Annotated in this window: 98 protein-coding genes (2 of these 98 cut by a window edge); 54 read left to right on the top strand and 44 right to left on the bottom strand. The window is 64.4% G+C overall.

What is annotated here, in order from left to right; translation table 11 throughout:
- The 4 genes from H6718_19305 to H6718_19290 form a co-directional block, all read right to left on the bottom strand.
- Positions 1-321 carry the 5' portion of a hypothetical protein gene (locus tag H6718_19305; GenBank protein ID MCB9587558.1) on the bottom strand. The gene continues 225 nt to the left of window position 1, outside the view, so only the first 321 of its 546 coding nucleotides appear in the window; the start codon lies at positions 319-321; its stop codon lies off the left edge, out of view.
- Positions 322-396: 75 nt separating this feature from the next.
- Complete coding sequence (locus H6718_19300) at positions 397-1,221, bottom strand: sterol desaturase family protein (protein ID MCB9587557.1); 825 nt, start codon at positions 1,219-1,221, stop codon at positions 397-399.
- A gap of 170 nt (positions 1,222-1,391) precedes the next feature.
- Positions 1,392-2,366: a fatty acid desaturase gene (locus H6718_19295; GenBank protein MCB9587556.1), complete on the bottom strand. Its 975-nt coding sequence runs from the start codon at positions 2,364-2,366 to the stop codon at positions 1,392-1,394.
- 275 nt (positions 2,367-2,641) lie between these two features.
- The gene (locus H6718_19290) at positions 2,642-3,028 is read right to left on the bottom strand and encodes a hypothetical protein (protein MCB9587555.1); all 387 of its coding nucleotides are present in this window, start codon (positions 3,026-3,028) and stop codon (positions 2,642-2,644) included.
- A gap of 191 nt (positions 3,029-3,219) precedes the next feature.
- Between H6718_19290 and H6718_19285 the strand changes: the two genes are divergently transcribed.
- Positions 3,220-4,182 (top strand): hypothetical protein, encoded by a 963-nt coding sequence (locus H6718_19285; GenBank protein MCB9587554.1) that lies wholly within the window; start codon positions 3,220-3,222, stop codon positions 4,180-4,182.
- 12 nt (positions 4,183-4,194) lie between these two features.
- Here H6718_19285 and H6718_19280 read toward each other — a convergent pair whose 3' ends face one another.
- Both H6718_19280 and H6718_19275 read right to left on the bottom strand, forming a co-directional pair.
- A complete protein-coding gene (locus H6718_19280; protein ID MCB9587553.1) occupies positions 4,195-4,764 on the bottom strand; it encodes a Uma2 family endonuclease in 570 nt (189 codons plus the stop codon).
- Between the two features lie 268 nt (positions 4,765-5,032).
- A complete protein-coding gene (locus H6718_19275; protein MCB9587552.1) occupies positions 5,033-7,561 on the bottom strand; it encodes a serine/threonine protein kinase in 2,529 nt (842 codons plus the stop codon).
- 458 nt (positions 7,562-8,019) lie between these two features.
- On the opposite strand from H6718_19275, the gene H6718_19270 reads away from it, so the two are divergent.
- Positions 8,020-9,111 (top strand): hydroxyneurosporene methyltransferase, encoded by a 1,092-nt coding sequence (locus H6718_19270; protein MCB9587551.1) that lies wholly within the window; start codon positions 8,020-8,022, stop codon positions 9,109-9,111.
- 72 nt (positions 9,112-9,183) lie between these two features.
- On the opposite strand, the gene H6718_19265 is transcribed toward H6718_19270, so the two are convergent.
- Complete coding sequence (locus H6718_19265) at positions 9,184-10,131, bottom strand: hypothetical protein (protein ID MCB9587550.1); 948 nt, start codon at positions 10,129-10,131, stop codon at positions 9,184-9,186.
- Between the two features lie 171 nt (positions 10,132-10,302).
- Here H6718_19265 and H6718_19260 point away from each other — a divergent pair, with 171 nt between their 5' ends.
- Both H6718_19260 and H6718_19255 read left to right on the top strand, forming a co-directional pair.
- Positions 10,303-11,682, top strand: a complete 1,380-nt coding sequence (locus tag H6718_19260) for a sigma 54-dependent Fis family transcriptional regulator (protein ID MCB9587549.1) — start codon at positions 10,303-10,305, stop codon at positions 11,680-11,682.
- A gap of 38 nt (positions 11,683-11,720) precedes the next feature.
- Complete coding sequence (locus tag H6718_19255) at positions 11,721-12,182, top strand: TfoX/Sxy family protein (protein ID MCB9587548.1); 462 nt, start codon at positions 11,721-11,723, stop codon at positions 12,180-12,182.
- On the opposite strand, the gene H6718_19250 is transcribed toward H6718_19255, so the two are convergent.
- Entirely contained in the window at positions 12,179-13,273 is a 1,095-nt protein-coding gene (locus tag H6718_19250; GenBank protein ID MCB9587547.1) for a hypothetical protein, read from the bottom strand. The two genes, H6718_19255 and H6718_19250, sit on opposite strands and share 4 nt — an antisense overlap.
- A 151-nt stretch (positions 13,274-13,424) precedes the next feature.
- On the opposite strand from H6718_19250, the gene H6718_19245 reads away from it, so the two are divergent.
- The 5 genes from H6718_19245 (at position 13,425) to H6718_19225 (ending at position 16,826) form a co-directional block, all read left to right on the top strand.
- Positions 13,425-13,874: a hypothetical protein gene (locus H6718_19245; GenBank protein MCB9587546.1), complete on the top strand. Its 450-nt coding sequence runs from the start codon at positions 13,425-13,427 to the stop codon at positions 13,872-13,874.
- Between the two features lie 613 nt (positions 13,875-14,487).
- Positions 14,488-14,781 carry a ribosome-binding factor A gene (locus tag H6718_19240; protein MCB9587545.1) on the top strand — a complete coding sequence of 98 codons (294 nt, stop codon included), beginning with the start codon at positions 14,488-14,490 and terminating at the stop codon, positions 14,779-14,781.
- Entirely contained in the window at positions 14,778-15,887 is a 1,110-nt protein-coding gene (locus H6718_19235) for an RtcB family protein (GenBank protein MCB9587544.1), read from the top strand. The genes H6718_19240 and H6718_19235 overlap by 4 nt, the downstream gene beginning before the upstream one ends.
- 235 nt (positions 15,888-16,122) lie before the next feature.
- Positions 16,123-16,278, top strand: a complete 156-nt coding sequence (locus H6718_19230) for a hypothetical protein (GenBank protein MCB9587543.1) — start codon at positions 16,123-16,125, stop codon at positions 16,276-16,278.
- The gene (locus H6718_19225; protein MCB9587542.1) at positions 16,275-16,826 is read left to right on the top strand and encodes a nucleotidyl transferase AbiEii/AbiGii toxin family protein; all 552 of its coding nucleotides are present in this window, start codon (positions 16,275-16,277) and stop codon (positions 16,824-16,826) included. Before H6718_19230 ends, H6718_19225 begins: the two co-directional genes overlap by 4 nt.
- A 15-nt stretch (positions 16,827-16,841) precedes the next feature.
- On the opposite strand, the gene H6718_19220 is transcribed toward H6718_19225, so the two are convergent.
- Entirely contained in the window at positions 16,842-17,501 is a 660-nt protein-coding gene (locus tag H6718_19220; protein MCB9587541.1) for a hypothetical protein, read from the bottom strand.
- An 83-nt stretch (positions 17,502-17,584) separates the two neighbouring features.
- Positions 17,585-19,333 (bottom strand): permease, encoded by a 1,749-nt coding sequence (locus H6718_19215; protein MCB9587540.1) that lies wholly within the window; start codon positions 19,331-19,333, stop codon positions 17,585-17,587.
- Between the two features lie 179 nt (positions 19,334-19,512).
- On the opposite strand from H6718_19215, the gene H6718_19210 reads away from it, so the two are divergent.
- From H6718_19210 to H6718_19200, 3 genes are all read left to right on the top strand, one after another.
- The gene (locus H6718_19210) at positions 19,513-20,433 is read left to right on the top strand and encodes a class D beta-lactamase (GenBank protein MCB9587539.1); all 921 of its coding nucleotides are present in this window, start codon (positions 19,513-19,515) and stop codon (positions 20,431-20,433) included.
- A gap of 164 nt (positions 20,434-20,597) precedes the next feature.
- Positions 20,598-21,323 (top strand): hypothetical protein, encoded by a 726-nt coding sequence (locus H6718_19205; protein MCB9587538.1) that lies wholly within the window; start codon positions 20,598-20,600, stop codon positions 21,321-21,323.
- A gap of 70 nt (positions 21,324-21,393) precedes the next feature.
- On the top strand, positions 21,394-23,247 hold the full coding sequence (locus tag H6718_19200; protein ID MCB9587537.1) for a B12-binding domain-containing radical SAM protein: 1,854 nt from the start codon (positions 21,394-21,396) through the stop codon (positions 23,245-23,247).
- On the opposite strand, the gene H6718_19195 is transcribed toward H6718_19200, so the two are convergent.
- Positions 23,133-23,906, bottom strand: a complete 774-nt coding sequence (locus tag H6718_19195; GenBank protein MCB9587536.1) for a hypothetical protein — start codon at positions 23,904-23,906, stop codon at positions 23,133-23,135. The genes H6718_19200 and H6718_19195 overlap by 115 nt on opposite strands.
- 64 nt (positions 23,907-23,970) lie before the next feature.
- Positions 23,971-24,819: a hypothetical protein gene (locus tag H6718_19190; GenBank protein ID MCB9587535.1), complete on the bottom strand. Its 849-nt coding sequence runs from the start codon at positions 24,817-24,819 to the stop codon at positions 23,971-23,973.
- A 209-nt stretch (positions 24,820-25,028) separates the two neighbouring features.
- Between H6718_19190 and H6718_19185 the strand changes: the two genes are divergently transcribed.
- On the top strand, positions 25,029-25,874 hold the full coding sequence (locus H6718_19185) for a LysR family transcriptional regulator (GenBank protein MCB9587534.1): 846 nt from the start codon (positions 25,029-25,031) through the stop codon (positions 25,872-25,874).
- A gap of 19 nt (positions 25,875-25,893) precedes the next feature.
- On the opposite strand, the gene H6718_19180 is transcribed toward H6718_19185, so the two are convergent.
- Complete coding sequence (locus tag H6718_19180; protein MCB9587533.1) at positions 25,894-26,463, bottom strand: hypothetical protein; 570 nt, start codon at positions 26,461-26,463, stop codon at positions 25,894-25,896.
- Between the two features lie 146 nt (positions 26,464-26,609).
- Between H6718_19180 and H6718_19175 the strand changes: the two genes are divergently transcribed.
- Positions 26,610-27,929, top strand: coding sequence for a hypothetical protein (locus H6718_19175; protein ID MCB9587532.1), 1,320 nt, complete (start codon positions 26,610-26,612; stop codon positions 27,927-27,929).
- A 25-nt stretch (positions 27,930-27,954) separates the two neighbouring features.
- On the opposite strand, the gene H6718_19170 is transcribed toward H6718_19175, so the two are convergent.
- Together H6718_19170 and H6718_19165 are read right to left on the bottom strand one after the other, a co-directional pair.
- Entirely contained in the window at positions 27,955-29,166 is a 1,212-nt protein-coding gene (locus H6718_19170) for a hypothetical protein (protein ID MCB9587531.1), read from the bottom strand.
- Positions 29,166-30,479, bottom strand: a complete 1,314-nt coding sequence (locus H6718_19165) for a beta-lactamase family protein (GenBank protein ID MCB9587530.1) — start codon at positions 30,477-30,479, stop codon at positions 29,166-29,168. The genes H6718_19170 and H6718_19165 overlap by 1 nt, the downstream gene beginning before the upstream one ends.
- 93 nt (positions 30,480-30,572) lie before the next feature.
- Here H6718_19165 and H6718_19160 point away from each other — a divergent pair, with 93 nt between their 5' ends.
- The 4 genes from H6718_19160 to H6718_19145 all read left to right on the top strand — a co-directional run bounded on the left by H6718_19160 (position 30,573) and on the right by H6718_19145 (position 34,111).
- The gene (locus tag H6718_19160; GenBank protein ID MCB9587529.1) at positions 30,573-31,667 is read left to right on the top strand and encodes a hypothetical protein; all 1,095 of its coding nucleotides are present in this window, start codon (positions 30,573-30,575) and stop codon (positions 31,665-31,667) included.
- Positions 31,664-32,017 carry a YkgJ family cysteine cluster protein gene (locus H6718_19155; GenBank protein MCB9587528.1) on the top strand — a complete coding sequence of 118 codons (354 nt, stop codon included), beginning with the start codon at positions 31,664-31,666 and terminating at the stop codon, positions 32,015-32,017. Before H6718_19160 ends, H6718_19155 begins: the two co-directional genes overlap by 4 nt.
- A 97-nt stretch (positions 32,018-32,114) precedes the next feature.
- Positions 32,115-33,260, top strand: coding sequence for an SUMF1/EgtB/PvdO family nonheme iron enzyme (locus H6718_19150; protein MCB9587527.1), 1,146 nt, complete (start codon positions 32,115-32,117; stop codon positions 33,258-33,260).
- A gap of 134 nt (positions 33,261-33,394) precedes the next feature.
- Entirely contained in the window at positions 33,395-34,111 is a 717-nt protein-coding gene (locus tag H6718_19145; protein MCB9587526.1) for a hypothetical protein, read from the top strand.
- 25 nt (positions 34,112-34,136) lie between these two features.
- Here the strand turns inward: H6718_19145 and H6718_19140 are convergent, their stop codons facing one another.
- Positions 34,137-35,858, bottom strand: a complete 1,722-nt coding sequence (locus tag H6718_19140; GenBank protein ID MCB9587525.1) for a hypothetical protein — start codon at positions 35,856-35,858, stop codon at positions 34,137-34,139.
- Positions 35,859-36,016: 158 nt separating this feature from the next.
- Between H6718_19140 and H6718_19135 the strand changes: the two genes are divergently transcribed.
- From H6718_19135 to H6718_19125, 3 genes are all read left to right on the top strand, one after another.
- Positions 36,017-36,760 (top strand): extensin family protein, encoded by a 744-nt coding sequence (locus tag H6718_19135; protein MCB9587524.1) that lies wholly within the window; start codon positions 36,017-36,019, stop codon positions 36,758-36,760.
- A 446-nt stretch (positions 36,761-37,206) separates the two neighbouring features.
- A complete protein-coding gene (locus H6718_19130) occupies positions 37,207-37,896 on the top strand; it encodes a hypothetical protein (GenBank protein MCB9587523.1) in 690 nt (229 codons plus the stop codon).
- Between the two features lie 399 nt (positions 37,897-38,295).
- On the top strand, positions 38,296-39,390 hold the full coding sequence (locus H6718_19125; protein ID MCB9587522.1) for a c-type cytochrome: 1,095 nt from the start codon (positions 38,296-38,298) through the stop codon (positions 39,388-39,390).
- Here the strand turns inward: H6718_19125 and H6718_19120 are convergent, their stop codons facing one another.
- From H6718_19120 to H6718_19105, 4 genes are all read right to left on the bottom strand, one after another.
- Positions 39,391-42,534 (bottom strand): efflux RND transporter permease subunit, encoded by a 3,144-nt coding sequence (locus H6718_19120; protein MCB9587521.1) that lies wholly within the window; start codon positions 42,532-42,534, stop codon positions 39,391-39,393. It abuts the gene before it with no gap.
- A gap of 15 nt (positions 42,535-42,549) precedes the next feature.
- Entirely contained in the window at positions 42,550-43,779 is a 1,230-nt protein-coding gene (locus H6718_19115) for an efflux RND transporter periplasmic adaptor subunit (GenBank protein MCB9587520.1), read from the bottom strand.
- Positions 43,780-43,876: 97 nt separating this feature from the next.
- Positions 43,877-44,893 (bottom strand): M48 family metalloprotease, encoded by a 1,017-nt coding sequence (locus tag H6718_19110; protein MCB9587519.1) that lies wholly within the window; start codon positions 44,891-44,893, stop codon positions 43,877-43,879.
- Positions 44,890-45,240, bottom strand: coding sequence for a BlaI/MecI/CopY family transcriptional regulator (locus tag H6718_19105; GenBank protein ID MCB9587518.1), 351 nt, complete (start codon positions 45,238-45,240; stop codon positions 44,890-44,892). Before H6718_19105 ends, H6718_19110 begins: the two co-directional genes overlap by 4 nt.
- A 224-nt stretch (positions 45,241-45,464) precedes the next feature.
- Between H6718_19105 and H6718_19100 the strand changes: the two genes are divergently transcribed.
- Positions 45,465-45,890, top strand: a complete 426-nt coding sequence (locus tag H6718_19100; protein ID MCB9587517.1) for a ribonuclease HI — start codon at positions 45,465-45,467, stop codon at positions 45,888-45,890.
- 35 nt (positions 45,891-45,925) lie between these two features.
- On the opposite strand, the gene H6718_19095 is transcribed toward H6718_19100, so the two are convergent.
- Positions 45,926-46,789, bottom strand: coding sequence for an endonuclease/exonuclease/phosphatase family protein (locus tag H6718_19095; protein ID MCB9587516.1), 864 nt, complete (start codon positions 46,787-46,789; stop codon positions 45,926-45,928).
- Between the two features lie 54 nt (positions 46,790-46,843).
- Between H6718_19095 and H6718_19090 the strand changes: the two genes are divergently transcribed.
- The 7 genes from H6718_19090 to H6718_19060 all read left to right on the top strand — a co-directional run bounded on the left by H6718_19090 (position 46,844) and on the right by H6718_19060 (position 52,002).
- Positions 46,844-47,542, top strand: coding sequence for a crotonase/enoyl-CoA hydratase family protein (locus H6718_19090; GenBank protein MCB9587515.1), 699 nt, complete (start codon positions 46,844-46,846; stop codon positions 47,540-47,542).
- Position 47,543: 1 nt separating this feature from the next.
- A complete protein-coding gene (locus H6718_19085; protein ID MCB9587514.1) occupies positions 47,544-48,275 on the top strand; it encodes a nitroreductase in 732 nt (243 codons plus the stop codon).
- Positions 48,276-48,300: 25 nt separating this feature from the next.
- Positions 48,301-48,879 (top strand): hypothetical protein, encoded by a 579-nt coding sequence (locus H6718_19080; protein MCB9587513.1) that lies wholly within the window; start codon positions 48,301-48,303, stop codon positions 48,877-48,879.
- Between the two features lie 2 nt (positions 48,880-48,881).
- Complete coding sequence (locus tag H6718_19075) at positions 48,882-49,463, top strand: hypothetical protein (GenBank protein ID MCB9587512.1); 582 nt, start codon at positions 48,882-48,884, stop codon at positions 49,461-49,463.
- On the top strand, positions 49,442-50,035 hold the full coding sequence (locus H6718_19070; protein ID MCB9587511.1) for a DUF615 domain-containing protein: 594 nt from the start codon (positions 49,442-49,444) through the stop codon (positions 50,033-50,035). The genes H6718_19075 and H6718_19070 overlap by 22 nt, the downstream gene beginning before the upstream one ends.
- 171 nt (positions 50,036-50,206) lie before the next feature.
- Positions 50,207-50,668 carry a hypothetical protein gene (locus H6718_19065; GenBank protein ID MCB9587510.1) on the top strand — a complete coding sequence of 154 codons (462 nt, stop codon included), beginning with the start codon at positions 50,207-50,209 and terminating at the stop codon, positions 50,666-50,668.
- A complete protein-coding gene (locus tag H6718_19060) occupies positions 50,665-52,002 on the top strand; it encodes a hypothetical protein (GenBank protein ID MCB9587509.1) in 1,338 nt (445 codons plus the stop codon). The genes H6718_19065 and H6718_19060 overlap by 4 nt, the downstream gene beginning before the upstream one ends.
- A gap of 48 nt (positions 52,003-52,050) precedes the next feature.
- Here H6718_19060 and H6718_19055 read toward each other — a convergent pair whose 3' ends face one another.
- The gene (locus tag H6718_19055) at positions 52,051-53,562 is read right to left on the bottom strand and encodes an aldehyde dehydrogenase family protein (protein ID MCB9587508.1); all 1,512 of its coding nucleotides are present in this window, start codon (positions 53,560-53,562) and stop codon (positions 52,051-52,053) included.
- A gap of 160 nt (positions 53,563-53,722) precedes the next feature.
- Here H6718_19055 and H6718_19050 point away from each other — a divergent pair, with 160 nt between their 5' ends.
- From H6718_19050 to H6718_19035, 4 genes are all read left to right on the top strand, one after another.
- Positions 53,723-55,669: a cyclic nucleotide-binding domain-containing protein gene (locus H6718_19050; GenBank protein MCB9587507.1), complete on the top strand. Its 1,947-nt coding sequence runs from the start codon at positions 53,723-53,725 to the stop codon at positions 55,667-55,669.
- Positions 55,666-56,505, top strand: coding sequence for a hypothetical protein (locus H6718_19045; protein MCB9587506.1), 840 nt, complete (start codon positions 55,666-55,668; stop codon positions 56,503-56,505). The genes H6718_19050 and H6718_19045 overlap by 4 nt, the downstream gene beginning before the upstream one ends.
- Positions 56,506-56,605: 100 nt before the next feature.
- Positions 56,606-57,442 (top strand): N-formylglutamate deformylase, encoded by an 837-nt coding sequence (hutG, locus tag H6718_19040; GenBank protein ID MCB9587505.1) that lies wholly within the window; start codon positions 56,606-56,608, stop codon positions 57,440-57,442.
- Positions 57,439-58,812 carry a formimidoylglutamate deiminase gene (locus tag H6718_19035; GenBank protein ID MCB9587504.1) on the top strand — a complete coding sequence of 458 codons (1,374 nt, stop codon included), beginning with the start codon at positions 57,439-57,441 and terminating at the stop codon, positions 58,810-58,812. The genes hutG and H6718_19035 overlap by 4 nt, the downstream gene beginning before the upstream one ends.
- Positions 58,813-58,815: 3 nt before the next feature.
- Here the strand turns inward: H6718_19035 and H6718_19030 are convergent, their stop codons facing one another.
- A complete protein-coding gene (locus tag H6718_19030) occupies positions 58,816-60,372 on the bottom strand; it encodes an aryl-sulfate sulfotransferase (protein ID MCB9587503.1) in 1,557 nt (518 codons plus the stop codon).
- A gap of 415 nt (positions 60,373-60,787) precedes the next feature.
- Between H6718_19030 and H6718_19025 the strand changes: the two genes are divergently transcribed.
- On the top strand, positions 60,788-62,404 hold the full coding sequence (locus H6718_19025; GenBank protein MCB9587502.1) for an ATP-binding cassette domain-containing protein: 1,617 nt from the start codon (positions 60,788-60,790) through the stop codon (positions 62,402-62,404).
- A 234-nt stretch (positions 62,405-62,638) separates the two neighbouring features.
- Positions 62,639-63,148, top strand: a complete 510-nt coding sequence (locus tag H6718_19020; GenBank protein ID MCB9587501.1) for a hypothetical protein — start codon at positions 62,639-62,641, stop codon at positions 63,146-63,148.
- Positions 63,149-63,313: 165 nt separating this feature from the next.
- Here the strand turns inward: H6718_19020 and H6718_19015 are convergent, their stop codons facing one another.
- The 6 genes from H6718_19015 to H6718_18990 form a co-directional block, all read right to left on the bottom strand.
- Positions 63,314-64,075, bottom strand: coding sequence for a hypothetical protein (locus H6718_19015; protein ID MCB9587500.1), 762 nt, complete (start codon positions 64,073-64,075; stop codon positions 63,314-63,316).
- Between the two features lie 19 nt (positions 64,076-64,094).
- Positions 64,095-65,048, bottom strand: a complete 954-nt coding sequence (locus tag H6718_19010; protein MCB9587499.1) for a serine/threonine-protein phosphatase — start codon at positions 65,046-65,048, stop codon at positions 64,095-64,097.
- 96 nt (positions 65,049-65,144) lie between these two features.
- Positions 65,145-65,924, bottom strand: coding sequence for a M23 family metallopeptidase (locus H6718_19005; GenBank protein MCB9587498.1), 780 nt, complete (start codon positions 65,922-65,924; stop codon positions 65,145-65,147).
- A gap of 124 nt (positions 65,925-66,048) precedes the next feature.
- Entirely contained in the window at positions 66,049-67,218 is a 1,170-nt protein-coding gene (locus H6718_19000) for a DUF4105 domain-containing protein (protein ID MCB9587497.1), read from the bottom strand.
- A gap of 72 nt (positions 67,219-67,290) precedes the next feature.
- The gene (locus tag H6718_18995; protein MCB9587496.1) at positions 67,291-68,811 is read right to left on the bottom strand and encodes a hypothetical protein; all 1,521 of its coding nucleotides are present in this window, start codon (positions 68,809-68,811) and stop codon (positions 67,291-67,293) included.
- A gap of 262 nt (positions 68,812-69,073) precedes the next feature.
- Positions 69,074-69,940 (bottom strand): sulfite exporter TauE/SafE family protein, encoded by an 867-nt coding sequence (locus H6718_18990; GenBank protein ID MCB9587495.1) that lies wholly within the window; start codon positions 69,938-69,940, stop codon positions 69,074-69,076.
- A gap of 350 nt (positions 69,941-70,290) precedes the next feature.
- On the opposite strand from H6718_18990, the gene H6718_18985 reads away from it, so the two are divergent.
- The 3 genes from H6718_18985 (at position 70,291) to H6718_18975 (ending at position 72,351) form a co-directional block, all read left to right on the top strand.
- Positions 70,291-71,322, top strand: a complete 1,032-nt coding sequence (locus H6718_18985) for an MBL fold metallo-hydrolase (protein ID MCB9587494.1) — start codon at positions 70,291-70,293, stop codon at positions 71,320-71,322.
- Positions 71,323-71,491: 169 nt separating this feature from the next.
- The gene (locus tag H6718_18980; protein MCB9587493.1) at positions 71,492-71,902 is read left to right on the top strand and encodes a YeeE/YedE family protein; all 411 of its coding nucleotides are present in this window, start codon (positions 71,492-71,494) and stop codon (positions 71,900-71,902) included.
- On the top strand, positions 71,899-72,351 hold the full coding sequence (locus H6718_18975) for a YeeE/YedE family protein (GenBank protein MCB9587492.1): 453 nt from the start codon (positions 71,899-71,901) through the stop codon (positions 72,349-72,351). Before H6718_18980 ends, H6718_18975 begins: the two co-directional genes overlap by 4 nt.
- Before the next feature lie 78 nt (positions 72,352-72,429).
- On the opposite strand, the gene H6718_18970 is transcribed toward H6718_18975, so the two are convergent.
- Complete coding sequence (locus H6718_18970; GenBank protein ID MCB9587491.1) at positions 72,430-73,716, bottom strand: sigma 54-interacting transcriptional regulator; 1,287 nt, start codon at positions 73,714-73,716, stop codon at positions 72,430-72,432.
- Between the two features lie 52 nt (positions 73,717-73,768).
- Here H6718_18970 and H6718_18965 point away from each other — a divergent pair, with 52 nt between their 5' ends.
- Positions 73,769-74,434: an NUDIX domain-containing protein gene (locus H6718_18965; GenBank protein ID MCB9587490.1), complete on the top strand. Its 666-nt coding sequence runs from the start codon at positions 73,769-73,771 to the stop codon at positions 74,432-74,434.
- A gap of 9 nt (positions 74,435-74,443) precedes the next feature.
- Here the strand turns inward: H6718_18965 and H6718_18960 are convergent, their stop codons facing one another.
- Both H6718_18960 and H6718_18955 read right to left on the bottom strand, forming a co-directional pair.
- Positions 74,444-74,632 (bottom strand): hypothetical protein, encoded by a 189-nt coding sequence (locus H6718_18960; protein ID MCB9587489.1) that lies wholly within the window; start codon positions 74,630-74,632, stop codon positions 74,444-74,446.
- Positions 74,633-74,905: 273 nt separating this feature from the next.
- Positions 74,906-76,111 (bottom strand): alpha/beta fold hydrolase, encoded by a 1,206-nt coding sequence (locus H6718_18955; protein MCB9587488.1) that lies wholly within the window; start codon positions 76,109-76,111, stop codon positions 74,906-74,908.
- A gap of 174 nt (positions 76,112-76,285) precedes the next feature.
- On the opposite strand from H6718_18955, the gene H6718_18950 reads away from it, so the two are divergent.
- The 5 genes from H6718_18950 (at position 76,286) to H6718_18930 (ending at position 84,334) form a co-directional block, all read left to right on the top strand.
- The gene (locus H6718_18950; protein MCB9587487.1) at positions 76,286-76,891 is read left to right on the top strand and encodes a TetR/AcrR family transcriptional regulator; all 606 of its coding nucleotides are present in this window, start codon (positions 76,286-76,288) and stop codon (positions 76,889-76,891) included.
- Positions 76,884-78,155 (top strand): efflux RND transporter periplasmic adaptor subunit, encoded by a 1,272-nt coding sequence (locus H6718_18945; GenBank protein ID MCB9587486.1) that lies wholly within the window; start codon positions 76,884-76,886, stop codon positions 78,153-78,155. The genes H6718_18950 and H6718_18945 overlap by 8 nt, the downstream gene beginning before the upstream one ends.
- Positions 78,152-81,442, top strand: coding sequence for an efflux RND transporter permease subunit (locus tag H6718_18940; protein MCB9587485.1), 3,291 nt, complete (start codon positions 78,152-78,154; stop codon positions 81,440-81,442). Before H6718_18945 ends, H6718_18940 begins: the two co-directional genes overlap by 4 nt.
- A gap of 86 nt (positions 81,443-81,528) precedes the next feature.
- Positions 81,529-83,115, top strand: a complete 1,587-nt coding sequence (locus H6718_18935; protein ID MCB9587484.1) for a peptide chain release factor 3 — start codon at positions 81,529-81,531, stop codon at positions 83,113-83,115.
- A gap of 94 nt (positions 83,116-83,209) precedes the next feature.
- Entirely contained in the window at positions 83,210-84,334 is a 1,125-nt protein-coding gene (locus tag H6718_18930; GenBank protein ID MCB9587483.1) for a TauD/TfdA family dioxygenase, read from the top strand.
- 4 nt (positions 84,335-84,338) lie between these two features.
- Here the strand turns inward: H6718_18930 and H6718_18925 are convergent, their stop codons facing one another.
- From H6718_18925 to H6718_18910, 4 genes are all read right to left on the bottom strand, one after another.
- The gene (locus H6718_18925) at positions 84,339-85,499 is read right to left on the bottom strand and encodes an NADH:flavin oxidoreductase (GenBank protein ID MCB9587482.1); all 1,161 of its coding nucleotides are present in this window, start codon (positions 85,497-85,499) and stop codon (positions 84,339-84,341) included.
- A gap of 34 nt (positions 85,500-85,533) precedes the next feature.
- Entirely contained in the window at positions 85,534-86,088 is a 555-nt protein-coding gene (locus tag H6718_18920; GenBank protein ID MCB9587481.1) for a nuclear transport factor 2 family protein, read from the bottom strand.
- A gap of 76 nt (positions 86,089-86,164) precedes the next feature.
- A complete protein-coding gene (locus H6718_18915) occupies positions 86,165-87,805 on the bottom strand; it encodes an NAD(P)/FAD-dependent oxidoreductase (GenBank protein ID MCB9587480.1) in 1,641 nt (546 codons plus the stop codon).
- A 1-nt stretch (position 87,806) separates the two neighbouring features.
- Positions 87,807-88,667, bottom strand: coding sequence for a CoA ester lyase (locus H6718_18910; GenBank protein ID MCB9587479.1), 861 nt, complete (start codon positions 88,665-88,667; stop codon positions 87,807-87,809).
- 191 nt (positions 88,668-88,858) lie between these two features.
- Here H6718_18910 and H6718_18905 point away from each other — a divergent pair, with 191 nt between their 5' ends.
- Together H6718_18905 and H6718_18900 are read left to right on the top strand one after the other, a co-directional pair.
- A complete protein-coding gene (locus H6718_18905) occupies positions 88,859-90,247 on the top strand; it encodes a serpin family protein (protein MCB9587478.1) in 1,389 nt (462 codons plus the stop codon).
- On the top strand, positions 90,244-91,530 hold the full coding sequence (locus tag H6718_18900; GenBank protein MCB9587477.1) for a serpin family protein: 1,287 nt from the start codon (positions 90,244-90,246) through the stop codon (positions 91,528-91,530). Before H6718_18905 ends, H6718_18900 begins: the two co-directional genes overlap by 4 nt.
- A 2-nt stretch (positions 91,531-91,532) precedes the next feature.
- On the opposite strand, the gene H6718_18895 is transcribed toward H6718_18900, so the two are convergent.
- Both H6718_18895 and H6718_18890 read right to left on the bottom strand, forming a co-directional pair.
- Positions 91,533-93,635, bottom strand: a complete 2,103-nt coding sequence (locus H6718_18895; protein MCB9587476.1) for a hypothetical protein — start codon at positions 93,633-93,635, stop codon at positions 91,533-91,535.
- A 65-nt stretch (positions 93,636-93,700) separates the two neighbouring features.
- On the bottom strand, positions 93,701-96,343 hold the full coding sequence (locus H6718_18890) for a hypothetical protein (GenBank protein ID MCB9587475.1): 2,643 nt from the start codon (positions 96,341-96,343) through the stop codon (positions 93,701-93,703).
- 121 nt (positions 96,344-96,464) lie between these two features.
- Here H6718_18890 and H6718_18885 point away from each other — a divergent pair, with 121 nt between their 5' ends.
- Positions 96,465-96,887, top strand: a complete 423-nt coding sequence (locus H6718_18885; protein ID MCB9587474.1) for a hypothetical protein — start codon at positions 96,465-96,467, stop codon at positions 96,885-96,887.
- Positions 96,884-97,651 (top strand): hypothetical protein, encoded by a 768-nt coding sequence (locus H6718_18880; protein MCB9587473.1) that lies wholly within the window; start codon positions 96,884-96,886, stop codon positions 97,649-97,651. Before H6718_18885 ends, H6718_18880 begins: the two co-directional genes overlap by 4 nt.
- Positions 97,652-97,802: 151 nt before the next feature.
- Here H6718_18880 and H6718_18875 read toward each other — a convergent pair whose 3' ends face one another.
- From H6718_18875 to H6718_18865, 3 genes are read right to left on the bottom strand one after another with little or no spacing between them, the layout of a single operon-like run.
- On the bottom strand, positions 97,803-99,494 hold the full coding sequence (locus H6718_18875) for a glycoside hydrolase family 1 protein (GenBank protein MCB9587472.1): 1,692 nt from the start codon (positions 99,492-99,494) through the stop codon (positions 97,803-97,805).
- 37 nt (positions 99,495-99,531) lie between these two features.
- Positions 99,532-100,503, bottom strand: a complete 972-nt coding sequence (locus tag H6718_18870) for an NADPH:quinone oxidoreductase family protein (GenBank protein ID MCB9587471.1) — start codon at positions 100,501-100,503, stop codon at positions 99,532-99,534.
- An 18-nt stretch (positions 100,504-100,521) separates the two neighbouring features.
- Positions 100,522-102,486 (bottom strand): ATP-binding cassette domain-containing protein, encoded by a 1,965-nt coding sequence (locus H6718_18865; GenBank protein ID MCB9587470.1) that lies wholly within the window; start codon positions 102,484-102,486, stop codon positions 100,522-100,524.
- Positions 102,487-102,760: 274 nt separating this feature from the next.
- On the opposite strand from H6718_18865, the gene H6718_18860 reads away from it, so the two are divergent.
- The 5 genes from H6718_18860 (at position 102,761) to H6718_18840 (ending at position 108,400) form a co-directional block, all read left to right on the top strand.
- Positions 102,761-103,942, top strand: a complete 1,182-nt coding sequence (locus H6718_18860; GenBank protein ID MCB9587469.1) for a hypothetical protein — start codon at positions 102,761-102,763, stop codon at positions 103,940-103,942.
- Between the two features lie 7 nt (positions 103,943-103,949).
- Positions 103,950-105,164 carry an alanine racemase gene (locus tag H6718_18855; GenBank protein ID MCB9587468.1) on the top strand — a complete coding sequence of 405 codons (1,215 nt, stop codon included), beginning with the start codon at positions 103,950-103,952 and terminating at the stop codon, positions 105,162-105,164.
- Positions 105,165-105,201: 37 nt separating this feature from the next.
- Positions 105,202-106,638, top strand: a complete 1,437-nt coding sequence (locus tag H6718_18850) for a hypothetical protein (protein MCB9587467.1) — start codon at positions 105,202-105,204, stop codon at positions 106,636-106,638.
- Positions 106,639-106,680: 42 nt separating this feature from the next.
- Positions 106,681-107,067: a hypothetical protein gene (locus H6718_18845; protein MCB9587466.1), complete on the top strand. Its 387-nt coding sequence runs from the start codon at positions 106,681-106,683 to the stop codon at positions 107,065-107,067.
- A gap of 703 nt (positions 107,068-107,770) precedes the next feature.
- The gene (locus H6718_18840; GenBank protein ID MCB9587465.1) at positions 107,771-108,400 is read left to right on the top strand and encodes a TetR family transcriptional regulator; all 630 of its coding nucleotides are present in this window, start codon (positions 107,771-107,773) and stop codon (positions 108,398-108,400) included.
- 3 nt (positions 108,401-108,403) lie between these two features.
- Here H6718_18840 and H6718_18835 read toward each other — a convergent pair whose 3' ends face one another.
- A complete protein-coding gene (locus tag H6718_18835) occupies positions 108,404-110,494 on the bottom strand; it encodes a S9 family peptidase (GenBank protein ID MCB9587464.1) in 2,091 nt (696 codons plus the stop codon).
- 131 nt (positions 110,495-110,625) lie between these two features.
- On the opposite strand from H6718_18835, the gene H6718_18830 reads away from it, so the two are divergent.
- Positions 110,626-112,893: an HDOD domain-containing protein gene (locus tag H6718_18830; protein MCB9587463.1), complete on the top strand. Its 2,268-nt coding sequence runs from the start codon at positions 110,626-110,628 to the stop codon at positions 112,891-112,893.
- A gap of 1 nt (position 112,894) precedes the next feature.
- On the opposite strand, the gene H6718_18825 is transcribed toward H6718_18830, so the two are convergent.
- Together H6718_18825 and H6718_18820 are read right to left on the bottom strand one after the other, a co-directional pair.
- Positions 112,895-114,091, bottom strand: a complete 1,197-nt coding sequence (locus tag H6718_18825) for a DUF2236 domain-containing protein (GenBank protein MCB9587462.1) — start codon at positions 114,089-114,091, stop codon at positions 112,895-112,897.
- 61 nt (positions 114,092-114,152) lie between these two features.
- Positions 114,153-115,343, bottom strand: partial view of an ATP-dependent RNA helicase gene (locus tag H6718_18820; protein ID MCB9587461.1) — the 3' portion only. The gene runs 1,212 nt beyond the window's last position; only the last 1,191 of its 2,403 coding nucleotides appear in the window; its start codon lies beyond the right edge, outside the window — the gene reads right to left on this strand; its stop codon occupies positions 114,153-114,155.

Here is a 115,343-nt window from a genome sequence, read left to right as displayed (position 1 = left end):
CACGGGGATCCCCCAGGACTTCTCGACGCCGCCGATGGCAATGCTCTCGGTTTCGCGCAGCACCTCGTCGGTGATGTTCTCCTGAATCACGACTTGCCCCAGCTGAATCGCGAAGCCCTGACAGCGAAGGCTGATCCCCGCGTTGCTTACGGCCGTCTTACACGACTCCAGTTGTTCGTAGATCCGCGAAGCTTCTTCCGGGAGTTCTTCACTCGACGGAGCCTTGGGCGCCTCGGGAGTCGCCGGTTCGCTGTTGCCGCCCCCGCCAGCGCCGCCACAGGCGACGACCAACAAACACGGCACAAGAGCCAGCCAGCGCATGCACTCAGCATACACGGGCACTCGCGGCGCGCCGGAGTGGATTGGCGGCGCCAAGTGCTTTTCCCTAGCGCTGGGTCACTCGGCGGAGCTGATCTCCGCCGAACGATGGCCCCCTGAGCGCCCCACCCCGGCTCGCGCCGGTTCGCGGCGTTCTGCCGCATCGCTCTCTGCCTCGGCGGCTTTCGTCTCACGAAGGGCGGCTCGCATCGTCTCCTCCGACCAGGCGAACGTGCCGAACACCCAGTCCCAGAGCGGCGAGCTGATCCCCATGTTGAGCAGCGGCAGCTTGAAGTGATGCACGGCGTGGGCGCGACGCAGGAGCTTGCCGACGCGAGTCTTCGGGCTACGGAAATGGTGGGTGTAGTAGTGGATCCAATCGTATGCCAGGTAGCCGGCGCAGGTCCCACCGAAGAGCACGAAGGCGCTGTTTCTATCAAGCAACAGCCAGTACAGAGCGAACAAGATGGCGGCAATCGGCCAGCTCATCAACGGCGGAGCCACCAGTCGTCGCTTGTCGTTTGGAAACTCGTGATGCAACCCATGCATCAAGAAGAGCCGCACCTTGGCGCGCCGATCATCGCCCGGATCCCAGTGAAACGCGAAGCGATGCAGCAGGTACTCGAGCAGGCTGAATCCCAGGACGCCGCCTGCAAAGAGCCAAACACGGCCGCCGCGCCCGGGAGCTGATGAGAGGGTGAGGAAGCCCCCATAAACGACTGCCCAGCCAAACCACACTCCGGGCAGCAGCGGGTGAGAACTCGCGAGCACGTGCTCGACGAACCCGTTCTTGTAGACTCGGATCCGATTCAGCTTTCGGTTCTCTGCGCTGGGTGGCCCAATGGTTCCATCCCACCGATCAACTGTACGCTGAAACTCGTCCGTGAAATCGAAGACAGCCATGAGTCACCTGGGGTCTGAACCACTAGCCAATCAGCGGGTGAACCTGGGCAACTCAAAGCCCAGGTGCGGAAGCTGTTTCGCACCCTGAGTTACCCACCGCTCGGAGGGCCGCGAGAAGGCGAAACTTTTACTTTCTGCAGCGCCTGGCGACAGTGCAGCGGGATGCACGCTCAGATCGAACCTCCTGCAACGGCTTCCGCTCCAGGGCTGAGATCCACCACATCGGGAGCATCTTCATGACGCTCTTCCTCGGGGCAATCGAACGGAGCCCGTCCAACCTGAACTGTTCCGAGCCTCGGCACGAACAAAGCCAGCACGTGCTGTTGGAAGAAGAACCACCACATGCTTCTGTGGCAGAGCCGAGGGTCGATTTGGTCCTTGATCAAGTCGTGAGCGGCTGCGGCGTCTGCCCAATGCAAGTTGGCCTTGTTGTGGTGCACGGTGTGATAGCCGTTTCCAAAGAGCAGGAAGTTCAGCAGCTTCCCCGTGAAGTTCCGCGAGTGATTCAGCTCCGACCAGGGGTCGGTGTGGACGTGCTGGGTGTAGTTGAACAGCATCACGGTCCACAGCGCGAAGAACGCCGGGATCCCCAAGGAGAGCGCGTAGACTTTGATCCCCGCGGCAACTCCGAAGAGTGCGATAGCCAAACCGGCTAGCAACAGATGTGCGCCGTACGTGACGGTGTATTGGGTCAGGATGCGTCGGTACAGCGCCGGGTTCTTCTGCTTCGCCTGGCGAATGTAGTCCTTGATCCAGAAGCCCTGGTAGTACGCCGACACAAAGAAGTACGTGCCCGCCACGAGGGCGTTGTGCTTGTTGGTGAAGCGCCAGGTAATGGTCGCGTCACCGTGCTTGTTGAGATAGCGGTGGTGGTTCAGGTTGTGCGTCGGCGTCCAGGCGAACACTGGGTAGCCGTAGAAAATGGATATCCAGTGGGAGAACAGGCGATTGCCTAGCTTCGACTTGAGCGTCGGCCGGTGCATGTGGTTGTGCGCGATGACGGCGCAGCTCACGGCGAAGTACATGCTCGCGGGGAACAGCCACCAAGCGAGGTCGGGGCGAACGTAGTGCAACACTGCGAGCCCTGGCGTGAGCACCAAGGTCCAAAGCAGCGTGCGACGATCTGCGGGGTGCTTAACCAACATGGAAGGTCCTCCTGTTGGCTCTTCGCTAATCCTCGGAGCCCCCACTCGTCAATCAGCCGACTTGGTCCGACCGCTGCTGAAAACGCCGCGCGCGCAGGGGTTGCGCACAATGGCGAGCGCCTCGCCAGGCAGCTTCCGTAACGTAGCGGGTGCTCCCCGCAACAAGCGCTGCGAAGCGCGCTACTCACAAGCTATCGAACGCAGAATAGTGCCGAAGCGTTGCACGGGAATGTTTCCCCGCGGTATCGAGATCGAGCGAAAGAAGCGAAGCTCTGCTACTTCAAGCGCCGAACGCGCTCGCCGTTGCGGCGCAGGACGAAGGGATGAGTCTCTGGCTCGGCGGGCGGAGCGGCAGGAGGCGCTGTCTCTCCAGCGAACAACGCGCTGGCCTGCGTTTCCTTGCGGCTTTTAACTCGCTTCTCGCGAGGTGCACCCGGACGACTCTCCGGCGCAGCCACAGGAACCACCTGGCGCTTGCGGGGCGCGCGTACAGCGCGGCGAGCTTCGCGGAGCGGTGCGACTTGCAGCGCCTGCGGTGCGGCACTCGCGCGCGAGCGCGCAGCCAACAGCAACGCGAGTTGCTCCAGAGTCGCTTGACGCACAATCTCGCGGAGATCGGCGACGAACGCATCAACCAGCGAATGCATGCGGGGGTCGTTCACTGCTTGGCTCTCTCGGTTAGTTTCCGTCAGGAGTCAACATCGCGCCTGGCGCCACGCGAGTTGCGCTCACGCTTCATGGCTGGCAGCGTCTCGCACACCGCATGCTTCGACGCTTGAGCTTCACCCTTGTTTGCACGTTCGCGTGGGGCTGCACCACGTCGCGACCGCAGCCTCCAGAGGCGAAGCAACCCATGCCGATCGCCGCGGACTCTCCCGCTGAGGCTCCGCGAACGCGAACAAAACCCAAGACGTGCGTCGTCAGCGAAGGCACGTTGGACGCGAGTGTGGCGCTTCGGCTATCCGCCCGGGGCGCCAAGCTAGCAACGCTGGTTGACGCCGCCGCGAGCGTGGCGCTCGGGGGTCGCGCTCCGCGGCTCACGCTTGAGTCGAACGGCGTCGTGCTCTGGACGCCCTACGACGCGGAAGAACATCCGCTCCACCTACGGCGCGGGATTGCGATCGCTGGCGTGCTGACGCCTACCCCAAGCGCTGCCATCGAGTGGCGCAGTGATGACGCAAACTCCGGAACCATCCGCTACCAGGCCGGCGCCGCGTTGAATCACCTGGTGGCCGAGGCCGAGGCACAATGCGCTGATCTGGGCCTGAACCAGGCAAGCTACGAGGTGGATATCGCAGCCGACGGCGCACCCAAGCTGCTCGTGGGCGCGGCGCCGGTGAGCGTGAAACCCGACGGCCCGGTGAGCCTCACGTTGCCCCGGGGAGACGCGACTATCGCCTGTCTGGAGCTCGAGCGTGCTGGGAGCTACTCGCGCATTCAGGCGACCGACACGGACGCGGTACTCACCGGGTGGGTCCCCGTGAGCTTCCTGCAGGACGACCCAGCTCCGGGTGGCTTTGGATTGCGCGGGATGGGCGGCGGTGGACGAGGCTACGGCCGCGTGCCCCGCGACGTCGAGTTCACGGCATGCGAGGACGAGCTGCCGTTGTTCCTAGGGAATGTGCCAGGTCAACCTCAAGCGGTTGGTCTGCTGCGAGCTGGAACACGCTTTGCGGAGCAACAGCGCCCAGCGGCCGATCCGAGCTTCGTCCTCGTCGATCTCTGGCAGAGCTGGATCTGGCCCGAGGGCGAAGAGCAGCTCTTCTTTCTCGTGAATCGCGCGGACCTCAAGCGCTGCAAGCCGGCCCGAAAGTAGCGCCCCGTCAACCTAGGCTTCAGGGAGCCACAACGCGCCCAGCTCCAGGTTGAAGACTTCAAACGGCGGGGCTCGGACAACCGCGGAATCTCGATGACTCCCCACGAGCTTCCACGCCGAGCCTTCCAAGACGTAACACTCCAAGGTGCGCTCCCGCGGATCGACCAGCCAGACGTAGGGGATCCGTTCGCGGGCATAGATCGTGAGCTTATCCGTCCGATCATAGCGAGACGTGCTCGGGCTGAGCACTTCGCAAACCCAGTCAGGAGGAGTCACGAAGTACGCCTCTTCATCAGCCCCCAGCGGGAATCGTTCGGTGCGCCAGCCGCCGAGATCTGGGACCAAGATGTCTTCCCCAAGGTGAAGCTCGGGCTCATCGAAAATCACCCAACCCCCTGGGCCGCCACGTCCGCGCTCGAAGGCGCCGCCAAGCTCCATCCCTAGGGTCGAGGCCGCCTTTCCGTGGCGCCGCGCCGGACGCGGGCTCAGGTGAAGCTCCCCGAGCAGCACTTCAGCCACCATGTTGGGTGGCGCGTCGAGCACGTCCTGATACGTCGCGCGCTTCTTCGCGGGTGCTGTCACCCAGACAGTCTAGCACGACTCTCCGAGCTTGGGGGGAGGCGCGCCGCTCAGCGACCCTAGGCTGACTCCCGAGGGACCGCCGCCCCCGCTGCTGCTGCACGTCGCTTGCGGTGGTGTGCCAAGGCGCATCGGGCGCCCTTGTTACAGCGCGGAAACACACCTACGGCAACGGCGACCACGACATGGGCAACCGGCTTCAATGGGATCCGTGAGGGAGCGCGGAGATTCAAGGTGAACGTCTGTTTACGCCCGTGTGGGTGACCGAACGTCACCCAGCGCTCGCGTCTTCCCCACCCCCATCGACCCCGCTCTCGACGGCCTTCTCTTCCGCGTCTAGGCGCTTCTGGATCTCGCTGACGGTACCGACGAATTGCTTGATCTGCGCGCCGCAGGGAGCCGGGCAAGGCTTCTTTTTTCTGTATCCGCAGCCCTTCTTGGTGCGAGAGCTAAGCATCTGCAGCGTGGCTATGCTGCGCTCGTCACCATCCTTCTTTGCGCGCTCCAGCAGGGGCACCTTTGCCGCACACGACTCCGTGCTGCGCAGGTCGTAGGCGATCAACATCGAGGGGGAAGCCGTGGAGCGCACGTCCTTATCCTCGAGGATACGTTGAATGCGCGGGCGCAGCTGATTGCTGGTCAGGTACAGATCATAAAGAATATCTGGGCCAGCGGTCCCCATACCCTTGCTCATGAGCTCCAGGGCGGGCTCCGTCGCGCTCTTGCCAGAGGCCGCAATCTTGATCACCAGGGTACGCAGCTGACGATCCGTTGCGTCCTTGGGCACCAACTTGAAGAGCTGCTTGAGCGCGCCGATCGCGTCGTTGTAGGTGCGCGGGTCCTCTCCGAACGCGACCGCCAGGGGCCGCAACACATCTGGATCCTCGGGGTAGCGCTGGCGCAGCGGCAAAAGCCCGGCAAGACCTTTCGCCTTTGCAGCTCCAAGCTCTGCAGCGGACGCCGTCTTGGAGGTAGCCGGGGCGCTGACCGTCCCGGCGTCGCTCGCGTCAGCCACGCTCGTCAATGGCGCTGGCACCACGCTGCTCACCGCGGGCCCTGGCGCAGCCGTCGGCAGACGCAGCTCCGCGAGCATCTGCTGGGAGGCGCTGCTGCCGCTTTGGAAACCCAGCCGGAGCACGGCTCCCATGCCCGCCAGGGTGAGCATTACCAGAAGCGGACCGACCAAGAACTTGCGCACGCGGCCAGCCTTGGACCGCAAGAGCAGTCGTCGCAGGAACGCTGCGCCAGCAGCCAACGCCGCCACGGCGAAGAACACCGAGCTCCAGCCAGCCCACCCCGTCGCCACCGCGCGCCCGAGGGCGGGTTGGCCAATGGAGATCAAACCGTCATGGATGCGCACGATGATGGCAGCCAAACCGTACGCGGCGCCGCCAGCGACCAATACCGCGCGGATAGTGCCAAGGAGCTCGATCACCCGCGCGCTGTTGTTCCAAACGTTCTTGCGCACGCGGGCATAGGCCAGCACGGCAGGCGTGAAGGTCGTGCCGACGATCGCTCCAATCACCAGACCAAGCTCGACCCCGGTCGCTGAACGCTTGAAGACGAAGAGCTCGAGCGCGCTAATCACCGCCGTGACCAGGGTCGCGTTTACCAGCACCAAGCCGAGCAGTGAGAGCAGCGTGAGCTGAACACGGGCCGACTCCGCCTCCGTCGATTCCTCGGCAAGCGCCAACTCTGAAATCTGCGGGGCGCGTGCAGGCGCGAGCGCTGTCATGGCTGTATTGAGCGCTGTCTCGTCGAAACGCTCGAGGGCCATGCTGAACTCTTCGAGGTTCGCGTAGCGCTCGTTGGGATCACGAGCCATCGACTTCTGGATCATCACCTCGAGGGTCGCCGGGATGTTCGGATCGATGGCGCGGGGACGCAGCGGATCACCGTTCATCACCGCGAGCACGGTCATCTGAAAGGTCTCGCGCTCGTAAGGCGCCCGCCCCGTGAGCGAGGCATAGAGGATCGCCCCCACCCCATATATATCCGTACGGAAGTCGACTCGCTCACCCCGCGCCTGCTCCGGCGACATATAGCCGGGGGTCCCCATCACTACCCCGGTGCGGGTGAGGTTGCTGTCGTCAGTGTCTCGGAGCCGCGCCAGCCCGAAGTCCAGCACCTTGACCTGTGGATGGTTTGGGTCACCCACCAGGAACACGTTGTCAGGCTTGAGGTCGCGATGAATCACGCCGACTTCGTGGGCTGCGCTGACTCCTGCGCACACGGAGCGCACCACGTGGGCTGCCATGGACACGGACAACACGCGCTCTCGATCAAGGCGGTCCCCCAGGCTCTCGCCGGTGAGGAACTCAGTGACCAAGTACGGTCGCCCATCGGGAGTCTCCCCGATGTCGTAGATGTCAAGCACGTTCGGGTGGCTGACACTGGCCACCGCCTTGGCCTCTCGGCGAAAACGTCGAGCCACCTCGCCGTGGCTGACCATATCCGCACGGAGAACCTTGATGGCGTAGCGCTTGCCTTCGATGCGCGTATGCTGGCCTTCGTAGACGCGGCTCATGCCGCCTTCACCGAGCAACCCGACCAAGCGGTAGGTGTCGTGTAGGGTCGCGCCGAGGAGCTCGTCGAGCATCTCGACTTCCTCGCTGTCGTACGAATCGAAGTTCTGGTACGCGGCGGCAGGCTGAGCGCTCGCAGGTGCGCCCCGCTTGGACGATTGCGGCGCCGAGAGCGGTGACGACAGAGGCCCTTCCGATGCCTTCGGGTTACTGGACCCGTCCACGACGGTCGGCTTCTCGCCGGAGGTCTTGTCTGAGGGGCTCTTGGACGGCACGGTGCTTCGCTCGATTTCGTTGGCCCTTGTCCCGGATGACCCGGTGGACGTCTCACGTCAGCGCCAACGACAACCCATTCCAGCGTACTCCAGGCCCGCTAGTAGAGCGACACTAGCCTGGACGTGGCGCGGAGAAATTGCCGCCAGCTGGCCGGCCCACGGCCGGAACGTCGCTCCTCCCCCCAAAAATCCGCGCCGCTGAGGCAACAATTCCTTAGGACGACCTGGCACGTCCAAGTGGTCTAGACGACACCTGAGCTGGATGACACCTGACCCGGACGGTACTGACCCGGACGAAGGCGGAGGTGGCATCAGGTGCTACTCCTGCGGGCGCAGAGCCAGGGCGCGGAGCACAGCGAAGCTTCGTCGATGATTCGGCGTGGCGCGTTTCGAGTATGCTGGACGGTTCTGAGCGCTGCCGTTCGGCGCCGCTGTTCTTCAGAGGGAGGGAACCAACCATGAGTCCGATGCCGCCGCCGCAACTCGTGGCGCTGTCCGAGCGCGCCCGGTCTGGGCTGTCCACACTCAAGCGCAAGATGGTGCCCCCAGGGATCGCACTGCTCGATTTCATTGGCGACCTGTGGGGCTTTCATATCGCTTTCGCGCTGGCCGAGCTCTCCGTGTGCGACGCAATCCGCGACGCCGGGCCGGAGCCTGCTGCAGCTGACCAGATCGCCGAGCAGCTATCAGTGAACTCCGACATGTTGTACCGCACGCTGCGCGCCGCATCGCAGCTGGGTCTGGTCACCGAACACTCGAACAAACGTTTCAGTTTGACGTCACTCGGTCAGGCCATGTGCAAGTCGCCGGAGGCATCCTTCGTCGACTTCATCATCTTCATGGGGCGCCATGGTACGCAGAACTGGCCGCTGCTGGCTGATTGTATCCGTACGGGAAAAACGGCTGTGGAGCTACGCCATGGCAAGCAGCCATTCGACTGGCTCACCGGCAACCCCGAGGTGATGGAATCCTTCAATCGTGCGATGACCGCCGTGAGCAACGTCGCGTGCGAGGCCGTGGTCGCGGCTCATGACTTCACTCAGTACCAGCACATCACCGACGTTGGGGGCGGCCATGGCAGGCTGCTTGGGGCACTGTTGAAGTCAGCGCCAAAGGCTCGAGGCACGCTCCTCGATTTGCCGCAAGTCGTCGCAGGCGCTCCAGAGCTGCTGGAGGGTTTGGGGGTGAGGAGCCGCGTTGAAGCAGTGGGCGGTTCCTTCTTCGAAGCCGTTCCCGCAGGCGCAGATCTGTACGTCTCGAAGTCGGTGATTCACGACTGGCAAGACGAGCAAGCGACGCAGATCCTCAAGTGCATCCGCAAGGCAATGGGTACCAAGCAAGCGCGGCTGATGCTGTGCGAAACGGTGGTACCCGGCCCCGGAAAGCCTCACTTCGCCAAGCTGCTCGACCTGGAAATGGTCGTCCACGGCGGCGGCAGAGAGCGCACGGAGGATGAATACGCGGCGCTGCTGCGCGGCGCGAACTTCCGCTTGGATGCGATCGAAGCCACCGCCGGCCCAATGTCGCTGGTGCTCGGCTCTCCAGCCTGAACGCCAACGAAAAAGCCCCGCGCGAGGAGGGGGATCCTCACGCGGGGCTTAGGGGTGCTAGCGCGCCGAGACTCAGTTGGCCCAGCGACGCTCCAGCTGGGTGAACAGCGTGTCGTTGATCGCGTAGAGGTGGTCGCAGTGGGCGTGGGTGTCACCACCCGCGAAGCCCAGCACACTCAGGCTGCCAACGGAGCCCTTGGAGATCAGGTGCATCGACTCACGAGGACCTTGCGCGTCCAGCGCGGTGCGCTCGCCACCCTGGGACTCCAAGAGATAGGTCGCGGTCTCGGTGGTGCTCGAGTACCCCGGCGGGACGATGCTGGAGTGGGCGATCGCAAGCATCTTCTCACCCTTGGCGGCGCGCTCGGCGAAGCGCTCGAAGGGCGCGAGGCCGTCCGGCTTGATCTCGCGAGTGAACTTGTTGGCCATCGCAGAGTGCAGCCCGTCGGAGAGCAGGATGGCATCGATCAGATCGCTGTTGCCCTCCTCCACCAGGATTCGGTAGGCGGCGCCGTAGCCACCACTCCAGGAAGAGATGGCCAGGCGACGACGCTTCGCCCCGGGGCAGTGCTTGGCCAGGTCCTTATCAATTCCCGCGAGGAAATTCACGAAGGCGCCCTTCTGCTCGAAGTAGTGCTCGTAGGGGCCGCTGAGGGCTCCGAGGTTCACGATCACCGCGACCGCGTCGAGGTGCGAGTTCTTGAACGCCTTCGTCATCGTCTTGGGGCTGCCGTGAAAGTGGATCACGACGTCCACCGCGGAACGCTCGCTGCAGTCTTGGGGGAGCAGGTACTGCTTGCGCCCCTCACGCGCCTCGTTGGCATTCGCGAGCACACCGGGCTCGCTGGATTGATTGAGCCAGGGCAGAGCCGGCGCGGCCTCCACGGAGACGGGCGGTAGCACCGTGGGAGTAGGGGCGACGGGGGTGGTGTCCTGTTGGGGGAGTTCGCTCGGCTGAGCCTGTTCGCTGCCTCCAAGCAGCACCACACTCATCACCAGAGCCGACAGGATGTTGTTCATGCCCAGGACTAATACAAGTCGCGTACCAGCCCGGAGACAGCCCTAAATGGCTGAAATTGCGCGAGTTCAGATTTGCCTACCATGTAGGTGCTGCCCGCTGTCTGCTGCCTGAAAGGCTCGATTGCTGCCTTCAGGCATCAGGTCTGGGGGCAGCTGCCCTACACTCAGGCGGTGAGCGACTTCGATCGCCCGACCAACATCGGCGGCTTCCACCTCCCCACCGTGCGCCGGATGGCGACCGCGGTCGCCGTGCCGCGCCTCGAGTTCCACGTCGTGCGCGAAGCGGGCAACCCCAGCGACCGGCGTGTGACCCTCGAAGGCGAACGCATCCGCGTCGGCTCACACCTCTCGAACGAACTGGTGCTGGTCGATCACGCCGTCTCACGCTTTCACTGCTCCTTCGCGCGTAGCGAGTCTGCTTGGTCCATGAGCGATACCGGCTCGCTCAACGGCACCTATGTCTCCGGCCTGCGCATTCGCGAAGTGGACCTGCCGCGCACTGGGTGTGAGCTGCACCTTGGAGACTCCATCGTACGCGTCCGCGAGTCCGCCGACAGCGGCGTCGAGCAGATCCCAGAGACACCGAGCTTTGGCGACCTCTACGGTGAGTCCGCAGCCATGCGCCAGGTGTTCGGCATGCTCGAACGCGCAGCGAACAGCGACGCCACCGTGTTGCTCGAAGGCGAGAGCGGCACCGGAAAGGAACTCGCCGCCACCGAACTCTATCATCGAGGTCCACGCGCCCACGCTCCCTTCCTTGTCGTCGATTGCAGCTCGATCTCGCCGAGCGTGATCGAGAGCGAGCTCTTTGGTCACGCGAAAGGCGCGTTCACTGGGGCGGACCGACAACGCGTCGGCGCCTTCGAAGGCGCGACTGGTGGCACCATCTTCCTGGATGAGATCGGCGAGATGCCCCTCGATATGCAGCCGAAGTTGCTACGCGCCCTCGAGGCGAAGGAGATCCGTCGGGTGGGTGAGAACCAAGCCCGGCGCATCAACGTACGGGTGATCGCAGCGACCAACCGTAACCTCGAGCGTGAGGTCAACCGTGGACGTTTCCGTGAAGATCTCTACTTCAGGCTCTCTGTCGTCGCGATCCGTATCCCACCGCTACGCAAGCGAATCGAGGACCTAGACATCCTGATCCGCGCCCTCTTGCAGTCGCTGAATGCTCAGGAGGCCGAGCACCTGTTCACCGACAGCGTGCGCGCGGAGATGTCCAGGCACGACTGGCCTGGCAACGTGCGCGAGCTCCGCAACTACGTCGAGCGGGCCATCGTGATGGACGTCGCGGGACCCGCCAGCCAGCGGCGTCAGTCGACGCTGCCGCCGGACATGACCGCGCATCAGCTGGTCCAAGGGGCGCTAGCCAACATCGAAGTGCCGTTCAAGGCGGGCAAAGAGCAGCTCACCGCTGAATTCGAGAAGGCCTACCTCAAGGAGCTCATGGCCTGGGCGGAAGGCAACGTGAGCAAGGCCGCGCGCAAGGCACAGCTGGATCGCATGTATCTGCACCGTCTGCTCCAGCGCCACGACCTCAAGGACACTTGAAGCAGTTCCTCCTCTGAAGAAACGACAGACAAACCGCTATGGCCTACGACGAGAAGCTCGCGACGCGTATCCGCGCGGTATTTGAAGGTGATCCGAGGATCGCTGAACGCAAGATGTTCGGCGGTTTGTGCTTCACGCTGAACGGGCACATGTGCTGCGGTATCGTGCGCGACACGCTGATGCTGCGCGTCGGCGCAGAAGGCTACGACAAGGCAGTGAGCCTACCTCACGCTCGACCGATGGATTTCACCGGCAAGCCGATGAAAGGCATGGTGTACGTGGACCCTGCAGGCTTTCGCACCGCCCCGAGCTTGCTCAAGTGGATCAAGCTGGGCTCTGACTTCACAGGCGCGCTTCCCCCCAAGACCGCGAAGCATGACGCAAGACCAACCAAGGCAAAGCCTGCTAAGGCCAAGCCCGCCAAAGCCAAGCCTACGAAGGCCAAGCCTCAGCCAACCAAGGCAAAGCCGGCAAAGTCACCCCACGCGACCAAAGCCTAGCTCGGACAGCAGTAGTACTGACCCGTGCGCTGCACACAGCCCGCGGGCACCGATGCTTCGGGGTGACAGGTGTAAGACACGGGGGGTAGCCCAGCGCCTGCACAGGTCGAGTCCCACGGTGTTGCCCGCATGCACGCTGCCGTGGGGCAACACCAGACACCATTCGCGTACACGCAACCGTTCACGCCGGGCGGCCCGCCACTCGAGGTACAGCTGTAGCCATAGTGAGGCGACCCGCAGTTCGCTGGGCAATACACGCATTGCGTGTAGGTGTCGTAACCCAGGCAATACTGCGCATCAGACGACTTGGGCACTTGAGTTGGACAAGTCGTCGCCGGACTGCAACCTCCTGGGAGCTTGCACTGGAAGTTCTCACAGGTCGTCCCGCCAGTACACGGTCCGCAGTCACCGCCGCAGCCGTTGTCCCCGCATTGTTTCCCCGCGCAACTGGGTGTGCAGGTGCAGTGCCCGCTGCTGCAGGTGGAATTACCGGAGCAGGTACCACACACGCCACCGCAGCCATTGCTCCCGCAGTTGCGGCCGCCACTGCAGTCGGGGTTACACTGACAGCTGGACGTCGAGATCTGGCAGTTGGAGGTGCAACTCAGGCTGCCCGAGTAGTTGGAACCGAGCTGCGAGGCACAGCTCGCACTTCCGAAGTCGCTGACGTCACACTGCTCCCAGCTCTGATTCTTGACCCCATCCCCACATTCAGGCGACGCGCTTGTGCCGCCTGCGCCCGCCTGGCCCGCCGCGCCTCCTGCACCCGCCGCGGCACCGGTTCCCGACGTGCCCCCACTGGACATGCCACCGCTGCTCGCGCCGGCAGAACCCGCGCTGCCCCCGGACGCGGTACCACCTTGCGAACCCGCGCTGCCTCCGCTGCCACCGAGCAGCTGACCGCCTTGCCCCGCGGAAGCGCCGCCAACGCCGCCATCGCCGCCACCCCCAGTGCCTCCACTCTGGGTCGCGTCCGCGCCCGCATCCGCTTGTCCACCGCCGGTTCCCCCGACGCCACCTGCTGCGTCCGAGCCCCCACAGCCAACCAGCGACCAACCAAGCACCACCAGCGCCCACCACCCCCGAGTCATGGGCGGGGCTTAGCAGCGACCGAGGAAGCACCCAAGGTGAAAACGGCCCCACGGCGACCGCTTTTGCGGATGGGAACATTCTGCGCCGCTGCGCCGTAGGAGGCGTATCGCCCGCTTGCGGGCGGGACCGAAGCCAGGACAGACTCACCACGTGGCCAGCTACATCCAGAATATCCAGCTCACGATCCCCGCGAACCAAGCCTATATGGTGCTTCGCAACGCCGGCAGCGAGATCCCTGGCTTCAAGCTGATCCGGGAGGACCCCCAGGGCTACACGATGATGTTCAGCCGCGGCTTCGGCTGGACCAATCCGGTGGACATCAACGCGGGAGTGATGGCCAGCGGCGACGCGGCATCGCAGATCCAGTTGAACGCCAGCATCCTCGCGCTGGCCGATCCGTTCAGCTTCTTGCCGAACGTCTGCAAGCTCTTCCAGGAGCGCATCGAGCAGCACGTACACTCGATGCAGACGGGCGCCCCGCTGCCTCCCCCACGCAAAGACGGGCACGCGATGAAGGTCAACCTGATCATCATCGGAGTCCTGGTGGGGTTCGTCGCCCTGATGTTCCTCTTCATCATCGGGATGATCCTGTTGCGCTAATCGCGGGTGGCGGTTGAACAAGCCAACGCTCGATGCTAAGAACCGCGTCCTCGGAGGACGTCATGCGCTGCTCACACGACACGCTGCTCCGCCGCTTCCCACTCGGAATTGCGGCGTAAAGGAACTTAAGGGTAGGAGCCACCAGGGCTCCGAACTCGAGAGATCCGTGCACGTGCGCTCGAAGCGCTAGCTGCTCGTTCACAGCAGCCGCGATCGCGCGCGTCGTTCCCGCCTCGCGTCTGCCAGTTGGTGATTGGAAGGGTTTCTTCGACCCTGCCACGCCACTGCCTGACGCGTGAAACCATCCACGACAAGCGCTGAAAAGCCTTGAATTCTCGCTGCGCGCGCATCGCGCGGCTCGGCGGAGCTTCGCCTTTGAGCCCTCCGCCCCTCACCTCGAGCGACCTTCGGTCGCTTGCTGGCACCCTATTGCCCTGCGGCAATTCGCGCTCGGAAGGCGCGAAGGCTGCAAGGCCAGGAACGAACCATTTTGAAATTCACCAACGACTCGCGGGGCGCCAAGTCTCGCGACCCACGCCGCTCAGCGCGGCGCTCGAAAGCGAAACGACAACCAACGTCTCCTCAGCGCGCCGACTGGCAGCTCGCTAGCCAAGTGGAACGCGTTCTGGAGCTGTGTCTGGCGGGGAGCCGCAACCCCGTCTTGCACAACCTCGACGTCCACTCGGTGCTTCACACCGACGGCAAGCTCCACGTCCGCGTGGTGAGCTCGACTCACAGCGCAGAAGAAGTCTCTGAACACTTGGAGCACGCCTCGTCCTGGCTACGCCGGGAGGTCGCTGAGGAGATCACTCGCAAGCGAGTCCCGGAGCTACGCTTCGAGATCCTCGCGGATTGGCCAGACGACGCAGCAGCTCGCCTGCTGAGTGGGGAGGCCGATAGCCAATGACACCAAAGACAGCCAAGGGCGGCTCGGGATGGGAGAAGGTGCAGGCCTTCTTGCCCGAGCCGCTCAGCCAAGAATGCCGACAGAACATCGGGCGTATCGCGCGGCGCAACGACGTCGCGCGCATCGCCTTGATGCCCGACGTGCACCTGGCAGAGCACGTCTGCGTGGGCGCAGTGGTCGCCTCGAGAAGCCATGTGTATCCTCAGGCAGTCGGGGGGGACATCGGCTGCGGTGTGAGCGCGATTCGCCTCCAAGGAGAGCTGGAGGCTTTGGGCGCGCCAGAAGCACAGCGTGTCCTGCAACGCCTCGCGGAAACGGTTCCAGCCTTGAAATGGCCGCAGCCTCAGGCGCTCGATGCACTCACCGGAAGTTGCCTCAGTCAACCTCGCCTGCAACGGCTACTCGAGCGCGATGGCGCACTCCAGCTCGGCACGTTGGGACGCGGGAACCACTTCGTCGAGTTCTGCAGCGACGAACAACAGCGCCCGTGGCTCCTCGTCCATTCGGGCTCGCGGGGGTTAGGCAAGGCGGTGCGCGACCATTACTGCCCCAAGCCACTGGGCCCCCAATTGAGCGCCATTGAGGCCATGTCAGACACGGGGCGCGCGTACCTGCGCGACGCGGAGCTGTGTGTGCGCTACGCTGAGCTGAACCGCGCGCGGATCCGCGCTGCCGCCACGCGAGCGGCAATGGATCTACTCGGTTGGCAACCAGAACCGGAAACCGCGCGCGACATGGTGCACAACCAAGTGCGCTACGAAGCGCATTCTGGCGAGCCGTTGTGGGTGCACCGCAAAGGCGCTAGTTCCGCAAGGCAAGACGAGCTGGGCATCATCCCCGGTTCGATGGGTAGCCACAGCTACTTGGTGAGTGGTCGAGGCGAGCCAAGCTCTCTCTGCTCGAGCTCTCACGGTGCCGGGCGCGCCCTGAGCCGCACAGCCGCCGCGATCCACATCAGCCCCCAGGACCTCGTAGCGGAGATGCAAGGCGTCTTCTTCGAGGAGCGTCGCGCGGCACAGCTAGTCAGTGAAGCGCCGAGCGCCTACAAACCCATCACTCAGGTCATGCTGCGCAGAAGGCCCTGGTGCGCATCCAGGCCAAGCTGACCCCGGTGCTCAACTTCAAGACGACCTAAACAACATGTTGATTGGCAGGGTGTTTCAACACCCTGCCAACGCGGCGCGACTAGGTCCAGTGCGGCCCCATTGGACTCGCACACGGTTCGTTCTACGCTCTGGCTGTCGAATGCGTCCGCTTGATACCGCCCCCGCTGCTCACACTGTTCAGCTCCGCCTCTATCGCCAGATGTCGCCGGAGCAACGCAGCGCTTTGGCTTTGAGAATGAGCGACGAGATCCGGGAGATCGCCGCCGCCGGCATCCGCCAGCGACATCCGGAGTACACGGAGGCCGAAGTGCGACGCGCGCTAGTCTGCCTCCTGTACGGTCGCGAGTCGGCGCAGCGCGTCTGGCCCAACGAGAGGGTGCCCGCTGCGTGAGCGGTGCCCAAGCGTTCCTCGCGCGCATCGTGACTGCGCTGGACCAAGCGCAGGTGCCCTACATGCTGGCAGGGTCTTTCGCGAGTTCTCATCATGGTGCACCGCGGGCGACACAAGACATCGACATCATTGTCGATCCCGACCAAGACTCATTGAAAGAGTTCCTGAGATTAATCAGCAGCGCTACCACCTACGTCGACCCTGACACGGCGCTAGACGAATTCAAACGACGCGGTCAGTTCAACGTGATCGACATAGAAACCGCGTGGAAATTAGATGTTATCTTCCGCAAGCCGCGTCGCTTCAGCCGCATCGAGCTCTCCCGCCGCGCACCGGCGACAATTCTTGGGCTCAGCGTTCAGGTCGCGTCGTTGGAAGACACCATCTTGACTAAACTAGAGTGGGCGAAATTGGGCAGCTCCGAGCGACAGCTGCGTGACGTCTCGACCCTGGTCGAGGTCACGGGCGACGCGATCGATATCGAGTATCTGGAACAGTGGCTCGACGAACTCGGTGTTCGAGATCTCTGGGAGCGAATCAAACAGTAGCGCGGCTGCGGCCCATCAAGACTCATCCGGTGTAACGCTTGGATCGACCGCTGGTGGCCACGCCAGCTTGGGAGGGACGTGGGCACCTACGTCGAGTTCGTCCCAATGGCCATTGAACTCGGAGGGCCCAGAGCCTCGTGGGACCCGGGCGAGCTGCCAGGTCCAAAGCTCCGTCTCCAGCGCGTAGCCCTTCCAGAGCGCAAACCAGCCGCTGCCTTCATCGGACCCGCGTTCGATGTGTAGCCAGCTGACGTCGGGCGGCTGCCCTGCTTCGACCTTCACGACATCGCGAGCCGAAGTCGCGCAGGCAGCGCCGTTCAGCGTTACCGGCGGGCGTAACTTCGCGAAGGCGCGGTCGTCCGTCGTGAGAAAGCGGATGTTCATGGCGCAGCGATCTTGGCCGACGTTGTCGCCAAACTCCGCGAACGTCGCGTAGAGCTCGTCTCCACTTGGTTCGAACAACAACCAACCGTGCCGATCCCCGCTGATCATCTCTGCCAACACATAGTGCTGCTCAGCCTCGGGCACGGCAGCACGAATCACCACCTGTTCCACGCCGCTAGCGGAGTTCACCGGCACGCCTCGCGGCGCAGGGTCAGCAGGGTGCGAAGCGGGCGCTTCATGGGCCGAGGAAGCGCAGCCGACGAGCAGGAGTGGAAGGCGCAGGGCGCGCATCAGACGGAGTACTCTCGCCCGGCGAGTGCAGCTCGCGCAACCGCGCCCAACGAGAAAACGTGCGTAACCGCACGGACTCGCGGCTAGCTCACCTCGCGTGGGCTCGCCTGGGCGATGTGGTGCTCGTGGGCGTAGCTACCCATGAGCTCCGCAACCCAGGCGCGCACGCCATGAAACCAAACCCGGCGCAGCAGGAGCAGCAAGAGGATCGCCGTGGCGAGCTTGCCAAAGAAGCCAGGCGCGTGAGGTGCCACAACGCTCAGCGTGTGCTCGCCCACCGCAGGAATTCCCTGCCCCACGCCCCAGGCGAGTCCCCAGCACCCAGCGACGATCCCCAGCGCCAGCGCGATGCTCCGCGCGGTGCCCAGGCGAGCGCGGAAAAAACCGAGAGCGCGCAAGTTGAAGGTCGCGCCGAGCACCAACCCCGCCACGGCGACCCCGGGCGGGAGCCCTTTGGCGATCGCAACGGCGACCACGGGCACCGCCGATGGCGCGCTGAGGTAGCTCGGCAGCGCGACAGCGCTGATCACGCACAACGCAAGGAGCGGGTGCTGCAAATCGAGCGCCCCGCTCGGGACGTACGCTTCGACGAAGGCGGCGCTCAACAGACCAAGCACCATCCAGATCCCAAGGTGATCCAGCAAGCCCTCGAAGGCGCGCTGAAATCTCCCGACGAAATCAGCCCCGATCCCCAGCTGAACGCGGCCGCTGTCCGGCGGCGTCTCACTGGCAGCCTGCCTGCCTCCAACCAAAGCACCGAGCGCCCACGCGAGCAACGCTACGAAGCCGAGCGTCGCAAGGGTCAACCCCGGCCCCAAAAACCGCAAGGAAATCAGCCCGAAGTCGATGCTCACGACGGGAGCCGCGAGCATCAGCCCTAGCATTTGCGCCGGGTGCGCGAGCTTGCGCCCCAATGTCAGCACCCCGCTCGTCGCAAGCGGGCGGGCCACTGCGTGGGCGACGCCGAGCGCCGCCCCCTTGGCACTTGACGCCCCCGCCGGAGCCGCCGGCGGCAACATCGATACATTGGCTTGCACCAGCGCCGCGAGCACGAGCGCCAAGAGCAGCACCGGCGCGGTGTCGTAGGTGAAGTCTGCCAAGCGCTCGAAGAGCACCGCGTGCTCCTCTGCCCCGTGCCCCGAGGCTCCTATCGCCCCGAGCAATAGACCAAACCCCGCACCCACGAAGTCGAGGGTCCGTCCCCAGCTGCCCGTTGGCGCGTGTTGCTTCAGGTCGTGAGCAACCACATGCAGCACCATGCCTGCGGTCAGCGCAGCCACCCAGGCGGTCGCGGCGGCGAACCCTGCGCTCACCGCGCCGCCGAGCACAACGCCCGCGCCCCCACTGACGCCGAGCCCCAACGCGCGCAGCCCGGACTCCTTTTTCCGCGAGGCACCGCCGAACGCCAAGACCACCATCGCTGCCACCGGCACGGTGTGCGCGGCGAGCGCTAGCACCACGTCGACGTGGCCGTGGCCACCATGGTCGTGTTCGCTCAGCGCGCCCATCGACAAGCCGTCGCCGATGTGATGCAGCAAGAGTCCCGCGTAGCCCACCTCGAGGCCGGCTCGCGCCCGGGATGCTCCGGCGAGCTTCCCGGCGACAGCACCCAGCAGGCTTGGGAGCAACAGGCCAGCAACGAACACGGCGAACGTCGCGACCCCCAGGACCTCGTACGCCTCGGGTAAGAGGTGCATGAACACCACCGCGAGGGACGCGGTGAGCGCGAAGCTGCGGATCGGCCCGAGCATGGACTCTTGCCTGCCTGGCACGAAGGCCAGCAAGACTCCGAGCACGACGGAGCCAAGAGCGGCGCTCAAGGGGATCAGCACGCAGCCTCGTTATCGCAACTGAGATGCAATTTCAATTCGCAAGCCTACGTCAGCCAGACGCAAGTGCAATTTGATTGCACTTGCGTCTGGGGTCGTGACGCTTCGCTCGGTGCGACAGGCACAAATTTGCCTCGCCGAACCGCGGAATGCGTTGTTATCACGTGGCGTTGGGCTGCCTCATGCGAAGCACACTTCGAGCGACTCTCAGCGTCCTCTGCGTCAGCGGCACCTGCGTCTTGGGGATCTTCGGCGCCAGCTGCGCGGCGACGACGCCGAGCGCCGCACCCGCGCCCGAAGCGGTGACTAGCGCTTCCGAGCGCCCACCGGCTGCACCTCCCCCCCAAGAAGAGCCGCCCAAGACCGCCGTCGACATTCCGGGGCTGACGCGGACGCTCGATAGCTTGGGGTACGAGTCGGCGTTCGTGCTGCGGCCGCCCCACGGCGAAGACATCTTGCTGCACCCGGAGCGCTGCCGCACCGGCTACTTGCCCGCGTCTACGTTCAAGATCCCGAATAGTCTGATAGCGCTCGAGACCGGGGTCGTGAGCGGTCCCGATCACTTGTTCAAGTGGGATGGCGTGAAACGCCCGATTGCCGCGTGGAATCAGGATCACACACTGCGCTCGGCCTTCCAGGTGTCGGCGGTTTGGTACTACCAGCGGGTAGCGCGGGAAGTCGGACAGGAGCGCATGCAGAGCTGGGTGGACAAGCTCGCCTACGGAAATCGAGACATCAGCCCGGCCGTCGATCGCTTCTGGCTCGACGGTGGGCTGCGCATCTCGCCCATTGAAGAGGTCGACTTCGTGCAACGGCTCTACGAAGAGAAGCTGCCGGTGTCAGTGAAGAGCCAGCGCAGCGTGAAAGAGATCATGCGCAGCGTGGACGACCCGAGCCTGCAGCTATTCGCGAAGACCGGACGCACTGGCTTGGTCGAAGGTCGCGACTACGGCTGGTACGTCGGGTATCTGGTTACGGATGCAGGGCCGTATTTTTTCGCGACACTCCTCACGAGCAGCGCGCCAGGCAAGGACTTCTCCGAGGAACGCAAGCGCATCACGCTGCGCTTGCTTGGGCAAGTTGGCGCAATTCCGCAGCCATAATTGTCGTTTCTTCGGTCGTCGCTCGAGGCGGATCTCAGGTGGCCAAAATGGCCACCCCCGTGCATTGATCGCTCCTCGCAAGGCTGGAGGGCCCGTGCAAGACTGCGCTCCGCTTGTCTCGCTCGCCCTCCAGTCCTTTCTCTTCCTCTGAGCTTGATGAGCTCATGGACTCGACGGAGCTGCCCGGCTCACACCCTGAGGCCTCCGACAAAACCATCGTTGATCCCGAACCGCCCAGCGGGCGCATGGCTCAACGAGACGCAGACGGACGGACTCACCTAAATCGCTTCCCGGGGGATCCAGCGCCCCACGATCGCATCAAGGGAGTCGCCATCGCCGCCTTCGTGCAGTGGTACCAGCAGACACAGGACCGCGCGCGCCTGGCCGAGGTGATCGCCAGTATGCGACCGGAGCATAGGGTTCACTTGGACGTCAACCGCCCGGGCGCGGGGCTCATCGCCAGCACATGGTACCCGAGTGCGTTGGTTCACGAGCTCCTCGATGGGCTGAGCGCCGGCCTGTCAGAGAGCGAGACCGAGGCGCTCGCGACTCAAGCCGAAGGCGCCGTGATGGACGCGACGCTGCACGGCGTCCACAAACTGTTCTTTCGCATGCTGGTGACGCCGGAGCGCTACGCGCGCTATAGCCAGCCGCTTTGGAATCGCTTCTTCGACTCCGGCCAGATGGTCACGGAGGTGGAGGGCAACGAGGTCAGGAGCCGCGCCACCAACTGGCGTGGCTATCACTGCTTCATCTGCCGCATGAACCGCGAGGCCATGCGTATTATCCACACGGCAATGGGCGTCAAGGTACTGGGCAAGGTGGAGACAGTCGAGTGCATGGCCCAAGGCGACAAGAGCTGCTCGAACCGTCTGCGGATGGCGCGCTAGAAGTAAGGCATCCCCGCCCCGAATTCGTCCCGCGTTGCCCGCTCGATGGGCCCTCGGCTATGCTCCCCTGGTGCGCGTAGTCCTGCTATACCCTCCCCCGTGGAAGCTGGCCGCTCCTGCAGAACTGGGAGACCACAGCGCGCGGCTGAGTCCTGAGCGGGGCGGTCCTCCCGCGGACTACCGCGAAGGCGATCTGGACCCGGACTTCTGGCAGACGCCCTACGGGCTCTACTCCCTGGCGGCCCAAGCGACGCGTGCGGGGCACCAGGTCAAGCTGCTCAACTTGTCCGCCTTTCCCTGGCAAGAGGTCGAGAAGGTGGTCCGCTCACTCGAAGCCGACCTTTGGGGCATGAGCTGCTGGACCGCGAATCGCAGGGGAGTTGGCTACACGGCGGCGCTCATCAAAGAGCTCCACCCGGACACCCACATCATCGTCGGTGGCCCTCACGCCACGCCGCTGGCGAAGGAGATGCTCGAGTATCATCCGGCCATCGACACCGTGAGCGAGGGCGAGAGTGAGCTGCAGTTCCTGGAGCTGTGTGGGCGACTCGGGCGTGGGGAGTCGACTCTAGGCATCGCGGGCACCTGGTACCGCGGGGATCAGGGCATCGAGCAGGCGCCGTCGCGGGCTTCCATCGATAACCTGGACACCTTGGCGTCGCCCCACGCGCTGTTCGACACCCACATCTTCATGACGTCGCGCGGCTGTCCCTGGGCCTGCACCTTTTGCGGGGCTGAGACGAGTTGGGGCCGCGGTTTCCGTGCGCAGTCGGTGGACTACGTGCTCGATGCACTGGAGCAGGCGGTGGGTCGCTTGCCGGTGAAACTCCTGCAAATCAAGGACGACACCTTCACCACCAACAAGAAGCGGGTGCTCGAGCTGTGCAAGGGGATCCGCGCCCGCGGGCTGCAGTTCTTGTGGAGCTGTGACACCCGCGTCGACGTCCTGAGTGACGAGCTCTTGCGAGAGATGCGTCTCGCGGGCTGTCAGCGACTGAGCCTCGGCGTCGAGTCCGGCTCCGCGAGCATCCTCAAGCAAATCGACAAGAAGATCACCGTCGACAAGATCGTCGAGAGCGCGAACCTGGCGAAGAAGTACGGAATCCAGGTGCGCTTCTACATGATGCTCGGGAACCGCGGGGAAACGGTAGAGACGTTTCAAGAAACGCTAGAGTTCCTAGAGCGCGCCAGACCCCATCAGTACATCTTCTCCTGCCTTTCGATCTATCCCGGGACGCGCGACTTCCAGGACGCCGAAAAAGCTTGGCTCGACCGCAACCGCTACTTCCAAGAGACCTTTCAAGAGCTCAAGGTACCGTACGACGCGGACCCGGAGACCACACGAGTGCTCAACGAGTGGTTCGCGCAGAACTGCGGCCTCCGCGACTTCTACCGAGAGGGAGTCGAAGAGTGCAAAGCCATCTTGGCTGAGCTCGGCGATCATCACGCGGCGCACATGGATTTGGCAGGTGCCTACTACCGCGAACGGCAGTTCAAGCTAGCGGAGGAGCACATCCACAAGGCGCTCGAGCTCGGCTACCCGCTGCCTGGCCTCGCCTACAACTACCTCGCCTGCATGGCAGCAGATCGGCGCGACCTGCAGAGCCTGCAGGAATACCTACGCAAGGCTATCCGCACGGATCCACAACACTTCGTGGTCGCACAGAACGCCGAGGCGCTGCGCATGTGGCTCACCCAGGGCGGCCCCGTGCAGAACCTGCCGCTTCACCTCACGGCACGCCACGACTTTCAAATCTTCGAGCGTACCAAGCAGCCGATGCTCCCGGGCGCGCTCCCCGAAGACTTCGCTCACTGGTCGCCGCCTTCAGAACCCGACCCGGACGATCCGCTGCGCTCCGCTAGCGAAGCGAGCCAGTCGTCAGACCAGGATCGCACCCGCTTGAAGGTCGTCTCGTCGCCGTAGGCCAAACCGGACCAGATCGCGCGCACTGCGTTCGCGGCTGCCTTCAGGTGCTCGCCGTGGGTGATCTCTCCCAGGCTGGCCAGGTGATTCTCCGCGGTGCGCAGGGCCTCCATCGCCACCACCCGGGGCTCGGAGGCGAACGCCAGGCTGATCCACAGCTCCCAGTCCTCCTGCAGCTCGAGCGCCGTGACTTCGCCCAGCTCCAACTCCATGCTAAGTTCCGCGAGGAACTGCCACTTCGGAGCCGGCTGCTTGGGGTGGTAGTCGTCACCTGAACGGCGCCACACTTCAACTGCCGCGTCGAGCTTCTCGGCGCTTAGCTTGCCCGCCAGCTCCTTCTCGCGAGCCGCCAGCGGCGCCAACGCACCGCTCGCTTGATACGGCGGAACTTGATCTGACTCAGCTGCGGCTTGCTTCCAGAGCGCAGCGTCGTGAACCGCATCCAACAAGCGCGCACGGCTCAAGCGCTGCCCTTCCCAGGCCAAGAGGCGCACCCACAAGAGCTCGGAGCCTTCCCGAGCAAACCGCTCAGCAGATGACTGGCGCCGCAGCTTGGCTTTGTCCAAATGGACTGGCGCGCGCACACCCGTCGGCGCTTGCACTGGAGCCCGTTGTTTCCGCGCTTGTTGGGCGCGACGCAGCTTGCGATTGGCGGTCACCGCTCGGTTCTACATCAGCACACTGACGTTCGGCTACCGGGCAGCGCTTGCCAACTGCCTGCGCCTACTTCTTTGCTCGCAGGAAACTCATGGCTTCCTTCAGGCCCGCGTCGGTCATCGTGTGTCCGACCTTCGGGCGCGCCTTGGCGCGGTGCTTCCACCCGAGGCGCTTGAGTAGCTTGGCGAAACCCGCGGCGTCCTTCTTTGCGCTTTTGTCTTTCAGGCCCCAGCCGACGTAGACCGGCGGACGGCGCTTGATGCGCTTGGCGGTCGCCTCGAGATAGTTCGCGCCGCCACCTGCAAACACTCCATAGCCATCCGCCTCGAAGGCATCCCGCAGCACCAAGCTGCTGGCGTAGTACGCGCCGTTCGAGAAGCCGACGATGATCAGCTTGTCGTAGGCCTTGCCGCGACGCTCTTCGAGTGTCTTGCGCGCCTCGCGCCACTCATCGAACAGCTCGGGTTCGAGCGTCTTCTGTGCAGAGCTGCGCGTCGGCCAGGTCCACCAGTCTTCCATGTCCTTCGGACCAATTCCGCGTCGCCCGCGGGGCGCTAGCAGGTCGAAGTGATTCACCTTCGCAGCGCGCACCAGCGCGAGCTGCTGGTTGTATTGCCAGCCGCTCTCGGACTTCACGACGCCGTGCAGGAAGACCACGAGCGTGTCCGACGCCTCATCCTTTGCGGGCACGAAGGCACACACATGGTGCTCGAGCGTCTCTAGCTCCTTCTGGCACCACGCCTCATCCTTGGACGCCGCTGCCTCTTTGGACTCTTCCGTGTCTTTGGCCCCTGCTGCATCTTCGGACGCTGCAGCGCCGCTCGGCTCTTCTTTGGGCCGTTCTGGCGCTGGTGCAGGCTCATCTTTTGGGGGTGAGGCACTCGGCGCATCCGCGGCTGCGGATCCAGGTGCCACCACGCATGTCCCCCCCAAAACCCCGCAGCCCAAAGCCGCGAGCCACCTACCGCGCCGCCAACTCACGGCGCCAAGCCTTGCGCAAGTCCCGCCGGAGCGCAAATCGCCACATCCACTTCCACCCGGAAAGCGACTCGATTGAGGCTCGCGGTTCTGCGCCTCAGATGAGATGCTGCGCCAACCCAGCCGAGGGGCATGCGAAGGAATCAATGAGTATTCAGTGGGACGACCTACGCTATCTAGAGGCTGTTCAACGCCTCGGCAGTGTGAGCGCCGCCGCGCGGGAGCTGGGCCTCGGTCAGTCGACGCTGTACCGGCGCATCACGGCGCTCGAGCAAGCGATCGGCCAACCGTGTCTGATTCGGGGAACGTCCGGGGCGACGCTCTCCGACGCCGGCGTGGCCCTTGCACAGGTAGGACGTCGCACCGCCAAGTCCCTCTCCCAAGTGCTGTCTTCGCTGCGCGATCAGGGCGGTGATCTGGAGGGCGTGGTCAGCGTCACCACCGTTGAAGCCTTGCTGCCCTTCATCCAAGGCCCACTCGCAGAGCTCTGCGAAAAAAATCCGACGCTCAGCGTCTCGCTCCACCTTGGAGATTCGGGGCCAAGCGTGCGCGACCACGAAGTCGACGTGGCGCTGGCGATCATTCCACGGCCGCCCGCTGGCTGTTGGGGCAAGCGAGTCGCTCGGCTTGGGTACGGGGTGTTCGCGACGAAAGCCGCTGCAGCCCGTCCGGAGCGGCGCTGGGTGCTGCGCCCTCGCGGCGAGAACACACCCGAGGCCGCCTGGGAGCGGGCGAACGCTGGAGAAGCGGCGATGTACGCCCAATTCAACACCCTTGTGAGCTTGTGCGCCGAAGGTGTCGGGCTTGCGTTGATGCCCAAGCTGCTTGCTGCCCGCCACGCGAGTCTGGTGGAGCTCAGCGAATACGCGAACTCGGTCAGGAAACTCGAGCGCATTCTCTGGGTGCTGACCCACCCGGATCGCCGCAAGACCCCACGCATCCGCGCGGTAATGAGCGCGCTAGAGCGTCCGTGGTCCACAGCGGCGGACTAGTCCCCGGGACTAGCTGAGTTCAATCCGTTGCGCGGCGGGTGATGATTTGCTTGGCGCCGAGCTCCACCAAGCGCTCCATGAGCGACACCCAAGCGTCCACAGGCGCTGAGCCGAAGTCGACGATGAACGCCAACCGGTGATCATCGTACTCCGGATCGGACATGAAATGCACCACGCGGTAAAGCCCCGTCTCGTCCGGAGTGGACGCGTCTTCCGCGTCGAACCACGACATGAACCACTCTTGGAGCGGCGAGAGGTCGGCGCTCTCGGGTACGTCTGCCAGGATCTCGGCGTAGTCCCAGCCAAACGCTTCCACACGGACTTCAGCGCCTCGCATCTGAAATAGGATTGGCTCGAACTCGAGTGAGCGTGCGGGGTCGACCTGAATCTCGTCTCCGGCGGTATCCTCCTCGCGTCGAATCAGATCCGCCCGCAGGGGAAGATCCAAGGGGCCTTCGACCGCGATCGAGCCATCCGCCATGCGGTAGGCAGGCTCGACGAACGGACGCACCTCAGCGTCGATAGCCCGCGACAGCGCCTCGACGTTCAGCTCGCGGACCCGTCGAAGCACCTCAAGGAGTTGAGTCATCGAACGATGTTACAACCGCTCACGCGGCCGTATCCATTCGCTCACTTTGCAGGAAGTCGGAGTTCAGGCTGGTGTTTGTGACATTTCTGCCTCACAACGAATCAGCGAATCTTGCGCGTACCCCACGCAAAGTCGGGAGCCTGCCCATGAAGCTTTTCAAGTTCTCTCAGTATTCCAAACTCCGAACGCGGCGCTTCGGTGCCTCCCTAAGCCTGAGTCTGGCGCTCGCGCTGCCCGTGACGGGCGCTCTGCCCGGCTGTTCCAGCGACGACACCACCGAGCAAAAGCAGACCGAAGCTGGTCTGCCCCAGGGTCAATTCTTGATGGGCGTGTCCCTGGCGCCGCTCTCCGGCTTGGTGCTCCCTTACCGCGTGGATATTACGGGTAGCCACGTGGAGCTGCACGCTATCGCGAACGACGGCAGCGTAAGCGAGGTTTTAGCGCAGGCAGACGACATCGTCCCTGCGGAGGACGGCACGTTCACCATCGACTTCGGCGGGCTCACGATGCCTGGCGCCTATACGCCTACGAAGAGCGACGTTGACGTGGAGCTGGTCGTGCAGGGGCAGGTCCAGACTTCAACGACCTTTTGCGGCAGCATCAGCGGCAAGATCGTCACGTTTGGCATGGACCTAGCTGGCAGCACCTTCGGTGCCGTGGTGTACACAGCGGATGGCGAGGCCCCTTCCTCCTGCGACGGTACCGCGGCGGAGATCCCGCGCATCGACCAGTGCCCCGCGGTGACCGACGGCAAGAACACGGCATTTCCGAGCGGCAATGATCCTCGCGATTTCGAGATTGTGCTACCCACTACCTACGACGCGAACAAGAGCTACCCGTTGGTGTTCGTGTATCACGGCTTCGGAGGCACCAACACCGACATGCTGGACGCCGTCGGCTTCCGGGCACGTGCGGATGTGGACGACGTAATCATCGCGGCCCCCCAGGGCCTCGAGTCCGGCAACGGGGCGACCTGGAACATCGCCACTGCAGCGGCCCAAAACGTGGATGTCGCCTTCTTCGACGACATGCTGAAGTGTATCGGTGAGTCCTTCAACGTCGACGACCAGCGCGTCTACGTCACCGGCATGAGCAACGGTGGGCTGATGACCGGTACGCTCATCGCGACGCGCTCCGACGTCATCGCGGCAGCCGCGCCCTTCTCGGGCGGTATCTCTCTGCCCTACGTCAAGACGAGCAATCAGCCACCCACGTTGGTGAGCTACGGTGGGCCGACGGACATGGCCTTCTCCCAGGACTTCGAGAAGCTCGCCGATGAGATGGTCAGCGAGCTGAAGACCGAAGGTCACTTCGTGGTGCTGTGCAACCACAACCAGGGCCACCACATCGAGGCGTCGTATCTGCCCTGGGCGATGCAGTTCCTCACGGATCACAGCCTCGGCTCGGCGCCGGCCTACACGGACACGCTACCTTCGGTGTTCCCCGACTACTGCAGCATCCAATAGCGCGCGCTCGCGAGGCAGTGAAGCTTCACTTCGTTGCCTCGTCGCACTTCCCAAGTTCGCTCGACGGGACGATGAGCTGGTGCTCAGGCTCGAGCTTGAGCCAGACGGCATGAGGCAACCGGATCGGGATCATTCGACGCAACGCTGGTTCACGCTTTAAACGCTCCGCGTCTTCAGCATCAGCGAAGTCCCAGTAAGCGCCGGCACGCAGCGAGCCAACGGCCCGCGCAACGCCGTCGTGAAGCACTCCCAACGTGAGCGGGCGCTTGCAGTGCTGCTTGCCAGCGTACTCCGGCACCAAAAAGCGCACCCCCGCCGCGTACGAAACGACACCGAGCATCTGAGGCGATGTCTCGAGGTCGCTTCGCAAGACCCAGCCAACGATCAGCTCTGTCCCTTGTTGGTAGCTCACACGCCAGCGCTCGGTGGCTCCACGGCCAGAGTGATCATGCACCGCAAGCTCGATCCACTCACCCTGGGGAAGGAAGACCTGCAGCTTCATCCCGCTCCCCGCGTCCGGACTCCCCCACAGGTCCAGGGTTTGCCCCGACCGCGCGTAGGCGTACCCGATCCGCCCCAATAGCTTTGCGGAAATCTTGGGGTCGAACTCCACCTGACTCAAGCTGAGCTGGGAGCACACGAGCGAGAGCTCCTGGGGCGGATCCCCAGGCAACCGCACCGGACCTCGAATGCGATGCTCGAGTTCGAGCAAGTTCGCGCGCCGCCCGAGCGGTGACAACACGGCAGAGGGCGCGAGATAGATCGCGCGATCGAAGATCGGCTCGTTCGGGAAGAGCTCGAGCTGACTCAGTGAGGTGTAACCCCGCAAGGCCAACACGCCGTCGTCGACCAGCAACGTCGCCGTGCCGTCATCGCGCACGTGCACGCGAGCGGGTACCCTGAACACTTCAGCAAAGGGCACTTCCCCCGCGCCAATGCTCAAACCGAGTGGCCGTCCCCAGTGACGGTGAGAGCCATGGGTCTCGACCACGCAGTCGCTACTATCTTGCCGCGCGGCAATATCTAGCTCCGGAAGTTCGACCCGAGAAGCGAAGTCCGCCGGCCCCTCTGCGGGCCGACCACTACACCCGATCGGCAACACCGCCAGCCAAGCCAAGAAGAGCCAAAAACGCCGCGCCCGTGGCCTCGGGACTTCGCCAGCGCAGAAGTGAGCCCCTTGCACCTCTGGCAGGCGCAGGGTTTGGGGGGGAGGAGCAACGAACGAAGACCAGGACATCAGCGGCGGCGCTGATCACGATACACGCGATCGGCACCGCGCAACGCCTGTCCGCTCAGCCAGACGGTGCGCAGATCGCCAAACGGCGTGCCGACGCCGCTATTCAGCACCATCGCGAAGCTCAGGTTACGCGTTGGGTCGGCCCACGCGCCCGAACCGCCGAACCCGAAGTGGCCAAAGGCGTGCTTCGGCACGCCGAGCGAGGTGCCGACGAAGTGGTACCCAAGGCGCCAGCGCATCGGGAAGAGCACGACGCGATCCGAACCTGACGTCTGCACCTCGGTGGCGCGGCGCAGAGTCGCTTCGGAGAGCAGGCGTACGTCACCCAGCTGACCACCCCCGGCGAGCGCTGCATACAGCTTCGCCAGCGACCGAGCTGTGAACAGCCCGTTGGCCGCTGGAATGCTCGCGCGCAACACCTGAGGATCACTGAAGTCGAGGCGACCGATCCCCGGGGTAATGAACGCGCGGCGCGCCTGAGTCAGGTCCGCAGGCACGCCAGCGGCGCGCAGGCCACGCTCCAGCAGCCAAGCAACGCGCTCACGGCGCTTGGCCTTCTCCGCGCGCTGGCGACGGCGCACCTCCGCAGGCAAGCGCTGACTCACCGCTGCGCGTTCGCCTCCAGGCAAGCGCATGAGCCGCGCGGCGCGCGACAGCGCCTCCTCGGGCGCGCCAATGTACAAGCCGTCGAGCCCGAGAGGCTCCGCAAGCTCGGTGCGAATAAACTCCGAGAGCGGACGCCCCGAAACCCTGTGCACGATTTCACCCACCAGGAAGCCGTACGTCAGCGCGTGATAGGCGCTGTGAGACCCTGGGCGGTGCGCCGGCGCCGCAGCGGCGAGCCTCGCGACCATCAGCTCCCAATCCAGCAAATCTTCCGCGCGCTCCGCTAGCTCGCTCAACCCGTAGAGCCCAGCCTGATGACTCATCAGTTGCCGCACGGTAATAGCCGCCTTGCCAGCCTGAGCAAACTCGGGCCAGTAGCGCGCAACCGGCGCGTCGTAGTCCACCAAGCCGCGATCCACGAGCAGGTGGAGAGCAGTGGAGGCTACGCCTTTGGTGGTCGAGAACGACACGCTCAGGGTGTCTCGCTCCCAGGGCCTGCCGGTTTCATCCCGCACGCCGCCCCAGATGTCGACGACACACTCGCCCTGATAAAAGACGCTCACCGCCGCGCCGCCGCCCGTTCGCTTCAGCTGGCGCCACAGCGCGTCGCGCACCTGGATGAACCCAGGCGCCGAGTAGCCGTGAACCACCAGCGGGCCCGGCGGAGCGCTGGCGAGGGCGGCGTTCTGGCTCGCCGCGCGCCCCAATCGCTGCACCAACGCCGCTCCTCCCACGAATTCAAGAATTAGCACGGGGCGTCGCCTTTGACTTCGCAATTCCTTGAGTATGCTCCGCGTCCCATGAAGCGGGCTCTCAGCATCACGTCGCTCGCGCTGTGCGCAGCTTGCGCCGGCGCAAACACTGCGGAACCGAGCGGTGCCGTTCCCACAACGTCGCCGTCCGTCAACGGCGCACCCGTGAACAGCGCGACTTCAGCGAACGCCGAAGAGAAGCAGAGCACCTCACCCCCGAAAACTGGGGAAGCGGATGCGGGCGCAAAACCAGCGGCGGCGGCTGATCCGTTCGCGGGCGCGACGTTTCCACCTGCAGACTTCACACCACCTTTCGAGCGCAGCGCGCAGCCGGGAGACGGCAAGTGGGAGGCGGTGGCAGAGGGTGGCGAAGTGGATGGCAAGCCCATCATGTTCCGCACCAGCCTGCGACCTCACTTGTTCAAGCGCTTTGCGTTCGTCAACGTAGTCGCCATCGACTTGAGCCGTACGGAAATAAACTTGGTCGCAGGGACCCGGGAGCCTGAGACGAAAGCGCTACCGGAGAGCGAACGCACGGGTCTCGTGCCTGCAGCCGTTCAGCCCCGCCTGGCTGCGATTTTCAACGGCGGCTTCATGACGAAACACGGAGGCCACGGCATGGGCCTCGGTGAGATCGACCTGCTCCCTCCACGGGACGAGCTATGCACTGTGGCGTTGCTCGACGACGGTCACGTGCGCGTCGGCACCTGGAGCAAAATCTCCACGGAAAAAGCGCGGTTTCGCGCGTGGCGCCAGGGACCGTGGTGTTTGCTGGAAGAGTCCCAGGTGAACCCCAACGTCACGAGCGGGAAGCAACGCAAGTACGGCATGAGCGCCGAAGGCAAGATGGAGATCCGGCGCTCTGCGGTCGGCGTGAGCGCAGGCGGCGGGACGTTGTACTACGCGGTCGGCGAAGAGCAGACGCCGGAGCTGATGGCGAAGGCCATGCAAGTGCTTGGGGTCCCGAACGCTACCCAGCTCGACATCAACTGGTCGTATACCCGCTTCTTTTGGTTCGGCGATAAGGACGGCCAGATGCAGGTCACGGAAACGCTGCTTCCCAAGATGAAGCACCGCAAGACCGGCTACGTCAGCAAGGCAGAACCCCGAGACTTCTTCTACGTGCTGCGAGGACGCAAGTGAGGGAGTCTGACTCTCAAGCGCTCGGCGCTGAAGAGCTCGACTGCCTGGCGTGCTCGGCCTGCTGCCGCATGGCGGGTCCCGGGCACATCCTGGTGCCGCCTGAAGACCTGGTGCGCTGGCGCAACACAGGCCGGCAGGATTTGATCGACAGCCTGGTCGAAGGTCACTTCAGCCAGCAAGCGTTTCCGTCCAGAGCGGACGGCGCGTGTGTGTACCTGGGAACTGTGGAGAGCCCCCACGCCTGCTCGATTTACGCAGAGCGCGGCACGACCTGTCGCACCTTCGAAAAGGGCAGCAAGCAGTGCCACAGCTATCGGCGTGAGGCAGGCCTCGAGCCGCCGCGAAGCTGAGTTTTCCCGCTGTCAGCGCGTCTCACTCGACTGCGTCAACGCTCCGCCGCCATGCGCTCCCCTTGGCAAGCGCCGAGAGTTCGTCTACGCCCGCGCCATGCGACGAGTGATAGCAGGCTTGATGGTAGTGCTGCCGTTGGCCACCGGCGTGGCGTGCAGCGGCGCGGCGCCGGAGCCAGTGACGCCCCCGACGACGTCCAGCGCGGCCCCGACCGACACGGCGCCCGCCGAAGGGGATGCCGGCGCGGAAACGGACAACGGCGCGTTCGACGCCTCGACCTTGCACCCCGTGGAGGACGCGGGCAGCGACGCGAGCGCGGCTCAAGGCCCCAGCGCCTGCGCTGACGGGATGGTGCTAGTCGAGGGTGACTACTGCACCGACGTCGAGCAAAAGTGCTTGAAGAGCTGGTTCGACAAGTCGAACAAGAAGAAGGTGTGCGAGGAGTTCGAGCCCAAGAGCACCTGCGTCGGAAGCAAGATCAAGAAGCGCTTCTGCATCGACATGTACTCCTGGCCCAACGTCAAGGGCGAACGCCCTGAGGTGATGAACAACTTCTACCAGGCTCAGGTCAAATGCGCAGCGATGGGCAAGCGCATGTGCACCGAGAGCGAGTGGACCATGGCCTGCGAAGGCCCCGAGATGAAGCCGTTTCCGTACGGCTATAAGCGGGACGCCACGAAGTGCAACGGCGACCACAAGTGGGACGGCCCAGACATGAGCAAGGTCGCCAGGCGCGACCCGAAGGAGCTCGCGCGGCTGTGGAAGGGCGTGCCCTCCGGCTCACAGCCGGAGTGCGTCAGCGACTACGGCGTCGCCGACCTACCGGCAAACAACGATGAGGTGGTGGCCAACGAGCACACCCACGGCGGCTTCGAGGACAAGTTCGCCAGCGTGAACACTGGGGGGCCTTGGTACAAAGGCGTGCGCAACCAGTGCCGGCCGAAGATCTACACCCACGACGAGGGCTTCTATTACTACTACCTCGGCTTCCGCTGCTGCGCGGCCCCGGACGGCGCGGCGAACGAGCCGCTCACGCCCCACCAGATCCGCGACAAGTGGAAGTTCGACCGGGTGGAGCGCTTGGCGCGATTCACCACGGAGGAAATGCAAGAGAAGCTCAAGCTCAAGGCCGAGGGCAAGTGCTCCTGCAAGGCGTCGGACAACCTCTGCAAGACGATGTGCGGCACGCTACTCGGTCCGAACGCGAAAGACGTGGATCTCAAGGCTCCCCGCGAACCCTGAGCCCGAAGACATGCCTCTCGAGTCAACACGCGTCGCGCCAGGTACTGGGCGTGGCGCGTTTGCCCGCGGTTAAACCGGGTTAATACCCATGAAGAAACGTAGACGGTCGCGCTCTCAAGCGCGACCATCCACGCATGCAAAGACTTCACTGGGTTGGGTGCGTCTCGGTTGCCCTGCTTCTGCTTGGCGGCTGTAGCGACGACGAGGGTTCGAGCGGCGGTAACGGGGGCAGCGCCGGCACGACGAACGGCGGCTCTTCGGGCAACGGCGGCTCCTCGGGCAACGGCGGCAGCTCCGCTAGCGGCGGCTCTGGGGGCAACGGCGGCAGTTCCGCTAGCGGCGGCTCTGCGGGGGCAACCACGGGTGGTTCCGCCGGCACAGGCGGTTCGGCGGGCGCGACCACTGGAGGCTCAGCAGGCGCTGCCACCGGCGGCTCGGCTGGTGCAGCGACTGGCGGCACCGCAGGTGCAACCACTGGAGGCACCGGCGGCACGGGTGGAACAGCGTGCGCCGGCGTTGAGCTGACCGTGAAGAACGTACTGAGCTGGTGCTCCGTCTCGGTCGATGGCGGCGCGGCGTCGGGCGCGGCTGAGCAAACGGTGTGCGTCAGCGAGGGTGCCGTGAACTTGAGCGCGACGGCGCTGAGCGGCTTCATCCTGGGCAGCGCTCCGTGGCACAACACCGATGGCGACAGCGGCTCAGGAGAGCAAGGCACCCTGAGCGGAAGCGGCGCAACCCAGGAGAGCGCCGCAGTGGTCACGGTGAGCGGTGGCGGATCCAAGGATTGCGTGTGGATCTGTTGTCCGTTCCCTGACGGCAGCGGATGCCCGTCCACCGATCAGTGCCCCTGAACGCCTACTAATCCTCGCGGAAGTATCACCCAGACTGCGCCGTCCTGGCAGCGGGCTGGGTGATTCGCTCGAGCCACTCGAGGCTCGGGCGGATGCGGTGGCGAATGCTGCGCCGAGGCGCGCGCCCCATCTCGCGGTCCCAACCGCGTAGCTCTGGGTGCCCCGCGTTGCCTACCAGGCGGATGGGCACTCCCGTGATTGGATCCGTGCGGTAGATAAAGAAGGAGTGGCTGTGCTCCGTGTGGTTCATATCCCACGGCGCGTAGCCGCGGATCACCACGATATCACCTTGGCGAAGCTCTGCCCGCTGCTCCAGTAGCTTGAAGAAGCTGCTGCGGAACTGATAGGGCACGCGCTGGCCGCCGCTGAAGTCTTTGACCTCCAGGCCCGGCGTACCCTTTGCGTACTCCACGAAGGGCAGCACGCTGCGCCGTTGCTGGCCGAGTAACGGATCGAAGTCCAAGTTGCCTACCACGCGACCGGGCTTCTCGCCCCGCCCCCGGTAGTGCGTGCCCGACGCGCGCTCCAGCGTCTCAGTGATGAAGTCGATGCACACCTGCGGCGCGCGAGGTGCCCCGCTCGCGGTGAACACTGGGTAGTAGTGGAAGTTCAAGTCGTAGCGCTCTTCCCCGGAGAGATACGCATCGCTCCAGCGCTGGCGCAGGTAGCCGTCTTGTTGGCCCCACTCGTTGTCTGGCTCGTCGAAGGGCAACTCCTCCGCGATTTGCCGCAGGATCACCCGCTCAACTCTATTCCACACGGCAACTCGGCGCAGCGCCAGCTCACGAGCAGCAGTGGTCTCGCTCTGCTCGGAGGTGCCGCACACGAAGTCCAAAGCCGGCCCTTCGCTTTCGAGCAGGCTCTTTTCCCAGGCTAGCTCACCGCTCGCGTTGCGGTACCCGAGCTCCGCCACGACGTGCCCCGGTGTCGTCTCAAGGATGCGAGCCGCTTCGAAGCCGAGCTTCTGCTGGGCGCTCGACAGATCGAAGTGACTTGCTGCGCCTGTCGCTTCCGTGGGAAAACGATCGAGAAACAAGAGCTTGGCATCTTGCCCCTTGAAGGCGCCGCCTTGGTGCTCGTAATGACCTGCGGGGTTGCGCGCGAGCTCGAAGCGTTCGCCTCCGCGCTCCAGCGCCAACTGCGGCGCGTCGAACAGCATCTCCAACGTCAGATTTCGCTCCAGTGCCCGCGCGAGCTCCGGATTCGAGCTGTACAGGTAGCCCTCAGTGAGCAGCACCGCCCTGAGCAGCGGGCGCGCTCCCTCTAGGCGTGAGAGTAAGCCTTTCAGCGCCGGTTCAGACCAGCGCGCCGTCTCGAGGTGCTTGCGATAGGCGCGGATCACCTCGACCTTGGCGATGCCTTTCCAGCGCGATTCGTCGGCTCTCGGCTCCCTGTAGAACGCGCTCGGCGCGCCACTCGTACGCATCAAGAGCTGCGCCCGATTGCGCGCAAAGGCGGAATTCGGCGCTGGCTGGAGCTTGCCTGAGAGCGCTTGAATGCGCTGCTGACAGGCCGCCGCGGAGACTGCATCGGGCTTTCCCGTTTCCGCACGGTCTTTGGCCATCGTTTCGCTTGAGGCGCCTTGGGACCGCGCGACCTGTGCTTGCTGGGTTGGTACCGCGCCAGCGCTTGGAGCCGCGGCTTCTCCGCCTGCGGAGTGACGAGCGCCCTCTCGCTGTTCACATCCAAAGCCCAACAGGGCGGTGCCAAACAGCGCGATCAAGCGGAGCGCGCGTAACTGATTCAAGTCTTTCTAAGTTTTCCACACCGAGTAAGCATCGGCCACAAATGCGCCAATGACGCGACGTTCCAGCGCTTCTTGCTGCACTGCCTGGGCACCCATTCAGTGTGTGGCGGCGCGCGGCTGGCGTTCCAGCGCCCGCCAGCTACTCTCGGCGCCTCCCCATGACTGTCGTTTGGCCACTGCTTCTGAGCCTCTGGGCGCAGCAAGGCGCGCCGCTGCCGGACTTGAGCGATCCGGATCAGCCGCCTCAGGGCCAACGCGTGTTCTTCCCCAAGGACAGGCGTCCCGCATTTATCTATGCGGAAATGACTCATGAGGAGTGCCTGACGGAGGCCGATGAGCGCGGCTTGCCTTATGCTCCTGGCCCCAAGCCGCCGAGCATCGAAGCGCCAGTGACCCTTGAGGCGCCGCTCCGCGGCGTGAGCTTCGAGCACTTCTCCATCTACCAGCGCCAAGAGCAGGAGCGCGCCAGGCAACACGGAGCCGCGGGCCCGGTGATGGACTGCCGGCTGTTGCTCGCGCTGGATGACTTCGCCGGCGTCGCAAACCAGCACGACGTGGTGGCCGTGAGGTACAGCAGCGTCTACCGCGGTGTTCGTGCGCGGCGCGCCGGGCAGCGCCATGCGGCGGGCGTCGCCATCGACGTCAACGAGTTGATCCTCGCGGATGGTCGCACCTGGAACATCAAGCGCGACTACGAAGGGGCGGGGATTGGCAACAACACCTGCACGCTGTCTGCGCCATGGCCGCACTCGGACGTCGCACGCGACTTGCGACGCTTCGTGTGTGGCGTCGCTCGGGGCGGGTTCTTCAACTTGCTCTTGAGCCCGCACTACGATCGGCACCACCAGGATCACCTGCACCTCGAGGTGCGGCGAGACATCGACTGGGTGCTGGTCCAGTAGGCTCTCGACACCCCGTCGCCCTGACACAGCGCCGTGGGAGCAGAGACACGCTGGCGACCCGAGGGGGGCAGCGTCACGCGTCACAGCGCAACCCGGGTGTTACGCCGGAGGCTGGAGTCGTCTCCCCCGTTTTGCCCAAGAAAATCCCGCATCGCGGGTTTTCTAGGGGAACGCGCGGCGCTTCGGAGGCGCGGCTTGGGCGACTCCAAAGTCGGCACACGACTTGTAAGAGGGGTGTTCATCGCCGCCACGAGCGGAACCACTCGAAAGAATCTCACGAGCCTCGAAACAAAAAGCGCCGACCGCTGTCACAGCCCGGCACCTCGAAACGAAGGCTCATCCGTACCTAGCAACTCGCGGACTCGATTCACCCGAAGCAACTGAAAGTTCTGACCGAGCCCGCGCGTTTCAAAGCCACCGACCAACACGACTGAGGAGGAGACACCATGAACCGCACCCACAAGCTGATCGCAAAGACCCTGATCCTCGCCGCCGCCGCCTTCGGTGTTGCTGGCACCACCTCGAGCGACGCCCAAGCCTGCGGCGGTGCCTGGGTGCCGATCGTGGAAGAGCAGATCGACTGGCGCGTTCCTGGTGTTGCCCGCGCGGAAAAGCAAATGGACCAAGGCAAGTCCACCGACGCCGCCGCGAGCGTCGTGCGCATGATGCCCCACATCAAGTCGCTCAAGATGAGCGAAAAGAAGCCCCTGGTGAACCGCGCGATGCGTGTGCTCGCCCTGAGCGTTGCCCGCAACGATGGCCGCTTGGACGCTGCCAAGCAGCTGCCCGCCAACGTCCAAGGCACCTGGCTCGGCAAGACAGCGGAGGATCGCCAGACGAACCTCGCCTGGGCCTCGGATGTGTTGCGCAAGACGGCCTCCACCAAGAAGGATGATCCCCAGTCGCAAACCGAGCTCGCCGAAGTGCTGGCGCGCGTGGACTCGACCCAGGACGAAGCCTTCAAGATCCTCGATGGCCTCGCCGCCAAGGACCTGATCGCCAGCCCCGAAGGCTACGCGACGCTGGCACAACTCAAGAGCGAGCGCGGTGACAAGGCCGGCAGCAAGCTCGCGCTGCAGCGCTGCGAAGGCATGGCGAAGGACAAGGCGCTCTGCTCCAGCATCGCCCGCGGCTGATCCAACTCACGCGCGCCGCGCGTGCCCAAACATCTCCTGAGGCCCACCGTCCCCTCCCCGCGTCTATCGGGTTCGACGCAAGGGGGCGGTGGGCCGCCTCATATCTGGCTACGAGATCCTAGTTCACCCCGCCGCTCTGCTTCCTCGTTAGGATTCGATCCCGTGACGCAATCCCGACTGCTTCGCCGCCCCAGCCTGAACCCAATGACATCCAAGCACTCCATTTGGGTTTGGGGGTTAGGCGCACTGGGCTTCAGCCTGAGCCTGATCGTGGGCTGCGACGACAAGCCTACCGAGCCCGCTCCGGAAGCCAAACCCAGCGCCACTGCTTCAGCAGCCGCCAGCGGCGCGAGCGCGAAGGTGGGCATCAACGGCAACGCCGAACACGGCAAGGCCTTGATGAAAGAGTTCGAGTGCAACCGCTGCCACGATGGCACCGGCCAAGAACCGATGGCGCTCGAGAAACACTGCATCCACTGTCACCAGGACATCGTGAGCGGCAAATTCAACGCGCCCGCGACGTCCCTCGCGAAGTGGAAGCCCAACGTCGAGCACTACCTAGACGCCCCTTCGTTCGAAGGCTCGGCCAAGCGCTACCGCGCGGAATGGCTCGTGAGCTTCCTGTCGGAGCCCCACGACCTGCGCCCTGGCTTGGTTCAGAGCATGCCGCGCCTCAAGCTCGAGAAGCAGCAGGTTGCCGACATCGCTGCTTACCTCACCCATGGTGCAAAGAATGAGTCCGGCAAGGACCCTCTGGCCGGCGCCAACCTGGAAAAGGGCCGCAAGCTGATCGAAGAGAAAGGCTGCGGCAGCTGCCACGTGATGAGCGGCGTGCCGGCCTTCATGACCAAGCCCGATCCGAAGGCTGCTGATGAAAACACGCGCCGAGGTCAGGCGCTGGCGCCGGATCTGCGCTGGGCGCGAGAGAAGTTCCCCGTCGAGAACCTGATTGCGTGGATCAAAGATCCGAAGAGCATCAAGCCCGACACACGCATGCCGGTGACGACGCTCACGAACGATGAGGCGCGAGACATCGCCGCGTACATCTTCAAGGCCGAGCTGACCCCCTTCGAGCCCAAACCCATCCCGGAGCGCCTGCCCAAGTTGACTCGCGCAGTCACCTATCAAGAAGTCTTCGACAAGGTGTTCGGCAAGACCTGCACCCACTGTCACTCGAACCCCGACGTGGCTCGCGGCGACGGCGGCCCTGGGAACACCGGAGGCTTCGGCTTCAAGCCGCGCAAGCTCAACATGGGGAGCTATTCATCGCTGATGAGCGGCATGGTCGACGAACAGGGTGAGCGCACCAGCGTGTTCACCCCCATGAAGGACGGAACCCCACGCATCGTCGCGGCGCTCCTGGCACGTCAGGCTGAAGAAGCTGGCAAGCCGAACCCCGAGGTGCGCGGTATGCCCCTCAGCCTACCCGCGCTCAAGGCCGAGGAAATCCAGCTCGTCGAGACCTGGATCGCCCAGGGTAGGCCGCGCGAGTAGTCAGTCAACCGCCTCTTCAGGGCGCGGTGAAACCCCGCGGAACAACCAGCCGTACAGCGTTGGCAAGACGAACAGCGTGAGCAGCGTCGCGCTGAAGAGCCCGCCAATCACCACCGTCGCTAGGGGACGTTGAACCTCCGCTCCGGCGCTGGTGCTCAAGGCCATGGGCAGGAACCCCAGCGCGGCGACGCTCGCTGTCATCACCACCGCTCGCATGCGACTCAACGCTGCCGCTTTCGCCGCATCCACGGCGTCGAGCCCGGTGCTGCGACGGCGCTTGACGTCGGTGAGCAGAACCACGCCGTTCAACACCGCAATGCCAAACAAGGCGATGAATCCCACCGCTGCGCTGATGGAGAGCGGCATTCCTCGAAGCGCCAGGGCTGCGACGCCGCCCACCGCGGCCACCGGCACATTCAAGTAGATCAGCAGGGCCGTGCGGACTTCGCCAAAGGCCACGTACAGCATCAGAAAGATCAACGCGAGGCACACGGGCACCGCGAACGACAGCCGTTCCCGCGCCTGCTGCAAGTTCTCGAACTGACCACCCCAGCTCACCGTGTATCCCGGAGGCAACTGAACCTGGGCGTCGACCGCTAGCCGTGCGCGCTCGACGAAGCCCGATAGATCTCGGGACGCCACGTTCACCTCCACATTCGTGCGCCTTTGTACCGACTCGCGGCTCACGCTCGCTGGCAAATCCGAAGTGCGCAGATCCGCGAGCTGTCCCAGTGGCACCAGCGGCGCGCCGGGCGCTGAGCCGACCGGTAGCAGACGCAGGGTGTCGAGGTCGTTGCGCAAGTCTTCAGGCACTCGCACTTGGAGCGCGAAGCGCCGCTCACCTTCGTAAACCGTCCCCACGTTGCGACCGCCGATCGCCTCGACGGCGTCCATGATTTGCCCTCCGGAAATTCCATAGCGAGACGCGATATCGCGCTTCGCAACCACTTCGAGAGTAGGCAGGCCTTGTAGCTGCTCGCCGCGCACGTCGCGAGCGTCCGGCACCTTGCGCAAGACCTGCTGGACCGAGTGGGACAGCCGCTGCAGTGTGTCGAGATCGTCACCGTAGATCGTCACTGCGACGTCCGAACGCGTGCCGCTCAAAAGCTCCGCCATCCGAAGCTCAATCGGCTGCGAGAAGGCGAAGTTCATCCCGGGCAGCTCGTGCTCGAGGCGCTCGGAGATAGCGGTCACCAGACCTTCCCGATCAGTCGCCGTCGTCCATTGGGCTTCGGGCTCCAGCATCACGATCGCGTCAGACAGCTCGACTCCCATGGGGTCGGTTGCGATCTCCGGCCGCCCTGTCTTGGTGACCACGGTCTTCACCTCGGGGAACTCTCTCAGCAGCTGCTCGAAACGCGTGGCCCCGGCGATGCTCTCTTCCAAAGAAACGCTTGGCAGGCGACTGATTTGAATCGCCAGAGCGCCTTCATCGAGTCGGGGTACGAACTCCCCTCCTAGTCGCGAGCCGAGCCACAGCGCTCCCGCAACGAGGATGAAGCAGGCGCACGCGAGGGCGCGCGGCAGGCGCAGGCAGCGCTCGAGGAGCGGCGCGTAGAGTCGGTGTATCCACGCCACCAAGCGGGGCTCACGCAGCTCCGTGCGATTCTTGAGCAGGGTCGCCGCGAGCACGGGCACGAACGTCAGCGAAGCCAGAAAGGCACCGCCCAGCGCAAACAGCACCGTGAGCGCCATCGGCTTGAACATCTTGCCTTCGACGCCTGCGAGGGTGAGCAGCGGCAAGTACACGAGCACGATGATCGCCTCGCCAAACAACGCCGCGCGCCGTACCTGTAGCGTGGAAGCAAGCACGACGCGGCTCGCCTCACGGTAGCTGAGCGGCTCCTTGCGTTCCCGTGCGGCAGCGGCCAAGTGCACGACCGCGTTCTCGACGACGATGATCGAGCCGTCGACGACGATGCCAAAGTCGATCGCTCCAAGGCTCATCAGGTTGCCGCTCAACCCGAGAGCGTGCATGCCGATGAACGCCACCAGGAGCGCAAACGGGATCGTCAGGGCCACGACGACGCCGCCCCGCACGCCGCCCAACAGCAAGAACAAGATCACCGTAACGAACAGCGCACCCTCTGCGAGGTTCGTTGCGACGGTGCGGATGGTGCGCTCGACGAGCTCGGAGCGATCGTAGAAGACGTCGATGTGCACGCCCTCCGGTAGGCTCGGCTGGAGGGCTGCGAGGCGTGCGCTGGCGTCGTGAACCACCTCCCGCCCGTTCGCCCCGATCAGCATCATCACGATGCCGGTCACCGCTTCCCCACGCCCGTCGCGAGTGACCGCGCCTTGACGAATACGCGGGGCGAGCTTCACGTTGGCGACGTCACGCACGCGCACCGGAACGCCACGCGCGGTGCTCTTGATGATCACGTCGCCGATGCTGGTCAGGGAGTCGAAGCGGGCCTCGCCACGCACCAAGAGCTGCTCACCCGCGTGCTCCAAATACCCGCCGCCTGCGCTCCGGTTGTCGTTCTCCAAGGCGTCGTACAGCTGATTCAAGCTCACTCCGAACGCGCGTAGGCGCTCGGGCAACACCTGCACTTCATAGGTCTTGAGCTCGCCGCCAAAGGAGTTGACCTCGACCACGCCGGGGACCGAGCGCAGCTCCCGCGCGATGAACCAATCGAGCAGGGTCCGCAGCTCCATCGGCGTGTGGCACGCTGCGGTGTCGGGCGCGTCCTGCTTGCAAGGTCGATCGCTGCGCACCTCGAACTGGAGCACCTCGCCGAGGCCCGTAGACAGCGGACCCAGCTCGGTATCGCTTCCGGGAGGCAATGTCTCCCGAGCAACAACCAGACGCTCGCTCACGAGTTGCCGGGCGCGCAGCAGATCGGTGCCTTCCCGAAAGACCACGGTGACGGCTGAGAGGCCAAAGCGCGAAATGCTGCGGATCTCTTCGACCTCAGGCAGGCCGCTCATCGCTGACTCAACGGGGAACGTGATGCTGCGTTCGACGTCTACAGCCCCGAGCGCCGGTGCATTGGTGAGGATCTGCACCTGCACGTTGGTGATGTCAGGAACGGCGTCGATGGGCAGCTCGCGGGCGCTGCGGACACCAAGCACCGCGATCAGCAGCGCTCCGGCCAGGACCAGAAGGCGGTAGCGCAGACAGAGTTCTAGGAAAGCACGCATGAGTCGCCCGTTGCCTCAGTGGGCGTGACCTTCGCCAAGCTCTGCGGCTTGGAGCACGCTCTTCAATGCGAAGGCACCTTGCACCACCACGCGGTGCTTGGGTTCCAGGCCGCGGATGAGTTCGTAGTACTCACCAGCATGCGCTCCGAGCTCTACCGCATGGAACTGAAACTCGGTGGGCGCAGCGGTCGCCACGAAGACACCCGTCTCGCCCTGTACGTTGATTACCGCGCGGCTTGGCAGCGCCCAGACCCGCTCGGCAGATTCGAGGCCCAGCTCGATGCTGCCGAACATCCCACTCTTGAGCCGCGGATCCGGTTCGGAGAGCTGAACGTGGATGGGCAGCGCGCGCGTCGTCTCGTCGAGGGCCGGCGCGACGTAGGTGACCTTGCCCGCAAGCTCGACCTCAGGCAGCGCGTGGAGGCGCACTCGCGCGTTGGCCCCGAGCTTGACGCGCTCGAGCTCGAGCTCAGGGACGTTGCCGCGCACCCAGACCTTCGTGGGATCCGCGATGGTGAATGCTGGCTCATCCGTGCCGACGTTTTCACCCACCGTCGCGTGCAACGCGACGATCACCCCAGCGATGGGCGCCGTCAGACGCAGCTGCCCGCCACCACCGGAGCTCAAGACACCGAGCTCGCGCCGCAACCCGCGGGTCTGAGCCTGGAGTTCCGAGACTCGTGCCTCAGCGTCGACAACCGCCTGCTCGGAGCTCACGCCGGCCGCTGCGAGCTTGCGCTCCCGAGCGAGGGTAGTTTTGGCCGCCTTCAGCCGCGCCGAAGCCTGACCGAGTTCCGAGCGTGCGCGCGAAGCGTCGCTCGAGACGACTGTCCCGAGCAGGTCCTTCGGCTTCACTTCGTCGCCGATGTTGACCTTGACGTCGGTGAAGCGCCCTGGCACGAGCAACGCCACGTGAGCGATTCCGCTCGGCTGAATTTCTACTTCCGCAGGGATTCGTGAGTCAGGAAACAGTTCGCGCTTGGTGAGCTCCTGGCTCTTGATTCCCAGGCGCTTCACCGCAGCACCCGTCAGGTGAACGGTGAGCGGCTCTGCAGCGCCGTGGCTTTCTCCGTCGCCGTGCGCTTCTCCTTCGCGGTGCGCTTCTCCTTTGCCGTGCGTCCCGGCGCTGCCGTGCGTTGCGCTGCCGTGGTCGTCATGCCCCGCGTGTTCTGCAGCGGGGTTACAGGCGAGCAGGAGCACCAGCGCCGTACCAGCAGAGACAATCGGGCGCCCACCGCGCCTCACCCCCAAACGAGCATGCAAGGGCGGCGACGAATTACTATTGACGATAGTAGTTAAGCCAGCACTGGGACGATCCATGGACGGCATCCAATCCTTCACTTCACAGCAGACGGGCGGCGGCTTCGGTCGCCTCGTGGACGAGGTCGAGGGGCAGCGTGCCGGATCCGTGGGGTAATAACGCAATGGCGACGCACAGCAGGCAGAAGCCCAGAGCAAAGCCTCGCTGCAGCCGGAGTTCGCGCGTTGCGCAGCTACTATGCTCACCCGAGTAGTTGAGCAGCAGCCGAATGCGCAGCTTGATCAACGCCAAGGAGCCAGAGCCCAGTGCAGCTGAGCTCTGGGAGACGGGGGTGCGCGCGGCGAGCACCAACGCGTGAGCCAGCGCAGCTCCACACGCGCCCCCTTGCACCGCCTCCAGGTCGCATCGGGACTCCCGATCGAACACCCAGCGCGCGCGCTCCGCTCCGAGCAGCCAGCGCCCAAGCGGGTTCAGCGCCAGGGCCCACCACAAGAGCAGGTAACGCAGCGGATCGCGCCGCCGCACATGGGACGCCTCGTGAGCGAGCGCCGCCACCAGCGCAGGATCATCCAGCTGGTCGAGCAACGCGCGCTGCAGCACGACCCGAGGCCTCAAGAGTCCCACGGTGACGAGAGCTGGCCCACGCACGTCGCTGAGATGCACCCGCCCGCGCAGATCCTGCAGGCTCGGGCTCCCAGCGATCAGCGCCGTCACGCGGGCTCCGGGACCCTGGCCCCGAGCAACCATGCGGCGCTCCAACAGCACCCGCGGCAGCGCCCAGAGCGCAACGACCAGGGACAGCGCGAGTGAAAACAAGGCCGGCTCCGCGCACCAGCGTTCCGCGTGATGCACGATGGCACACACCGCGTGAGGCTGATTGGGCTCTGCTTGGTGAATACTCGCGGAAACGAACCAAACGATGGGCAGGGCGCTCGAGCCGACCAAGATCCAATAGCGCACGTTCGTGAGCGCCGTCGCAGACCGAGCTTCAATGCGACGCAGGGCCCATAGCAAGAGCCGCGCGCAAACCGCCGACAGGGGCAGCACGACACCCAGCACCAACACTGGGCCCAACAACGGAAACGCGGCGTCGCTCAACAGTCGAGCTCCTTGCGCCGCGCGCGGATCAACGCCTCGAGGTGGTCGAGCTCCGAGGCATCCGCTGAGCCCACACTCTCCGCGAGCAGCGCGAGGCTTTGGTGTCCCGACCCCAGATCAATCGTGCCGAGCACCTCGCGCGCCGTCTGACGCAACAGCTCATCCCGCGAGACTCGCGCGCGGTACAAGTAGCGACGGCCGTCACGTTCACGCTCGAGCAAGCCCTTCTCGTGCAGCCGCACGAGGGTGGTCATGACGGTGGTGTAGGCGATGCTGCGCTCCCGCTCGAGGGCGCGCTGAACGTCCGCGACGGCGACGGCCGCCGCACCCGCCCACACCACTTCCATCACCGCGGTCTCCAGTTCGTGAAGGCGCAACTCGACCCCGCCTCGCGCTTCATCCAGACGCAGGCGGGCGCCGTGGAGGGGTGGAGACTTCGGAATGCGGCTCACTCCAAACTACTATCGCACGTAGTAGAAAACGCAAACAGGACGATTTTCCAGCCCCCAGCCGCCGGAAGTTCCACCCTATTTCCCGTGCAAACAGCTATAGCCCCCGTGTGACGACGACCGTGTACACCGATGGCGCCTGCAGCGGGAACCCCGGCCCGGGCGGCTGGGCCTGGGCAACGGACCGTGAGCATTTCGCATCCGGCGGCGAAGGCCACACCACCAACCAGCGCATGGAAATCCGCGCGGCATTCGAAGCGGTGAAGACGCTGAGCGGCCCGCTCGAGGTGGTGAGCGACTCGACCTACGTGGTGAACTGCTTCAAGGACCGCTGGTGGGCGGGATGGCACAAGCGCGGCTGGCTGAACAGCCAGAAGAAGCCCGTCGCCAACCGCGACCTGTGGGAGCCGTTCATCGAGCTGGTGAACAGCCGGGGGGACGTCACGTTCCGCTGGGTGAAGGGCCACAGCGGGCACCCGATGAACGACTTCGTGGATGAGCTCGCGGTCGAGGCCGGTCGCACTCAGGCTCCACGTCGCTCGCCTTGAGCGGCACGTTCGTTCAGATTTTCCGCGCGATTATTTTAGTCTTCACAAAGCACGTCGACACTGAGCGGGTAATGGTCGCTCGCCACCTCCGCCAGCTCCCCACGGTGGATGCGGGCCGAGCCTGAGACGTAGCGTTGCTTGGCCTGGGGCCCGAGCAAGGCGAAGTCGATGCGATTCGTGTGTGCGCCACAGCGGTAGCTCGGAACGAGCACGCCATCTGGTTCCAGCTCTTCGGCGACGGGATCCCAGAGCTCCGGATTGCCCAGCAAGGGCTCCAGGGTGGGGTCGCGAGGCGCGGCGTTGAAGTCACCCATCACGAGACACGGCTTCTGCAGGTGCCGGCGCATCAAACGCGCAGCGGCTCGGGCCTCTGCGTTCCGCACGGTACCAGCCGTGTGGCGCATCCAGGCGTAGGAGCGCAGGGACTTCAGGTGCGCCACGAACAACTCGACACCGCTCCCGACATCCACGGACACCCGGGGGAAGTCGCGCTGAAAGCGCAACGGCTCGAGGCGCGAGTCCCGCGACGCTTCCCGTGTGGGATAGTCTTCCAGCGGATTGCCGACGTCGTCCCAGAGCACCGTCTCGCGATGGGAAGAGATTGCGAACGTGAAGCGACTCAGCACCGCGAGGTGGATCCCGAGGCTCGAGTTCGAAGGGCAGAACGTCGACTGAGGATACGGGTCCCGGAGCAGCCCCTGCAGGCGGTCCAGCGCCTCGACGCTGCCTACCTCTTGCAACGCAAGCACATCGGCCTGCGTGGCGTCGATCATCGCCGCGACCGCCCGCCAGCTGGCATCGGACTTCTGGGGACGCCGACCGCGGCTCGGCCCTTCGAGCACGAGCATGCGCACGTTGTACGTCGCGAAGCGAATTGGACGGGAGGCCGGAGAATTCATGAGGGGCGCCCTCGGACTTTGCGCCAGCTCGGCCTCGTGGCACAAGCCGAAGCCATGGCAGACAGCATCCAGTACGAGCTAAACGACGGTGTCGCGATCCTGACTTTGGACGACGGCAAGGCCAACGCCCTGGGTCACGACGTGGTGATGAGCCTTGGCCAACACCTCGACAAAGCTGAGCAAGAAGCCAGCGCCGTGCTGATCGTCGGCCGCGAAGGCAAGTTCTCCGCTGGCTACAATCTCAAAGAGATGATGGCCGGCCCGGACTCCGCCAGGAAGCTAGTCAAGGCGGGCGGCGAGCTGATGATGCGCATCTTCACCTTCCCTCGCCCGGTGGTTGCAGCCTGTACTGGGCACGCCTTGGCTGCGGGAGGGATCTTGCTGCTCGCTTGCGACCTGCGCATCGGGGCCGACGGTCCGTTCAAGATCGGCCTAAACGAAGTGCCCCTGGGGATGACGCCGCCCATGTATTTGGTGGAGCTCGCTCGACATCGCCTGAGCAAGCGCTGGTATACCCGCGCGGTAACGCAAGGCCAGATCTTCAGCCCGTCCGAAGCCGCTGATGTTGGCTACTTGGATGCTTGTGTTGGGGGAGAGGAGCTCCTCAGCCTGGCGAAGGCCGAAGCCAAGCGCCTGGGCGCTCTGCCCCATGGCGCCTTCGCCGAAGCCAAGCGCCGTGAGCGCGAAGCGCTCGCCACCGCGGTGCTGCAAGGCATCGACGCCGACATGAACAGCTTCAAGCTGGACGGCTGAGATGACTGAAGACTTGCACTGGCCGGCGCTCGAGGATCCCCACGCTTCCGAGTGGGCGTTGCCCAGCGCCGCTGCCGAGAGCCTGGAGGCCATCGTGCGCTCACGACGCTCGGTGCGCGGCTTTCTGCCGAAACCCGTTGCTGAGGAGACGCTGCGCGCAGCGTTCCAAGTCGCGCAGGCGGCGCCGTCGAACTGCAATGTGCAGCCGTGGCGGGTGTACGTGGCCTCCGGCGACGCTCGCGACCGCATCCGCGCGGCACTGTTGGAAGTTGCAGGCCAACCCGGGCGCCCCGATTTCGACCGCGGCGCCGACTTCAAGGATGAGTATCGACGCCACCAGGTGGAGTGCGCCGTGGCGCTCTACAAGGAGCTCGGCGTCGAGCGCCGCGACGTCGAGGGCCGCAAGCGCGCTTTTCTGCGCAACTATGAGCTCTTCGACGCGCCCCACGTCGCCTTCATCGGCATGCACAAGAGCTTCGGCTCGAGCGTGGTGGTGGATGTCGGCATCTACCTGGGCCACCTGATGTTGGCGCTCACCGCCTGTGGCGTCGCCAGCTGTCCCATGGGCAGCCTACGCAACTACCCCGACGTGGTGCGCCGCGAGCTTCAGGTGCCTGAAGACATCGGCATCTTGGTGGGGCTGTGCTTTGGCTACGAAGACCACCAGGAAGCGGCGAATCGCACGCGAACGACACGCGAGTCGCTGGACGCCAACGTCACATTCCACCGCTGAGCGGCCGCTGCTAGGCTCCCCAAAGATGGCTGACCCGCGGCTTCCGTCAACGCACGTTGCGCGCTCGCTGCGAGTCGCGGTCGTGGTGACGGTGAGTGCCTCCTCGAGCTGTGGGCACCCGCCAGTCAACCGAGCTCCGAATCGCGCGCCACAAAGCGCGAACACCACGAGCCCAAAGCCCGCTATTGCCCAGCCGCCCTCGAGTTCCAGCGCAACAGCCAGCAACACCGTGGAGGACGCACTGGTCGAGGACGCGGAAGGCATCACCAACGAGCCTGAGCCCGGCCCCGAGCCGAAGCGTTCGTACAACCCGCACGACTACACGCTTCAGCGCAACCCAGACCACTACATCGGCAAGGTCATCCTTCGCGAGTCGGATGGGACCTGCTTCATCAAGGGCAAAATCCCCGGAGGCTGTCAGCATACTGGTCCCTGCTTCGCCGCAGTCACGGTACCCTGCCCCAAAGAGATGCTGGATCCAGCCTACGCGCAATGCCGCGCCGGAGTCGTGTACGAGAACCCCGCGGACCATACGTGTGGGTGCTGGGAAATTGGCAACCCAGCGCGGTTTCATCTGAACGACTGCCCCGAGGAGACCAAGTAGATATGTTTCTACACGGCAACAAGCTCACTCCCCAAAACCGTGGACGCACCCTGCGAGCAGCCTTCGTCGTCACGGCGGCTGTCGCGGCAGCTTGCAATCACAGCGGCAACGAACCGCGAGATCCCGACATCATCGCCGGGAACCCGCCGGAGCCGACCTCGGACCCCACGCCGGTGGCGACAGGAGAACCCGAAGTCGACGCAGCGCAGCCACCGGGCAGCGCCTACGTGCCGGAGCCGCCGCCAGAGATCCACCGTAATCCCCCCGCGCCACAGGTCAGCTGGTCCACGCACCAAAAAGTGCTCAACCCAAGGAACAAGGCGGGACGCGTGATCAAGCGCGCCTATCAGGGCGACGGCTGCTTCGTCGACGGCGACTTCCCCAAAGGAGAGCGACCGCCCCCGGGCAAGGCGCCGCCGGAGGTCAAAGTGGACTGCCCGGCTGAGCTCAAAGACCCGGCCTACGAGAGCTGTCGCGGTGGCACCCTGCAAACCAACGCCGAGGGCAGCTCCTGCGGCTGCTTTCACATGGGCAACCCTCCCCCACCCCCGAACCTGAATCCATGTCCCAAAAGCCCAAGCTAGAGACGGAAGAGCCGGAGACGATTTTTCTCCGCGGCAATGACGACGGCCGCCCGTCGCGGACCAAGCGGCGCGAAGAAGCACGCGCAGGAGAAGCCAGGGTGCGCGAGCTCGTGGAGCAGCTCATCGCGCTGGGCGCCGCGAAGCTCCGTCGCCTCGACCTCCCAGAGCAGCTCGAGGACGGCATCTTGCTTGCCGGGGAGCTGCCGCCGAACAAGGCACGCCAGCGCCAGGTGAAGCTCCTGGCGCGGCACCTCGCAGAGCTCGATCACGAGACGATTCGCCGCCGCCTGGCCACACCTGGAGGCATTTCGAAACCGCGCGGCAATACCAACGAGTACGCAACAGACTGGCTGAATCGCCTGCTAGCGGGTAGCGACACCGAGCTCGACGAGCTGCTGGGCGTGCATCCGAAGCTCGACCGCCAGCAGCTGAGAAACTGGCTACGGGCGGCGCGACGAGTGGAGCCCGACGGCACTCGAAAGGCGCCCAGCGCAAAGGCGCTCAAGTCTCTTCAACGTTCCCTTCAAGGACTGAAGGCACCCGTAGCCGAAGTTTCCGACGAAGAGGAGTAGCGGAAGTACCCACCAATCGGCTGTGTTTTGACTGCTCGATCAAGGCTTTTGCACGTCAAAACGCGCCTACCAGGTGTCAAAAGATCTCGCCCAGCTTTTGCGAACGTTTAGACCTGAAGCTAGCTCGTCTTTGAGTTCCGAATCGCGGCCTCTCTGTTAGGCTCGCTGCAAATGAAAGCTCTCCTCTCCAGCGCCGTGCTGTTGTTCCTCGCGGCGCTAGCCCTCCCCGGTTGCCCAGGTGAGTTGGAAGATCCGGAACGCTTCTCGACGGTGTGCGATCCGCCATCGCAGATCTTCGCGAAGAGTTGCGCGGCCTCCTCCTGTCACGACGACAAGAAGCCCGAGGCCGACTTGGACCTCAAGTCGGCGGACGTCGCCGCTCGGCTGATCGATGTGCCCGCGCACTGCTCCCAGCCGGATCCCAATGACCCGGAGGCGTGTGTGTGTCCCGATCGCTTGCTGGTCGACTCGCAGAACCCCGACGCCAGCTACCTGCTGGAGAAGGTCTCTCAAGACGTGCCCGAGTGCGACGACCGCATGCCCCTCTTGACCTCCAACCTGCGCTCCCGCGACGTTGAGTGCTTGCGCACTTGGATCCTCGAGATCACGGGCAACGCTCCGGAGGAGATGTGAGAGACATCACGCGCAAGGCTGCGGCCCATCTCCGCACGGCAATGATCATGAAGCACTGTGTCCGTCTCTGTGTCGCGCTGGTCCTGAGCTTGTTCGGGTCGAGTGCGTTCGCCAAGACGAGCATCGTGATTCGCAACTTCGAAGGGGCGCGAGGCGATCAGGCCCGCGCCTGGGTGGTCAAGCTCCTCGACAACGACGCGGACTACGACGTCGTCTCCAAGAAGAAGCTCGAGGGCGCAAAGGCAAAGCTTGATGGCAGCCCCGCGGGCTACCAAGCCGTCTCGCAGGAGCTCGGCGTGGCGGCTGTGCTCGAGGGTGTCGTCAGCCACAAGGGCGCGAAGTGGAAGCTCGAACTCAACGTCGTCGATGGCGCCAGTGGTGAGAGCCTCGACGTGCTGGAGTTCAAAGGCAACTTCCCCGCAGGCCTGAAGAAGACAGTCAACAAGGAGCTCCAAGAGAAGCTCAAGGGGCCAATCGCCAAGGCTCAAGTCGCGAAGGCGCCCGAGCCCGAGCCCAAAGACGAAGCGAAGGATGAGGCCAAGGACGAGCCCAAAGACGAAGAGCCCAAGGACGAGCCCAAGGACGAAGAGCCCAAGGAGGACTCTGGCTCAGCCGGCGATCGCGACGCGCTGCGAGTTTCGCTGCGCGGCGGGGTGATGAATCGCAAGTTCGAGTACACCGACGACCTGAACGGAACGCTGCGTCCCTACGAGCTCGGCGCGGCTCCGTTCGCTCGCCTCAATCTGGAGTGGTACCCGCTCGCGAGCGGCGACAGCGCGATTGGGAACTTGGGCCTAGTAGGCGGCTACCAACAAGCCTTCGCGCTCAGTTCCGAGACATCCGACGGGAGCGAGCTCGACACCACGAGTCACGAGTGGGACGTCGGTCTGCGTTGGCGCTTCCCCTTGGGCGACCATGAACTCGGCCTCAGCGCGCGCTACGGCCAGCACCAGTTCGAGCTCGACGACGGCAACAGGAACTTCATCCCCAGCGTGACCTACGGCTACATTCGGCCGGCGCTGGACGCACGCCTCGGTTTCGGCTCGGTGTTCCTCGGGCTCGGGGTGGGTTACCGCATCGTCCTCGATAGCGGGGAGTTCGCTGAGCAGCCCTGGTTCCCCGATCAGAGCGTGGGAGCGGTGGACGGCCACCTAGAGTTTGGCCTTGGCATTGGCGACCTGGATCTGTTCGTCGGGGGCGCGGTCGAGCGCTACTTCTTCACCCTCAACCCAGATCCGGACAACGTGGGCGTGACTGACGACGGGGACGCAGTCGCCGGCGGCGCCCTCGACCAGTACCTCTACGGGTACCTGGGCTTGGCCTACCACCTCTGATGGTTCCACACGGATAGCCTCCGCAGGCTATCCGCCGCACGCCGTCGCTCAAGCGTTCGGCGGCGTGCGGATCACCATCAGCCGAGGCTCGGTCATGTCCTCCATCGAGTAGCGGATCCCTTCACGGCCGAAGCCGCTGTCCTTCACGCCGCCATACGGCATGTGGTCCACGCGCCATGAGGGCACATCGCCGATCACGACGCCCCCCACGTCGAGCTCGTCCCACGCCTGGTGCGCGCGGTAGAGATCGCGCGTGAACACTCCAGCCTGCAGGCCATAAATGCTGTCGTTGACCTCCGCGAGGGCGTCTTCGAAGCGGCTGAACCGACTGAGCAGTGCAACCGGCCCAAACGCCTCCTCGGCGTAAAGCTCGGTGTCGCGGGGGACGCTCTCGAGCAAACAAGCCTCGAGCATCGCCCCCTTGCGGGCGCCACCGCAGAGCAAGCTAGCGCCGCGCTCCACCGCCGCCTGGATCCAACCCTCCAGGCGCTGCGCCTCCTTCTCGGAGATCATCGGACCGATGAAGGTCTCGGGGTCCTTCGGGTCGCCACTCTTGAGCGCGCGGGTCCGTGCAATCAACCGCGCCTTCAGCTCGTCGTAGATTGACTCGTGGATGATGATGCGTTGCACGCCGATGCAGCTCTGACCGGATTGGTAGAACGCGCCCACGATCAAGCGATTGGTGACGTCCTCGAGGTCGACGTTTTCGTCCACGATGCAGGCCGCGTTGCCGCCAAGCTCCAGCACCACTTTCTTCTTGCCCGCCGCAGCTTTCAGATCCCAACCGACGGCCTGGGACCCCGTGAAGGAGAGCAACTTGAAGCGCTCGTCCTCGGTGAAGGCGGTCGCTGCGTCGCGCCGGCACGGGAGCACGCTGAAGGCGCCTTCGGGCAAATCTGTTTCCGCAAGGATTTCACCAATCATCAGCGCACCGAGGGGCGTGAGGCTCGCCGGCTTGAGCACGAAGGGGCAACCCACCGCGAGTGCCGGTGCGATCTTGTGCGCCGCGAGGTTCAGCGGGAAGTTGAACGGACTGATGAAAGAGCAGGGGCCAAGCGGGACCCGCTTGACCATGCCCGTGTAGTCCTTGGCCCGCTCACTGATCGCCAGCTCGAGCACCTGACCGTCGAGGCGCACGGCCTCTTCCGCTGCGTAGCGGAAGGTGTCGATGAGACGCGTCACCTCACCGCGGGAGTCCTTGATAGGCTTCCCCGCTTCCAAGCAAAGCGCCATGGCTAGCTCGTCGAAGCGCTCCTGAAAACGCTTCACGCAGTGAGCCAGGACCGCCTGACGTTGATAGGCTTTCATGCGACGCATGGGCTCAGCCGCCGCCGCACAGGCGGCAATGCCGCGCTCAATCACCGCGGCGTCCGCCATCGCCACCCTCGCGATCGGCTCCCCGGTGTACTTGTCGGTCACCGTCAGGTCCGCGTTGGGTCGTTCGGCACGCCCGGCGACGAACAGCGGCCAGTCCCCGCGTGCGCAGAGCGCTTGCACCAGCGCGTTCGCGCCGGACAGTCTGGAGCTATCAGCAGACGTCGAGTCGGTGTTGGAGGTCATGTCTCACACACCAAAGCACATCCGATGCCGCGCTCCCAGAGCCCCTAGTTCCCAGAGAAAAGCCCTAATCGCGCAGCTCGCCGAGGGGTCCCAGAACGACTCGATTCCGAGCACACTGTGGCTATAGCGCTCGTCGCCTAGGGGCGTATCCTTGAAGGTCATGTCCTGGAAGATCCGCAAGCTGCGTGAAGCAGCCGAAAATGCGCGACGCCGGGATGACTATGCCGAGCTGGCGTCGCTCTACGAAAAGCTCGAACACGCCGATCCCGCGGAGCCGGAGTGGGCCAAGCGTGCAGCGGACGCGTATGCGCGCCTGAACCGCCAAGACAAAGAACTCGCAGCACTGCTTCGCGCCGCCGAGGCTTACTCCCAGGCCGGTTTTCTGCTCAAGGCCGTCGCGGTGTGTAAGCGCATCCTTCGACTCGACCCAAGCCACACCCAGACCCAGGAGAGGCTCGCCGAGCTTCATTCCGGCCGGAAACGCGGCCTGCAGCGGGTGGTGACGGAACCCGAGAAGATCGCGGCGCGTTCTCCGCATATCTTCCCGCCGGCTCCGCGCGAGCACAAGACCCCCGATCCGGCACCCGTGGTCGCGCCAGAGCCCGCGCCAGTGGTCATCCCGAACCCGAGCCCGACGGTTCAGCGCGCACCCAAGCCCAAACCTCGGAGCGCCGCGCTGCTCAGCGCGCTACGCAAGGAGCGGCTCAACGTGGTCGGCAGCCGCGAGCACGCTCGCCCAGAACCGGCAGCCCAGCCGGCAGCGCCGCCCGTCGTGCCTACCGCGCTGGCTAGTCCCCGGGTCCTAAGCGAACCCAGTCTCGCTGCTGAGCCTCGGCGAGAACAGCCTGCGCCGGAACCCGTGCGCTCCCCCACGCCCGCACCCTCTGAGCCGCGCGTCTCGATCACCTCGAGCGGCGCGCAGCTCGAAAGACGCAGCATCCCGCCGGGGGTGGCGCTTCAAGAGGTGACGCTCTCCGAAGTGGTGCCTGCATCTCGACGCCTGACGCCCGCGGGTCGACGTGCGGTCTATGAAATCCCCCTGGAAATAGACTTTGTCGAAATCGACGACGCTGAGCTGCTCGAGGCAGAGCCGGCCAGTTTACCCCCCGTGAGCGAGCCGTGGCCTGATCTAGACGCGGCAGCGGGCCCGGGGGCGGAAGCACACCAGCCCTCGGAGTACGAAGCCCCGACCGCGGAAATCGCTGATGCCTATGCGGAGGAGGAAGACGAGGAGCCGGGAAGCCGCCCCATCGACCTCACGCTGGAGCCCGCACGAAGCCAGGAGATCAGCGAAGTTGGCATCACGCTCAGCCGGGTGCCGCTCTTCAGCGAGCTCGACGCGCTCACACTCGCGGCGTTGATCCAAGGCGTAGAGTTCTTGGAAGTGCCGCGGGGCGAGCTGGTTTACTCAGCCGGCGACACCGCAGACCGCCTGTTCGTGGTCGTGCAGGGCGAGGTCACGCTGCTCTCTCCCCCCCCGAAAAAACTGGAACTGGGGCGTTGTCTCGAGAACGAGTTTTTTGGAGAGCTTGGGCTGCTCAGTGATTCGGTGCGACCCACGTCAGCCGTCGCCAGCGAAGACACAGAGCTGTTGGTGATCGATCGCTTGTTGATCTCCGACCTGGCGGCGAGTGAGCCGAGTGTGCTGACCGTGCTGCTGCGCTTCATTCGTGAGCGATTGGTCCAGGCGCTCGTGTTGACGAGTCCGTTGTTTGCGCCGTTTGCCGGAGGAGAACGCCGTGCTCTGGCCTCGCGCTTCCACTTCTTGGAGGCGGAATCCGACGCCGAGCTACTGACGCGCGGAGAGCGCGCCGACGGCCTGTACATCCTGCTGAGCGGAGAGGCCGAAGTAAGCTTCCGCGGGGAACCCCTGCAGAGCCTGCTACCCGGTGACGTCTTCGGCGAGCTGTCGCTGATGGACGGCTCCCCGTCCGAAGAAAGCGTAAAGAGTCTCAGCAAGTGCTTCGTGCTGCGGCTGGACGCCAAGGATTTCCGCGAAATCATCATGACCCACCCCCAGGTACTTGAGTACCTCGCGGAGCTGGCCGAGGCGCGACGCGAAGTCCGCGAAGGCCTGTTCAGCGACTACCCACCGCCGCTCTCGTGACAGACGATACCTTCAAGCGCGCACTACACGCGATTGAGACCCGGGATGCTCAGGAGATTGAGTATCTGCGCGACCGCGTGACCCCCGACCTCGTCACGCGCCTGCTCGAGACCTGGCGCGGATCCTTGCCCTGGGACGCGAAGGATCTCTACGTCGCGCTGTTGATGGACCAAAGCGACAATCGCATCGAAGGCATCATGCAGGACGCGCTCGCCTCACCCAGCGTGGAGTCCCGGGCGTACGCGATTTGCTACCTCGACGCGAGCTCGTCGAGCTTTACCGAGCTCCTGAGCAAGAGCGGCTGGATTGACCCGAGCAAGGTCGACGAGCGAGTGAAGAGCTACAAGCGACGCGCCGGTATCGTCGACCGCCCAGCGGCTTGTCCTCAGTGTGGCGCACCGCTGAAGATAGATCCTTACGGCAACACCGCGGTGAGCTGCGAGTACTGTGGGCAGCGGGCCTCCGCCGCGCTCGACGCGGACCCAGGCAAGTTCTTCAGAGAGGGGCGCCACTGGGAGATCCGCACGGGTGTCCCCATCTCCAAGAGCGATCCGGAGCTCAGCCAAATCACCAGCGTGATCCCCTTGGATCAAGCTGCCATGAAGTTCCGCGCGATGGACCGACCGTTCGGCCCCGAGATGGCGCTGGTGGTGCAGCTCGTGCGCTTCGACGGCGCACAGGAGACGACGCTGACCACGAGCACCAATCCAGTGAAAGCCGAGAGCACCACGCTCTACAAGAGCTGGACCATTCCGCGGCGCGCCGACTACGAGCTTCGGGTGTGGAACGCCAAGTCCCAGACCCTGCTGGCGTCGACCCGCTTTCGCATGGTGTGAAGCGACCGAGGGGCTCAGCCAGGGCCGCAAGTTTTGGGGGTGAGGAGCGCTGGTCCTGCTCGGATTGCGCGCCGTGGGCGTTCCGCGCTACCCCTCGCTCATGAGCGCAGCCGAATCCACCGGATACACGCTGCAGCGCGGCGAGAGCCCGTTGCTCGTCAGTGTTCCTCACTGTGGCACGGCGCTGCCTGAAGAGCTGAAGCGGCGCTTGGTCCCCGAAGCGCTCACGCTGCCGGACACCGACTGGCACGTACACCGGCTGTACGACTTCGCTCCGGCTCTCGACGTGACGTGTTTGTTCGCGCACTACAGCCGCTACCTGATCGACCTCAACCGCGATCCGAGTGGCGCATCGCTCTACCCGGGACAGAGTGTGACCGAGCTTTGCCCCACCACCGCCTTCGACGGCAGCGAGCTGTACCAGCCGGGGCAAGCCCCTGAAGAGGCGGAACAGCGAACGAGACGGACTCAGTACTTCGAGCCTTACCACCGCGCCCTCCAGGCGGAGCTCGCTCGGCTGAAGGCGCGCCACGGGTTTGCGATCTTGCTCGACGGTCATTCCATCCGCGCGGAAGTACCTCGCTTCTTCGAGGGACGCCTGCCCAGCTTGAACTTGGGAACGGCTGACGGCTCGAGCTGCGACGCAGCGTTGCAGGAAGTCGCCTGCGAAGTGCTCGAGAGCTGTGGGATGAGCTGGGTCGCCAACGGACGCTTCAAGGGCGGTTACATCACGCGGCGCTTCGGTCAGCCCGCTCACTCCGTGCACGCTCTACAGCTCGAGATGGCTCAGGCAGAGTACATGCTCGAAGCACCGCCCTACGCGTGGGACGAAGCGCGGGCCGAGCCACTCCGCGGCGTGCTGGAGCGCTTGGTGCGGGCGCTGCTCGCTTGGCGCCCAGCAGTCCGAGGCGCCGCTGAGCAAGGAGGCAGCGCGTGAGCCGCCGTGTCTTGGGCTGCGACGCTCTCTTCGATGGCATCAGCTGGTACACACCCGGGTTCATCGAAGTAGAAGCCGGCAGGGTGCGCCGGGTGGGGACCGGCGCCGAAGGCGTCACGGAGCAGGTGGCGGGCGTCGTGCTCCCGGGCATCCCAAACCTGCACTCCCACGCCTTCCAGCGCGCCTTCGCCGGCGAAACCGAGCAGTCCGCTGGCAACGGCAAGGACAGCTTCTGGAGCTGGCGCGAGGCGATGTACCGCTTCGCCGAACGCCTCGATCCAGACGCGGTTGAAGCCATCGCCGAACAAGTCTTCCTGGAGATGCTCGAGGCTGGCTACACCAGCGTCGCGGAGTTTCACTACGTCCACCACGCGTCTGACGGAGAACCGTATGCGGATCTGGCAGAGCTCGGCAGGCGAGTCGCCGCCGCAGCTCGTTCCGTAGGGATCCGCCTCACGCTGCTGCCCGTATTCTACGAAGCCGCTGGGTTCGGGCCAAAGCCCATCGAGGCGGGGCAGAGGCGATTCTACAATTCTCCCGAACGCTACCTCGACCTCTGGCAAGCTTTGGAGCGCGAACAAGACGGCTTGGTTAGCCTCGGCGCCGCTCCCCACAGCCTACGGGCAGCGCCTCTTGGCAGCCTCAACGCGGTGGTGCGCGAAGTGAAGCGCCGCGCGCCGGAAGCACCCATTCACATCCACATCGCGGAGCAGCTCCGAGAGGTGGAAGAGTGCCTGGCGCATCATCAGCGACGCCCAGTCGAGCTGCTGCTCGAGGGCGCGGCGGTGGACAAGACCTGGTGCCTGGTGCACGCAACGCACCTCTCCTCAACCGAACAGGTCGCGCTTGGCGGCGCTGGCGTCGTAGCCGGGCTGTGCCCGACCACGGAGGCCAACCTGGGCGACGGCATCTTTCCGCTAGGCAATTTCAGGCAGCACTCCGGTCGCTGGGGCATCGGCAGCGACAGCCAGATCACCTTGGACCCGGCTCAGGAGCTGAGGCTCTTGGAGTACACCCAGCGGCTGTCGCTGCATGCACGGAACACCGTCCTGAGCGGTGACGAAGCTGGGCACAGCGGGATGCGCCTGCTCTCCGAGGCCTTGCTCGGAGGCGCCCAGGCGCTCGGCTCGCCGGTGGGACGTCTGCTACCAAATTGCCCTGCGGATTTGATTTGTCTGGACCCGGCTCACCCGAGCTTGCTGGGGCGTGATCCGGAAACGCAAGTCGACAGCTGGATCTTCGCGAGCAATCGTCCTGCCGTCGCCCGGGTGATGGTGAACGGGCAGTGGTGTGTGACGGAAGGCCGCCATGACCGCCGCGAAACGGTTCAGCGCCGCTTCGCGAACTGTCTGCGACGACTCACAGGCTAGGAGCTACTCGGCTTCACCCGGCAGTCGTAGCGACGGGATGCAGCGATACGAGAAGTCGCCCTCGTTGCCATCAAGCACCCACACCCACTGACCCGTGGTTGGGTCCACTTCGCGGATACGCGAGTGAGAGGGAAACGGCATGGAGGTGGACTCCGTGACCGTGCTGTCCAGGATCAGGAAGCTGTCGTTGGACAGGCGGTCGATGTCACCTGCGATCAGCGACAGGTAGGTCTCTTGGTCGTCGACCCAAGCGATGCTGGCCTCCATCGTCTGAGTGTCGAGTGCGATGCGCATCGGGCGCGTATTCCAGAGTGATTCGTTCTGGTAAGGGTCGCCAACGCCGTTGTCGAAGAGCACCAAGCTCCCGTCTGGCTGCAGCTCTGGTGAGTGCTGATGGAAAAACCAGCGGTCGCCGTTCAGGGTGAAGTCGCCTTCGTCGCCGAGCTTCCAGACGATGTCGCCCGTCTTGTGGTCGATTTTGATGATCCAGTCCTGGTGGCGCATGCTGAAAATCAGCGAGTCGTCCGTCGCATCGTAGATCACGCCGTTTCCGTGGCTCCAGTCCTTGGCCTGCTCGCCGGTGGTGGGGCTGAAGATGGGGTAGAACGGGTTGTCAAAGTCAGCACGCTTACGCTGAGGGTCGAGGTGGTCGAGCGCGCTCCAGCTCCAGGTGATGATTCCTTGAGGGCTAAACTCCACGAGGAAATCACCGACAACGTAGTGATCTTGGTTGTCTGCCGGATAGTTGATTTCCCGCGTCTCGATGCTGATCGCCAAGAAGTTCCCGTTGGGGAGCGCGATGATATCGTGGTGGAAGAGCGGCACGCCGAGCTGGCTGACGTTCACTTCGCTCTGCACGGTCCCGAGTTCATCGATGATCTGCATGCGGTCCCCGAGGATAAACAGAATGTTTCCGTCGGGTAATAGCTTGATACCACCAGGGAGGTCGTCCAACGCCTCTGCGTCCGGATATGCGAGGAACCAGCGCGTCTTGCCGAGGGGATCGATCAGATACACGCCGGCGTTTCCGACGACGGGCGCCTCGGAGTAGTCGAACATACGGTAGTCCGGCGCGGGGGTTCCGTTGGTCGTTACGCTGAAGCTGCTCTTGTAGCCAGGGAGCGCCGCCGGGGTCTTGAAGCTTACTGCGAAGCGATCGGTACCGACAACGAGGTCCGCTGAGTAGTCCGTGTCGGGTTCGAGGCCGCGCAGCCGATACGTCCGTGCCTCGGAGTCCGACTCGGGTAGCGATGCAATGTGTACGCCAGGGTCCGCCGAGGCGGCGTCGAGCTCCAGTCGAGCTTCGATTCCGTCGGGCAACGCGACGTTGACATCCACGACCATCGGCTGCTTCGGGTACAGCTCGGGCGTGAGGGTGGGTTCGATGACGCCGCCGGTGCCGCCGCTGCCGCCTCCAGCTGAGCCGGAAGTACCGCCCGTGCCTCCGCTGCCCGCGACACCTCCGGCGCCGCCGCTCGCCCCCACGGGTTCATCGTCACCACAGCCGAACTGTAGCCCCGAAGCACACACCACCACCAAAGCCCCAAGCAACAAGCGCATGTCCCGGATTTAGCATGAGGTCCGCTGAGTGGCGCCCAGCACCTCACCTGGAGCGAAACTCCGCGACTCCAGGACGGACCGTGCGCTGCCCTGAGAGTGGAAGTTTCCGTGTTGCGTCGCTCGCCGGCGTTGCCACAGGGAAATCTTTGGACGACCTACCAAGCCGCATGAGGAATCCGGCCCACTGGCCGACCCTCGCCTCCCAAACGCGCTGGCGGTGGCCGTTTGACCGGCTGGAGCCGCCTGCTGCACCTGACGATCCGCGGGATCCTGCCTCTAGGCCGGGGGTTTGTTCCGCTGTGAAGTCACGCACTTGAGTTTGGAGCTGAGGCTGTCATGGTTGCGCCCGCCAGAGCCTGGGCGCCCCCCGCGCTCGCCTGCCGATTGCCTACCCCTTACCCCCGCGAGGTCAGCCATGATCACCGTTAGCGAAGTCTCCATGAACTTTGGCGAACAGGTGCTGTTCGACAACGTCAACGTCACCTTCAACGAAGGGGAGCGCTACGGACTCACTGGCCCAAACGGCGCTGGCAAGTCGACGTTCATGCGTATCGTTACCGGCGAGCAGGAGGCCATGGCGGGCAACGTGCGTCGCCCGAAGCGCGTCGGGATCCTCCGGCAGGACCACTATCAGTTCGAAGAGAACCGCGTGATCGACGTGGTGCTGATGGGCAACGACAACCTCTGGAAGGCCATGCATGAGAAGGAGACGTTGCTCGAGAAGGGGGACGCCCTCACCGATGAAGACGGCATGCGGCTCGGCGAGCTGGAAGGGGTAATCGCCGAAGAAGACGGCTATATGGCGGAAGCCGAGGCAACCGAGCTGCTGGAAGGCCTCGGTATCCCGGAAAAATTCCACGCGGGGAAAATGTCAGCGCTGACCGGCGGCGACAAGGTACGCGTGCTGCTCGCGCAATCGCTCTTCGGCAAACCTGATGCGCTGCTCCTCGACGAGCCCACCAACGCCCTCGACATCGCGAGCATTCGCTGGCTCGAAGGCTTCTTGCTGGACTACCGGGGCGTGCTCGTCGTGATCAGCCACGATCGTCACTTCCTCAATGAGGTGTGTACGCGCATCGCCGACATCGATTACCAGACCATCATCGTCTACCCTGGCAACTACGACGACATGGTCCATCAGAAGGCCGAGGCTCGCGGAAGCCTCGAGCTTCAAAACTCGGCCAAGCAGAAGAAGATCCAGGACCTCCAAGAGTTCGTGCAGCGGTTCCGTGCGGGTAGCCGTGCGAGTCAGGTCAAGAGCCGAGAAAAGGCGCTGGAACGCGAGAAGCAGGCGCTCAGCGACCTCAAGCGCTCGAACATCGAGCGTCCGTGGCTACGCTTCGAGCTGAAGCGCCCCAGCGGCAAGCAGGCGCTCGGCGTAGAGGGGCTGACGAAAAGTTTCGGCGAAATCTCGATCTGCGACAACCTCAACTTCAGCCTGTTCCGCGGGGATAAGGTTGCGGTCGTCGGTCCGAACGGCGTTGGTAAGACCACGCTGCTCAAGATGCTCGTGGACGAGGTCAAGGCGGACTCTGGTAAGATCGAGTGGGGCTACGAAGCCAGCGTCGGCTATATGCCCCAAGATCACCACGAGCAGATCGAGAAGAGCGACGTCACGGCACACAAATGGCTCTGGGGCTGGGCAGAAGAGGCGGACGAGGAGCAGATCCGCGCGATGTTCGGCCGCCTACTCTTCAAGAAGGACGAGCCGTTCAAACCGACGAAGGTGCTCTCCGGTGGCGAGACCGTGCGTCTTTTGTTGGCGCGACTCATGCTGCTCAAGCCCAACATCCTGCTGCTCGACGAGCCAACCAACCACCTCGATCTCGAGTCGATTCGCTCGCTCACCGATGCGCTCGTGAGCTACGAGGGCAGCTGTATGTTCGTCACCCACGATCGCCAGATGGTGAGCACAGTCGCCGACCGCATCCTCGAGCTCAGCGAAGACGGTGTGCGCGAGCTGACCCCCCAGCAGTTCATGGAGGGCGACTTCCTCACGAAGCACAAGACCTACCAGAAGCCCGGTTGGTGAGCCGAGCGTCGACCGCGTGGCATCTGCCGCCGCAGACAGGTGGGTGCGGCGCCGATCGAGCCGACCGCGCTGCGGGATCCGCAGTGTTCGTTCGCAGGCCAAACGTCACGCTCCGGAGTCAGCCTCACACTCCGGAGTCAGCGTACCTGGAGTTTTAGGCGGACGGAGCGCCGTGGTGCTCTTGCGTCCGCCACCCGGCTCTGCGATGGCTGAACGGCGTCTATGGAAGCGTACTTGGTCGACTCACTGGGCAAACTCGGCTTCAACCGCGGCAACTACCGCGTGTTGATGCTGCTGCCGCTGGTCTACGTTGCGTGGGCCGACGGCAAGATGGAAGACGTCGAGATCGAACGCATCGACGCCATCGCCAAGGAACGTTTCTTCACGGATACGACAGGCCTCGAGATTCTGGACAGCTGGCTCGCGGAGCGGCCTTCAGAAGAGTACTTCCGCCAGGGGTTGGAGGACCTGTTTCTGTTGGCTCAAACCGAAGACGGTGAACCGCTGGTCCATGCCGAGGAGCTGCACGAGCTCCTGAGCCATGCGGAAGCCATCGCGCGAGCCACGGCCCACGCTTTCGACGACCCACGCGCCGTCACCAGAGAGGAAGAGGTCGCGTTGGCCGAGATCGCCAAGCTCTTACGCGTCGACAATGGAATCAGCTGGCGTCGCCTGCTCGACGATTTGGACGCCGGTCCAGCTTCGATCCAGGCTGGGCGCGCGCCGCGCTCACGCCGCGCCTAGTCAGCCCCCCGACTCGCCACGACGCGCCTGGGCGCTGTAGTACCGCTGGGCGCTGCTGTCGTCGTACTCGCTGCTGTCCTAATCGCTGCTGTCCTAATCGCTGCTGTCGTCCTAATCGCTGCAGTCGTCCTAATCGCTGCAGTCGTGTTATTCGCTGCAGTCGTCCTATTCGCTGCAGTGGCCGTCCACCAAGCGGCACATCTCGTGACGCTTGCAGAGATCGGACGCCTTGCAGTGCTTTGCTTCCGTCGGGATACATCCAGCGGAGCGGGCGGCGCACTCTCCCTTGCGTTTGCAGTCGCTGCTCTTCTCGCAGTCATCGTCGGAGCTGGCGACGCATACACCGCCTTTGGCGCTGCACAGGCCGCTCTTCTCACATGCGGTGCTCGCCTTGCAGTCACTACTCGAAGCGGCGCAGACGTCGCCGCGCTTGATGCATTGACCTCGCAGCCCACACTGGATGCTTGCCTTGCAGTGGGCGTCCGAGTCCGCAACGCAGCGACCTGAACTCGCAGCGCACAAACCATGCACCTTGCAGGGCACTTCACCGGCACAGTGCTCCGTGGAGCACAACGTCGGATCCAGCTCTGGGCAGTCGACACAAGGCACGCAGCCATCGCCGCTGAGCTGCAACACATCCAGGTCGAGGTCTTCGAGCTGCTGGGCCAGGCTCTTCTCTGGTGCGCTCGCGCTAGGTGCAGCGTTGGCGCTTGGCGCGGCGTTGCCCTGAGCCGCTACTGACGCTTCGGCGCTGACCCCCGCGCTGGGAGGTAGCGCCGGAGCGCCGTTCGCGGTGCTGCCCGAGTCGGTACCATCCCCGCCGCCACCACAATCAGAGCAGCCTGAGCAGCCACTAGTCGCCACGGCTAAGCACGAGACGGCGAAGTACAGCCAGCGCCTGCTCCCGGCGTTCGACAGCTTCCCCACCAGAGACTCCATCGGTGCGTTACTTCGGTTGCTTCTTCAGCAACTGCCCCAACTGCACCATCAACTCGTCACGGAGCTGTCCGCCGGTGACGACTAGCGCCGCATCCTCGATGCCGAGGATCATCAGCTCAGGAGAGTCGTCATCGTCCAGATCGGGGATCGTGGTTTGCGGCCCTGGCCGCTTCACTTCGCCGTCGGCTTCGAAGTCGCAGGTCACAACGCCGATGTTGTCGCGCCCTCCAACGGCGTTGGCCAGGTCCACGAGCAACTGGTTCACGGCTGCTGGCGATTCCTCGAGGCGCAGCGTGGCTTCAATTTCGGTGGGCTCGACGTATCCACACAGACCGTCACTACAGAGCAGGTAGCGATCTCCGGGCAGCGCTCGGTGGCTCGTGACAGCGACGCGCAGCTGCTGATCCATCCCAAGGGCGCGCGTCACCACGCTGCGCGGAAAGCGCGAGATCACTTGATCGTCCAGCTCCGGCTGCGTCTCGAGCACGTCCTGCAGCAGTGAATGATCTTGGGTGAGTTGCTCCAACGCGCCACGCCGCAGGCGATAGGCTCGGCTGTCCCCCACGTGAGCGATGTGGAAGAGGTGGCTACGTGGGGAGTAGAGCCCGGCGACCACGGTGGTTCCCATCCCGCGGTACTTGCCGTGAGTCCGGGAGATCTCAACCACGTCCTTGTTCGCCTTCTGCACAGCCGCCACCAACCGGCGCGCGTCGTTGGGTAGCCCGAAGCGGTCGAAATCGGGGCGGTCCCAGGCCTTGCGAACCGTGGCCCCCACGTAGTTCGAGATACTCGTGCAAGCGAGCTTCGCCGCCACTTCGCCAGCCTTGTGTCCACCGGCGCCGTCTGCGATGGCGATCAGGCCAAGGTCCTCGCGAACCAGGAACTGGTCCTCATTGTGACTGCGGCGACGTCCAACGTCCGTCTGCCCGGCAGCGACCAGCGTCATGCGTCCATGCGTCATCGAGGACCTCGTTCTCGCATTAACCGTCCACCCTCAATTCCGCGTGGCAACACACTTCGGCACGCACTGAGGGGCACCCGCACTTCGAGGGCTCTGCTAGCGGCTGGGCAGCAGGGAGATGTCTGGGTTGGCGTCACTCGCGGTGTACAGAGCATGCCAGGGGGTGCTGGCTCCGCGCAAGGCGCCCTGCGCCGGCGTGAACTCAGGCTTCTTCGCGCCCATGCAACTCAGAACCACGTAGGGGTCCAAGCGTCGGTGTCGCTGCAGCCCGGCCTCCACCTTCACCCCGGAGGGCTTTAGGCAGCGCTCCTCGAGCTTTGCGAGCAACGCGTCCGCGGCCGGGTTGTCACTCTGGTCACGTCCCGAATGGGTCTCGTCTTTCGCCGCCCGCTCCGTAGGTTGTACGACCAGCTCGAGGTGCAGGTGCGGCATCACGCTAGGACCCGACGCGTTCCCACTCTTGCCCACCGCACCCAGCTCTTGCCCGAGCTCGACGCGCGTGTAGACATCTTCAGTCAGGTTTTGCTTGGACAAGTGGGAGTAGAAGAACGAGAGGTAGCCTGAGCCCCAATCCGCCGGCACCGGGCAGACGAGTTTCACCACGCGGCCGTAACCGCCAAGCATGCCCTGTGTTGCCTCACCGGAACACGCGGCGAGGATAGGCGTCCCCACGGGCGCAAGCAGATCTACGCCGTTGTGCTTGCCATGGTAGCGCGGTGCGAGGAACTGTCCCTGCCCTGCCTTATCCGCACGGATCCCATGGTCCAGGGGGAGCACCCAGCCAACGCTCGGGAGCGTAGACGCTGAGCTCGCTGCTTCTTCCTCCGCGGCCGCCTCGACGGCGGCGTCCACGTCATCGTCTTGATCCGTGCTCAACTCCGCGGGCAATCCGGGAGATGGAGAGGGCGCAACCGCCTCACGAGCGGTTTGCCCACACGCCGAGCTAAGCACCGACGTCAGCGCCAGCACCCCAAGCGCCGCACTTAAGCCCTTGGATTTGCTAAGGTTTCCCCTCAGTGACAGACACGCTGTCCGGCTCTCTTCTGCTCCCCAGGCCATGTTTTCGAACCTTAGCAAAGGGTGCTCGAACCGCTCCAATTGTTGACCAACCAAGCCAGCCCAGAGGAAGCAACACCAATAACGCGGGCGCCACGAGGGGCTGCCTCAACACACCGATCACGCTCAGAATCAGGGTGCAAAGCGCGGCCAAGGCGCGCAGCCTCGCGTAGCTCGTGCGCGCTCGTGCCCCGAGGAACCCGAGACTCAAGTCGGTTGGCCAGAAGAGCAGCAAGGCTTGATTGACCCGCAGCTCTTGCATGTGGGCGAGCAAGCTGAGTCCCCAGACCAGGACTCCCAAGGCTCCCAAAATAGTCCCGCACAGCACCACCGCGACGCGCGCGAAACGCCCCCGCCGCCCGACGGCCACGAGCGGCAACGTCAGCCCAAGCGCCAGCGACATGAAGTAGTGCCACGTCGGGCCGGGACGCGCGGGAAACGGCGGCCCGCGACGGCTGTTGACGCGCTCGGGCTTTGCTCCGAGCTCGGAGGTCAGCTCGGCTCGCAGGTTGCTCGGCAGGAACATCGCCTCGTTCCGCGTCATATCGCGATCGAGCCGCGGCCCTGCGAATAGCTGCCCGGCAGCAATCGCAAGCGGCCACTCAGCGAGCCCCTGCGCACCCAGCTCTCGGCGTGTGACACCCGCGCTGGCGTCAGCGCCCTTCAGGAACGCTCCGCCGGTGGCATCGTCGATGACGTCACGGATGCGTGTCGTGCAGTTGTCGTCAAAGTGATGGTAGCGGTAGTACCTATTTTCCTCGCGGCTATCTTCCTCGAGGCGCGCAATGACCCTGCGTGTTTGTTCGGGGGTGAGGGGCAACACCTGGCGGAACACGTCGCGATCCGTCGAGATGTAGGCGCGGAGCATGCGATCGCGCGGCCAGATGGCCACCCAGAAGCGAGAATTTCCACGAATGAACTCCCAACCGATCTTCTCCGGCGGTGTCTGAAAGTCCGTCGTGCCGTAGTTGTAGCAGCGACCCCGCTCCCGGCTCTCGACGCACACAGCAGCGTGGCCGAAGCGCTCGAAGAGGTCCTTCCCCGGTCCCATCGTGTAGACGACGATCTGAGGATCGGCGCTCAGCGCGCCGAGCAGTGCCAAGCTGGGGATCACGTGCGTTAAGTCTCGCGCGGAAATGCGCGCGCGCAACTCGCCACAGCTTCGCCTTCGCGTCGCAAGCGCGGCTCAGAAGTCGTAATTTGCGAACGCTCGGCCGCCAAACAACAGCGAGTCGTCCACGCCGTTTGCGCGCGCGGCTGCCCCAGCGTTCATCGCAGGCCCTGGATCGAGAGCGCCGCCCTCGACTCCGAGGGTCAAGAGGCTGCCCCAGGCGAGGGCTCTGAAACGCGCGCCGAAATCGTACTCCGTTCCCCAGTACCCCTCGGAGGCACCACCCAGCGCGGTTCGGGCTGCACCACCGGCCAACCTCGTGTTCGCCGGGTCTCGAGGAACCACTGGAGCAAACGCGAAAAGCACTCCGCCGTACACGTCGAGTCCGGGGAGCAGGCGGTATCCGATCCGAGGAAAGAACGCCAAGGTGTCGATGGCGCCACCTTCAGTCGCCAGGCGTTCCGCCTGGTTCAACGGGGCGCCGAGCGCGGGATCTGTCGCCGTCGCAACGCTGCGGGCCGACTGCGCGCGCACCACCTGGTCGAAGAGCACCACGCCAAACTGATAGTTTGGATCGGCTCGGAATCCGGTCGCGGTTCCATCCTGGACGTCAGAGTCACCACTCAAAAACAGCGAATCAATCGCGACAGACAAGCGATCGGCGAGCAACGTGGTGCGCCCGGCCCAAGCAAAGGCCCGAAGGTCTTGCTTGACCAACAGGCCAGTCGGCTCGAGCTCCGTGGTTCCGTGCTGATATGCCGCTTCGGCGTCGAGCAGCAGCATGGCGTCGCCCAAGTCGAAGCCGAAGGTAACGCTGGCATCGACGATGAGGTAGTTCGCTTGTTTGCCTTCGGCGTCCTCGTCCCGACGCAACGCGACGTGCAGTTCGCCCCGGTCGAGGTCGAGCCCACCGAAGCTCAGGCCAAGGTCAGCGCGCAGGCTCGGCTCATCGTCTCGAACAGACTCGTCCTCCCGGAGCACACGCTCGTCTTGGAGCACCCGCTGGAGCGCGATGTATCCTTGAAAATCCGCATCGCCGAGCGGGCCCGTGAAGAGGCGGGCCTCGAGGACGCGATCGCCTCCGCGAGGATCCACAAACCGCGTGTCTCCTGGCGCGGGGTCGTGAGCGCCGTCGTTCTCGATCATGCCGAGCCCCCAGTGGCTGGTGTTGAAACCTCCCTGGAGGCCGATCCAATCACCGACGCGTAACGCCAGGTTGGCCTTTCGCAGAACCGGCTCTGTCGAGCCTTGCCCAGGGTACCCGCGGCCTGCGGGCGCGTCGGCCCCGCCATTATCTCCACGAACTAGCTCATGCTCGTATTCAGCGTGAACCCCGAACTCGCCGAGCCGCAGCCCAGTGTCGAACTCCGCCCCCAGGCGCACCAGCGGCGACAGCAGCGTGCTGGCGTCCAGCTGGGTGCCCGCTGCATCGAGTGGAATTCTAGGAACTACTTCCCCACGGATTCGTCCCGTCCCCTGAAGCACGAGCCGTGTGCAGCGCCCCATGTCGAGCGTCAGCGGATGGCCCGGTCGCTGTTCTCCTCCGAATATCGCGACCGCGGGCACGGGACCGCTCGCGCTGTCCTGGGTGGTCACGCAGAGGCCCGTGCTTTGGGCGTGTGCCGAAGGCGCGAAGCACCACGCGCCGCAGCCTGCCGCCGCGGCTACCCAGCGTTGGAGACGCCAGCGCCGGGCTCCCCTCACTGCACCCTCACCCCCAAAACCGCGGTGGGATCCGCGGCCCCTTCCACTCTGCATCACCCGAACATTTAAAAGAAACGGCGCGGTGTGTGAACACTCCGCGCCGTGCTGCTGGTTTCTTTGCTGCTGTTTCTTCTGTGAAACTAGCTGTGCTGTCCTAGGCGGGCGTCACTTCCTCCCGGGGCTGGGCCGAGCGAGCCGCCATACGCCGAGCGTACACGGCCATCAGACTGGCAGCCACGACTCCAGCGACCGCGACGGGCAGCACACCGACCAGGCGACTCTTCACGACTTCGGCGCCAATCACGAAGAACCCCATGATGAGCACGAAGAACGCGAAGGCCTTGCGCAGCGTGTCCTGAGGCAGCTTGCTCACCATCCGAGTCCCCACGAAGGTGCCGAGGACTGCAGCCACGGAGAAGCCGGCGGTCAGCATCCAGTCGATCTCGACGTGGCCGAGGTGACCGGCAGCGCCAGCGAACGACTTCAACGCGATGACGAACAGCGAGGTGCCGACTGCCTCCTTCATGGGCAGGCCGCCGAGCAGCGCCAGCGCCGGAACCACGAGGAATCCCCCGCCCGCGCCGATCAGGCCAGTCACCGCACCAACGATCAGGCCTTCAACCGGCACCAACCACAGGGCGTGGGGCTTGCCATCAGCCTTGGACTCCTTGCGACCGCGCAGCATCGCGAGCGCCGTGATCAACATCATCAACCCAAACGCGCCAAGCAACACGGTGCCCGGGATCAAGTAGGCAACACGGCCACCGAGAAACGCGCCGATCATGCTCGATACGCCGAAGAACAGACCAGTGCCCCAGCGCACGTTGCCGTTTCGGGCGTGCTGGACCGAGGCGACCGCGCTCGTCACACCAACCACGATTAAGCTCATCGCGATTGCGGGCTTCGCAGCGATCCCCACGACGTACGTGAGGATGGGTACCGTCAGGATGGAGCCTCCTCCACCGAGGAGGCCGAGGGAGATGCCGATCAGGGCGGCGAGGATCAAAGAAACAACGAGCATGAGAGTGCCTTCTTCAGCAACGGGTGAGTGTCTGGTTGCAACGAAAAGCGAGAGTCGTGCCAGCGCGCCGGACACCAAGGAATACGGGCAAATTCCCCCCAAGTTGAGCTGTCTCCGAGGAACGAGCTTCCGTGCAACGTTTCACCTGGAACGGGTTGCAACGCTCCTTGAAACGGGTCGCAACGGCTTCCATGCGCAGACCGGCTCCTTGTCGCCCCGATGTTGGCCCGGGTAGCGCCCGGGTCGCGCGAAAATCACGCAATACGCAGGCACGAGCCGCCCTCGGACTTTGGCACACACCTTGTAAGGAACGTGCTGAGACCCACCAGGGACGACGTTTGGAGGATCCCGTGTTTCTGCGACAACTCTTCGACCTAGACAGCTCGACGTACACCTATCTCGTCGCTGACCCTGAGACCAAGCAGGCGGCACTGATCGACCCTGTGAAGGGACAAGCGGATCGCGACCTGCAGCTGATTGCTGAACTGGGCTTCGAGCTTCGCTACGTGCTCGACACCCACGTCCACGCAGACCACATCACTGCGGCCGGAGAGCTTCGGGAGCGAACCGGTGCGGAGAGCGTCGCCGGTAAGGCCGGTGCCGGCTGCGTGTCGGTGCATGTTTCACACGGAGACGCGCTTCCGCTCGGAAATTTATCAATCCGCGCGCTGGCAACTCCCGGGCACACCGACGACAGCATGAGTTACCACGTCGGGAACGCTGTGTTCACTGGGGATGCTCTGCTGATCCGCGGCTGCGGCCGGACGGACTTCCAGAACGGTGACGCCGGCACGCTCTTCGACTCCATCACCGGTGTGTTGTTCGAACTCCCCGCGGATACGCAAGTATTCCCCGGACATGACTATCGAGGGCACGCAACGAGCACGATTGCCGAGGAACGCTCGCACAACCCACGGGTAGCGGGTCGGACGAGGGAGCAGTTCATCGAACTGATGAACAATCTGCAGCTCGCCAAGCCGCGGCGAATCGACGAAGCCATTCGGGCGAATCGCGTATGCGGCAACACGAGCGCACCATTCGCGAGCCTCCCCAAAGCACCCACGGGCTACTTCCAGCTCCAAGCTGACGAGTTCGTACAAGCAGTGCCTGACGCGCGGCTCATCGACGTCCGTGAACCAGCGGAGTTCGAAGGTGATCTTGGTCACGTTCAAAACGCCGAGCTCGTTCCGCTCTCGACCGTCGCGCGAGCAGCCAAAGACTGGTCGCGGGACCAGCCGCTCTTGATGATCTGTCGTTCGGGCCGTCGGTCAGCGATGGCCGCGGAGCAGCTGTTGGGGATGGGCTTCGAACAGGTCGCGAACCTCGAAGGCGGGATGCTCGCCTATCACCACGTCCTCGAGAACGCGCCCACCTTGCGCTGACAGCGCTTGGCCCAAGGTTCTCCTTCCCCTCACTCGGCACCCCACACCCCTCACCCCTCACGAGCTCGCTCACCGGCGCTACCGATCCGTCGCAAAGCGGACGGGGTCGCGCTGCAGCCAACCCTCGGATTGACGCATGGATATCGCAACAGAGACCTTCACACCTGGTATGTCCGCCCTTGGGGGCGCTCTGATTGGCTTGAGCGCTTCTCTACTCATGCTGAGCCACGGTCGCATCGCTGGAATCAGCGGCATCGTCGGCGGGTTGCTCGAAACACGCTCGAAGGATCGGGATTGGCGCCTGGCATTCGTGCTCGGCCTTGTCGCCGGTGGCGTCGCGCTGTTGTTCGCCTACCCCACGGCGTTCGCCGTAGACATCCATCGCAACTCGGTAGTCGTCGTTGCGGCTGGTCTGCTCGTCGGCTTCGGCGCGCGCCTTGGCAGCGGCTGCACCAGCGGTCACGGAGTCTGCGGTATCAGCCGATTCAGTCGTCGCTCCCTCGTCGCGACCGCAACGTTCATGACGACCGGGGCGATCACCACACTCGTCTACTCACTGGTCGCCGGAGGTGCCTCGTGAAGCATGCATTCGCGTTCCTGGTCGGTCTGATCTTCGCCGTAGGGCTTGGCCTTGCAGGCATGACCCAACCGGCAAAGGTGGTTGGCTTCCTGAACTTCACCGGGCACTGGGACCCGAGCCTTGCGTTCGTGATGCTCGGCGCAATCGGAGTCAACTTCGTGCTTTTCCGCCTGGTTTTGAAGCGCAAATCGCCGCTCTTCGAGGGACTGTTCCAGGTCCCAGGCAACATCCATCTAGACCAACGCCTGATCATGGGCTCGGGGATCTTCGGCATTGGTTGGGGCCTCGCGGGCTACTGCCCCGGTCCGGCCATCGTCTCGAGCGGCGCAGGGAGCGGGCGCGCCATCCTGTTTACCGCCGCCATGCTGATCGGAATGCTGCTCTTCAGGGCTTTCATCAGCTGGGACACGAAGCGAGGCGATGAGCGCGTGACGCAGCTCTCCAGGTAGCGGTAGCCCTCCCGCCTGCCCTTCACGGCCGCCGGCTCACCAGTCGGCGGCCGCGGTGCTTTCAAGGAGCCGAGCGCGTCATTCGTCTCCAGCCAACCCATAGCGACGGAGCTTGCGCCACAAGGTAGTGCGGCTGATTCCAAGGCTCTGCGCGGCTCGCTCTCGGCTGCCGCCCGCACGCTCGAGCGCCTGCACCAGCCGTCGTGCTTCCGCGGGGAGATCCACATCTGGCTCCGCAGCGACGTTGAGCGATGCAGGAGCGAGGGGCGCGTCTCCTCGCACCTCCGGGGGCAGCTCAGCTTCCGTCAGCACCGCTCCACTTCCCATCACGAAGGCATATTCGATGGCGTTCTGAAGCTCTCGAACGTTTCCTGGCCAATCGTAGCTCTCGAGGGCTCGCAGCGCACCGGACGATACGTGTGAGACTTGGCGCTTCGAGCGTTGGTTCCACTGAGTCACGAAGTGCTGACTAAGGAGCCCCACATCCTGCGGGCGCTCGCGCAACGCTGGCAGGAAGAGCGGGATGACCCGCAGACGATACATCAGGTCCGCACGGAATCGACCCGCAGCGACCTCACTGCGTAGAGAGCGATGGGTCGCCGTGACCACTCGCACGTCTACAGGGATCGGTTCGCGGCCACCGATGGGGAGCACGCTGCGCTCCTGCAACACACGCAACAGCTTCGCCTGCAGGTCCAGGGGGAGCTCCGCCACCTCATCGAGAAACAGCGTGCCCTTGTGAGCGAGTCGAAAGTGTCCCTCGTTGTCACGGATCGCGCCGGTGAATGCGCCTCGCACGTGACCAAATAGCTCGCTCTCTAGCAACTGCGCGGGCAGCGCCGCACAGTTGATCGCGCGAAACGGACCGTTTGCGCGCTCCGACTCGAGATGGACGGCGTGCGCAACGAGCTCCTTACCACTTCCCGTTTCCCCGCGGACAATTACGCTGGAGTCCGCGTGAGCCACCTTGACGAGATCGGCGAGCAACGCCTTCATGCGCGCGTCACAAGTCAAGATGCCGTGAAAATTGACCTGGCCCTCGGCGAGGGTACTGCTGCTCTCCGTCTCCAGGAACAACATCCAGCCCTGGGGCGGATCGGACAAAGGGATCGCCCGCACGCGAAGCATCCTCGCGCCGCCGTCAGGATCAAGCCGAGGCAGGCGCCCAGTTGTGGCGCGGCCCTCTGCCAGGGCTTCGGCGATGGGGCGTTCGCCTGCTTCCCCACACAGCACCTTCGACGCCAGTGTCCCGAGGGGAAGCTCGGACCCGACGAGCTCTTCCGCGAGGGCCGTGCGCTCGATGATCTTCAAGCGCTCGTCCAAGACAATCACCGCGCCAGCGGCCTCTTGAAGCGCCAACTGCATCAGCTCGTTGCGACTCACGGGCGTCACTCTAGCAGGGTGATACGCTGGCCCGGTGAGTGTTCCCGCACTGCCCTCGGCGACCTGCGTTCTGCTCCGTGACGCGGCAGACGGCACACTGGAGGTCTTACTAGTCCAGAGAAACTCGCGCCTCAGCTTCCACGGCGGCGCCTGGGTCTTTCCCGGAGGTCGAGTCGACCCGAACGACGCTGGCGATGACGAGCTGAGCCAAGCGAAGAGCGCTGCGCTCCGGGAGACCCAGGAGGAGGCCGGCCTCGAACTCGCAGAGGCGGAGCTCGGCACCGACGCGCACTGGATCACGCCGACTGGGCGCCCGAAGCGCTTTCGCACCTGGTTCTTCTGGGCGCCAGCTCCCCCTGGCGCGGTGGAAGTCGACGGCTCCGAGGTGCTCACGCACCGCTGGCTCAGCCCCAAGGCGGCCCTGAAGGTCCACGCGCGCGACGAACTCGAGCTGCCACCCCCCACCTTCGTCACCCTGTGCAAGCTCGCCCGTTTCAATTGTATCCGCGAGGCAATGGAAAGCCTCGAGCGCCGGGAGCCGGAGCGTTTTACTCCGCGGCCAGTTGTGGGGCCGAGCGGTATCGTCTCCTTGTACGAAGGGGACGCGGGTTACGAAGCAGCGGACGTGAGCGCTCTGGGACGGCGCAGGCGACTGCTCATGCCAAACGCCGGAAGCTGGCGCTTCGAAGACAGCGAGTGAGCAGCGAACTCACTCTGAAGTGTCGTACTGCAGCGGATCGATCTCGAGCAACGTCGGTTGCTTCTCGCGCGCCTCGTCGATGTCGTGCTGCAACGGATCGATCTCCAGCAGGGTCGGCTGCATGGAGCGCGGCGGCTCCGCGTCTGTTTCACCGTCCCAAGCGAAGTCGATGTCGTCAGTGTCGGGCGGTTGGGACACGGGTGTGCTCGGCTCCCGCGCGCGACGCCGCGTACCACTCGACCGATCAAGGTCGGGCTTCGGCTTGCGGGTGGTTGCTTTCCTACTCGTCGCCATGTCGGGCACCGGTCGCTCAGTCGAAGCCTACTGACTCTAGCTAGCCCTGGCTAGCCTCCCGGCGCCCGAAGCAGCGCTCCCTCACCCCCAAAAACAGAAGCGATCCCGACGCTTGCACGTTGCCGCAAACCCTCGCGTATCTCGGGTTGGGTTTCAGGATTCTCACCGTGACCGCGCCTAGTCTTGCTTCAGGAAGTCGCAGACGAGGGGATGCAGGACATCTGGCAGTTCGAATTGGGGCACGTGTCCGCAGTCCTGCAAAACCACCGAGCGGGCTCCAGGGAGTGCCTCCTCGACGTGTTTGGAAAAACCGCTCGGCACCAGCACATCCCGATCGCCCCAAACGAACAGCGCTGATGGGCCAAGCTGCTTCAAGCGCTCCCAGAACCCGCGGTCTCCCCACGGGTTGTCCAGGTAGATTTGCCGCGCGGCACTGAACAACGCTATCCGCCCGCGACGCGTGGAGAACACGCGAAAGAACTCGTCTGCCGCCGCGTCGAACCAGGGCGCAGGCACGCGGTCTGGCTTGGAGAAGATCTGCTGCATCACCCCCATCACGAGACTGCGCGGCACTTTGAGCGGAAGCGCGCCCAACTCCGGACGGATCACTTTCACCAACGGCACCAACTGGCGCAGCTTGCGAAAGGCAACCGCCGGGCAATACAACACGAGCTTGCCGACCCGCTCGGGGTAGCGCAGCCCGACCTCGATCGAGATGCGACCACCCATGGAATTTCCGATCAGGTGAGCGCGCTCGATGCCCAGGCTGTCCATGAGCTGAATCACCCATTTCGCGAAAAATTCCGCATGGTAATCGATCATGGGCTTCCCGCTCTCGCCGAAACCAGGCAAGTCAGGCACGATGACCCGTCGGTCTTTGGCTAGCGGAGGGAGCGTGGGCAGCATCGACGCACCGGTCGCGCTGAGACCATGAAGCAGGATCACCGGGAGGCGTTCGGATCCCTCTCCTGCTTCGAGCAGGAAGGTGTCGATGCCGCCTGCCGTCACCCGGCGAGGCCGCGAATACGTGCGCTTGCGCGGCCCCTTGAGCAATACCTCGAGCTTGAGCGCCAGCGCGATAGAGCCTCGAACTCGCAGGAAGCCTTTCAGCCACAGATCGACGCCGGAGTGCTCGCCCTCGAGGAGCTCCGCCAGCGTCAGCGCGTCCGCGTACACCGTCGCATCGGGGCGGCGCGTGGGTCCTGGCTCAGCGACGACTCGAGACGCCTTGCTGCTGATGGTCCAGCTGCCAACACCGCCTGCTTCGATCACCAGGCGCTTGCCAGCATCCTCGGGGAAGGGCCAGTGGGAGACCAGGCCGTCTCGGAGCGCAGCATCGATACGCTGACGCACCTTGGCTGACTGCAGCGCGGCCAGAGTCATGCCGATGACTTAGTACGTAACCCCGCACGCGCACCAATAAGGCGTGGCCGTGCAGGCCCCTCCTGGGGAGCCTGCAAGTCGCCTGGAGTTCGCCTCCAGCGGTGACGAAGGCAATTGACACCAGGAGCGCTGCATTTCATAAGTGAGCGCCCACTTACTAATTGTGAGACCCCTATGGTTCGACCTCGCCAGATCAGTGACGAAGCCATCCTGGACGGAGCGCGCGAGTGCTTCCTCGAGCACGGCCCTGGAGTGTCCACCGTTGCCATCGCGCAGCGCCTTGGGGTCAGCCAGGGCGTGTTGTTCCAGCGCTTCGGAACCAAGAACGAGCTGATGCTCGCGGCACTTGCTCCGCTAGAACGCCCTGGCTGGACAAGCCAACTCGAGAGTGGGCCAGACTCACGGGCGCTACCTGTTCAGCTGCGCGAGATCGCCGCCCAAGCCACGGACTTCTTCGAAGAGATCGTGCCCAAGGTAGCCGTGCTGCGTGGCGCGGGTATCGAGCCCAAGTCGGTCTTCCGCGATTCAGACTTGCCGGCGCCCGTCCTCGCCCAGCGGCGACTCGCGAGTTGGATGCGACACGCGTTGGCCCAGCGCCGCGTACGCCCTTGTGATCCGGACGCGGTCGCCCTGATGTTTTTGGGATCTCTACAGATCCGCCCCTTCTTGGCTCACGTAGCGCGTGATATCGGCCCCGAACGCGAAACTTATCTCGATCACCTGGTCGAGAATCTCTGGCGGATGATCGCGCCGGACTCCAAGGACCCCACCGATGCCTAAAGCTAGCCCCTTGCCCGCGGAGCACCCGACCAAACAGCGGCTGATTGGCTGTCTCTTCGTTCCGCTAGCCATCATCGCGCTCTCCATCGGTGGCTTGATCGTGCTCTCGCAGCTCCGGCAAGCGGCGAACCGGCAGAAGCCGGCGCCGCAGATCCCGCTCGTGCAAGTGGTCACATCCCGCACGGAAACGCTACCAGCGCATGTATCCGCTACGGGGACCGTGGAGGCAGCGAAGGAGCTCACCCTGAGCCCAGAGGTGACGGGACGCGTGACCTATGTTTCTCCAAACTTGGTCACCGGCGGTCGGGTCAAGCAGGGAGAGACGCTGCTGCGCATCGACGCCAGCAGCTACGCGCTCCAGGCGCGCCAGCAGAAGACGGCGATCCGCAAAGCGGAAGCCGACTTGCGAATGGAGGCAGGGCGCCAAGAGATCGCGAAGCAAGAGTGGGAGCTGGTCGGCGACGGAACGCCCCCCGACGAAGCGGAGCTCGCGCTGCGGAAGCCGCAGATGGACGCAGTGAAATCCGGCCTCGACTCGGCGAAGACCGGCCTACGCCAGGCCCAGCTGAACCTATCACGTACGACCATCCGCGCACCGATGAACGCCATCGTAGTCGCGGAACACGTGGAGAAGGGTCAGGTCGTTGCCCCGGGGATTCAGATTGGCTCACTCATGGGTGTGGAGCAGTTCTGGGTACGCGTCAGCGTGCCGGTGGCGCTGCTCGACGACTTGCAGATCCCTGGGCTCCAGGGCGAAGAAGGCTCCGAGGCCCGCGTCATCCAGCGCCTGGGCGGGGAGCGGAATCTCGAGCGCAAAGGACGCGTGCTGCGATTGCTCGGCCAGCTCGACGCGAAGACACGTACTGCTCAGCTGTTGATCGCGGTGGACTCCCCCCTGGAGAAGCCGGAGAGCGGCTCCCCCGTCCCAATCCTGCCTGGCGCTTATGTCGAGGTCGACATCCAGGGTCGCGCGCTCAAGGGCGTGACCAAGCTACCCCGAAGCGCGCTCACCGGGGGTGATTCCGTGTGGATCGTTGACAAGGATCATCGCTTGGCCAAGCGACGCGTCGCGGTACGCTGGAGCGGAGACAACGATGTCTATGTGGGCGGGGAGCTCAAGGACGGTGACCGCGTGGTGGTGAGCCCGATGACCCTGCCATTGCCCGGTCAACAGGTGAAGGTGGAGGGCGACCCCGATACGAAGCCAGCGGGGAGCGCGGCTCCGGGCGCTGTGCCGCAGCAGGCGGGCGGGGCGAAGGAATGAGCTCGGGCACGGGAGGTGGGGGTGAGGGGCGCCGGGACACGCCGGTCGATGAACTGATCCCCCCGGAAACAGCACCGGAGCCAGTCGGACCGCCACCGAATGACGAAGCGACCAGCGATCCGGAAGAGCACCAGCTCACCGCCGAAGAATTGAAGGGCCCCATCGCTTGGATGGCGAGCAATCACGTCGCGGCCAACTTGCTGATGCTGATCTCCATCGCCGCCGGCCTGATCGGGGCGTGGTTCGTGAAGCAGGAGGTCTTCCCGGAGTTCGACCTCGACGTGGTTCGAGTGACCGTGCCGTACCCCGGGGCGAGCCCGACGGAGGTCGAACAGGGCATCGTGCTCGCGGTGGAGGAGGAGCTGCGCGGCATCGATGGGGTCAAGCACGTGACCTCCAGCGCTTCCGAGGGCAGCGGAACGGTGGTCGCCGAACTCAACCTCGGCGTGGACCAGAACTCCGTGCTGGCGGACATCAAGGGCGCCGTCGATCGCATTCAATCCTTCCCCGAAGACTCGGAGAAGCCCACCGTCAAGCTCGAGATCCGACGCCGCGCCGTGATCCAGATGGTGTTGGCCGGCAATCTGGAGCGAACCGAGCTACACGCGGTGGGTGAGCGGGCTCGGGAAAAGATCCTGGATTCTGCTGATGTCACCCAGGTGGAGCTCGGTCAGGTGCCTCCCTTGGAGGTGGCCATCGAAATCCCCCGGGAAACGCTCGAGAGCTACGGCTTGAGCCTACCCGAGGTCGCGCAGCAGGTGTCTGCGTTGTCCCTCGAGCTGCCTGGCGGTGAGCTCGAGACCAAAGGCGGCGAGCTCTTGGTGCGCGTCTCGGACCGGCGCCTCACGGTTCGCGATTTCCAGAACCTGAAAATCCGCGGCACCAAAGAGGGCTACAGCGTGCGCCTTGGTGATATCGCCAAGATCAGCGACGGCTTCCGCGACACGGATCAAGAGGCGTACTACGACGGCAAACCTGCGCTGACGCTGACCGCTTACCGCACGGGTGACGAAACCCCCAACGCCGTCGCCGCGGCAGTGCGGTCGTCCCTCGCGGAGCTCAAGCAAGACCTCCCCCCGGGGGTCCAGATCCACGTGCTGGATGACGACTCCGAGACCCTGAACGCTCGCTTAGGGTTGCTCCAGAGCAACGCGGTTCAGGGCTTCGTGCTGGTGCTGGTCATCCTCGCGATGTTCTTGAAGCTCAGGCTCGCCGGCTGGGTCTCCCTGGGGATCCCCATCTCGTTCCTCGGCGCGCTCGCGCTGATGCCCGCTTTGGACATCAGCGTGAACATGGTGACGAGCTTCGCGTTCATCGTCACCCTGGGCATGCTGGTGGATGACGCCATCGTCGTGGGTGAGAACATCTACACGAAGCAGCAGCAAGGCGTGCCGTCGCTGAAGGCCGCGATCGTCGGTGCGAAGGAGATGGCGGTCCCCGTCACCTTCGCGATCTTGACCACGGTGGCGGCGTTCGCGCCGCTCTATTTCGTGCCGGGCACGATGGGGAAGATCTTCCGCTTCATTCCCATCATCGTCTGCATGACCCTCGCGTTCTCGCTGATCGAGTCGTTCTTCGTGCTCCCAGCGCACCTCAGCTCCCGCCCGGGCAAGCCACTGTCCCGTCGCATCGATCGCGGGCAACAGTGGGTCTCGAAGAAGCTCGAGTGGCTGATCGAGCGCACGTATCGCCCGGTGATCACGAAAGCGCTCAACCATCGCTACATCGCGGTGGCGTGTGGCATCGCCTCGCTGATCTTGACCGTAGGCGTGCTGCGTGGCGGCTTCGTACCGTTCAGCTTTTTTCCGAAGCTCGAGGGCAACAAAGTCACCGCCTTCGCGCGCCTGCCCTACGGCGCACCCGAGGAGGCGCGCGCGCGGGTTCGCGAGCAACTCGAGCGGAGCGCTGAAGAGGCTATCAAGCAGCTCGGCGGTCGGCAGTATGTGCTTGGGGTGTACACCCGCCTGGGCGAGGGCCCCGAGGTGCGCGGCGCGGCTCAGGAGTCGAGCGGCAACTTGGTCACGATCGACGTGAATCTCGTCGCGAGCGACCAACGCAGTTTCTCTTCCAACGCATTCGCCGCGGCCTGGAGCAAGACGACCCCGGTGATTGCCGGCGTGGACGCGCTGACCTTCAACGGCGGTAGTGGCCCCGGAGCAGGACAGGCGCTCAACGTCCAGCTCTCCCACAGCGACACTCGCGTCCTCGAGCGCGCTTCAGAGGACCTGACGGAGTCGCTGCGTGGCTTCTCCGATCTGAACAGCATCCAGAACACGTATGCCGCGGGGAAACCGCAGCTGGACTTTCACCTGCTGCCCGCCGCGCAGACCTTCGGGCTCACCGCGGGAGACGTCGGACGCCAGCTACGCGGCGCGTTCTTTGGCGCGGAGGCGCTCCGCGAACAGCGAGGCCGAAACGAGCTGCGAGTGATGGTGCGACTCCCAGCCGAACAGCGCTCGAGCGAGTACGACCTGGAGAAGCTGCTCATCAAGACACCCGAAGGCGGGAACGTGCCGCTGGGTCAGGTGGCGAGCTTCGATCGCAACCGAGCACCAACGGCAATCGCCCGCGAGGATGGACGGCGCATCGTCAACGTGACCGCGGAGCTGGCACCCGGAGTGCGCTCAGTCGAGAACGTGCTCACGGCGCTGGACAAGGACGTCTACCCGAAGCTCAAAGCCAACTATCCAGGCCTTCGCCTCGACGGCGCTGGGCAACAGCGTAGTCAGGAAGAAGCCATGGGCAGCCTGCGGCGCAATTTCTTGCTGTCGATGATGGCGATCTACGTCTTGCTCGCGATTCCGTTCAAGTCCTACTTCCAGCCGATCATCGTGATGAGCGTGATCCCGTTTGGCTTCGTCGGTGCGGTGCTCGGCCATTTGATCATGGGCTACGAGCTATCCATCAGCAGCATGTTCGGCTTGATCGCGCTGTCGGGCGTCGTGGTGAACGACTCATTGGTGCTGGTGCACGCAACCAACGAGTATCGCGCAGAGGGCATGACGGCCTTCCAAGCGATGATCGAGGCAGGCGTGCGGCGCTTCCGACCTATCCTGCTCACGTCGGTGACGACCGCAGGCGGCTTGCTGCCGATGATCACGGAAACTGATCGCCAGGCGCGCTTCTTGATCCCCATGGCCATCAGCCTCGGCTTCGGGATCCTGGTCGCGACGGTGATCGTCCTCGTGCTGGTGCCCTCGCTCTACATGATCCTGGAAGACATCCGCGCCTTCTACTTTGGCCCCGAGCGGCCGAAGGGGCGCCTGAGCGCTTCGCCTGCGGAGTAGCCGTCTGAAAGCCGATTTTCGGCCCGTTCGCACCCCTAGGCGCCTCGTGCTAAGCAGCGCCCCCCGGCTCGCCTGGCAGAGACGTCATGACCAAGCTCGAACAAGAAATTCAGAAACGGCGCACGTTCGCCATCATCAGCCATCCGGACGCCGGCAAGACGACGCTCACCGAGAAGCTCCTGCTCTTCGGTGGGGCGATCCAGATGGCCGGCGCCGTGAAAGCCCGCGGCGAGCAGCGCCGCGCGCGCTCGGACTGGATGAAGGTGGAACGCGAGCGAGGGATCTCCGTGACGTCCGCGGCGATGACCTTCGAGTACGGCGAAAAGACCTTCAACCTGCTGGATACGCCAGGCCACGAAGACTTCAGCGAGGACACCTATCGCACCCTCACCGCGGTGGACTCCGCTGTCATGGTGCTCGACGCCGCGAAGGGCATCGAGACCCAGACGCGCAAGCTGTTCGAGGTGTGTCGCCTCAGGGACATGCCCATCACGACGTTCATCAACAAGCTGGATCGCGAAGCGCGCGACGTACTCGAGCTATTGGACGAAGTGGAGCAGGATCTGCAGCTCGAGGTCACACCCGTCACCTGGCCCATCGGCATGGGGGACCGCTTCGCTGGCTACTACGACATCATCAACGATCGCATCGTGCTGATGGACAAGTCCGCGCGAGCGGTCGCCAGTGAAGGCAAGACCATCGAAGGCTTGGGCAACCCCGAGGCGGACAAGCTGCTCGACGAGCAGGTCCTGGCGCGTCTCCGCGAGGAAGTGGAGATGGCCAGAGGCTTGTGCAAGCCCTTCGAGCTCGAGCCGTACCTCGAAGGCAACTTGACGCCCGTGTTCTGTGGCAGCGCGCTGGTCAACTTCGGTGTCCGAGCGCTGCTCGATGGCCTGGCGCATCACGCGCCAAGCCCGCGCCCCCAGCCAACGAAGTCCCGCGAAGTCGATCCGAGCGAATCCAAGGTCAGCGCGTTCGTATTCAAGATCCAAGCGAACATGGACCCGAAGCACCGCGACCGCATCGCGTTCGTACGCGTCTGCTCCGGTCACTTCGAGCGCGGCGCGAAGCTCAAGCACGCCCGCACCGGCAAGGTGATGGCGATTCACAACCCCCTCACTTTCTTGGGTCAGGATCGGGAAATCGCCGAAGAAGCCTGGCCGGGTGACATCATCGGCGTGCCCAACCACGGAAACCTGCGCATCGGCGACACGCTGACTGAAGGCGAAGACATCGTGTTCACAGGCGTGCCGAGCTTCGCGCCGGAGCTCTTGCAGTCAGTGCGTGCGGAGGATCCCATGCGCAGCAAGCACCTCGGCCGCGCGCTGCTGCAGCTCGCGGAGGAGGGCGCCGCGCGCGTCTTCAAGACCACGATCGGCGGCAACTGGATCGTCGGCGTGGTCGGGTCGCTGCAGTTCGACGTGCTCGCCGATCGCATCCGTACGGAATATGAAATCCCCGTGCGCTTCGAGGGCACGTCCCTACACACCGCACGCTGGGTGGAGTGCGACGACAACCTCGAGCTGAAGCGCTTCATCGATAACAACCGCGGCGCTGGCGCCGAGGATCACGACGGCGCGCCGGTGTTCCTGGCGCGCAACAACTGGCACCTCGAGACGACTGAAAAAGAGTGGCCGAAGATCCGCTTCTTGAAGACCAAAGAACAGACCTGAGCCACGGTGCGGCTCGGCCGCAATCGCGCAGCCACTAAGCGGGCGCGCGAGGTTCGCTGCAAACCGCGGAGACAGGACACTTCGAGGGGGTAAGATGGCTCGTGCGTACAACTCGGTCACTCTGCAGACGCTTCACTACCTGATTCGTCCGCACACGGAGCTCCCCACGGGTCCAGTGGACGGCCCCGCCGCATGGCGCGGAGACGAGCTCGGAGCGCGAGAGGACTGGCTCGATCAGCTGAGTGAAGAGGACGTCGCCGAGCTCGAAGCGGCACTCGCCTACGCGAAAGAAACCCTGAAACCGCTCGCTGAATTGAGCCTGAGCGACTTCCCCCTGCCAGGCTTACAAACCAAGCTGCGGCACTGGCGCCGCGCGGTGCATGAGGGGTCCGGCGTCCAAGTGGTGCGCGGGCTGCCGGTCGAGCGCTGGAGCCAGGCGGACGCGGAGCTCGTGTTCTGGGCGCTCGGTCAGCACCTCGGGACACCTGGCGCGCAGAACAAGCGGGACGAGCTGCTCGGGCACGTCAAAGATCAGGGCGTCTCCTACGATGCGCCCGATGTGCGCGGCTATCAGACGAGCGCGGCGCTGAACTACCACTGCGACGCGGCAGATGCGGTGGGCTTGCTCTGCCTAAAGACCGCGAAGCGCGGCGGCCAGAGCCGTTTCGTGAGCTCTGTCAGCGTGTGGAATCGGCTCTGGGAAGAGCACCCGGGTTTCGCGCTCCGGCTCTTCGAAACCTTTCACTTCGACACGCGCGGCGATGGGGGCCTCGACTTCTTTCCCATCGAACCTTGCCGCTACTCCCAAGGCAAGCTCCGCACCTTCTATCATGGCGACTACTTCCGCACGGCAGAGCAGCAGCCCGGTGCACCGCAGCTGTCGCTGAAGGATCGCGAGCTCCTGGATGCATACGACGCCATCGCCAACGAGCCCGGGATGTACCTGGAGTACGACTTCGCACCCGGTGACATCCAGCTGTTGTCGAATCACACGGTGCTCCACGCCCGCACCGACTACGAGGACCATCCAGAAGCCGACAAAAAACGGCACCTCTTGCGGCTTTGGCTGTCGTTCGACGACGAGCGTCCACGGCCGCACCGCTCGCAATTGACCCAGGGTGCCCGGCTACTCGGTGCCCTCGCCCGCGGACGCGCACGGAAGCAGGCCAAACGCTCCCTCGGTAAGCTCCGCTCGAAGCTCCCGAAGCGCAGTCGTTAGCAGCTCAGTAGAGCGTCGCCTTCATCTCGTTTTGAAAGCCGACGATCTCCTGCGCGCGACCGCTGGTGAGCTTGGTCAGCCACTCCGCATCGGCCAGGAGCGCGCGCCCGACGGCGATCAAGTCGAACTCCCCAGCGCCCAGACGCTCGAGGAGCGGCTCGATGGACGCTTGCTCCGTCGCCGCGCCCACGTTGGTGCGGAAGAAGTCCGTATCGAGCCCGACGGAGCCCACGGAGATGGTGGGTTTCCCCGTGAGCTGCTTGGTCCAGCCAGCCAAGTTCAGCTCAGAGCCTTCGAACTCAGGCTGAAAGTAGCGCCGCGTGCTGCAGTGGAAGATATCTACTCCCGCATCGACCAGGGGCGTAAGCCAGCGCTCGAGCTCTGCCGGTGACTCCACCAGCCTGTCGCGGTAGCCGCCGAGCTTCCACTGGCTGAAGCGGAAAATCAGCGGGAAGTCAGGCGGCACCTCTTTCCGTGCGGCTTTGAGGATCTCTGCCGCGAAGCGCGTCCGCGCCACGAAGTCGCCGCCCCAGCCATCGGTGCGCTGGTTGGTCTTGTCCCAGAAGAACTGGTCGATCAGGTAGCCATGGGCGCCGTGAAACTCCGCGGCGTCGCAACCAATGCGCACGGCGTCTGCCGCGCCCCCCGCGAAGGCGGAGATGATGTCAGCGATCTCCGACTCACTCAACGCATGGGGCAGCTCCGCGTCGCTACTGCCGCCGAGCACGCCGGCTCCGGGGTGAGCAACGGCGCTGGGCGCGACGCCGCCGACGCTCGGATCCGGCGGCATTCCCAGTTGACGCACGCTTCCGCAGTGCCAGAGCTGCGGGGCGAACTTGCCGCCGGCCGCGTGCACCTGGCTTACCACGCGTTGCCATCCAGCAAGGGCAGATTCCCCATGGAAAAATGGCACATCGGGGTAGCCGCTCGCTGCTGGATGGTCGATGAGCGTGCCCTCGCTGATGATCAGCCCAACGCCACCCAGGGCTCGGCGCTCGTAGTACGCCGCGACGTCGGCGCCCGGGATATTTCCCGGTGAGAAGTTGCGCGTCATCGGCGCCATCGCGAGGCGATTCTTGAGCGACAGCGAGCCGAGCTCGAACGGCTGCAGGAGCGGCGCGAGTGCCTCGGGGCTGGGTCCGGCGGTAGCAGTGTCCTGCGTCATGCGAGCCTCCCCTCACCCCCAAAAGAAGGGACGACTAGAGAGCTGCAGGCTTGCGCGCAGCGTGATGGGGGTGATCCCAAAAGCTCTCTGGGCCACGGGTCCACTCCGGGCCGGTTTTTTCGGGGGAGAGGTCCCACGCAAGACGCGTGCGACGCTCTGGGTGCCTTGGGTCGTGAGCTTTGCACAGCTCCTTGTACTCCTTGAGCGAGCTCATCGCGAGCTTCATGGCCCAGAAGTCCTCCTCCATCGAGAAGCGACCGTCTCCCGCGTATTGCAGGATGGTGATGCCCGGGAAGTCGAGTGGCGCGCCGCCACCGGGGCGGTCGCGACGATTTTGCATATAGAAAACCACCCGACCACTTGGGTCGACGGTGTGCCACTCGTACACGCCGTAGATCGACGTGTACTCCTCCATCAACGGCTTGATCCAGGCGCGCACCGCTTCACGGCCGTGCATGTCGCCGAGCATGCGCTCCTTGTACTCCACGTCTTCGGTGAAGCACTCGCACCAGGCGTCCCAATCCTCGCGGATCATGCCGCACTGCCAGTAGTTCCTGAACGCAGCCTCGATCTCCCCGACATCGAACATGTCTGGGAGGGTACGAGAGGCGCGCCTCGAGACCGACGGTTTTCGCCGCCGAGGAACCAGTCAAAGAGAGCGCGGCTCAGATCAGGTGCAAGTACACACGAGGGTCGAGGGTCGCCGCCGTCAACATCCCGGTGGTCATGGCGCCCACCACGCCAAGGGACGCGATGTCGACGCCCGAGAGGTAGAAACCCTTGAGCGGAGTGCGCGTGCGCAACTTGCGACAGGTGAAGCGCGCCGGGGTCGCTGCGAGGCCGTAGATGGCCCCTTGGCTCGCCGCGGTGAAGTGCTGCGTGGTGAGCGGCGTGCTGAGTTCGCAGTAGACCATCAGCTCCATCAGCTCGGGCATGCGCTCCTTCAGGTGCGCAACCAAGCGCTCTTCGATCTCGCGCTTGAGCTCTTCATACGCATCGGGGCGCTTGAAGAGTTCACTCTCGAGGTAGGGCGTGAACAAGTCCCAGTCGACAAACGTGACGCACTCGCCAGTGTGCTTCTGCTTCGGTCCCGCGTCGTAGAGCGGGTCCTTCAGCGAAGGAAACGAGCAGTAGAGGATCGGCGCCTTGGAGTCCTTGTCGGTCAGGTCCCAGAGACGATCCTCGTTGTCCCAGGTCTCGAAGAACCAGCGGTTGCTGCTCGCGGCCCCTGCCGCGCGGATATCGCCTTGGAAGCCGATGTTGAGGCAGATGTAGGGCGGCGAGTCAGGTAACGCCAGGATCTCCTTCGCGTAGTCACTCTCCCGGAGCGACTTCGGAGCGAGCCTCTTCAGCGTGGTCTTCGCGCCGGCGGCACTGACCACCACCGGAGCACGCACGCGGGTGCCGTCTTCCATCACGACACCGACGGCGCGCCCCTGCTCGACCAAGATGTTGCGCACGCTCGCCTTCACCAGCGTGCGACCGCCGGCCTGGTTGACGATGTTCAACAGCTGAGCCGCGAACTCCTTGGAGCCGCCCTTCGGGTAGTAGGCGCCGTTCCAGAAGTGGCTGTGGGTCAGCGCGTGGATCGGAAACGCCGACTCGTTGGGCGTGCTGCCGTAGTAGCCCCAGTGCAACGTCAGCACCGTGCGCAGCTTGCCCTCGACCCCGCAAGCGTCCAGGACCTCGGAGGTGGTGAGCTCCCACCAGTCAAAGGGGCTCTTCTCGCCTTTGAGGAGCTTCGCGCCAAACAGCGTGTCGAGTACCTTGCGCCCGGCGCCTTCCACGCCTTCAGGGAAGCTCTTCATCGCGAAGAAGAGCAGCGCCGCTTGCGACGCCTCATGCACTGCCGCGAGGTAACGCTCAAGGGCTGCGTCCTGCTCCGGGAAGGCTTCTTTCAGTTGAGCGACATAGCGCGCCCGGCTCTCGGGTAGCCCCCAGTCGAAGCCGTCGAAGAAGCTGAAGCGGTCGTAGGGATCGCCGAGCGACACCATCTCCACTTTGCCGCCGGTGAGCCAGCGCAGCATCTTTCCCGGTACATCTTGCTCGCGCATCTCGCCAATGGCGTGCACGCCCGCGTCCCACACGAAGCCCTTGCGAGCGAAGCTGTGGGTGAAGCCGCCAGCCACGTAGTGCTGCTCGAGCACCAGCACCTTCCAGCCGTAGTGCGCGAGCGAAGCAGCGCAGGACATGCCGCCCATGCCGCTGCCGATCACGATGGCGTCCCAAGGCCCGGCTAGGACGTCGCTCTCGGAGTCGTAGTTCTCGTAGACGCGCTTGCCGTCGATGGTCGGGATGGCGCTCATCTCAGCCGATCGCTTCCGCAAGCGCCACGAGACGACGCGCGCTCTCAGCGTGAAGGTTCTCCACCAGCTTGCCGTCAACGAGCACTACGTTCTTGCCCTCGGCGACTGCCGCTTCGTACGCCGCGATCACCTTGCGCGCGTGGTCTACGGCTTCAGCGCTGGGCGCGAACACCTCGTTGCACGGCTCCACCTGCTTCGGGTGAATCAACGTCTTGCCGTCGAAGCCGAGCTCGAGGCCCTGCACGCAGCTCTCTTTGAACCCGTCCGCGTCGTTCAAATCCAGGTACACGCCGTCCAGGATGGCCAGATCATAAGCGCGCGCCGCCAAGAGGCAGATCCCCAAGGAAGTGATCATCGGCAGCCGCATCGCCGTGTGCTGAGCGTGCAAGTCCTTCGTCAGATCACTGGTACCCATCACGAAGCAGCCGACCAGCGGATGTGCCGAGGCGATCTCTTTGGCATTCAAGATCCCGAGAGGCGTCTCGAGCATGCACCAGATGCGGGTGCGCGCGTCGGCGCCCGCCATCAGCCCGACGGCTTGCTCGATCTGAGCACGAGTCTCCACCTTGGGCAGCAAGATGGCGTCACACGGCACCTTCGCCGCGGCCTTCACATCGTCTTGACCCCACTCGGTGTCGAGACCGTTCACCCGGATGATCAGCTCACGCTTACCGTAGCCACCTTCCTTCACCGCCGCGCACACCTGCTCCCGCGCCTCGAGCTTCTTGTCGGGCGCGGTGGCGTCCTCCAAGTCCAAGATCAAACCGTCGGCCGGAAGGCTCTTGGCCTTCTCCAGTGCGCGGGCGTTTGAGCCTGGCATGTAAAGAACACTGCGACGCGGAACGATCTTGGGAGCGGTCATGGGGCGGAATCCAAGCACAAAACCCCGTGAGGGCAAAGGCGCAGGGCTCGAGTGCAGCTGGCGCCCTGAGTGCAAACCGCAACACGGGGCGATCCTCCGAAAAAAGCTCGCTTGTAGGACCGAATCACGACGTCGACCGTCCAATCCCTCCGCCCGGTCGCGACCAGGCGTTCTTTTCCTGGAGGATCTACTTGAACATTCGCCCCCTCGCTCTGACTGGCCTGCTCTTCGCGTGCGCTGGCAGCCCAGCGGCGCCACCTCCGAGAGCCGCAGAGCTACCGGAGACAGCAAGCAGTCAGCCGACGGTGAGCACTGTCGTCCCTTCACCAGAGCCCGCGCCGGAGCAATCAGCAATTCCACCCGAGGCTCCCTCACCCCCGACCGCGCCTCCACCTCCGCCCCCCTTGGACCTGGACGCGGCGTGGACGGCCAGCCCGAGCTGTGAGCAGCCCGACCTCGCGAATGTGCAGGCCGCCGTCCACTCCAATAGCGCGTTCGCGCTCGCGCTCTACGGCAAGCTAGCTGACCGCGAGGGAAACCTCGTGTTCTCTCCTTCGAGCATCACCCTCGCGCTCAGCATGCTGCTCAATGGGGCGAGAGGTGACACCGCGCGAGAGCTGGTCGACACCCTCGCCGTGTCTCAGCCGGTAGCGGAGCACCACGCGGCAGTGGGTGGGCTATCGCGGTGCTACTCCAAGCCCCAGCACAACCCGTATCAATTCTTTACGGCGAACCGCATGTTCGGCGCCAAGACGCTCAAGCTGCAGCAGGGCTTCGGTGACGCGCTCAAGCAGTACAAGGCCCCCGTCGAGCTGGTCGACTTCGCTCACGCACCCGACCCCAGTCGCAAGCACATCAACCGCTGGGTCGCGACCCAGACGCGACAGAACATCAAGGAGATCCTGCCGGATGGCAGCATCTCGACGCAGACCTCGGCGGTGATCGTCAATACCATCTACTTCAAGGGCTTCTGGCAGCACCCATTTTCCAAGCAGAAAACAGAAATCCAGCCGTTTCACGCCCCGACGAGCGACGTAGACGTCCCGTTGATGACGCTGAAGAAGCGCTTCAAGTACGCAGCAACGTCCAGCGCACAGCTGGTCGAGCTACCGTACAAGGGCGATCGCTTCGCCATGACGCTGATCGTTCCCAAGGCCACCTATGGCCTCACCAAGCTGATGCGGGGCCTCGACGAAGCGACCTTGGGGACTTGGCTAGGACGCCTCACGCCCCAGACGGTGTCCGTCTACCTGCCGCGCTTCGACGTCAAACCGGTCAGCAATGGCTCGCTCAAGCCCGCGCTCAAGGCCCTTGGCCTGCAGCGAGTCTTCGACTCCAGCGAGGCGGACTTCAGCGCCCTCGGAGACGCCGGATACTTCGTAGACGACGTGTTTCACCAAGCGACCGTCCAGGTCGACGAGCTGGGCACCGTCGCAACCGCTGCGACGGGGCTCGGACTCGCTCGGGTTTCGCCGTACAGCGATCCCGTCGTACGCGCCGATCACCCCTTCCTGTTTCTGATTCGAGATACCCAGACTGGCTTCGTCCTCTTCATGGGACGCGTGGAGGATCCCCGTTGAGAAACTTGCACCGGCTACAGCTGCTTCCTTTCGCAGTCTCTTTGCTGCTGGGTTGCTCCACCACCCCTGAACCTCGCGCCCCGGTCGATGCTTCGAAAACCACTGAGGCCAACCCGGAGTTCGACCCAGCCCCCGCCTGCGCGGTGCCGCCGCCGAAAGACGTGAGCGAGATGGCGGCCGCCACGAATGCATTCGGCTTCGACCTCTATCGGCAGCTACCCGAAGGCGACGACAACCTCGCCATCTCTCCCGCAAGCATCGGCATCACGCTGAACATGCTGCGGGTTGGAGCTCGAGATGCTACCGCGCGGCAACTCGAGCAGGCGCTGCATGTGGCCCTGCCGGAGGGCCGCAGCCACGCAGCGCTAGGCGGCCTCGCAGAGTGCTATGGCAAGCCCGAGGCGCAGCAGCCGTATGAGCTGTTGATGAGCAATCGCCTCTTCGTGCACCGTGAATCTCACCTCCGCTCGGACTTCCAAGCCACCCTGCAGAAGTACGCAGCGAGCGCCGAGGCAGTCGACTTCGTGGGCGCGACAGAGGTCTCGCGACAGCACATCAACAGCTGGGTAGCGGAGCAAACGCAGCAACACATCCGTGACCTGATGCCAAAGGACGGCGTGACTTCGGACACCCGCTTGGTGCTGACCAACGCAGTCTACTTCAAGGGCAAATGGCAGACGGCGTTTCCACACGGTTCAACCCTGGACCAGCCGTTCAAGACGCCGCGCGGAGAGAAACAAGTTCCCACCATGGCGCTGAACGCGCGGCTGAAGTACGCCGAAACCAGCGCTCTGCAGCTCGTCGAACTGCCCTATCAAGGCGAACGCTTCAGCATGACGCTGCTCGTCCCGAAGCAGCCGGGCAGTCTCCAGCAGCTCACCGAGGACCTCAACGGTGAAGCGCTCGACGGATGGCTCGGTGAGGCAACGGACACGAAGGTCCGGCTCTGGCTACCCCGCTTCACGATCAAGCCGAACGGCTCGGTCAAGCTCAAGGGGCCGCTGCGGGCGCTTGGCGTCGTCGACGCGTTCGAACGCCGAGCCAACTTGAGCGGGATCTTCGGCGACCAACCCTATGCCGTCAGCGACGTCTACCATCAGAGCTTCATCGAGGTGAACGAGGAGGGTACCGAGGCCGCCGCCGCTACGGGGGCCGGCATCGTGCGCCTCTCACTACCGCCTCAGCAACCAGAAATCCGCGCGGATCACCCGTTTCTGTTCTTGATCCGCGATGTGCACACCGGCTTCATCCTGTTCATGGGTCAGGTTACGGATCCAACCTAACGCTACTGGATTGAGCTGAGATCGATGCTGAACTCCGCCGTGACGAACACCGGCGGGGTCCCGATCGGCGCCTGCACCGTCACTCGCTGACCGCCTTCGAACGCCTCTCCGGTCAGCGCATGCTTCCAGGTACCGGGAGGCAAATACACCTCTCGACTGCTGGCGCCTTCGGTCACCACCGGCGCGACCAGCACGCGTTCACCCAGCATGAACTCGTCGCTGATCGCGCGACTGCCTGCATCCTCGGGGAATTGCATGGCCAGCGCGCGAATGCTGGGTATTGACGTTGCCTCGCTCTCGGCCGCCAGGCGCTCGAACTCCGGGCGCAGTGCCTGGTGGATCAGCACGAAGCGCTTGAAGTGGGCGATCGTCTCCGCATCGCTGTCCCAAGCCCAGTTCTCGAGCTTCTTGTTTCCCTGGTGCGTGCGCATGATGGGCGTGAAGGCGCCGAGCTCCGTCCAACGCAGAAACAGCTCCTTGGTGCGGGGTCCGCCGCTGAAGCCGGCGATGTCGTGGGTGACATACGGCACACCCGAGAGCCCGAAGTTGATCAGCGCCGGCACCACCGTCGGCAAGCCGTCCGTCGGCTTGAAGTCGCACTCTTGATCGCCGATCCAGTGGATCTGACTCACCTGTTGCACGCCGGGGAAGCCCGAACGCCCAAACACCGCGAAGTCGCCGTTCGGTCGCTCTTCGTCCATCACCTCGCGCCACAGCCGGTGCCACTCGATGGGGTAGCGGTTGTGCGCCACGAGGGGGTCGCTGCCGTCACTGAGCACCGCGTTCAGCGGCAGCCACTCCCCGAAATCCGCCATCCAACCGTCATGGCCGTCCCTCACCATCTGGCGCAGATAGCCCTTGACGTATTGCCGCGCGGCATCGTTCGTGAGGTCCGGCATGGAAGCGGTACCGTTCGGCGCGATGGGCGTGAAGGTGTTGCCGTCCGCGTCGTGTATCAAGAGACCCTGGGCATCCATTTCGTCGAAGTGGTTCAGGTTCTTCGGCACGAAAGGATTCGCGTAGCTCAAGAAGCGGTAACCCCGGTCGTGAAGGCCCGCGATCATGCCGGGCAAATCCGGATACAGCGTGTCGTCGGCCGTCCAGCGGTAGTTCACGCCGAAGCCGCCATCGAGGTTCTGGCGGATCCCCGTCCAGTCCTGCACCCAGAAGGCGCCCGCAGGGATCCCCGCGGATTCAATCGCGTCGACGTCCGCCAGCACTTGGTCGCGGCCGCCTTGAGATCCCACCCACAGGTCGTACGCCCAGCTCGGCGGCGCCGTGGGGCGCCCAACCTCTTCGCTCAGCGCCTCGATCACCCGGGGCATGGTCGGGCCGTGCAGGACCAGGAGATCGAGGGGCTCACCGCTCTCGACCTCGATCCAAGCGACGTCAGGGTCCGACTGACACAAGTCGAGCAAGCTGCGGTGATCCGTGCGCCAGTACACGCCGAACCCTCGGGCGTCGACGAAGTACGGCATAGGGAAGTAGGTCGTGTGGGGTCCGCCATTCGTGAAGCCGTACGGCTTTTCGGGGTCACGACCGATGCCTTGCTCGCGCACGAACAGGTCAAAGGCTTCTCCTCGCTGGTCGATGGCGTTGTACTGACCGCCGAAGCCGTAGAAGGAGGCCTCTGGCGTGCACACGATGGGTAACGCCAGAGAATCGTACCCGGCGCTCAGCTCGACACGTATCCGCGTGGTACCGAGGCGCTCTTCGCTGAAATGAACGGTGCCGGCGAGCGCTTCCTCCCCCCCAAACCCGCTCGAGGCACGCAGCGGGATCAGCACTTCACCACCGAGGGCGACGACGCCACCGACGTCGTACTCGAGTTGCACGGCTTGTTCGTTGTCGCGGTTGAAGGTGAAGAGCGCCGTTGACCCCTGGAAGCTCCAGTCGAAGCGCCTCGCGATGGGCCCTTGGCTCGCGAGTTCGACGAGATCGCGGTCGCCGACGGAAACCACCACAGAGCCGCCGCGATCAGGTGTTACTTTGGCGTCGCCGACCTCGAATGTTTTGGGGGTGAGGTCGCCCTCGTCGTCACCGGAACAGGCAATCAACGACAGCGTGAGAAAAGCCAGCGAGATTCCGAACAGAAGCGTCCGCACAGCGGACAATTTATCAAGCGCTCATACCCCCGGCCACATCGAACCCGGTTCCAAAGGGCGCGGCGCTAGCCGCAGCTGTAGCGGTGCGCAAACCAGTGGCGGAACGCTTCCATGCGCTCCCGTTGCTCGTCCGGTGCGTTGGCCTTGCAGCTCTTGGCCTCTTCCGAACCTTCAGGCGCACCCCAGCGACGCTCGGGGCAATCGTTGGGGTTCCAGCCGAGTTCGAGGTTGGTCGCGCGCTGGAGCACATCGAACAGGCTCAGCTGCTGCGTGGTGCCGTCGCTCTTGGTGTAGCTGATATGGCGCGCGCGGCTCCACGCTTCATGCAGTCGCGCGAGGTGCTTTCGCAGTACATCGGGCTGAGGCGCGACGCGAATGACCTGCTCTGGAAAGTCGCGCAGCGCGTCGATGCCGACCAGCAGTCGTAGGTCGCGGCAGGGCGTGCTCAGCGCCTCCCAGGGACCCGTGGTGCGGAAGATCGCCTGGCCGCGCGGCATATCGATGGTCTCATTAGGATTTCTGCGCAGATATTCTTGGGCCAGCTCGATCTCTTTGACGCGCTGCTTGAGCTGACGATGCAGGGCCCGATGGAGCTCCTTGTACGCCAGCACGGGGCTCAAGGGCTCCGGGTTGATCAGTTGCTCCATGCGTCCATAGAAGCCGGGGGCGTCGAAGCCCTCCTGCTCAGGGCTGTAGTTGGAGTAGCCTCGCGCAACAGAGACTTCCCAGTTCGAGAGCAAGTCGAGGCGATCCGGCTCTCCGTCGTGGCCTTCTTGGATCACGATGGGCCGAAACGCCTTGAAGCCGTGGCCGTCGATCTTACCGAGGGGCGAGAACAGGAAGTTGCCGCGCCAGAAGCGCTTGATGTTGATGGTCTCGTCGGGCTGCGCGTCCACTGCGAGCAGCACGCCCGCTTGCTCCTTGGTCTGCGGCTGCCACTTCACCAAGGTGTAGGTGTGTCCGTAGGGATCCGAATACACGGTGCCCGGCCGCAACGCTTCGCGGGTAAGCGGCACCGGATACAAGTCGGTGACGCTATCGGCGAAGTCCGTGCGCAGGCTGCGCGCGTTGATCTCGTTCTTCACCAGCGCCAAAAAGCGCGTCATTTCGCGAGTCGGCGGGTCCCGCGGCTCCGTCAAACGGATGAACGGCACCTTGCGCTCGGGCTTGCGCGCTTGCTCTGGGTCGCCAGCGTCAGCGCCAGCGTCCGTCGTGGTGGCAAGCGCCCCAGCGTCAGCAAGCTTGGGTGTTGCGTCGTCTTCAGCCTTGGCGAGCTTGGCCTGCTTGGGCTTCTTCTCAGGCTCCGGCGCGACGCCTTCGTTGGTGGTCCAATCGGCGCACTTCGGCGCGCCAGTGAGGCTGCCAAAGCGGCAGCGGTGGTAACCAAACGGGAGCGAGAGCTTCCACGCGAAGTAGGCTCGAAAGAAGTGCGGACCGTCGGCGCAGTCGGGGGTCATGTTGAGTGCGTTGGGCCCCTTGCCCGAATCTTCCGCGAGGCCCAGGTGGTCGAACAAGATGTTGCGATCTGCCTCCTGAGTGACGCTGTGAAAGCCGTGCCAGGTCGTGGCCTCTGGAGCATCGAACAGCGTACTAATCCACACGGAATAGAGGTTCTCGTAGTCTCGATCCCAGCTCCTACGGGTGGGCCACACCTCGCCTTCGGTTTGTGGGCGGGGCGCCGTACGGCCCTTGACCGCGAAGCGCTGGCAAAGGGGTGCTTCGCTGCCGCCCCGTAGCCTGACGCGGTAGCTGCCACGATCGAGCTTCGCTTTGCCAACCCAGTAATACGGCGGCCCCCCACCGTGCTGCGCTAGCTCGAGTTTGACCTCACCCCCATCCGCGCGGATCAAATCAAGGGCCGCACCGGAGCGCGCCGTCTCGCTCACCGCGATCACCCGGAAGGCTTCGCCGTTTTCCGGTTGTTCGGGAGAGAAGAAGACGCGCGTACCTCCACCGGCGGGAACTGGCAGCGAGCAGCTCGGGTCGCCGAGATCGCCTTTCAACTCGTCGGGCTTGAAGCGGCGTTTGAGCTTGCGTCGCGCGTAGTTCAGGAACGCATCGCCCAAGTAGGCGTGGTCGGCGATGGCCTGCTGTGCGGCGTCCACATCGCGGTTGAACAAGCCAACTTCGACGCGGTGCAGTGCCGCCTCACGTCGAGCCGTCGGCGCTGCCGAGCGCATACGCGTGCGCAGCGCCTTGACCATGAACTCGTCCTTGCACACGATGCATTCCGCGAGGTAACGGTCGGCGCGCTGCTCCATGCCTTCAGCGACGAGCACCTGTTCAGGACTGCAGCTCGCGACGCGATACGGCCAGTTCTGGGCGGCTGGCACCTGGCTCACCAAGCACGGCGCGAGCAGCTCGTCGTGGCGCGCTTCGAGTTCAGCACGCTTCGCGTGCTCTGGATGGGCCTTGATGAACGCACGCAGGTCCTCGACGCTCGCGTCCGTGCCTGGCAGGCGGTCCTTGGGTGGCGCCTCGGGGTTGGGGCGCCAGATCGCGGGGTCCAGTTGCTCCTTGGGGTCCGCTGCCGCGGCCTGCTCGCCTTCGTCCGCGTCCGCGCTGGCGGAAGGCGCCGCCGACACCGCGGGCGTCGCTCCCACACTGGGCTTGCGATCGCAGGCCGTCAGGCCCAGCCCGATGGCCAACGCCGCAAGACGCGCCAAGACGCGAAACCAGGCTAAATCCAGGGACGCGGCGGCTTCCATGGGGGAAGAACGCGGAGACGCCTTCGCTCCATCGGGCGAGTGCGTCACGGCCCCCGAACGGGGCACTCTGGCTGGCGTCTGAAGCATTCAAATTCGGCCGTAGCGGTGCTAGAGCACGGCTATGCAGCGTAGTCCTGAGGTTGTCACTGCCAATTCCACGTCCCGGCGCCAAGTCGGACTCGTGATTTCGTTCCTGATCGCAGCGGGCCTGGTCGCGGCGCCCTTGGTCACCACGAGCGAGAGCCAGGCAGCTGAGGCGGACGTGAGCGCTGCTGTTGCCGCACCCGAGGCCGCGCCGCAGCTTGCGGAAGAGGTCACCCACAAGGCGAAGAAGCTCGAGTCCCCCGATGGCGACTGCTTCGAGTGGAAGTACCCGAACAAGCCCGAGTGTGGCTCGCTGGCGGGGAAGACCGAGTGCAAGGCCGAGCCATCGATCAACACCCTCGAGAAGGACGAAGCCAAGCGCAAGGCGTGTGGCGTCGAAGAAGGCGCTGAGTGCTTCTGCGGTGAGGACGATGAGGATGACGACGACGACGATGAATGATCGTCACGCAGGTCGAAGCTGACCGATCGGGTACAGGGCTGCTGCTGATCTACACAGGCGGCTCACTCAAACAGGCGGCTGATCCGGAACAGGATCAGCCGTTTTTGCTTTGGACGCATCGCCAAACGCGGAAGAGCGTCGTCGGGAGCGTGTTAGGGTTTGGGATCATGGGGGGGATCGGGGAAAGCCCGTTCAAGGTGAAGGGCGTCGCGTATGCGGGCGCCCTCGAGTTCTACGATGCCGAAGTCGAGGGGGGTTCACGCGCCGTGCTCGAGCGACTGGAACCGGAGCTGCGCGGGTTCGCCTCCCAGCGCTTCCTGCCGAGCGGCTGGTACGACATCTTTCCGTTCTTGGAGCTAGACCGCGCCGCAGCGCATCTCAGCGGCACGACGCTGGACAACATCGCGCGCCGCGCGTCGGAGTGGCAGGCGCGGCGTGAGCTGCAAGGGATCTACAAAGTCTTCGTGAAGCTGCTGGGCGCGAGCCACGCCGCGAACGTGTTTGGGCGCTTGATGGGCCAGTATTACAACTTCGGGCAACACAAACTGGTGCCACACGGAAAGACCGAAGTGTACTTTGAGATCGGCGGCTGCCCGTCAGAGCTTGCCACTTGGCTACCCACGGTGATCCTCGCATATGTTCGTACCTTGCTCGAACTGGCAGGCGCGAAAGAGGTAGCGCCGACTCGCGTCGAGAGCACCCCAGATGGCAGCTTCGAGGGCTATCCGCTGGTCAAGCTCGAGGCGCGACTGCGGTGGAAGTAGCCGAGAGCGCGCAGCGAGCCGAACAACGCAGTCTGCGATCTGAAGATCGACGACACGAAGAGGTCGATCAGCAGCCACATCCGCGCGCGGACTGGGTCGGACACGTCCACCAGCACCGCGCACTGACGCCCATTTCCGCCTGACAACGCTATCAAGGCAGGTCTTTGCCGCTACACAAAGTACGCGGACCAAACGTGCCTTCCGGCGTCATCGGTCCATCACCGCCGTAGAGGTCGCGGTACTCTTGGGAGAGCTTGCGCGTCTCAGCGATCTTGCCCAGCACTTCAGCTCCGAGCGTGGGCGTACGCTCGTAGGTGTCGTAGTCGACGGAGTAGAGGCCAAAGCGCGGCCCGAAGCCTTCCACCCACTCGAAATTGTCGGTGAGGCTCCAGTAGTAGTAGCCACGGATGTCGACCTTCTCCGCGCGGGCGCGCTCGATTTGCTCCAGGGCGCGCACGATGTTCGACGCTCGGCGCTCGCCAACTTCAGTCGCGATGCCGGATTCGCTCACAACGAGCGGAAGCGCTGGGTAGCGCTCACCGTAGGCGTGCAGGACGTTGTACAGGCCCTCCGGGTAGTACTCGTACTGCATCTCCGGCACGCACCAGGAGGGGTCCGTCGGCAAGAGGCAGGAGCCGAAGTCGAACGCGCTGAAGCACGGCGTGAGCTTCAACGGCTCAGGCACCAAGCCGTTCTTCCCGGTCACTCCCGCGCGGAAATAATACTGCACTCCCATCCAGTCGAGCGTGCCCTTCCAACCGGGCTGATCCTCTTCAGCGGTGCCGTCGAGATCAGCGTCGAACTTCCCCGTCAACATCGCGTCCGGCACCATGTAGTGGTAGACGTACTTGAGCCGCTCGGCTGCGCTGACGTCTTCCGGATCCTCACTCGGTTCGTTGTCTCGCGCGGGAGCCCACTCGCCGACGCTCAAGGTGAGTCCGACGTTGGCAGCGATGCCGTCACCGTCCGCGTCGATGGAGTCAGCCTCCTTGACCGCATGGTACATCGCCGCGTGACCACTCAGGTAGTCCCGCACCACCGGCATGAAGCCGTCAAGCAGCGAGAACAGTTTAGCTTTACCGGGCGGAAATTGCCCAACTCCGTGACCAGCGAGCAAGTAGTTCACCGGCTCGTTGACCGTAGCCCAATCGTCGACGCGGTCGCCGAAGCGCTCAGCGAGCAACTTTGCGAACTGGCGCATCTCTTCGACGACTAGCGCGCCCCCCTGAGGGTGCCCCAAACCACATAGGTTTGCGTCTGACGGCCCCGCGGCACACTCCGGGTCCCGCGGGTCATCGATCCACACCGGGTAGCTGAAGTGGTGGATGGTCACATTGGGTCGGATCCCCGCGGCAATTAGCGCATCGAGTTCCTGGGAGTAGTGCTCGAGGGCAGCCTCGTCAACTTGATCCCGCTGGGGCTCGATCCGCGCCCAAGACATGCTGAAGCGATAGCTGTCGAGGTGCATGTCAGTCATCAGCTGGATGTCGTCGATCGCCCGGGTGTAGCCCTGGGTCGCTTCACCAACTGGATCGTTGCCCTTGCCAAGGCCTCCCTGATCGACCGGCGTCGTCCACACCCACCAGTCCGTGTTGGTGTTCTGATCTTCGATCTGCGCATCAGCGCTGGCCGCACCAAAGCGGAAGCTGCCCTTGCCTGAGTTCCCGGACAGCGGCCCCATGGCCGCGTAGTCGAATGGCTTGAAGCTCGACTCCTGAGCGGGGTCGTCACTGGAGCATCCCGACGCGAGAACCAGCGCGCCTAACCCCAAACCCCCGAACAAGCCCAAACCACGACGCAGCGTCAATCCACAGCGCAGCTTCAATCCACAACGCAGGCTCATGTCTGGCGTCTAGCACGCCTCGCAGCCGTTGAGCAGCTCAGGGAACTAGAACGAGCTTCCCCTTCACCTCACGCCGCTCCATGCGCTGAAGCGCTTCGGCGCCCTGAGCAAAGGGCAGCACGGCGTCCACATGAGGTGAGAGTTCGCCAGCGGCGAGCCAGTCAAGCAACTGCTGAATGTTGGCGCGGTTCTTCGCGGGGTCACGCATCGCGAACGCACCCCAGAACACGCCGACGATCTGGCAGCTCTTCAAGAGCGTTAGGTTCAGCGGGATCTTCGGAATGTCGCCGGCAGCAAAGCCGATCACCAAGAAGCGCCCCTCCCACGCGATGGCGCGCAGCGCCTGTTCGGCGAAGTCTCCCCCTACCGGGTCGTAGATCACGTCGACGCCGCCGCCACTGAGCGCCTTGGCGCGGTCCTTCAGCTTCTCCTCCGAGTAGTTGATGACTTCGCTCGCTCCGTGTTGCTTCGTCAGCTCGAGCTTTTCCGCGCTGGAAGCCGCGGCGATCACCGTCGCGCCCATGCGCTTGCCAAGCTCCACGGCGGCCAAGCCAACGCCGCCGGCAGCACCGAGCACCAAGAGCTTCTCTCCGGGCTGCAGGTTCGCGCGATCTTTCAGCGCATAGTACGTGGTGGCGTAGGTCAGCAGGAAGCCCGCGCCGACTTCGAAGGACACATTCTCCGGAAGCTTCGCGAGCGCCAGCTCGGGCACCACGACTTGCTCGGCGAAGGCACCGTTGAGCATCGTCGCCGCCACGCGTTCCCCCACGGCAACGCTCGTCACGCCCTCACCTATCGCCTTCACGACACCGGCGATTTCTCCACCCGGGCTAAACGGCGGCGTGGGTTGAAACTGGTACTTGCCGTAGGTCAAGAGCACATCGGGGAAGTTGACGCCCGCCGCCTTGACCTCGACCAACACCTCGCCGGAGCCAGGCTTCGGCGCGTCGATCTCGTCGACGCGAAGACCCGTGGGACCAACTAGCTCGTGAACTCGCAGCGCTCGCATGGCGCGAACGCTATCACGTCAGCGCTTGGTCGTCGCAGCGCGCCGCGTCTCGAGCTCTTCCCAGCGCGCCATCAGTTGCTCCGTCAGCGCTTGAGCCGTGGCGAGTTGCTCCTGCAGCGCTGGCACCTCCGCCGCTCGCGTGCGGTAGATATCGGGATCGGCGAGCTCCGCCTCCAGACGGGCTTGTTCGGTCTCCGCCTCGGCGATGCGCTCCTCGATGCCATCGAGTTCTTTGTTCTCGGCGTAGGTCAGCTTCTTGAGCCCTGGATCTTGGGGGGGAGGTGCTACGTCGCTCGGCTTGCTGACTGCAGGCGCTGGCTCTGGCTTCGCTTCAGCGCTCCTTTGCGCCTGTAGTTCCGCGCGGCGCTCTTCGCTCAAGCGACGATAGGTCGAGTAGTTGCCGACGTAGTGGTGGACCACGTTGCGTTCGGGGTCTTCATCATCGCGCTCGAAGGCCAAGATGTCGGTGGCGATGCGATCGAGGAAGTAGCGATCGTGAGTGACGACGATCGCGACGCCGTTCAGCTCGATCAAGAGTTCCTCCAATGCGCTGAGCGTGGCCACGTCCAAGTCGTTCGTCGGCTCGTCCATCACCAGCACGTTGGCGGAGCCGAGCATCAGCTTCGCGAGCGCGACGCGAGCGCGCTCGCCGCCGCTCATCGAGCCGACCGGCGTGCGCTGGCGATCCTTGGGGAAAAGCAGGCGGTCGAGGTACGAGTAAACGCTGATGCGGTTTCCGTTCCAGTCGACCCAGTCGTTGCCGTCCGCGACGTTCTCCAGTACGTTTTGCTCGTCCCTGAGGCCACTGCGAGCCTGATCGAAGTAAGCAACGCGCGTGTTGTCACCGACCAGCACCTTGCCGGAAGTCGGCGGCATCTCGCCGAGCAGGAGCTTCAACAAGCTGGTCTTTCCTGCGCCGTTGCGCCCAATGATGCCGAGCTTCGTGCCCCGGGTCAGCTTCAACGTGAGTCCATCGAGCAAGCGCCGCCCTCCAAGGTCCAAGGTCAGATCTTCGACCTCGACGATGCGGCTGCCGAGTCGCGTGGTCTCGAGCTTGAGCTCCGCGCGCTTCTCTTGATTCGGCGCCGCTTGATCCCGAGCGGCTTCGGCGCGATCGATGCGCGCCTTCTGCTTACCTCCGCGCGCTTTGGGTTGACGCCGCAACCACTCGAGCTCCCGACGGAGGAGATTTTGGCGGTTGGCCTCGGTCTTCGCCTCTTGGAACTGCCGCTCCATCTTCGCCTCGAGGTAGGCGCTCCAGCCCCCGGCGTAGCCGTAGAGCTTTCCCTGGTCGAGCTCCAGCGTGCGTTCCACCACGGAATCGAGCACGTAGCGATCGTGAGTGATGAGCAACAGCGCGCCCTGATGCTCTTCGCTCAGGTAGCGCTCCAGCCACTCGATGGTCTCCGCGTCGAGGTGGTTCGTCGGCTCATCGAGGATCGCGAGATCCGGGGACGAGAGGAGACACCGCGCCAACGCTACGCGACGTCGCTCTCCTCCCGATAGCGTCCCTACCGGGCGATCGACATCGAACAATCCGAGTGCCGTCAGCATCCGGTCGCCGCGTTGCCCTAGCTCCCAGCCGCCGAGGTGCTCCACGTCGTGCGCCGCCTCGCTCTGCTCGTGGAGCAATGCTTCGAGATCTCCCTCTCCGGCTTCGAGCAAGCGCGACGCGCGGGCGTGTCGTTCACGCGCATCGTTCCAGGCCCCCAGCCCCTCCAGGCAGACTTCGCGCGCAGTCCGCTCGGGGTCGAGCGACGGCTCCTGCTCCAGGTAGACGACCGACGCGTCCCGCCGCACGGCAACTTGCCCAGCGTCGGGCATGTCGCGTTGCGCCAAGATGCGACCCAAGCTGCTCTTGCCCGATCCGTTATTGCCAACCAAGCCGACGCGTTCGCCGCGTCGAATATGGATCTCCACGTCGTCGAGAATCACTTGCGGGCCGAAGCTCTTACGCAGACCCTTGGCAGTCAGGACAGGCACGCATGCCTTATGCACTGCCCCACTCAGACCTCAAACACATTCGCACGACCGCAACGCCTCCTTGGGCGCATGCTGCAGGCGGGCGTTCGCGGGCGCGCAGCCGTACGGCTTTTGAGCGTTGACACCCAGTGCCACCTCGCTAACGTGGGTTACGGGGTTAGTCTTTGAAGGCGCAGGTTGGGTGCGGGACGCTGCGCGAAGCGCTTGCAATGCGAGGGAGGAAAGCTTGGTGATTTCAAAGCCCAGGACGGTGAGAGCGAAGCGGTCAACGGTCGTGCTGCGATTGGGGATGGCCGCGATGCTCGGCAGCGCTTCGGCGGGTCTCGCGGCGTGCGAGACATTCGATCCGCCTCCCAAGGCGTCCATCGCGGGCGTGCAAGGTTCCTTCCTCGAGGGCTCACCCTCGGATGCGTTGGTTGTGCGCTTCAACGAACCGTTCGCGAAGAAGTCGCTGCGCTTCAAGGTGGTCCGCGGGGACAAGGCGCTCGACATTGATCCCGAGGGAAACCTCCCCGACGAGTCAGGCTACTGCGAAGCGCAGCGCGCGCGCGGTCAGTGCAATGGCGACGCTCCAGCGCCTTGCTGCAACAACGAGGGCTTGGTGCAGCTCGCGTCCTACGACGGTCGCAGCGGTAGCGCTGACGGTGCGAAGGTGGAGGTAGGCGAGCAGTCCGTCACCATTCGCTTCGATGAGAGCCCGAAGATCGCCGTGCCCTACTTGGTAGTCGTCGAACCTGGCTTGGAAGATCTCGACGGTCACTCGACTCTGGTAAGACAGCGCCTCGAGTTCACGTATCGAGCCTTCCTACCGGGGCCCACGTCGCTGCCAACCGGCCCCTACTTCTTCCTGTTCGACATCGCACCGCCTCCCCTCCAGCAGCAGCTTCGCCTCTTCGCCTGGCTCAACGTCGACCCCGACGCCGGTACCTGGGAAGGTCTGTTTACGGACGGAAACCGCACCACGGCCTTGAACGATCGCCCTGGGTGTCCATCGGATTGCTCACCCAACGCGTGTCAGCTGTTTCCGTCTCCCGCGTGTGTGAAGCCGTCGACCAACATGGGCTCGATCGACGAGTTCCTCGACTTCATCCCAATCAAAGATCGTCCCGTGGGCTACACCTTCCTTGGCGCGGGCTACACCGCGGACCTGCCCGACGGCACGACCGGCATCGGTACCCCACCGTTCCCCATCGACATCGTGATCGGTTCGGGGTCCGGCGTACGCATCACGGCGGTCGACACGGTGATCATCGGGCAAATCAGCCAGGACAACACCGGCCGCTGGCGCGGTGCTGGGAGCGCGACCATCGCCAAAGTCCAGGTGAACTCCATCGGCGAGGAGCCCACGACCGGTACGCTCAGCTTCATGAGCCTTTTCCCCGAGGAAGTTGCTGAGGTCGAGTCTTACGGGGAGCCAATCTACAAACCAGGCGAAGTCAACCCGACCGCGGAGTAAGTGTCCCATGGCTCTGAGCTATGGAGAGATCAGGCGCTGCCTCTCGGGGCAACGCTTGCCGGTTGGCTTCGTCGATCTCGACGCCTTCGATCGCAACGTCGAGCGGGTGCTGGATACGATCCGCCCTCACGGCATTCCGCTCCGTCCGGCAACGAAGTCGCTCAGAGTGCCCTTCCTGATCAAGCGCCTGCTCGCTCATCCGAGCGGCCTCATGCGCGGAGTGATGTGCTATTCCGCACGGGAAGCCGAGTACCTTGCGGGCCAGGGCATTGACGACTTCTTGCTCGCATACCCTAGCTTTCAACAGCCCGACTTCGACAGCGTCGCAAACCTGGCAAGCGAGGGCAACCGCATCAGCATGGTCGTCGACGCCGCAGAGGTGCTGCCTCGCTTGGGTGAGACCGCGCAGGCTCACGCCACCCAAATCGACGTCTGCCTGTGCGTTGACATGAGCCTGAAGCTCGCCAAGGGCGCGCTTCATCTCGGCGTGCGCCGCTCTCCGCTTCATAGTCCGGCAGCGGTCCTCGAGCTTGCCAAGCGCGTCGCGGATACGCCGGGTCTCCGCTTCCATGGCCTGATGGCCTACGAAGCCCAGGTGGCAGGTTTGGGCGATGCCAATCCGTTCGAGCCGGCCAAGAACTCGATCAAGTCACTGGTCCGACGCATTTCCTCACGGGAACTAGGAGAGCGACGCGCCAACATGGTGCAGCTCCTGAAGCAGGCGGGCCTCGAGCCGCAGTTGGTCAACGGCGGGGGGAGCGGGTCCTTAGACACGACCACTCCGGAGACTGGAGTCACCGAGGTGACTGCCGGCTCTGCGTTCTTGAAGAGTCACCTCTTCGACTATTACAGGAATCCGCATATGCGCTCCCTCGAGCCGGCGGGCTTCTTCGCGGTCGAAGTGACGCGCATTCCTGGGTCCGGCCTAGTGACCTGCGCGGGTGGCGGCTACATCGCCTCTGGGCCCACGGTGGCTGACAAAGCGCCGCTGCCCTATCTCCCCGTCGGGCTGAGGCTTCTTGGAGGCGAGATGGCGGGAGAAGTTCAAACACCGCTCGCAATTCCTTCAGGCCTGCGCCTCGAACGCGGAGACCCGGTAGTCTTCCGGCACGCGAAGGCCGGAGAACTAGCAGAGCGCTTCACCGAGTACTTGCTAATTCAACATGGGAAAGTACTAGAGCGCGTCCCCACCTATCGCGGGGAAGGTCAGTGCTTTCTATGAAGCAGAAAACGGAACGGACCTGCGCCGGAAACCCGTGGTGTGGAGCGTCCGCGCCAGCGTCTGCCTGGTAGCGCTCTGCATCAGCGCCGGCTGCTCGTCAGACGACCCGCAGCCGACACCCACCACGGCCATCGAGGGGACTCATGCGCTCTTCGACGTCGACGCTGAAGCGTCCTTCTTTGCGGCGCCGTTCCCTCGCCCGAACCGCGCACGGGACGACGGAAGCTTGAGGGTCACCGACTTTCCGAATCCTAACGGAAACGTCATGGTGCAACAGATGGTCGACATGCTGGAGACCGGGAGCCAGGGCTTCAGCACCAACGGCGCCGCGTACTTTCCTTTTTCGGGCGCCCTGGATGAAGCGACGCTGCCAAGCAGTGTGGAAGACAGCCTGCGGCCCGAGAGTTCGGTGTTCCTGGTCAACATAGACCGAAGCTCACCCTACTACGCGAGTCGGCTTGGACTCGAGGTGCAGTTCAAGGTCGCGGCCGAGACGTACAGCCCAAGCAACGTGCTCGTCGCGTTGCCATTCCAAGGCTTCGTTCTGGATCCTGATACGCTGTACGCATTCGTCGTGACGTCCGGCGTGCGCGCTGCGGACGGCTCTGCGCTCGGCAGTGCTCTCGAGCTCGAGCAACTGAAGCGCGGCGAGACACCCGCAGCCGAGGCCGAGCTCCCTGAAGCTCGACGGCTCTCGGCGGGGTTCAGCGCGTTGCGCGCGTACTACGCAGAGAAGCAACTCGACCTTTCGAGTATTCGCGCCGCAACGGTTTTCCGTACGGGTAATGCGTTGATTCGTCACCTGCGCTGGCGTGATCAGGTGGCGGCGCGACCCACACCCGTGGCAAACGACATCGCCGACGCCGGCGAGAGCTACGACGACTACTGCGTGGTCCGCGCCAGCGCGGCGCTCCCCGTGTTCCAGACCAGCACCAAGCCGTACGCCACCATCGGTGATGGAGCCATGGTGGAAGACGGCAACGGGGCACTGGTCGAGCAGAGCCTCGACAACGTGGAAATCCTCCTCACCGTGCCGAAGCAACCAATGCCGGCTGCAGGTTACCCGATGCTGCTCTACGGCGCGGGCGGCGGCGGCAAGGCGCGCCAGGTGATCGACCGCACCAAGGAGAGCGAAGACCCGGATCTCGGACTCGGACCTCGAGGTCAAGGCCCTGCGCTGCAGCTCGCGCGGCGCGGCGTCGCAAGCTTGGGCTTCCCCGCGCCTCTAGCCTGGGAGCGTAACCCCGCGGCAAAGGATGGCCTCGTCGACTTCTGGAACACCGGCAACCTGTGGGCGTTTCGCGGCAACATCCAGCAGGGCATCGTGGACTTCACCACGCTCATCGAGTGGGTGAAACACATCGAGATCCCGGGAGACCTCTGCCCTGAAGCCAGTGCCACGACCATTCGAGGGCGAGTACCAAACGAGCTCGCTCATGGACTCGCCCTCTCTGACCTCGGCAGCGCGAGTTAGAACTCGCGCAGGCTTCCTCGGTTTCGGTATGACAGCAAACGCTTGTTCGTTTTCGGTCACTCCACTGGCAGCACGTTGGGCGGTGCGGTGATCCCACTCGAAAAGGATGTGCGCGGAGGTGTGCTCAGCGGAGCAGGCGGAAGCTGGGTCTACAACCTGCTGTTGGCCGAAGCACCGGTGCGGTTGAAGGCGGTGGCGAGCCTGTTGCTCGGGCTCAATCCCGAGGACGAACTCGATCGTTTCGACACGCCGATCACTCTATTTCAAACCGCTTTCGAAGAAGTGGAGATGGCGAACTGGGGCGTGCCCAAGCTCACGGTGTGCTGGAGGATGGTGATGCGAAAGACTTGTTGTTGCTCGGAGGGCTCACGGATCCCGGCCAAGCCTCGCGCCCCAAAGGGCGCGAAAAAGGGAGAGAGCCGCGCATGATCAACTCGTACGCGATGGCGGTTGGAGCGGACGTCGCTGCGCCTACTCCGGACCCCACGGCTCCGATTGAACTCGCACTGGTTGGGCGATCAGAAATCACCTTACCAGCGCGCGGAAACGTACAACTGCAAAACGGCCAAAGCGTGACGCTGGTGAGCTTACAACGCGACGCACAAGCAGTTTGCTGAAGCAAAGCTTCAGCAAACTGCGTGCTACTCCGCACGGAGATAGATGCCCCTGCGCTCGCCAAATCCCCAGATTTGGCGAGGATTTCGCGAGCGCAGGGGCAGTCCCATCCCTGTGCGGGCACGGTGGGTTCTCATTGGCGGGGTGTGTTCCACACCCGCTCGCCTGAATGGACATCACGTTGCGTTCAGTTCGCGCCGCCCGCGGCGCGAACCAAAGGCGGAGTCGATGACGTGATAGCCACGCGTATGGCTGTTTCATCAAGTCGCTCTCAGACGACGTGGAGCGCGTTTCGTCGGAATCTCCTGAGCTGTCTTCCACGGAAGGTGCTATCGCTAGACTACCGGCAACGCAGAGCGACGCGGCGGCTCCCTGTGAGTAGCCACGTTCATTCGGAGTTCGCGCGTCCCACGTGACTCCCTGAAACATCCGCCGCTCAACCAAGCGGCGGGTCTGTGGTTGCCCCAAGCCTTCAACTCCCAAAACACCCGAGCTAAGGTTGGTCGACGTGCAGACAATGCCCACTCTACGCGAACGCAAGAAGGCCCGTACACGTGAAGCATTGGTAGAAGCCGCACAGCGGCTATTCACCAAGCAAGGCTACGACTCGACGACGGTGGACGAAATCGCGGCCGAGGCCGAGGTGTCGCGTCGCACCTTCTTCCGCTACTTCCCCACCAAAGAAGCGGTCGTGTTTCCCGACAACGCTGAGCGACTCGAGCGCTTTCGACAGCTGCTCCGCGCCGTCGAACCCGGCGAGTCTCCTTTCGCTTCCGTGCGGAGAGCGTGTTTGGGTATCGCTCATGAGCTGATGCAGGCCCCCCAGAGCTACGCTGAACAGCAGCGCTTGGTGGTCGCGTCTCCAGCGCTCATCGCCCACGAGCTCGAGTCTGATCGGGAGTGGGAAGCGGCGATCGCCGAAGCGCTCCTGCGCGCTGGTGCGATCAGCACCTCGAGCATCAACCCGGATATCCAATACCGCGCGCGCATCCTGGCTGGTGCAGCCATGGGCGTGGTGCGCGCCACGCTGAAGCACTGGCGTGACAGCGACTGCAAAGGCAACCTGCGCGACTTCGCCGAGGAGGGCCTGCAGATGCTCGAGAACGGTGTCGGCCGCACCCTGTTCATGAAGAACAGCGCCGCCTGATCGCTAGCCGTGAGTATCGGGGTGGTCGTACACCCAGAGCAGGAACGCGTACTCGCGCGCTAGCTCTTTGAGCGCTTCGAAGCGACCGCTGGCTCCGCCATGTCCAGCGGTCATGTTGGTGTGCATCACGAGCAGGTTCTGATCCCGCTTGAGCGCCCGCAACTTGGCGACCCATTTCGCGGGCTCCCAGTAGGTGACCCGTGGATCTGCGATGCCTGCCGTAACCAACAGGTGCGGGTAGTCCTGCGCCACGACGTTGTCGTACGGACTGTAGCCAAGCATGTAGCGGTACACTTCCGGGTCCTTTTCCGGGTTCCCCCACTCGCTGTACTCCGGCGGGGTCAGCGGAAGGCTGCCGTCCAGCATGGTGTTCAAGCAGTCAACGAATGGCACCGACGCCACTGCCGCGTGGAAATAACTCGGCGCCTGATTGATGACAGCACCCACCGCCATCCCGCCGGCGCTGCCGCCGCTGATGGTGACGCGCCCCCTCGAAGAGACGCCTTGACGCTCGAGCTCCTCGACGGCGAGGCGAATGTCGCTGAATGTGTTTTGCTTCTTCAGGCCCTTTCCGTCCTCGTACCAGTGTCGGCCCATCACGCTGCTGCCGCGGACGTGCGCGATCGCAAACGCGAAGCCACGATTCAGAAGGCTCAGCCGATTGGGACTGAAGTACGGGTCGATCGTCGCACCGTAGGAACCATACACATAAAGATAGAGCGGGGTTTGGGGGTGAGGGGGCGAGTCGACGCGATGCACTAGGGAGATCGGCACCCGCGCACCGTCGGGAGCCGTCGCGAAAAGCCGCCGCGAGGTATACTCAGCCTTATCGTATCCGCTCGGAATCTCTTGTTGCTTCTTTAGCTCGGTGGTGCGCGCGTCCATGTCGTAGTCGAGCACACTCGGAGGGCTGACCAGTGACTGATAGCTGAGACGCAGGATGCGTGTTGTGAACTCCGGATTATCCCCGATAGATACCATGTACACCGGATCCGGGAAGTCGATGCGGTGCTCGCCACCAGAAGCCAAGGTCCGAACGCGAACGTGAGGAAGTCCAGCCTCCCGCTCGAGCACCACCATGTGTTCGGCGAACAGCGCAAAGCCACGCAGGTAGCAGTCGTCGCTCGGCGGAATCACCTCTTGCCAGCTGGTTTCGGCGACATCAGTGATGGCTGTGACCACGATGCGGAAGTTCTTGTGGCGGTCGTTCGTGCGCACGTAGAGCTGCCCGCGGTGATGGTCTACGTCGTACTCGTGGCCAGAGCGCCGCGCCAAGACCAGCCAAGGTTCGGCCTCTGGCGTGCGCTTGTCTAAGAGGCGCACCTCCGCAGTCTCCTTGTCATTGGAGCTGATGACGATGAACGCCTCGTCCGAGGTCTCTTCCACGGAAAGCCAAAAAGCTGGATCCGTCTCCTCGTAGACCAGGACGTCTGACGCGATTGGCGCACCCAGCGCGTGTCGGAAGATGCGGCTCGGCCGGTGGTGCTCGTCGAGCTTTGCATAGAAGACATGGCGACCATCTGCTGACCAAACCACCTCCCCCTGAACCTCGGGGATCCGGTCAGGGAGATCTTGCAGGTCGTCTCTCCGGAAGCGCGCCTCGTGCCGCTCGGAGCCGTCGAGATCCACGCTGTATGCGAAGACGCTTTGATCCGGAGAGGGTGAGAAGTCCCCCAAGTCGAAGTACTCGTGGTCCTTTGCCATGGCGTCCAGATCGAGCAAGCAGAGCGCTTGCTCTCGACCTTCGCCCTCTCGCCAGCGCAGCACCTGGGGATGTTCGTGTTCCGCGAGGTAACGTTCCTGATACCAGAACGCTCCCTTGCGCGAAGGCACCGAGTCGTCGTTCGGTTGGACGCGCCCGCGGAGCTCCTCGAATACGCGGTCCTGCAGATCCTTCACGGGTCGCAACGCCGCTTCGAGATACGCATTCTCCGTTTCCAGATAGTCGCGGATCTCCACGCTCTGAACTTCTGGGTACGCTGGATCGCGCAGCCACGCGTAGTCATCCACCCGGCTGTGGCCGTGAATGGTGGTCGTCACGGGTCGCCGCTCCGCCTGGGGAGGCGCTTGTTCTGGAAGTCTGCTGCCGGACATACTCTGGCCTGTACCACGGCCGGCGCATCCGAATCACCGCCAGAGGCACAGAAAAACTCAACAGATCTTCAAGGGATAGACGTCGCCGGGCGGGACCTACCGGTAGTTGAACTACCATCCTTCGGTTTTGTGTGAAGCGGCCGTTCTTGCAGGGCGTGAGCTTTGCAGTGGATGAAGAGCTTTGGTTTGGCGAGCGCGCCGACGCGGAGTCGGAGAAGCTCGCCGCGCAGAGCATGGCGGCGCGAGCCGGGCGCATCCTGGGCGCGAAGCCATTTCCGCTCGCAGCGCGGAAACTCGCCGAACTAACGCGAGACCCCGACGTACCGCTCGGAGATTTGGTCACGGTACTGGAGAGCGACAGCGCCTTGAGCGCGCGACTGCTCCGCTTGGTCAACTCTGCAGGCTACGCGCTAAGGGTGCGCTGTACCTCGGTCCGCCATGCTGCAGCGTTAGTTGGGATTGAGAAGCTTCATCAGGTATCGACCACCGCCGCCATCCTCGACCTCTTCGACTCGCAGACGGCACACGCCGCCCGCATCCTCGAGCATGGCACCGTGGTTGCTGCGCTCTCACGCTACCTCGCAGCCCACCTGTCTCTGCCAACGGACGACCTCTTCACCGCGGGCTTCTTGCACGACATCGGCAAGCTGATGCTGCTGGAGACCGAAGGCGCTCGCTACGTCGAGCTGCTAGAGAAGCATGGGGAGAGCTTCGACTCCCTTCACCGGGCTGAACGCGAGCTGTTCGGTTTCGACCACGCCGTGCTCGGCGCTCACGTCCTCGCCGCGTGGAATATCCCCCAGCCGATCCCACGCTTGGTCGCTTGGCATCACCAGCTGGGGCGCGCGTACGAAGCCGGCACGCGCTGGTGTTCGTTGATCTGCGCGCTGCGACTCGCGGACCAGCTCAGCTATCACCTGGATGCCGAGGACACCGCGCAGGCGATCGAGCAGATCGCTGCGGGTGAGGCCGCCAAGTTCCTCGAGATCAGTGAGCCCCAACTCGACGCGATGTGGCACGAGCTCCGTGTGTTGATGCTTCGCAGCAGGGCCGTATTCCGCGGGGAACAACCGCCCGAACTGGAGCCGCTACCACCTCACCGCTCTGGCCGCTTCAAGAAGCCGGAGCACCAGCCACAGCAGGCCCAAGAACCCCGCGTACCGAAGAGCTTTCCATGCGTCGTGTGTGAGGAACCGAGCTTCGGCAACCGCTGCCAGGCTTGCGGCGGACACGTCTGCCCAGATCATGAGCTTGCGCCGGATTCCTGGTGCACGCTGTGTGTGCAGGACTGGCACAAGCACGTCGAGCACTCGCGGCTGACCCGCCGCCAACGGCTGACTTTCGTCGGCGCCAGCGGCCTACTGTCCCTGTTGGCCGGTTTCGGAGCCAGCCAAGGGGAGGTTACCAGCGGCATCAGTGTGGGAGTCGGAGCGGCACTCACGCTGGCGTTGGCGTGGACGGTCGCCCTCGTTGCCGGGCGCTTGCAGAGGCGCAGAAGCTTCCTTCGAGAGCGCCCCAATCGGGAGCAAACCGAAGCTCGTCGAGTGACGCTCGAAGCGGAACCGGAAGTCGGACCGAGCTCGGCCGAGTTCAACACGGCCATGGACATCGCACTACCGGAACTCGCCGCGGAACCTGCGCTGGCTCTAGAAGCGGCGCCGGATGATCCGACCCAGGCGCCGAAGGCAACAGCCGAGCCGCCGGGTAGCGAGGCGCCCCAAGCAGAGGCAGGCGCGGAAACAGCGGCCGTCGAAGAGGCCGCGGTAGAATCGACGGCCGCTGAGCAGGCCGACCAAGACGCCACCACCGAAGCCGCGGCGCCAGACGAGACCGATATCGTCGTGACGGCCATCGAAGAGGCGGCCGAGGAAGACGATAGTCCGAGCATCAGCTGGCTGCCGGGCGCGATGGAACTACGCGTCTCTACCCCAAGCCCCAGCATCAGCTTCGCACCAGTGAGCAACGCGGGTACCTGGGGCGAAGCAGAAGAACACGAAAGCACCCCAAGCGAAGCTCCAGAGTCACTCCCAGAGCCCGCTGACCTGGATGGCCAACCCGCGTCCAACGTCAGCCTTTCGAACCCGAATCTGCGCAACCTTCCCGACTCGTTTCCCTCGGACGTTGAGCGAGCGAACGCGTTCTCCGAAGCCGCCTCTAGCCTGAGCATGGGAGCAGCCGCCCGCTTGTCCGTGCGCCCGAATCGAGTTCAGCAGCGCGACGACTGCAGCGCGGCTCCCCTAAGCGCCGCCTGCTTCCGCGAGGTGCTAACCGCGTGCGATGGCGGCGTCCCAACATGCGCAGCCCCGCCCGCGGTTCTGGGAGGGGTCACGGAAGCAGATGACGGGGACGCGGAGCTGCGCCCTCCCCCCACGCCCAGCGTCCTGCGACACGCTTGCTGAGTCACTCCGCAGCTAGGCCGTGGGCGCGGCGCACAGCGGCCGCATCGTGAGTCTTCACGCCGTAGCTGAGCCCGCGAGCTCGGGCCATTCGGCGCAGCGCTTGGCGATACTGGCGTGAACCCGCAGCGTAGAGCAGCGCCTCTCCGCCCGGCACGCGGCGATGCACGAAAGAGTACGCGCGCCCGACGGCACGCAATAAGGGAATACCCGGGTAACGCGCGTGGTGGGGGATCTCGAGCCCTTCGACCAGCTCACCTCCCACGAGGTGGCGCGTCGTCTGGTGCAGAAAATTCCGCGCCATTTCCTCCGGGAACAGCGGCAGCTTACCCGCAACCTCATCGAGTATCTTCTTTCCGTACGCTGGGCATTCACTGGGTCGCGCTTGGTGCTTCAGCATTTCGCGGTACTGCGCCACCTCTTGATCGAAGCTCGCCGTGAGGAGCGTCTCCTGGATGCCAAGGACGTAGCCAGCGTAACGCCACAGCAGGTGATGGCTCTCTATCTCATCGTCGGTCAGGCGCACGCCCATCCTGAGCAAGCTCTGGACATTCCAGCAGCTGAACAGGGAAAGCGTGATCGCGAGGTCCTCCTGGTTGATCGGTTCGTCCCAGTGGGGCTTCCACCGGCCCGAGTCGGCCATCCACTGACGGATGGCGCCGTGGAGCAGACGCACACGCACGAGAATCTCGTGCGCCCGTCCACCGGGCTCGAGTTCGCCGGGCAGCGCCATGCTGAACACCAGCGCCGACGTTTCCTCCAGGCGCCGGGAGATGTCTCCAGGCATTCCCAACCGGCCAGTGAGCGCGGTGACCATCGCCATCTTCTTGAACATGTACCCGCCGACGAGGCTCCCCGTGAGCAAGGAGAGTCCCATGAATGGTCCGTACGCCGCGATCAGCCGCTGCCCAGCCCGCATGCGTCGAAAGTTAGCCCACGCCGGGACTCTCGATGTTTCCTCGAGGAACCTCTGATAAATTGGCGGCCCGCCTGTCGCAGCCTGGCGCCGCACTTCGTTCAGCATGTCCTCGGGGCTGCGGATCGGATGGGCCTTCCTCAGCTCCGCGATCACTTCGTCCGCCAATGGATCGGTGATGTGCCGCTGGGCCTGTAGCTCAGCCTCACTGTGACACGCGCCGTATTGGATCTCGGAGAGCGCTGGGATGCGCCGGAGCTCGTGGCGCGAGGTGCGGATGGGCATGGCCGAGTCTTATCTTAAATGTATTCAGATCGCCAGCCAGCCACAGCGCGTTACCCGCGGATCAGCGCACGCGGTGCAGCGTTCCACCCGCTTCTACGAACACCCGAAGGCCGTGAAACCGCGGCAGATAGTTGGCGGGAGGCGGCTTCTTGGGATGACCGGATGTCGCCTCCAGAATCACCTGCTTTCGGGACAAGTCGTAGTTCACCCGGTAGCGCGCGTCTCCGAGGTGCAAGCTGAGGGGGAACTCGCGCTCCAAGAGCGGCGCAATCTCCGGTGGCAGCACGGGGAGCTCGAGATCCGTCGCGTCCAGCAGCTGCCAGTCCGCGGGTTGGCTCACTCCAAGCGTCGCGATGCGTTCCCGGAGCCAGTCCACGTAGGGCGGAGGCGGGTCAACAGAAAAGCCCTCCAGCGGGCCCGCGGGGAGCTTGGAGAGCTGCGCCACCAAGGCCCACTGGCGGCTTCGCAGTTCGCTCCGCTCCGCTACCCCGCGGAACACAGTACCGCGGAGCACCAACGCGCAGAGCGCATCGACGAGCTGTTCACCGGACGGAGTGGTCTCTGACTCGCCGAGACACTTCCCGGCGTGGACACGCTGGACGACGGCGCGAACGTGACCCCGTTCGTCGAGGCTTGGCTTGGTGACTTGTTCACGTCCGAGCCCCGCAACGAAGAGATCCCGCAAGCTCGCGCGTTGTGCACAGGTAGCGATAATGCGATTCGCACGTCCCCCCACGCCGGGCACACCGAGCGCACGCGTCTCGAAGACAACCAAGGCCTCGGGGTGCAGGTGGTCAGGTCCCGCAAGCAGCCTGCTGACCACACTCTCCCGTCCAAGCTCCACTTCGGTGCCGCCGGAACTCCAGCTAATCGAGCGCTTGCGGCGTCGCGCCACGTACCCAGCGCGATGATCCGCTTGGAGCGCGATGCGTCCAACAGCCTCGCCACTGGGGTCATCCGCGTGTTCGGGCGGCGGCAACTCAGCGCGGCCGAACGCACGACGCAGTCGGCGAGCGTTCTGACGGGCCTCGGCCAGCGCCTGTGGGTCGAGCCCGTGACGCTTGGCCCGCCCCTTGCGAACCGCACGGATCAGGACGCAAGCGTCTGAGTAGTCCCCCGCTTCCAACTCCGAGCTGAAGTCGGTGACTTCGCGCACCAGTCGCCTACCGGTGGCGAGCGCGGCAACCAGATCCACGACGTCGTCGAAAGCGTCCCTACCTCTGGCCTCCACAATCAGCCTTCCGAGCGCTGG

The sequence above is a fragment of the Polyangiaceae bacterium genome, assembly GCA_020633205.1.
Classification (GTDB): Bacteria; Myxococcota_A; Polyangia; order Polyangiales; family Polyangiaceae; genus JAHBVY01.
Note: the sequence above shows the minus strand (reverse complement) of the source record. Positions and strands in the feature narration are given on the sequence as shown.

Bases quoted from the DNA above. Each gene is read 5' to 3' on its own strand.
- H6718_19300 (MCB9587557.1), bottom strand. From the start codon at position 1,221: ATGGCTGTCTTCGATTTCACGGACGAGTTTCAGCGTACAGTTGATCGG.
- H6718_19295 (MCB9587556.1), bottom strand. From the start codon at position 2,366: ATGTTGGTTAAGCACCCCGCAGATCGTCGCACGCTGCTTTGGACCTTG.
- H6718_19285 (MCB9587554.1), top strand. From the start codon at position 3,220: ATGCCGATCGCCGCGGACTCTCCCGCTGAGGCTCCGCGAACGCGAACA.
- H6718_19270 (MCB9587551.1), top strand. From the start codon at position 8,020: ATGAGTCCGATGCCGCCGCCGCAACTCGTGGCGCTGTCCGAGCGCGCC.
- H6718_19265 (MCB9587550.1), bottom strand. From the start codon at position 10,131: ATGAACAACATCCTGTCGGCTCTGGTGATGAGTGTGGTGCTGCTTGGA.
- H6718_19255 (MCB9587548.1), top strand. From the start codon at position 11,721: ATGGCCTACGACGAGAAGCTCGCGACGCGTATCCGCGCGGTATTTGAA.
- H6718_19250 (MCB9587547.1), bottom strand. From the start codon at position 13,273: ATGACTCGGGGGTGGTGGGCGCTGGTGGTGCTTGGTTGGTCGCTGGTT.
- H6718_19235 (MCB9587544.1), top strand. From the start codon at position 14,778: ATGACACCAAAGACAGCCAAGGGCGGCTCGGGATGGGAGAAGGTGCAG.
- H6718_19230 (MCB9587543.1), top strand. From the start codon at position 16,123: ATGAGCGACGAGATCCGGGAGATCGCCGCCGCCGGCATCCGCCAGCGA.
- H6718_19220 (MCB9587541.1), bottom strand. From the start codon at position 17,501: ATGCGCGCCCTGCGCCTTCCACTCCTGCTCGTCGGCTGCGCTTCCTCG.
- H6718_19210 (MCB9587539.1), top strand. From the start codon at position 19,513: ATGCGAAGCACACTTCGAGCGACTCTCAGCGTCCTCTGCGTCAGCGGC.
- H6718_19205 (MCB9587538.1), top strand. From the start codon at position 20,598: ATGGACTCGACGGAGCTGCCCGGCTCACACCCTGAGGCCTCCGACAAA.
- H6718_19185 (MCB9587534.1), top strand. From the start codon at position 25,029: ATGAGTATTCAGTGGGACGACCTACGCTATCTAGAGGCTGTTCAACGC.
- H6718_19180 (MCB9587533.1), bottom strand. From the start codon at position 26,463: ATGACTCAACTCCTTGAGGTGCTTCGACGGGTCCGCGAGCTGAACGTC.
- H6718_19175 (MCB9587532.1), top strand. From the start codon at position 26,610: ATGAAGCTTTTCAAGTTCTCTCAGTATTCCAAACTCCGAACGCGGCGC.
- H6718_19170 (MCB9587531.1), bottom strand. From the start codon at position 29,166: ATGTCCTGGTCTTCGTTCGTTGCTCCTCCCCCCCAAACCCTGCGCCTG.
- H6718_19160 (MCB9587529.1), top strand. From the start codon at position 30,573: ATGAAGCGGGCTCTCAGCATCACGTCGCTCGCGCTGTGCGCAGCTTGC.
- H6718_19150 (MCB9587527.1), top strand. From the start codon at position 32,115: ATGCGACGAGTGATAGCAGGCTTGATGGTAGTGCTGCCGTTGGCCACC.
- H6718_19145 (MCB9587526.1), top strand. From the start codon at position 33,395: ATGCAAAGACTTCACTGGGTTGGGTGCGTCTCGGTTGCCCTGCTTCTG.
- H6718_19135 (MCB9587524.1), top strand. From the start codon at position 36,017: ATGACTGTCGTTTGGCCACTGCTTCTGAGCCTCTGGGCGCAGCAAGGC.
- H6718_19130 (MCB9587523.1), top strand. From the start codon at position 37,207: ATGAACCGCACCCACAAGCTGATCGCAAAGACCCTGATCCTCGCCGCC.
- H6718_19125 (MCB9587522.1), top strand. From the start codon at position 38,296: ATGAAAGAGTTCGAGTGCAACCGCTGCCACGATGGCACCGGCCAAGAA.
- H6718_19120 (MCB9587521.1), bottom strand. From the start codon at position 42,534: ATGCGTGCTTTCCTAGAACTCTGTCTGCGCTACCGCCTTCTGGTCCTG.
- H6718_19105 (MCB9587518.1), bottom strand. From the start codon at position 45,240: ATGGAAGTGGTGTGGGCGGGTGCGGCGGCCGTCGCCGTCGCGGACGTT.
- H6718_19095 (MCB9587516.1), bottom strand. From the start codon at position 46,789: ATGAATTCTCCGGCCTCCCGTCCAATTCGCTTCGCGACGTACAACGTG.
- H6718_19090 (MCB9587515.1), top strand. From the start codon at position 46,844: ATGGCAGACAGCATCCAGTACGAGCTAAACGACGGTGTCGCGATCCTG.
- H6718_19085 (MCB9587514.1), top strand. From the start codon at position 47,544: ATGACTGAAGACTTGCACTGGCCGGCGCTCGAGGATCCCCACGCTTCC.
- H6718_19080 (MCB9587513.1), top strand. From the start codon at position 48,301: ATGGCTGACCCGCGGCTTCCGTCAACGCACGTTGCGCGCTCGCTGCGA.
- H6718_19075 (MCB9587512.1), top strand. From the start codon at position 48,882: ATGTTTCTACACGGCAACAAGCTCACTCCCCAAAACCGTGGACGCACC.
- H6718_19070 (MCB9587511.1), top strand. From the start codon at position 49,442: ATGTCCCAAAAGCCCAAGCTAGAGACGGAAGAGCCGGAGACGATTTTT.
- H6718_19065 (MCB9587510.1), top strand. From the start codon at position 50,207: ATGAAAGCTCTCCTCTCCAGCGCCGTGCTGTTGTTCCTCGCGGCGCTA.
- H6718_19055 (MCB9587508.1), bottom strand. From the start codon at position 53,562: ATGACCTCCAACACCGACTCGACGTCTGCTGATAGCTCCAGACTGTCC.
- H6718_19050 (MCB9587507.1), top strand. From the start codon at position 53,723: ATGTCCTGGAAGATCCGCAAGCTGCGTGAAGCAGCCGAAAATGCGCGA.
- hutG (MCB9587505.1), top strand. From the start codon at position 56,606: ATGAGCGCAGCCGAATCCACCGGATACACGCTGCAGCGCGGCGAGAGC.
- H6718_19030 (MCB9587503.1), bottom strand. From the start codon at position 60,372: ATGCGCTTGTTGCTTGGGGCTTTGGTGGTGGTGTGTGCTTCGGGGCTA.
- H6718_19025 (MCB9587502.1), top strand. From the start codon at position 60,788: ATGATCACCGTTAGCGAAGTCTCCATGAACTTTGGCGAACAGGTGCTG.
- H6718_19010 (MCB9587499.1), bottom strand. From the start codon at position 65,048: ATGACGCATGGACGCATGACGCTGGTCGCTGCCGGGCAGACGGACGTT.
- H6718_18990 (MCB9587495.1), bottom strand. From the start codon at position 69,940: ATGCTCGTTGTTTCTTTGATCCTCGCCGCCCTGATCGGCATCTCCCTC.
- H6718_18980 (MCB9587493.1), top strand. From the start codon at position 71,492: ATGTCCGCCCTTGGGGGCGCTCTGATTGGCTTGAGCGCTTCTCTACTC.
- H6718_18970 (MCB9587491.1), bottom strand. From the start codon at position 73,716: ATGCAGTTGGCGCTTCAAGAGGCCGCTGGCGCGGTGATTGTCTTGGAC.
- H6718_18955 (MCB9587488.1), bottom strand. From the start codon at position 76,111: ATGACTCTGGCCGCGCTGCAGTCAGCCAAGGTGCGTCAGCGTATCGAT.
- H6718_18950 (MCB9587487.1), top strand. From the start codon at position 76,286: ATGGTTCGACCTCGCCAGATCAGTGACGAAGCCATCCTGGACGGAGCG.
- H6718_18945 (MCB9587486.1), top strand. From the start codon at position 76,884: ATGCCTAAAGCTAGCCCCTTGCCCGCGGAGCACCCGACCAAACAGCGG.
- H6718_18940 (MCB9587485.1), top strand. From the start codon at position 78,152: ATGAGCTCGGGCACGGGAGGTGGGGGTGAGGGGCGCCGGGACACGCCG.
- H6718_18935 (MCB9587484.1), top strand. From the start codon at position 81,529: ATGACCAAGCTCGAACAAGAAATTCAGAAACGGCGCACGTTCGCCATC.
- H6718_18930 (MCB9587483.1), top strand. From the start codon at position 83,210: ATGGCTCGTGCGTACAACTCGGTCACTCTGCAGACGCTTCACTACCTG.
- H6718_18925 (MCB9587482.1), bottom strand. From the start codon at position 85,499: ATGACGCAGGACACTGCTACCGCCGGACCCAGCCCCGAGGCACTCGCG.
- H6718_18920 (MCB9587481.1), bottom strand. From the start codon at position 86,088: ATGTTCGATGTCGGGGAGATCGAGGCTGCGTTCAGGAACTACTGGCAG.
- H6718_18915 (MCB9587480.1), bottom strand. From the start codon at position 87,805: ATGAGCGCCATCCCGACCATCGACGGCAAGCGCGTCTACGAGAACTAC.
- H6718_18910 (MCB9587479.1), bottom strand. From the start codon at position 88,667: ATGACCGCTCCCAAGATCGTTCCGCGTCGCAGTGTTCTTTACATGCCA.
- H6718_18890 (MCB9587475.1), bottom strand. From the start codon at position 96,343: ATGGAAGCCGCCGCGTCCCTGGATTTAGCCTGGTTTCGCGTCTTGGCG.
- H6718_18885 (MCB9587474.1), top strand. From the start codon at position 96,465: ATGCAGCGTAGTCCTGAGGTTGTCACTGCCAATTCCACGTCCCGGCGC.
- H6718_18880 (MCB9587473.1), top strand. From the start codon at position 96,884: ATGATCGTCACGCAGGTCGAAGCTGACCGATCGGGTACAGGGCTGCTG.
- H6718_18875 (MCB9587472.1), bottom strand. From the start codon at position 99,494: ATGAGCCTGCGTTGTGGATTGAAGCTGCGCTGTGGATTGACGCTGCGT.
- H6718_18870 (MCB9587471.1), bottom strand. From the start codon at position 100,503: ATGCGAGCGCTGCGAGTTCACGAGCTAGTTGGTCCCACGGGTCTTCGC.
- H6718_18855 (MCB9587468.1), top strand. From the start codon at position 103,950: ATGGCTCTGAGCTATGGAGAGATCAGGCGCTGCCTCTCGGGGCAACGC.
- H6718_18840 (MCB9587465.1), top strand. From the start codon at position 107,771: ATGCCCACTCTACGCGAACGCAAGAAGGCCCGTACACGTGAAGCATTG.
- H6718_18835 (MCB9587464.1), bottom strand. From the start codon at position 110,494: ATGTCCGGCAGCAGACTTCCAGAACAAGCGCCTCCCCAGGCGGAGCGG.
- H6718_18825 (MCB9587462.1), bottom strand. From the start codon at position 114,091: ATGCCCATCCGCACCTCGCGCCACGAGCTCCGGCGCATCCCAGCGCTC.